At 65.3% G+C, this 115,343-nt stretch carries 101 protein-coding genes, 2 tRNA genes and 3 pseudogenes (2 of these 106 running past the window's edge); 41 read left to right on the forward strand and 65 right to left on the reverse strand.

Going from position 1 to position 115,343, the window contains the following annotated elements; translation table 11 throughout:
- A protein-coding gene (locus A6048_RS11060) for a hypothetical protein (RefSeq protein WP_107748994.1) crosses the window boundary here: on the reverse strand, positions 1 to 282 show its 5' portion. It extends 174 nt beyond the left edge of the window; only the first 282 of its 456 coding nucleotides appear in the window; its start codon is at positions 280 to 282; its stop codon lies beyond the left edge, outside the window.
- Positions 283 to 420: 138 nt separating this feature from the next.
- Between A6048_RS11060 and istA (A6048_RS11065) the strand changes: the two are divergent.
- Positions 421 to 1,982: pseudogene (istA, locus tag A6048_RS11065) on the forward strand (IS21 family transposase).
- A pseudogene (locus tag A6048_RS11070) lies at positions 1,979 to 2,317 on the forward strand (ATP-binding protein); the annotation flags it as partial. The pseudogenes istA (A6048_RS11065) and A6048_RS11070, both read left to right, overlap by 4 nt.
- 188 nt (positions 2,318 to 2,505) lie before the next feature.
- Here the strand turns inward: A6048_RS11070 and A6048_RS11075 are convergent.
- Both A6048_RS11075 and A6048_RS11080 read right to left on the reverse strand, forming a co-directional pair.
- The gene (locus A6048_RS11075) at positions 2,506 to 3,264 is read right to left on the reverse strand and encodes an ATP-binding protein (protein ID WP_107748993.1); all 759 of its coding nucleotides are present in this window, start codon (positions 3,262 to 3,264) and stop codon (positions 2,506 to 2,508) included.
- Positions 3,261 to 4,133, reverse strand: a complete 873-nt coding sequence (locus A6048_RS11080; protein ID WP_235027272.1) for a Mu transposase domain-containing protein — start codon at positions 4,131 to 4,133, stop codon at positions 3,261 to 3,263. Before A6048_RS11080 ends, A6048_RS11075 begins: the two co-directional genes overlap by 4 nt.
- Positions 4,134 to 4,327: 194 nt before the next feature.
- On the opposite strand from A6048_RS11080, the gene istA (A6048_RS11085) reads away from it, so the two are divergent.
- On the forward strand, positions 4,328 to 5,890 hold the full coding sequence (gene istA, locus A6048_RS11085) for an IS21 family transposase (protein WP_107749043.1): 1,563 nt from the start codon (positions 4,328 to 4,330) through the stop codon (positions 5,888 to 5,890).
- On the forward strand, positions 5,887 to 6,633 hold the full coding sequence (locus tag A6048_RS11090) for an ATP-binding protein (protein WP_107748992.1): 747 nt from the start codon (positions 5,887 to 5,889) through the stop codon (positions 6,631 to 6,633). The genes istA (A6048_RS11085) and A6048_RS11090 overlap by 4 nt, the downstream gene beginning before the upstream one ends.
- A 309-nt stretch (positions 6,634 to 6,942) precedes the next feature.
- Here the strand turns inward: A6048_RS11090 and istB are convergent, their stop codons facing one another.
- The 14 genes from istB to eno all read right to left on the reverse strand — a co-directional run bounded on the left by istB (position 6,943) and on the right by eno (position 26,139).
- Entirely contained in the window at positions 6,943 to 7,737 is a 795-nt protein-coding gene (gene istB, locus A6048_RS11100) for an IS21-like element helper ATPase IstB (RefSeq protein WP_107748991.1), read from the reverse strand.
- Positions 7,734 to 8,990, reverse strand: coding sequence for an IS21 family transposase (gene istA, locus A6048_RS11105; RefSeq protein WP_107748990.1), 1,257 nt, complete (start codon positions 8,988 to 8,990; stop codon positions 7,734 to 7,736). The genes istB and istA (A6048_RS11105) overlap by 4 nt, the downstream gene beginning before the upstream one ends.
- A 52-nt stretch (positions 8,991 to 9,042) precedes the next feature.
- Entirely contained in the window at positions 9,043 to 9,648 is a 606-nt protein-coding gene (locus A6048_RS11110) for a hypothetical protein (protein WP_235027271.1), read from the reverse strand.
- A gap of 286 nt (positions 9,649 to 9,934) precedes the next feature.
- Complete coding sequence (locus A6048_RS18270) at positions 9,935 to 10,636, reverse strand: hypothetical protein (RefSeq protein WP_146166377.1); 702 nt, start codon at positions 10,634 to 10,636, stop codon at positions 9,935 to 9,937.
- A gap of 490 nt (positions 10,637 to 11,126) precedes the next feature.
- Positions 11,127 to 14,207, reverse strand: coding sequence for a type III restriction-modification system endonuclease (locus A6048_RS11115; RefSeq protein WP_107748989.1), 3,081 nt, complete (start codon positions 14,205 to 14,207; stop codon positions 11,127 to 11,129).
- Positions 14,208 to 14,214: 7 nt separating this feature from the next.
- Positions 14,215 to 16,170 carry a site-specific DNA-methyltransferase gene (locus A6048_RS11120; RefSeq protein WP_107748988.1) on the reverse strand — a complete coding sequence of 652 codons (1,956 nt, stop codon included), beginning with the start codon at positions 16,168 to 16,170 and terminating at the stop codon, positions 14,215 to 14,217.
- A 1-nt stretch (position 16,171) separates the two neighbouring features.
- Positions 16,172 to 18,130, reverse strand: a complete 1,959-nt coding sequence (locus tag A6048_RS11125; RefSeq protein WP_200837280.1) for a site-specific DNA-methyltransferase — start codon at positions 18,128 to 18,130, stop codon at positions 16,172 to 16,174.
- A gap of 22 nt (positions 18,131 to 18,152) precedes the next feature.
- Positions 18,153 to 18,854 (reverse strand): DUF4391 domain-containing protein, encoded by a 702-nt coding sequence (locus A6048_RS11130; protein WP_107748986.1) that lies wholly within the window; start codon positions 18,852 to 18,854, stop codon positions 18,153 to 18,155.
- Positions 18,851 to 22,120, reverse strand: a complete 3,270-nt coding sequence (locus A6048_RS11135) for a helicase-related protein (protein ID WP_107748985.1) — start codon at positions 22,118 to 22,120, stop codon at positions 18,851 to 18,853. Before A6048_RS11135 ends, A6048_RS11130 begins: the two co-directional genes overlap by 4 nt.
- Before the next feature lie 134 nt (positions 22,121 to 22,254).
- Positions 22,255 to 22,328: transfer RNA gene (locus tag A6048_RS11140), tRNA-Leu, on the reverse strand.
- Between the two features lie 54 nt (positions 22,329 to 22,382).
- On the reverse strand, positions 22,383 to 23,393 hold the full coding sequence (locus A6048_RS11145; protein ID WP_280523807.1) for a Ppx/GppA phosphatase family protein: 1,011 nt from the start codon (positions 23,391 to 23,393) through the stop codon (positions 22,383 to 22,385).
- Entirely contained in the window at positions 23,390 to 23,941 is a 552-nt protein-coding gene (locus tag A6048_RS11150; protein ID WP_107748984.1) for a DUF501 domain-containing protein, read from the reverse strand. The genes A6048_RS11145 and A6048_RS11150 overlap by 4 nt, the downstream gene beginning before the upstream one ends.
- A complete protein-coding gene (locus tag A6048_RS11155) occupies positions 23,938 to 24,777 on the reverse strand; it encodes an FtsB family cell division protein (protein ID WP_107748983.1) in 840 nt (279 codons plus the stop codon). Before A6048_RS11155 ends, A6048_RS11150 begins: the two co-directional genes overlap by 4 nt.
- Positions 24,778 to 24,861: 84 nt before the next feature.
- Positions 24,862 to 26,139, reverse strand: coding sequence for a phosphopyruvate hydratase (eno, locus tag A6048_RS11160; RefSeq protein ID WP_107748982.1), 1,278 nt, complete (start codon positions 26,137 to 26,139; stop codon positions 24,862 to 24,864).
- 279 nt (positions 26,140 to 26,418) lie between these two features.
- On the opposite strand from eno, the gene A6048_RS11165 reads away from it, so the two are divergent.
- Positions 26,419 to 26,679 carry a ribbon-helix-helix protein, CopG family gene (locus A6048_RS11165; RefSeq protein ID WP_107748981.1) on the forward strand — a complete coding sequence of 87 codons (261 nt, stop codon included), beginning with the start codon at positions 26,419 to 26,421 and terminating at the stop codon, positions 26,677 to 26,679.
- Positions 26,661 to 26,915, forward strand: coding sequence for a hypothetical protein (locus A6048_RS11170; protein WP_107748980.1), 255 nt, complete (start codon positions 26,661 to 26,663; stop codon positions 26,913 to 26,915). The genes A6048_RS11165 and A6048_RS11170 overlap by 19 nt, the downstream gene beginning before the upstream one ends.
- On the opposite strand, the gene A6048_RS11175 is transcribed toward A6048_RS11170, so the two are convergent.
- Positions 26,870 to 27,478 carry a zinc-binding dehydrogenase gene (locus tag A6048_RS11175; protein WP_159110159.1) on the reverse strand — a complete coding sequence of 203 codons (609 nt, stop codon included), beginning with the start codon at positions 27,476 to 27,478 and terminating at the stop codon, positions 26,870 to 26,872. The two genes, A6048_RS11170 and A6048_RS11175, sit on opposite strands and share 46 nt — an antisense overlap.
- Before the next feature lie 340 nt (positions 27,479 to 27,818).
- On the opposite strand from A6048_RS11175, the gene A6048_RS11180 reads away from it, so the two are divergent.
- The 4 genes from A6048_RS11180 to A6048_RS11190 all read left to right on the forward strand — a co-directional run bounded on the left by A6048_RS11180 (position 27,819) and on the right by A6048_RS11190 (position 34,009).
- The gene (locus A6048_RS11180; RefSeq protein WP_235027269.1) at positions 27,819 to 28,760 is read left to right on the forward strand and encodes a DEAD/DEAH box helicase family protein; all 942 of its coding nucleotides are present in this window, start codon (positions 27,819 to 27,821) and stop codon (positions 28,758 to 28,760) included.
- A gap of 88 nt (positions 28,761 to 28,848) precedes the next feature.
- Positions 28,849 to 30,120 (forward strand): tyrosine-type recombinase/integrase, encoded by a 1,272-nt coding sequence (locus tag A6048_RS11185; RefSeq protein WP_107749041.1) that lies wholly within the window; start codon positions 28,849 to 28,851, stop codon positions 30,118 to 30,120.
- Positions 30,121 to 30,344: 224 nt separating this feature from the next.
- Positions 30,345 to 31,919 carry a hypothetical protein gene (locus A6048_RS18275; protein WP_146166376.1) on the forward strand — a complete coding sequence of 525 codons (1,575 nt, stop codon included), beginning with the start codon at positions 30,345 to 30,347 and terminating at the stop codon, positions 31,917 to 31,919.
- A 194-nt stretch (positions 31,920 to 32,113) separates the two neighbouring features.
- The gene (locus A6048_RS11190) at positions 32,114 to 34,009 is read left to right on the forward strand and encodes a hypothetical protein (protein ID WP_235027268.1); all 1,896 of its coding nucleotides are present in this window, start codon (positions 32,114 to 32,116) and stop codon (positions 34,007 to 34,009) included.
- Between the two features lie 785 nt (positions 34,010 to 34,794).
- On the opposite strand, the pseudogene A6048_RS11195 reads toward A6048_RS11190, so the two are convergent.
- Positions 34,795 to 35,890: pseudogene (locus A6048_RS11195) on the reverse strand (sensor histidine kinase).
- A 50-nt stretch (positions 35,891 to 35,940) separates the two neighbouring features.
- Entirely contained in the window at positions 35,941 to 36,639 is a 699-nt protein-coding gene (locus tag A6048_RS11200) for a response regulator transcription factor (protein WP_107749039.1), read from the reverse strand.
- Between the two features lie 190 nt (positions 36,640 to 36,829).
- Here A6048_RS11200 and A6048_RS18795 point away from each other — a divergent pair, with 190 nt between their 5' ends.
- Positions 36,830 to 36,964, forward strand: coding sequence for a hypothetical protein (locus tag A6048_RS18795; RefSeq protein WP_259847540.1), 135 nt, complete (start codon positions 36,830 to 36,832; stop codon positions 36,962 to 36,964).
- Here A6048_RS18795 and A6048_RS11205 read toward each other — a convergent pair.
- From A6048_RS11205 to resB, 6 genes are all read right to left on the reverse strand, one after another.
- Positions 36,904 to 37,218: a heavy-metal-associated domain-containing protein gene (locus A6048_RS11205; protein ID WP_311200806.1), complete on the reverse strand. Its 315-nt coding sequence runs from the start codon at positions 37,216 to 37,218 to the stop codon at positions 36,904 to 36,906. The genes A6048_RS18795 and A6048_RS11205 overlap by 61 nt on opposite strands.
- Before the next feature lie 215 nt (positions 37,219 to 37,433).
- Complete coding sequence (locus A6048_RS11210; protein ID WP_198426968.1) at positions 37,434 to 37,688, reverse strand: hypothetical protein; 255 nt, start codon at positions 37,686 to 37,688, stop codon at positions 37,434 to 37,436.
- A gap of 123 nt (positions 37,689 to 37,811) precedes the next feature.
- A complete protein-coding gene (locus tag A6048_RS11215; RefSeq protein WP_006898359.1) occupies positions 37,812 to 38,579 on the reverse strand; it encodes an ATP-binding protein in 768 nt (255 codons plus the stop codon).
- Entirely contained in the window at positions 38,579 to 40,180 is a 1,602-nt protein-coding gene (gene istA / locus A6048_RS11220; protein ID WP_108835171.1) for an IS21 family transposase, read from the reverse strand. Before istA (A6048_RS11220) ends, A6048_RS11215 begins: the two co-directional genes overlap by 1 nt.
- Before the next feature lie 370 nt (positions 40,181 to 40,550).
- Positions 40,551 to 41,555 carry a c-type cytochrome biogenesis protein CcsB gene (gene ccsB, locus A6048_RS11225; protein ID WP_107746586.1) on the reverse strand — a complete coding sequence of 335 codons (1,005 nt, stop codon included), beginning with the start codon at positions 41,553 to 41,555 and terminating at the stop codon, positions 40,551 to 40,553.
- Complete coding sequence (gene resB / locus A6048_RS11230; protein WP_412523667.1) at positions 41,552 to 43,177, reverse strand: cytochrome c biogenesis protein ResB; 1,626 nt, start codon at positions 43,175 to 43,177, stop codon at positions 41,552 to 41,554. Before resB ends, ccsB begins: the two co-directional genes overlap by 4 nt.
- Positions 43,178 to 43,514: 337 nt before the next feature.
- On the opposite strand from resB, the gene A6048_RS11235 reads away from it, so the two are divergent.
- The gene (locus A6048_RS11235; RefSeq protein ID WP_017836391.1) at positions 43,515 to 44,213 is read left to right on the forward strand and encodes a response regulator transcription factor; all 699 of its coding nucleotides are present in this window, start codon (positions 43,515 to 43,517) and stop codon (positions 44,211 to 44,213) included.
- Positions 44,210 to 45,367, forward strand: coding sequence for a sensor histidine kinase (locus A6048_RS11240; RefSeq protein ID WP_107746584.1), 1,158 nt, complete (start codon positions 44,210 to 44,212; stop codon positions 45,365 to 45,367). Before A6048_RS11235 ends, A6048_RS11240 begins: the two co-directional genes overlap by 4 nt.
- 1 nt (position 45,368) lies before the next feature.
- Here A6048_RS11240 and A6048_RS18500 read toward each other — a convergent pair whose 3' ends face one another.
- On the reverse strand, positions 45,369 to 45,995 hold the full coding sequence (locus A6048_RS18500; protein WP_182611321.1) for a M23 family metallopeptidase: 627 nt from the start codon (positions 45,993 to 45,995) through the stop codon (positions 45,369 to 45,371).
- Between the two features lie 585 nt (positions 45,996 to 46,580).
- Between A6048_RS18500 and A6048_RS11250 the strand changes: the two genes are divergently transcribed.
- The 3 genes from A6048_RS11250 (at position 46,581) to lnt (ending at position 49,229) form a co-directional block, all read left to right on the forward strand.
- Entirely contained in the window at positions 46,581 to 47,075 is a 495-nt protein-coding gene (locus A6048_RS11250; protein WP_223210127.1) for a COX15/CtaA family protein, read from the forward strand.
- Entirely contained in the window at positions 47,072 to 47,437 is a 366-nt protein-coding gene (locus A6048_RS11255; protein ID WP_017836387.1) for a cytochrome b5 domain-containing protein, read from the forward strand. Before A6048_RS11250 ends, A6048_RS11255 begins: the two co-directional genes overlap by 4 nt.
- A 313-nt stretch (positions 47,438 to 47,750) precedes the next feature.
- Positions 47,751 to 49,229, forward strand: a complete 1,479-nt coding sequence (gene lnt / locus A6048_RS11260; protein ID WP_235027363.1) for an apolipoprotein N-acyltransferase — start codon at positions 47,751 to 47,753, stop codon at positions 49,227 to 49,229.
- Positions 49,230 to 49,387: 158 nt separating this feature from the next.
- On the opposite strand, the gene A6048_RS11265 is transcribed toward lnt, so the two are convergent.
- The 3 genes from A6048_RS11265 to A6048_RS11275 all read right to left on the reverse strand — a co-directional run bounded on the left by A6048_RS11265 (position 49,388) and on the right by A6048_RS11275 (position 52,501).
- Positions 49,388 to 50,356 carry an SURF1 family cytochrome oxidase biogenesis protein gene (locus A6048_RS11265; protein WP_227022437.1) on the reverse strand — a complete coding sequence of 323 codons (969 nt, stop codon included), beginning with the start codon at positions 50,354 to 50,356 and terminating at the stop codon, positions 49,388 to 49,390.
- 195 nt (positions 50,357 to 50,551) lie between these two features.
- Complete coding sequence (locus A6048_RS11270) at positions 50,552 to 51,295, reverse strand: M23 family metallopeptidase (RefSeq protein ID WP_081615259.1); 744 nt, start codon at positions 51,293 to 51,295, stop codon at positions 50,552 to 50,554.
- Between the two features lie 270 nt (positions 51,296 to 51,565).
- On the reverse strand, positions 51,566 to 52,501 hold the full coding sequence (locus tag A6048_RS11275) for a cation diffusion facilitator family transporter (protein WP_107746581.1): 936 nt from the start codon (positions 52,499 to 52,501) through the stop codon (positions 51,566 to 51,568).
- Between the two features lie 190 nt (positions 52,502 to 52,691).
- On the opposite strand from A6048_RS11275, the gene A6048_RS11280 reads away from it, so the two are divergent.
- The 10 genes from A6048_RS11280 to A6048_RS11320 all read left to right on the forward strand — a co-directional run bounded on the left by A6048_RS11280 (position 52,692) and on the right by A6048_RS11320 (position 62,475).
- Positions 52,692 to 53,345, forward strand: coding sequence for a TlpA disulfide reductase family protein (locus tag A6048_RS11280; protein ID WP_235027362.1), 654 nt, complete (start codon positions 52,692 to 52,694; stop codon positions 53,343 to 53,345).
- Positions 53,342 to 54,196 carry a cytochrome c biogenesis CcdA family protein gene (locus tag A6048_RS11285; RefSeq protein ID WP_107746580.1) on the forward strand — a complete coding sequence of 285 codons (855 nt, stop codon included), beginning with the start codon at positions 53,342 to 53,344 and terminating at the stop codon, positions 54,194 to 54,196. Before A6048_RS11280 ends, A6048_RS11285 begins: the two co-directional genes overlap by 4 nt.
- 74 nt (positions 54,197 to 54,270) lie before the next feature.
- Complete coding sequence (locus A6048_RS18280) at positions 54,271 to 54,561, forward strand: hypothetical protein (RefSeq protein ID WP_146166336.1); 291 nt, start codon at positions 54,271 to 54,273, stop codon at positions 54,559 to 54,561.
- Positions 54,551 to 56,098, forward strand: a complete 1,548-nt coding sequence (locus A6048_RS11290; RefSeq protein WP_107746684.1) for a multicopper oxidase family protein — start codon at positions 54,551 to 54,553, stop codon at positions 56,096 to 56,098. The genes A6048_RS18280 and A6048_RS11290 overlap by 11 nt, the downstream gene beginning before the upstream one ends.
- Positions 56,099 to 56,174: 76 nt before the next feature.
- Complete coding sequence (locus A6048_RS11295) at positions 56,175 to 56,807, forward strand: DUF305 domain-containing protein (RefSeq protein ID WP_107746683.1); 633 nt, start codon at positions 56,175 to 56,177, stop codon at positions 56,805 to 56,807.
- A gap of 110 nt (positions 56,808 to 56,917) precedes the next feature.
- Entirely contained in the window at positions 56,918 to 57,760 is an 843-nt protein-coding gene (locus A6048_RS11300) for a F510_1955 family glycosylhydrolase (RefSeq protein WP_235027361.1), read from the forward strand.
- Positions 57,761 to 57,801: 41 nt separating this feature from the next.
- On the forward strand, positions 57,802 to 59,076 hold the full coding sequence (locus A6048_RS11305) for a L,D-transpeptidase (RefSeq protein WP_182646105.1): 1,275 nt from the start codon (positions 57,802 to 57,804) through the stop codon (positions 59,074 to 59,076).
- A 377-nt stretch (positions 59,077 to 59,453) separates the two neighbouring features.
- The gene (locus A6048_RS11310; protein ID WP_007625927.1) at positions 59,454 to 59,663 is read left to right on the forward strand and encodes a heavy-metal-associated domain-containing protein; all 210 of its coding nucleotides are present in this window, start codon (positions 59,454 to 59,456) and stop codon (positions 59,661 to 59,663) included.
- A gap of 86 nt (positions 59,664 to 59,749) precedes the next feature.
- Positions 59,750 to 62,122, forward strand: a complete 2,373-nt coding sequence (locus A6048_RS11315) for a heavy metal translocating P-type ATPase (protein ID WP_107746578.1) — start codon at positions 59,750 to 59,752, stop codon at positions 62,120 to 62,122.
- Positions 62,119 to 62,475: a metal-sensitive transcriptional regulator gene (locus A6048_RS11320; protein WP_017838595.1), complete on the forward strand. Its 357-nt coding sequence runs from the start codon at positions 62,119 to 62,121 to the stop codon at positions 62,473 to 62,475. Before A6048_RS11315 ends, A6048_RS11320 begins: the two co-directional genes overlap by 4 nt.
- 840 nt (positions 62,476 to 63,315) lie before the next feature.
- Here the strand turns inward: A6048_RS11320 and A6048_RS18855 are convergent.
- Complete coding sequence (locus tag A6048_RS18855) at positions 63,316 to 63,561, reverse strand: hypothetical protein (RefSeq protein WP_107746577.1); 246 nt, start codon at positions 63,559 to 63,561, stop codon at positions 63,316 to 63,318.
- A 30-nt stretch (positions 63,562 to 63,591) separates the two neighbouring features.
- On the opposite strand from A6048_RS18855, the gene A6048_RS11330 reads away from it, so the two are divergent.
- The 3 genes from A6048_RS11330 (at position 63,592) to A6048_RS11340 (ending at position 67,621) form a co-directional block, all read left to right on the forward strand.
- Entirely contained in the window at positions 63,592 to 65,532 is a 1,941-nt protein-coding gene (locus A6048_RS11330; protein ID WP_107746682.1) for a heavy metal translocating P-type ATPase, read from the forward strand.
- Between the two features lie 217 nt (positions 65,533 to 65,749).
- Positions 65,750 to 67,051 (forward strand): APC family permease, encoded by a 1,302-nt coding sequence (locus A6048_RS11335; RefSeq protein ID WP_107746576.1) that lies wholly within the window; start codon positions 65,750 to 65,752, stop codon positions 67,049 to 67,051.
- 180 nt (positions 67,052 to 67,231) lie between these two features.
- Positions 67,232 to 67,621 carry a four-helix bundle copper-binding protein gene (locus A6048_RS11340; protein WP_235027360.1) on the forward strand — a complete coding sequence of 130 codons (390 nt, stop codon included), beginning with the start codon at positions 67,232 to 67,234 and terminating at the stop codon, positions 67,619 to 67,621.
- A 170-nt stretch (positions 67,622 to 67,791) separates the two neighbouring features.
- Here A6048_RS11340 and A6048_RS11345 read toward each other — a convergent pair whose 3' ends face one another.
- From A6048_RS11345 to merA, 5 genes are all read right to left on the reverse strand, one after another.
- On the reverse strand, positions 67,792 to 68,856 hold the full coding sequence (locus A6048_RS11345) for a CHAT domain-containing protein (protein WP_095719482.1): 1,065 nt from the start codon (positions 68,854 to 68,856) through the stop codon (positions 67,792 to 67,794).
- A gap of 82 nt (positions 68,857 to 68,938) precedes the next feature.
- Positions 68,939 to 69,718 (reverse strand): recombinase family protein, encoded by a 780-nt coding sequence (locus A6048_RS18505; RefSeq protein ID WP_107746574.1) that lies wholly within the window; start codon positions 69,716 to 69,718, stop codon positions 68,939 to 68,941.
- Positions 69,719 to 69,958: 240 nt separating this feature from the next.
- On the reverse strand, positions 69,959 to 70,555 hold the full coding sequence (locus A6048_RS11355; protein WP_017838449.1) for a cadmium resistance transporter: 597 nt from the start codon (positions 70,553 to 70,555) through the stop codon (positions 69,959 to 69,961).
- Positions 70,552 to 70,911, reverse strand: a complete 360-nt coding sequence (cmtR, locus tag A6048_RS11360) for a Cd(II)/Pb(II)-sensing metalloregulatory transcriptional regulator CmtR (RefSeq protein WP_031265333.1) — start codon at positions 70,909 to 70,911, stop codon at positions 70,552 to 70,554. Before cmtR ends, A6048_RS11355 begins: the two co-directional genes overlap by 4 nt.
- Before the next feature lie 131 nt (positions 70,912 to 71,042).
- Entirely contained in the window at positions 71,043 to 72,443 is a 1,401-nt protein-coding gene (gene merA / locus A6048_RS11365) for a mercury(II) reductase (RefSeq protein ID WP_017838447.1), read from the reverse strand.
- Positions 72,444 to 72,548: 105 nt separating this feature from the next.
- Between merA and A6048_RS11370 the strand changes: the two genes are divergently transcribed.
- The 4 genes from A6048_RS11370 (at position 72,549) to A6048_RS11385 (ending at position 76,830) form a co-directional block, all read left to right on the forward strand.
- Positions 72,549 to 72,938, forward strand: coding sequence for a heavy metal-responsive transcriptional regulator (locus A6048_RS11370; RefSeq protein ID WP_007928756.1), 390 nt, complete (start codon positions 72,549 to 72,551; stop codon positions 72,936 to 72,938).
- A gap of 366 nt (positions 72,939 to 73,304) precedes the next feature.
- The gene (locus A6048_RS11375; RefSeq protein ID WP_235027359.1) at positions 73,305 to 74,552 is read left to right on the forward strand and encodes a hypothetical protein; all 1,248 of its coding nucleotides are present in this window, start codon (positions 73,305 to 73,307) and stop codon (positions 74,550 to 74,552) included.
- Positions 74,553 to 74,783: 231 nt separating this feature from the next.
- On the forward strand, positions 74,784 to 75,896 hold the full coding sequence (locus tag A6048_RS11380; protein ID WP_182640861.1) for an SNIPE associated domain-containing protein: 1,113 nt from the start codon (positions 74,784 to 74,786) through the stop codon (positions 75,894 to 75,896).
- Between the two features lie 193 nt (positions 75,897 to 76,089).
- Positions 76,090 to 76,830, forward strand: coding sequence for an SOS response-associated peptidase (locus A6048_RS11385; protein ID WP_107746572.1), 741 nt, complete (start codon positions 76,090 to 76,092; stop codon positions 76,828 to 76,830).
- On the opposite strand, the gene A6048_RS18285 is transcribed toward A6048_RS11385, so the two are convergent.
- Both A6048_RS18285 and A6048_RS11390 read right to left on the reverse strand, forming a co-directional pair.
- A complete protein-coding gene (locus A6048_RS18285) occupies positions 76,793 to 77,095 on the reverse strand; it encodes a hypothetical protein (RefSeq protein ID WP_146166335.1) in 303 nt (100 codons plus the stop codon). The two genes, A6048_RS11385 and A6048_RS18285, sit on opposite strands and share 38 nt — an antisense overlap.
- A 35-nt stretch (positions 77,096 to 77,130) precedes the next feature.
- Positions 77,131 to 77,532, reverse strand: coding sequence for a helix-turn-helix domain-containing protein (locus A6048_RS11390; RefSeq protein ID WP_107746571.1), 402 nt, complete (start codon positions 77,530 to 77,532; stop codon positions 77,131 to 77,133).
- A 316-nt stretch (positions 77,533 to 77,848) separates the two neighbouring features.
- Between A6048_RS11390 and A6048_RS18800 the strand changes: the two genes are divergently transcribed.
- Positions 77,849 to 77,977, forward strand: coding sequence for a hypothetical protein (locus tag A6048_RS18800; protein WP_268817317.1), 129 nt, complete (start codon positions 77,849 to 77,851; stop codon positions 77,975 to 77,977).
- 155 nt (positions 77,978 to 78,132) lie between these two features.
- Here A6048_RS18800 and A6048_RS11395 read toward each other — a convergent pair.
- Positions 78,133 to 78,206 (reverse strand) — tRNA-Met (locus tag A6048_RS11395).
- Between the two features lie 268 nt (positions 78,207 to 78,474).
- Here A6048_RS11395 and A6048_RS11400 point away from each other — a divergent pair.
- Both A6048_RS11400 and A6048_RS11405 read left to right on the forward strand, forming a co-directional pair.
- Positions 78,475 to 79,263, forward strand: coding sequence for a MerR family transcriptional regulator (locus tag A6048_RS11400; RefSeq protein ID WP_107746570.1), 789 nt, complete (start codon positions 78,475 to 78,477; stop codon positions 79,261 to 79,263).
- Entirely contained in the window at positions 79,260 to 80,123 is an 864-nt protein-coding gene (locus tag A6048_RS11405) for a hypothetical protein (protein ID WP_107746569.1), read from the forward strand. Before A6048_RS11400 ends, A6048_RS11405 begins: the two co-directional genes overlap by 4 nt.
- A gap of 245 nt (positions 80,124 to 80,368) precedes the next feature.
- On the opposite strand, the gene A6048_RS11410 is transcribed toward A6048_RS11405, so the two are convergent.
- A complete protein-coding gene (locus A6048_RS11410) occupies positions 80,369 to 81,451 on the reverse strand; it encodes an MDR family NADP-dependent oxidoreductase (protein ID WP_200837319.1) in 1,083 nt (360 codons plus the stop codon).
- 308 nt (positions 81,452 to 81,759) lie between these two features.
- On the opposite strand from A6048_RS11410, the gene A6048_RS11415 reads away from it, so the two are divergent.
- On the forward strand, positions 81,760 to 82,281 hold the full coding sequence (locus tag A6048_RS11415; RefSeq protein ID WP_107746680.1) for a flavodoxin domain-containing protein: 522 nt from the start codon (positions 81,760 to 81,762) through the stop codon (positions 82,279 to 82,281).
- 107 nt (positions 82,282 to 82,388) lie between these two features.
- Here A6048_RS11415 and rfbA read toward each other — a convergent pair whose 3' ends face one another.
- The 18 genes from rfbA to fabG form a co-directional block, all read right to left on the reverse strand.
- Positions 82,389 to 83,285, reverse strand: coding sequence for a glucose-1-phosphate thymidylyltransferase RfbA (gene rfbA, locus A6048_RS11420; RefSeq protein WP_107746568.1), 897 nt, complete (start codon positions 83,283 to 83,285; stop codon positions 82,389 to 82,391).
- Positions 83,286 to 83,292: 7 nt separating this feature from the next.
- On the reverse strand, positions 83,293 to 84,513 hold the full coding sequence (locus A6048_RS11425; RefSeq protein WP_107746567.1) for an ABC transporter permease: 1,221 nt from the start codon (positions 84,511 to 84,513) through the stop codon (positions 83,293 to 83,295).
- On the reverse strand, positions 84,510 to 85,688 hold the full coding sequence (locus A6048_RS11430) for an ABC transporter permease (RefSeq protein ID WP_107746566.1): 1,179 nt from the start codon (positions 85,686 to 85,688) through the stop codon (positions 84,510 to 84,512). The genes A6048_RS11425 and A6048_RS11430 overlap by 4 nt, the downstream gene beginning before the upstream one ends.
- A 9-nt stretch (positions 85,689 to 85,697) precedes the next feature.
- Complete coding sequence (locus A6048_RS11435) at positions 85,698 to 86,636, reverse strand: ABC transporter ATP-binding protein (protein ID WP_107746565.1); 939 nt, start codon at positions 86,634 to 86,636, stop codon at positions 85,698 to 85,700.
- Positions 86,637 to 86,704: 68 nt separating this feature from the next.
- Positions 86,705 to 87,763, reverse strand: a complete 1,059-nt coding sequence (locus A6048_RS11440) for a right-handed parallel beta-helix repeat-containing protein (RefSeq protein ID WP_107746564.1) — start codon at positions 87,761 to 87,763, stop codon at positions 86,705 to 86,707.
- A complete protein-coding gene (locus A6048_RS11445) occupies positions 87,760 to 88,251 on the reverse strand; it encodes a holo-ACP synthase (RefSeq protein ID WP_107746563.1) in 492 nt (163 codons plus the stop codon). The genes A6048_RS11440 and A6048_RS11445 overlap by 4 nt, the downstream gene beginning before the upstream one ends.
- Positions 88,248 to 89,030, reverse strand: a complete 783-nt coding sequence (locus A6048_RS11450; protein ID WP_107746562.1) for an alpha/beta fold hydrolase — start codon at positions 89,028 to 89,030, stop codon at positions 88,248 to 88,250. Before A6048_RS11450 ends, A6048_RS11445 begins: the two co-directional genes overlap by 4 nt.
- Positions 89,031 to 89,116: 86 nt before the next feature.
- Positions 89,117 to 89,977, reverse strand: coding sequence for a nuclear transport factor 2 family protein (locus A6048_RS11455; RefSeq protein WP_146166334.1), 861 nt, complete (start codon positions 89,975 to 89,977; stop codon positions 89,117 to 89,119).
- Positions 89,974 to 90,411, reverse strand: coding sequence for a holo-ACP synthase (locus A6048_RS11460; protein WP_107746560.1), 438 nt, complete (start codon positions 90,409 to 90,411; stop codon positions 89,974 to 89,976). Before A6048_RS11460 ends, A6048_RS11455 begins: the two co-directional genes overlap by 4 nt.
- A complete protein-coding gene (locus A6048_RS11465; RefSeq protein ID WP_107746559.1) occupies positions 90,411 to 91,352 on the reverse strand; it encodes an ACP S-malonyltransferase in 942 nt (313 codons plus the stop codon). Before A6048_RS11465 ends, A6048_RS11460 begins: the two co-directional genes overlap by 1 nt.
- A 2-nt stretch (positions 91,353 to 91,354) precedes the next feature.
- On the reverse strand, positions 91,355 to 92,284 hold the full coding sequence (locus A6048_RS11470) for an alpha/beta fold hydrolase (protein WP_107746558.1): 930 nt from the start codon (positions 92,282 to 92,284) through the stop codon (positions 91,355 to 91,357).
- Entirely contained in the window at positions 92,281 to 93,618 is a 1,338-nt protein-coding gene (locus tag A6048_RS11475) for an FAD-dependent oxidoreductase (RefSeq protein WP_107746557.1), read from the reverse strand. Before A6048_RS11475 ends, A6048_RS11470 begins: the two co-directional genes overlap by 4 nt.
- Positions 93,615 to 94,289 (reverse strand): nitroreductase family protein, encoded by a 675-nt coding sequence (locus tag A6048_RS11480; RefSeq protein WP_159110223.1) that lies wholly within the window; start codon positions 94,287 to 94,289, stop codon positions 93,615 to 93,617. Before A6048_RS11480 ends, A6048_RS11475 begins: the two co-directional genes overlap by 4 nt.
- A gap of 125 nt (positions 94,290 to 94,414) precedes the next feature.
- A complete protein-coding gene (locus tag A6048_RS11485) occupies positions 94,415 to 96,541 on the reverse strand; it encodes a beta-ketoacyl-[acyl-carrier-protein] synthase family protein (RefSeq protein WP_107746555.1) in 2,127 nt (708 codons plus the stop codon).
- Between the two features lie 49 nt (positions 96,542 to 96,590).
- Positions 96,591 to 97,664, reverse strand: coding sequence for a glycine cleavage T C-terminal barrel domain-containing protein (locus tag A6048_RS11490; RefSeq protein WP_107746554.1), 1,074 nt, complete (start codon positions 97,662 to 97,664; stop codon positions 96,591 to 96,593).
- A complete protein-coding gene (gene fabZ, locus A6048_RS11495) occupies positions 97,661 to 98,137 on the reverse strand; it encodes a 3-hydroxyacyl-ACP dehydratase FabZ (RefSeq protein ID WP_107746553.1) in 477 nt (158 codons plus the stop codon). Before fabZ ends, A6048_RS11490 begins: the two co-directional genes overlap by 4 nt.
- Complete coding sequence (locus A6048_RS11500; protein ID WP_107746552.1) at positions 98,137 to 98,436, reverse strand: acyl carrier protein; 300 nt, start codon at positions 98,434 to 98,436, stop codon at positions 98,137 to 98,139. Before A6048_RS11500 ends, fabZ begins: the two co-directional genes overlap by 1 nt.
- 125 nt (positions 98,437 to 98,561) lie before the next feature.
- Positions 98,562 to 99,308, reverse strand: a complete 747-nt coding sequence (gene fabG, locus A6048_RS11505; protein ID WP_107746551.1) for a 3-oxoacyl-ACP reductase FabG — start codon at positions 99,306 to 99,308, stop codon at positions 98,562 to 98,564.
- A 149-nt stretch (positions 99,309 to 99,457) separates the two neighbouring features.
- Here fabG and A6048_RS11510 point away from each other — a divergent pair, with 149 nt between their 5' ends.
- Positions 99,458 to 101,188, forward strand: coding sequence for an FAD-dependent monooxygenase (locus A6048_RS11510; protein ID WP_107746550.1), 1,731 nt, complete (start codon positions 99,458 to 99,460; stop codon positions 101,186 to 101,188).
- Positions 101,189 to 101,273: 85 nt separating this feature from the next.
- Here A6048_RS11510 and A6048_RS11515 read toward each other — a convergent pair whose 3' ends face one another.
- Both A6048_RS11515 and A6048_RS11520 read right to left on the reverse strand, forming a co-directional pair.
- Entirely contained in the window at positions 101,274 to 102,866 is a 1,593-nt protein-coding gene (locus tag A6048_RS11515; RefSeq protein WP_107746549.1) for an AfsR/SARP family transcriptional regulator, read from the reverse strand.
- Complete coding sequence (locus A6048_RS11520; protein ID WP_107746548.1) at positions 102,863 to 104,080, reverse strand: macrolide family glycosyltransferase; 1,218 nt, start codon at positions 104,078 to 104,080, stop codon at positions 102,863 to 102,865. Before A6048_RS11520 ends, A6048_RS11515 begins: the two co-directional genes overlap by 4 nt.
- A gap of 263 nt (positions 104,081 to 104,343) precedes the next feature.
- Here A6048_RS11520 and A6048_RS11525 point away from each other — a divergent pair, with 263 nt between their 5' ends.
- Genes A6048_RS11525 through A6048_RS11535 form a run of 3 tightly spaced genes read left to right on the forward strand, consistent with a single transcriptional unit; the run spans position 104,344 to position 107,451 of the window.
- A complete protein-coding gene (locus A6048_RS11525; protein ID WP_235027371.1) occupies positions 104,344 to 104,985 on the forward strand; it encodes a dTDP-4-dehydrorhamnose 3,5-epimerase family protein in 642 nt (213 codons plus the stop codon).
- Positions 104,986 to 105,005: 20 nt separating this feature from the next.
- A complete protein-coding gene (locus A6048_RS11530; protein ID WP_107746547.1) occupies positions 105,006 to 106,316 on the forward strand; it encodes an NDP-hexose 2,3-dehydratase family protein in 1,311 nt (436 codons plus the stop codon).
- 25 nt (positions 106,317 to 106,341) lie between these two features.
- Positions 106,342 to 107,451: a DegT/DnrJ/EryC1/StrS family aminotransferase gene (locus A6048_RS11535; protein ID WP_107746546.1), complete on the forward strand. Its 1,110-nt coding sequence runs from the start codon at positions 106,342 to 106,344 to the stop codon at positions 107,449 to 107,451.
- A gap of 25 nt (positions 107,452 to 107,476) precedes the next feature.
- On the opposite strand, the gene A6048_RS11540 is transcribed toward A6048_RS11535, so the two are convergent.
- From A6048_RS11540 to A6048_RS11560, 5 genes are all read right to left on the reverse strand, one after another.
- Positions 107,477 to 108,508, reverse strand: a complete 1,032-nt coding sequence (locus tag A6048_RS11540) for an NAD-dependent epimerase/dehydratase family protein (RefSeq protein ID WP_107746545.1) — start codon at positions 108,506 to 108,508, stop codon at positions 107,477 to 107,479.
- A gap of 24 nt (positions 108,509 to 108,532) precedes the next feature.
- Positions 108,533 to 109,786 (reverse strand): class I SAM-dependent methyltransferase, encoded by a 1,254-nt coding sequence (locus tag A6048_RS11545; RefSeq protein ID WP_107746544.1) that lies wholly within the window; start codon positions 109,784 to 109,786, stop codon positions 108,533 to 108,535.
- Positions 109,787 to 109,800: 14 nt separating this feature from the next.
- On the reverse strand, positions 109,801 to 112,020 hold the full coding sequence (locus A6048_RS11550) for a helix-turn-helix transcriptional regulator (RefSeq protein ID WP_107746543.1): 2,220 nt from the start codon (positions 112,018 to 112,020) through the stop codon (positions 109,801 to 109,803).
- A gap of 502 nt (positions 112,021 to 112,522) precedes the next feature.
- Positions 112,523 to 114,367: an ABC transporter ATP-binding protein gene (locus A6048_RS11555; protein WP_107746542.1), complete on the reverse strand. Its 1,845-nt coding sequence runs from the start codon at positions 114,365 to 114,367 to the stop codon at positions 112,523 to 112,525.
- Positions 114,364 to 115,343, reverse strand: the 3' portion of a protein-coding gene (locus A6048_RS11560; RefSeq protein WP_235027372.1) for an ABC transporter ATP-binding protein. The gene runs 808 nt beyond the window's last position; only the last 980 of its 1,788 coding nucleotides appear in the window; its start codon lies off the right edge, out of view; the stop codon is at positions 114,364 to 114,366. The genes A6048_RS11555 and A6048_RS11560 overlap by 4 nt, the downstream gene beginning before the upstream one ends.

Raw genomic sequence — 115,343 nt, forward strand, 5'->3', positions numbered from 1 at the left:
CTTGCTCCGAGTCGACGACCCCGCCTCGACACGGGCACTGTCCGGCCTCGGTCCAACGTCGAGCAGCGCATCACGGACGCGCTGCGTGCACCGTGCCATCTGGAGATTCTTGACCAGGCTCGCCAACCTCGCCCCATCGAGCTTTTCCTGAAGCCGCGGTTCCATCCAGAACGGCGAATCCATATCCCCCGCCGGGTCACACATCGCTGTCAGATCGACCAGGTTCTGCACCATCTCCGCGTACTTCGCGACCAGTTGAATATTCGTCTCACTGGGGTCCACCGGTATCGCCTCCGGGGGCCAGTGGCCGGGATCGCGAATATTGCGCTTGGGGGCCAGCAGTAGCGTCCGTGGCGGCCACCCGCTTCTAGGCTCCTTCCGCCGCGTGTATAGGGCACGCGGCGGAAGGAGCAATCCGTGATGGTACGGAAGATCAGGGCGAAGCTCGTGTTGCAGCTTCGCGCCGAAGGCCTGTCAGGCAGGGCGATCACCGCCTCGCAGGGCATGTCCCGCAAGAGCATCGAAGCGGTCCTGGAGGCTGCCGATGCGACCGAGACGAGCTGGGACAACGTCGCCGAGCTCACCGATGAGCAGGTGTACGCCCGCCTGTTCCCAGGCCGCGGGGAGCACGAGAGCCTGTTCGCCCAGCCGGACTGGGAACAGGTCCACCGAGAGATGGCCCGGGTCGGGGTCACGCTCAAGCTGCTGCACGGCGAGTACACCGACCGCTGCGCCACCACTAGAGCGTCGTCGATGGACTAGGACCGGTGGTGCAAGACCTACCAGCGACACGTGATGGTCACCGGCGCCGCCTCCCGCGTCGGCCACAAGGCCGGCCAGACGGTCGAGGTGACTGGCCCGGCCCCACGATGGAGCTGACCGACCCGGTCACCGGGGCGGTAGCGAAGGTGTACCTGTTCGTGGCGTGCCTGCCGTTCAGCAGGTACGCGTTCGTCTGGCCCAGCATCGACATGCAGCAGGACGCGTGGCTGCGGGGTCACTTGGCGATGTTTGACGCCTTCTGCGGGTCGGCGCCGCGGATCGTGTGCGACAATCTCGAGACCGGCGTGATCAAGCATCCCGCGACGGAGAGATCGTCCTGAGCGACGCCTACCGGGAGATGGCCGCCCACTACTCGGCAGCCGTTCTACCGGGGCGGATACGGCGCCCGAAGGACAAGGCGAGCACTGAGAACACCGTGTCGCACGTGGCGACCTGGGTGATCGCCGGCCTACGGGACCGGACGTTTCACACGGTGCCCGAACTGGCAGAGGCGATCGGTGAGCGGATGGACGCCTACAACCGCGAGCCGTTCCAGAAACGCCCCGGCTCGAGGCTCGAGGTCTTCACCGCCGAGGAGCGGCCGCTGCTCACGCCGTTGCCGGCGGTGGCGTTCGAGATCAGCCGGTGGCTCTACGGCCGCCGGGTCGGCCGCAATGGGCACGTGGTGTTCGAGCGGAACTTCTACTCCGCCCCGCTGGCGCACATCGCCCGCCAAGGTCGATGTGCGGATCACCGCCCGCACGCTGGAGATCTACCATGGCACTGAGCGGATCTCCAGCCAACTTCTGCTTCCCAAGCAGAAGGCAGGCCAACCGCACCAACGACACCGACCTGCCGGCCGGCCGCCAGTACCAGCAGTGAGATGCACCCCCGGGGTACGGGCGTGGGCCGAGAGGGTGGGGCCCGCGGCGGTGATCGTGGTCAACCGGATCTTCGAATCCGTGCCCGTCGACGAACAGGGCCTGGACGCCGCCCTGCCGGTTCTGCGCCTTTCGCGGCGGTTCTCAGCCGAGCGGGTCGAAGCCGCCTGCGCCCTGGCGCTGACCGGGCCGGTGCGCTCACCCCGCTACGCGCACATCCACCCGATCCTGGCCACCGGCCAGGACAAGACTGCCGTCCTCAGGCCACCACCAGCAGAGGCCGAGCAGGCCGCCGGGTACGTCCGCGGCGCCGACTACTACGCCGGGAGTGCCCGATGAGCAGCATCGATAGCGAGACCAAGCGCAAGCTCCGCGAGATGGGCGCCCAGTCACTGCTCGAGGCGCTCGAAGCGCTCGAAGCGCAACACGACGACCACGTGGTCGGCATGAGCTTCGGCGAGCGCCTTCAGCTGGTCGTCGACCACGCCCACGAGAGCCTCAACCACTCCAAGATCGACGAACTCATCCGCCGGGCCAACCTGCGCTACCCGGCAGCCGATCTGCGGCGCGTGGACCTGGCCGAGGAACGCGGCCTGGACCGGGCCGCACTCGCGCAGCTCGCCACCTGCTCGTTCATCCAGAGACAGCAGAACGTCGTCTTTCAAGGCTTCACCCAATAACCGGTGACCCCAAGCCTCCAGATACTCAAACGAGCCATGTGGCAGGGCAAATCCGGTGTCTCATTGTCCATTCACGAGGCATAACCTGTTTGGGACGCGTTTCCAGTAGCGCGGTTCTGATGATCGGGTAGCGGTCGGACGGGTATCGGATAGTGGTGCCTCCCCGTCCGACCGCTGGGCCGCTACGGCGTCGCCGTGGCGAGGTGTCGTCTCATGTTGGGTCCGTCGAGTCCGATGATCTCGGCGCCGGCGACGATCCGGTTGAGGATCGATTCAGCAATGACCGCGTCTTGGAGCGACTTGTACCAGTCGGGCGGATCGAACTGAGAGGTCACCAAAGTCGATCCGCGCCCTTCGCGGGCGGCCATGATGTTCAGCAGCTCGGCCGCGGTCTGCGGGGCCACCGGGGTGGTGAGGAAATCGTCCAGGACCAGCAGGTCGCAGTTGTGCAGGTCCGTGAGGAAGTCCAGTCGCCGCTGCGAGGTCGCTTCCAGCACGGCGAGCCGGTTGGCCAGATCGTCGAGTCGGAAGAACCTCGCCGTGTAGTACTTGCGGCACGCGGCGTTGAGCAACGCTTGGGCGAGGTAGGTCTTGCCCACGCTGGACTGGCCGAGGATGACCAGGTTGCGAGTCGAGTCGATCCATTGACAGCTGGACAGACGTGCGATTAGCTCGCGGTTGACGTTGCGGTCAGGCAGGTAGCGGATCTCTTCTACGCAGGCGTCAGGGTTTGGCGATCTGGAGGCCTTGAGTAGTTTCTGGATTCGGCGTTCCTGCCTGGCCGTGATCTCTTTATCCAGGGCGTGGAAGATCTTCTCGGAGAACGTCCACTCGTCGCAGGCGGGATCGTTGGCCAGGTCGATCACGGTTTCGCCGAACGCGGTCATCCGCAGCTGGGTGAATAGCGCCATGTCAGCGTCGGTGAGGTGCCGATCAGTCATGACCGGTCTCCTTCGTCCAAGGCGCTGGGCGTGCCGGTGAGGGCGGCGAGGCTGAACTGCTCGGGCCCGGCCAGATGCGCCCCACGGGTGTCTCTCCGCCCCAGCGGCGCCGCTACAGGCGTTGCGTTCGCTGAAGACGGTGCCGCCGTCGTGGTGGTGGGCCGCGCAGCGGCCTGGGCCCGCAGTACCGCCAGGTGCTGTTTGACGGCGGTGTAGCTGATCGCCCGGCGGGCGGTCTCGGAGATCAGCTGCCCGCAGGCGCGCTCGAGGAGCTGCTTGTTGTCGCCCTTTCCTAAGGCCAGGATGTTCTGGCACGAGCGGTAGCCCTGGGCTTCGATACGTTGGCGGTCGAGCACCTCGGTGATCGCGGCGACGGTGTTCGGGCCGATCTTGTGGGCTTGGCGCACGAAGTAGGGCCGCGACCATAGATCCGCCGACTGCAGGTGCTGGGCGGGCACATGCTCGGGATCGGTGATGTAGCCGTGCCGGCGCCCGGAGATGGTGTGCGAGGCGATCACCTCGCCCTCGCACATGATGGTGAGTTTCTCGCCGGTGATCTTCACATCGACGTGCTGGCCGGCGTAGGTGTGGGGCACCGAGTACTTCACGGTGGCGATCTCGACGTGGTAATCGCGGTTGACCTTGGACTTCTTCCACGTCACCGGCTGCCACCGCACTTCGGGCAGGGCAATCAGCTCCGACTTCTCGTGCTCGGTGAACAGCTCGCGCCGGCTGACCTTCTGGCCGCGGAACGGGATGCGGTCGTTGATCGCATCGACCTCGGAGGCAACGGCCTCGCCCAGATCGTCCAGGCTAGCGAACCGCCGGTCGGCCAGGCGGCCGATCACCCAGTTCGTCACGATCTTCACCCCAGCCTCTACGTGACCCTTGTCCGTCGGGTGAATATTCGTCTCACTGGGGGCCACAACTATTGCCTCTGGGGGCCACCGACTGTCTGCGCGAATATTGCGCTTGGGGGCCAGTAGCGGCGTCCGTTGGGGCCACCGCTTCTAGGCTCCTTCCGCCATGTGTATAGGGCACGTGGCGGAAGGAGCACTTGGTGATGGTACGGAAAATAAGAGCGAGGCTTGTGTTGCAGCTTCGCAGCGAGGGCCTGTCCGGTAGGGCGATCGCGGCCTCGCAGGGCATGTCCCGCAAGAGCGTCACCGCGGTCTTGGAGGCTGCCGATGCGCACGAGGTGACGTGGGACGATGTCGCCGATCTCGACGACAGCCAGGTGTACGAGCGCCTGTTCCCGGGCCGCGGGGAGCATGAGAGCGTGTTCGCACAGCCCGATTGGGAGCATGTTCACCGAGAAATGGCCCGCGTCGGGGTGACGCTGAAGTTGCTGCACGGCGAGTACACCGACCGCTGCGCCACCTCGGGGTCGCCGGCGATGGGCTACGACCGGTTCTGCAAGACCTACCAGCGACACGTGCTGGTCACCGGCGCCGCCTCGCGGGTCGGACACAAAGCCGGACAAACGATCGAGGTCGACTGGTCCGGTCCCACGATGGAACTGGTCGACCCGGTCACCGGCACCTCGACGAGGGTGTACCTGTTCGTGGCGTGCCTGCCGTTCAGCCGGTACGCCTTCGTGTGGCCCGCGATCGACATGAAGCAAGATGCCTGGCTGCGGGCGCACGTGGCGATGTTCGAGAACTTCGGTGGTTCGGTGCCGCGGATCGTGTGCGACAACCTCAAGACCGGCGTGATCAAACACCCGCGAGACGGGGAGATCGTGCTCAACGACGCCTACCGAGAGATGGCCGCCCACTACTCAGCAGCCGTCCTACCAGGCAGAATACGGCGCCCGAAAGACAAGGCCAGCACCGAGAACACCGTCGCGCATGTGGCGACCTGGGTCATCGCCGGACTGCGGGACCAGCAGTTCGGTTCGCTACCGGAGCTCGAGGCCGCTATCGGGCAGCGGATGGACGCCTACAACCGGCAACCGTTCCAAAAACGCCCCGGATCCCGCTACAGCGTGTTCACGGCCGAGGAGCAGCCGTTGTTGACCCCGCTGCCGGCGGTGGAGTTCGAGATCAGCCGGTGGCTCTACGGGCGACGGGTCGGCCGCAACGCTCACGTGGTGTTCGAGCGCAACTACTACTCGGCACCCCTGGTGCACATCGGGGCGAAGGTCGATCTGCGGATCACCGCCCGCACGCTGGAGATCTACCTCGGCACCGAGAGGATCTCCAGCCACCTGCTGCTGCCCGAAGGGGCGGCAGGTTCGTATCGCACCAACGACGCCGACCTTCCCGCCGGTGAGCGCTACCAGCAGTGGGACGCGGCCCGCACCCGTGCGTGGGCCGAGCGGATCGGCCCGGCCGCCCAGATCGTGGTGAGCCGGATCTTCGAATCGGTCCCCATCGACGAGCAGGGACTCGACGCCGCCCTGGCGGTGCTGCGGCTTTCGCGGCGCTACTCGGCCGAGCGGGTCGAAGTGGCCTGCGCTCTGGCTCTGACCGGGCCAGTGCGTTCGCCCCGCTACGCGCACGTGCAGCCGATCCTGGCCACCGGGCAGGACAAGACCGCCGCCCTGCGGCCACCACGCGAGGAACCCGGCGAGATCGGCGGGTACGTCCGCGGCGCCGACTACTACGCCCGAGGTGCCCGGTGACCGCGCTCGACATCGAGACCAAGCGCAAGCTCCGCGAAATGGGCGCCCACCCGATGCTGGAGGCGATCGAGGCCCAAGATGACAACCACGTGTTCGGCATGACGTTCGAGGACCGGATGCAGCTGGTGGTCGACCATGCCCACGAGGCGTTCAATCACTCCAAGGTCGACGGGCTCATCCGCCGGGCCGGGCTCCGGTATCCGGGCGCTGACCTGCGGCGAGTTCACCTGATCGAAGAGCGAGGCCTGAATCGGGCGATGATCGCTCAGCTGGCGACCTGCTCGTTCATCGAGCGCCAGCAGAACGTGGTGTTCCAGGGCTTCACCGGCTCGGGCAAGTCCTACCTCGGCTGCGCCCTGGCAAAGCAGGCCTGCCAGCACCGGATCCGGGCGCACTACATCCGGATGCCCGACCTCGAAGAGGCCTGGGCGCTGGCCAGGGACAAGCCCCAGGGGCAGATGAAGTTCCTCAAGAAGTACGCCGCGTTCTCTCTCCTGGTGATCGACGAATGGTTGCTCGACCACCCCGATGACGGGATGCGCAGCATGCTGCTGGAGCTGCTCGAGCGCCGCTACGACACCGGATCCACGGTCTTCTGCACCCAGTACGCCAAGAAAGACTGGCACCAACGCCTCGGCTCCGGGGTGCACGCCGACGCCATCATGGACCGCATCGTCCACAACACCCTCTGGATCGACACCGGCACGCACAACATGCGCGAACACGCCGCCGCGAACCAGTAGCCAGACGCCGACGGGAGGCCGGTGGCCCCGACCGACGCGGTCACTGGCCCCCAACGGCAATACTGCTGGCCCCCGAAGGCAATATCCGGTGGCCCCCAAGCCTCCAAATACTCATCGGGCGGACCGGTCTGGTCGGCACGGCGGCAGTGCGGTGATATTCGAGGAAGTCCCGGTACTCACGGTTGACCTCGCGGGCCCGGTCGCCGCGACTGATCTGATTCGACGCGGTCGAGGCGTTATCGGGGATGACCACCTGGGTGAGGCCGCCGAAGTACTCGAAAGCTGTCAACGGCGGGTGAAAATTGACCCCTACGTGACGGGCGAATTCTGACCCCTCTGGTTGTTGGTCTGTGCGGTCATGAGGTCTCGTCGTGCTTTGGTCCGGTAGGACTGGCCGCCGAGGGTCAGTACCTCGGCGTGGTGGACGAGACGGTCGATCATCGCGGCGGCGACGATGTCATCGGCGAAGATCTCACCCCAGCGGCCGAATGGCATGTTCGAGGTCACCAGGATCGAGCCCTGCTCGTAGCGGTGGGCCACAAGCTGGAAGAACAGGTTGGCGGCGTCGGAGTCGAACGGGATGTAGCCGACCTCATCGATGATGAGCAGCTTGTAGCGGCGCAGCTTCCGCAGCTCGGCCTCTAGGCGGTTCTCGGCATGCGCGGCCTGCAGCCTGGCAAGCCAACCGACCGCCGTATCGAACTGCACGGCGTAGCCGGCGGCGATCGCCTTGTATCCGAGGGCGATCGCCAGGTGGGTCTTACCCACTCCGGGCGGCCCGAGCAGGACTACGTTGTCGGCCTTGCCGATGTAGGTGCTCGTCGCCAAGTGCGCGAGCACGTCCTTGCGCAAGGTGGGCTGATGGTCGACATTGAAGTCCTCGAGCGTCTTGACCTGCGGAAAGTGCGCCGCACGAGTACGGACCTGGATGCCGGAGGCCTCTCGGTCGGCGACCTGCCGACCCAAGACGGCAGCCAGGTACTCCTCGTAGGTCCAGCCCTGCCTACGGGCGGTATCGGCGAGGTCGGAGAACACGCCCGAGATGGTCGGGGTCTTGAGCACCCGGGCGGCGTAGGCGACCTGGGAAGAGGCGTCTTCGCTCATGCCGACACCTCCGAATCCACTGCTGCGTTGCCAGCGAAGTCGACGTCGTAGAGGTCGTCGTAGTCGCGCAGCGAGCGCACCACCGGATCAGTGAACGAACTCATCGGCGGTTGCTCCCGGACCCGCTGCCAGTAGTCCACGCGCAGCTGCTTGGCCAGGTCCACATGCTCTGGGCTAGTCACCGTCCCGCGGCGGGACCAGCTGCGGCGATGCTCGGCCACCACGGCCCCCGCGCAGGTCACCGTCACCGTATGCAGGCTGGCGACGACCTCGACCAGGCGCCCGATCACGCGGGGGTCGACCGAGTAGTCCACCGAGTCGATACGGACGTAGTAGTCCCGCGCCAACCTCACCGTCGTGCGCAGGCCCGTGGTCGGTGCGACCGGCGGAAGGGCGAGCATCCGCGCCCGGTCCTCGACCAACGCGTCTACCGGCCTCGATCCCAACACGCGCACGGTGCGCGTGTTGGCCGTCGCCAGCCACTCGGTGAGCTGGTCATTGAAGTCCGCGGGGCCCGCGAAGGTCCGGCCGGCCATGAACGACTGGCCGAGGTAGCCGTTGTGGCGCTCCACCATGCCCTTGAACTCCGGGTCCCGCGGCGGGGCGATCACCAGCTTCGACGACAGCGTCCCCGCGAACGCGGCGGCATCGACCGTCGGCTTGCCCGCCGAGGTAGCGATCGCCGACTCCCGATCCCACCACAGGCGATGGGATACAGCCCCGAGCTGGCCCAGCAGCAACCACATCCCCGCCAGGATGTCCCCGGCCATCCGGGAGGGAATCATCGTCGCGGAGATGTACCGCGAGAACGCCAGCGTCATCACCAACACCGGCATCTGAGCGCTCTGACCTGCGCCCAGCGGAATCGGCGTCTTCGGGAACCACAGATCGCACTGCGTCGTATCGCCGGGCTTGTGCTCGATACGGTCCGCCGGATCGACCCCGCGATACTCGGGGCGGATCGCTCGCACGCGGTCCTTGAGCACGGTCATCGAGTGCGGCCACTCGATCCGCTCGGCGATCACCGTGGCCGGCATCGTCGGATACTCCGCCAGCAACTTCCGGATGTCCGGCTCGAACGCATCAGCCAGCGATCCCTTCGGAGCTCGCTTGTACTTCGGCGGCTCGGACGAGGCGAGCGCCGAGCGCACCGTGTTCCTCGCGATCCCCAGCCTTCTCGAAATCTCCTTGATCGGCACGCCCTCGCTGTTATGCAACCGGCGTATCTCGGCCCACTGCTCCACTGCAATCACCCTCCCAGGGTCGGGAGGGGTCAATATTCACCCGTCACCCGGGGGTCAGTATTCACCCGCCATCGACAAAAGCCTGCAGGTGGGCGTCGAGCCAGTTCGGCATCTTCTCATCGAGGCAGCCGCAGGCGAAAACCATCCCTGAGTACGGCAGCGAGGCCACGAACACCGACACTCGAGTTCGGTTTCCGGTGACGGGGTCGAAGATCGCCATCGCGGTGCCGGCCCAGTCGACCTGCATTGTGTGGCCGGGCACGTGGGCGATCCGCATCGTCAGCTCGTTGACCTCGACGTACTCGCCGATGATCTGGCAGAACCGCTGGTAGCTGTAGTGCCGCTGGCACGGCGAGCCGTCGGTATCGAGGTAGTTCGCCCATAGCACCCGCAGCGGCAGCTTCTTTCTGCCCGAACGCTTCTTGACCATCGCAGCGACATCGATCGGGACGAACTCGCCTGAGGGCTTCTTGCGGCCATCGGCGAACAGCCCGTCGATCTCCTCGGCGCTCAGTGCATCGACCTGGCTCGTGGCGGTCAACCCCTGATCGTGGCAGACCTTCTTCGCTTTCGCGATCGTGCGATGCGAGCATCCCGCGATCGCCTCGATGTCTCGGTAGGACCTGTCCTGCAGCAGTAGCGACATCACCAATCGGTAATCAGTCACTGGTGCCTCCTGTTCGGCTTCACGCGCAGCGGGACTGCCACGCGCAAATCCGAGACGAACACACCGCCACCGGCACCGCTACCCGATGCCCATACTCGTGCTATCCGATCGTCAGAACCCTGCTATCCGAAGGACGTTCCTAACAGCATAACCCTCAGACGCAAATCACGCTCCCCGAACCTCTCCCACCGTCAAACCTATCGGGCTGCTGAGCTGCGAAAACCCAGCACCGAAAACTCTATAAGCTTCCAAACCCTTTGTTCCATCGAACATCGCGTAAAGAAGCTCACTTGAACTCAGGGAGCTTAGACCAGTCGAGCGATTCGCCAAGCCAAGTGGCGGAGGAATCAGCAATATGCTGAGCGCCGAGAGTGTATATTCGGCAGCAGTTCAATGCGTTTTGCAACACCAGCGTATGACCATTCCCTGACTCACGCAGAACGCTAGATGCAGCGGGACGGCTCACGGTCTTCCTAAGCGGCGGCGGCCAACGAACATCGCTCCACGACGGAACGAGGCCGTGCGTCAAAGCATGACGAACCTGCATCCATGCTGAGGCATCGAGAACTACTTGATCCCAAGCGACATCCCGTTCGGCCCATGTACTGTGCCCGGTTTTTGTGTTGACATTTAACCTAATGTCGCGACCACCAACGATCTTGCCAGCTCCCCCGAACACCGTCTCGACACGGGAAGAGAATTCTCGAAGATCGGGATTGTTCCACTTACCAATCTCCGCCGCAATTTCCCCCATGGTCGCCCCTTGCTTCGACAGGCCAACGGCAACAAAGTCCTCGACGAAGCCCTCGAAGGCGGAAATGACGCCCAGAACCAGGGCCGGGTTCACGGCCGCCCATTTTCCCGAGTTTCCCTTTTTTCGAGGGTGAATATCTAACAGGTCCTTCGGCATGCGAAGCATGGACACAAATCGATCGACAGACACTTGCAAAGGCGGAGCCGCTAATGAAAAGGACGGGGAGGACGACATGCTCCAATTGTGCATGATCCGCCGGACATCGTTTGCTTTTACCGGCATATGACAGGCTTTGCCACCAAATTAGTACGGAGTTGATCGCGCAGGCTTCGAAAGGGTACTCGAGCAGCTGGAAGGAAGTTCGACCTTTCGGAGCAATTCGCAGTAACGGGATAGGATTCGTGAGCGGGCCACGGCGAGTTCGATGAATGTCCTGGACAATCCCAACTGCTCGCACGATACACCGTTCGGATGGCCGAGCGATTTCGCATCCGCCTCAAAGTCCGAGTTGCGGCAAGTCAACTAGGTCGGCAGATAGGGCCAGTCGGTACTTCCGATCCGGTGATCGGGTACCGCCACACCGGATGGCTGGACCGGGAGGACCGACCGTACTACCTGCCGCTCGGTCTTGCAGTAGGCATCGGCACTCTTCGCGCCGAGAACCTCAGTGATCGAATATGGTGCTCCGGCAGTGATGCGGTCTGCCTTGGCCACGGAACAGGTCTTACGCTGTGACGAGTTCCATGAGCTTCGAGTAGCTGTCGGCAACGTCGTACTTCACTTGGCCTTCAAACTTCTGGTTGACCTCGGCAAAGAACTTGCGTGCACACTCGATCTTCGCGTCCTCGACACCCCTTAACTGGAGAGTCGACAAGGAACCCTTGGTCTCCGCGACGAAGTACACGTGCTTGACCGACCCCTCGGTGAAGGCGATCGCCCAGTCGGGATTGTAGTCGCCCACAGGCGTGGGGATGAAGAACCCACGAGGCAACTTCGCGTAAACCGCAACCTCGATGCTCGTGTCGAGCTCGGTGACGAACGCACGTTCGACCTTTGAGTCTGTGACCACATAGTCGTAGACATGCTTCTTGAGCTTCTCCCCCGCCTTGGTGAAGTCCTGCGCGCTCTGATTTTCGGTGAAAATCGCCGATGCAAACCGGTCTTCCAGTGTGTCGTAGGTCAGGTGCTCGACGATGACAGTTGCCTTCTGCTCGTTGATCAAGTGAGCGGCTTCAGTGATGAACTGCTCAGGATTGAGACGGAACTTGGCGAATGTGTCGGGGGTGACCTTGCTGAGGATCTTGGCCGCGGTCCGCCGGATGAGTTGGGTCTTCTCGGTGATCTCCCCTAGCAGGTCGTACTTGACCTGGGAGCCAGCCGACACGGTTTCCGTCTGGGTCGAGGTAGTCGAGATTTCGAAGCCAACGCCAGATGTGAGGTCGTCGGCTTCGAGGGAGCCGCGTTGCTTGCCTGCCTGGACCACGTACTGCAGAGATGTGACGCTCAGGTGGGTGTCAAGCGCCTTGACACACTTCCGGACGAGTTCGTCGGAGTCGAACTCGACCTGGTAGACAGCCTTGTGGTTGATCCGGCTCCAGAGTTCTTGGAACTCCTTCTTCATAAAATTCGCCTCGTTGAGCGGGACTTTCTTGGGCTTGCGGCCATTGGTTGGTAGCGGCACCTCGATATACAGCGCATCGACCAACGTGCAGACGAAGTCGATGGCCGGTTTGAGCACTTCCGAGGTCGGCTCGGCCAACGTGCCGGCCTCACGGCTGGCCTTATATGCCTCGGAGATGGTGTCATCGTCATTGATGTAGTCGTTCTTGGCCAGGTACTGGTAGAGCGCCTGCGCGAGGGCCTCCTCGACGACCGTCTCGCCGTCGTGAGTCTGAATGGTCTTGCCGGTGAAGAATTTGACGCTAGCCTTGCGTGGGCGGTCAGCCAGCGACTCGGCGATCTCCTTTTGCAGGCCGGTCACGAAGTCGGTGTAGGACTCGTCGGTAACGACGGTGAGTTCGTTGATATCGTGGACCGTGGCGGGGTTGTCCATCCGCTCACCGTGCTGGTCGACCGCAAGTCGTAGGCCACGGCCGATCTCCTGCCTACGCGAAATGGCGTTGTCGCTCTTCTTCAGCATGCCCATGACGAAGACGTTCGGGTTGTCCCAACCCTCACGCAACGCAGAGTGGGAAAACAGGAAGCGCACCGGCTCGGCGAACGAGAGGAGGCGTTCCTTGTCCTTGAGGATCAGGTCGTACGCCCCGACGTCTTTAGACTGACCCTTCTCGTCACCGGTCTTGTGCACGGCGCCCTCAACGAAGTGCTTGCTCTTCTTGTCGATCGAGAAGTAGCCCTGGTGCACCTCTCGGGCTGTATCGCGCCGCAAGTACTGCTGGTAAGTGGTGGTGGCCTCGTCGAGTTCGAGTTCTCCGAGCACTTCGGTGACGGCGGCCTCGTACTCCTCCTCGAAGACACGGGCGTAGTCACCGAGGGTGTCCTCGCGGCCGTAGTCGCGGTACTTGGCGACCTCATCAATGAAGAACAGCGAGAGGATCTTGATACCTTGGTTGAAGAGTTCGCGTTCCTTGTCGATGTGGGCGCGGATTACCTCACGGATTTGGATGCGACGCTTGGTCTCCTCGGTGACGTCGCGGTCCGCGAGCTGACCGGCCACCACCACGTCGCCGTTGCTGAGCGTGATGGTGTCGTCGATCGCGCTGACGTCGGTGACCACGAGGTCCTTGTAGGATTCGATGCCGTTAGCCAAGTCATGCAAGCGGGTGCCCTTGGTGACTCGTTTGAGGTGCCGCTTGATGGGGCCGGCTTTGGTCTGGACCTCAAGCTCTATCCGGGCCGTCGGAGGCTGTCCCTTCTTGACCTCGATCGCGTCCAAATACAGGTAGGCCGTCGAGCCAGCGAGTCCCTTGACCGTGATGCCGCGGACCGAGATTCTCTTGACAAGCTTCTGGTTGTAGGCATCCAAAGCATCGAGCCGGTGCACTTTAGTGTGTTCGACCTTGTGTGTGGCCGAGTAGCGAAGCACCATCAGCGCGCTGAACCGCGACAGCGCCTCGAGCGACTGAGCCGCGCCGATCTTCTGTGGTTCGTCGATGATCACGATCGGCCGATTGGCGCTAATAACATCGATCGGGCGGCGTGACTGGAAATCGTCCAGCACATCGTAGATGCGTCGGTTGTCCTTGCCGGTGGCATTGAACGCCTGAATGTTGATGATCATGACCTGCACGCCTGCATCGGAACTAAACCTCTCAATTTCGTGCAATTGAGAGGAGTTGTAGACAAATGACCGCGGCTTGGTGCTATAAGTCTGCTGAAAGTGCTCAGCAGTTACATCGAACGACTTCTTCACACCCTCGCGGATGGCGACCGAGGGCACCACGATGATAAACTTCGACCAGCCGTAGCGCTTGTTTAATTCCATGATCGTCTTGATGTAAACGTACGTCTTGCCGGTACCGGTCTCCATCTCGATATCGAGGTTCGGAGCACCAGGCGCCGCCTTGCTGTCGACTAGCTTCGACGCCAGCGGCAGGTTTCGAGACGTTTGCACCTGGTGCACGTTGGCCAAGAGGTGAGCGGCCGAGAGCTCAATCTCAGAGTTGCGCAAGCCAGAGTCCGGCGTCGTGTTGGTCTCGAACAGCGCCGGTGCAGCATTTGGCTTCACCTTGCCGGGATCGATGCGGTAGGAGAACCCGGAGCGACGAGGCTGCCCGGCGAACATGTCGACGACCGCGTCGACGGCATCGGTCTGGTATTGCTGAACTTTGAATTGAAGCTTCATGTCTAGGTCACACCGTCGCGATCGTTGTGTTAGGGCTCAACTGCTTGAGCATCTGCTCAGCGTTGATGCGCGCGGCATCAGTGTTGAATGCTGCGTCTCGGAAGAGGACATGGAGCGGCTGCGTCCGCCCGATGTTCATCAACGCCTCCTGGCTCACTTGCTGAGAGAAGCAGGCCGAGACTGCCCCATCTGCGACGTCGAAAACCACGTGACCGTCAATAATTTGCCGAGTGATAGGAGAGGCAGGGTCGATCCCGAGGTCCAACATTGAACTGAACAGCAGGTCTTCGTCTGTGCGGTCCGACTTCACAGTCGACTGAAGGCCGAGAAGTGATTCTTGCTTGGTCTCGTCCGCAGTCATCCAAACTTCCGTACGCGTGCTGCTATCTAGGCGCAGAGCCCTGAAACCAGTATCGCCAGTGAATCCGTGCTCCCGCAGTGCCGCACCAGCTCGTCGTATACGCTCTCGACCGATCGCCGCGATGGTCTCGAATCCTTCGGAGGCAGCTTGACTTCCCGAACCGCACTCTTCATCGAGCTGAACCATGATGAAGCGTCGGTGACCGCCATCTTTAGAATTCTGGCGGAGGACGGCTTCGGCAGTGGCACACGAACCCGCAAAGAAGTCCACGACGAGGTCGTCAGGACCTGTGGCAACTGAGATCAGCGTCTCGAGCAACCCGACCGGTTTAGGCGTGTCGAAAAGGCGCCCCATCTCGAGGGCGTCCAAGTCAGCCTTTCCGGTCATAGTCGACGGGCCGATGACGATGTCTTTCATTGTCATTCCGTCTACATCGCGAATTTTGGTACGGATTCGAAGCTTGCCGTTGGAGATGTCGAACTCAAGGTCTTCGTGCTCGGCAAGAATTTTTGCACGGCTCCAGCGCCATGCGTGCCAGTTCAGTCCTGGACGGGAATTGGCGTGGGGCATCGCGGTAATGAAGCCCGGATACGAGGTGTCGTCGTCGAGATCGCTGACGCGGACCTCACCGCTGTCGGGGTTATAGTGGATGCGGAATACCATCGTCCGGGCAGTGCGCTCATTGAATTTCGAGTTCGTGTTGTAGAGCTCATTCTTCGTTACGTACGGACCCTTCGAATCTTCTTTGAGTGCGTAGGCGGCGCCCTTATATACGTCGGGCATTAACTTACGCAGCAACGCTCCGGAGCCCCGGAACTGGCTTATAGACTGGGAGTTTTTCGCGAAGCATAAAATGTACTCGTGAGTGCCGGCTGGACCACCGTCGGATATCTGACGGCCCTTGAGGTTGCTGACCCACGTGATGGTGGCTAAGAAGTTGTCGGGTCCGAACAACTCGCTCAGAAGCAACTTGAGTTGCGCGACCTCATTACCGTCGATGCTGACGAACCCGATCCCGTCCTCCATGAGCAACGAACGCGCCACCTTCAGGCGGGCGTACATCATGCTGAGCCAGGCAGAATGAAAGCGCCCCCCGGTCTCAGACGTCGCGACGAGACGCGCACCAGCTTCATTGACCTGTCCGGACTGCTTCAGGTAATCATCCCGCGAACTTGCGAAATCGTCGGAGTACAAGAAATCGTTGCCAGTGTTGTACGGAGGGTCGATATAGATCATCTTCACTTGCCCCAGCAGCGGCTCCTGCAGAAGCTTCAGAGCGTCCAGGTTGTCACCTTCGATGAAGAGATTCCGAGTGCGATCGAAGTCGACCGACTCGCCTCGTGCCGGGCGAAGTGTCCGCGCTGTGGACGAGTTCGAGAGGAGGAGAGCCTCCCTCTTCCCGGGCCAATCCAGATGGAAACGCTCTTGCGGTCCCTCGACGAGATGCCCACTGAATTCCTGTCGGAGCACGTCCCAGTCCACAGCACGAGCAACAATCCCGTCGGCAGAGCGCGTTTCGGTGATCGCGTGAGGGAATCGTTCCGCCAGAAAGTCAATATTGTCTGAAGTATTATCGAATGAGGTAAGGCTAAGCCTGGACAAGTCAAATCACCTTCATGTCAGTTGCAGGAGAGAGTTCCTTGAAGATCTGCTGGGAATTAATCCTGGCGCCGTCAGAAGGAAACCCCGAATCACGGAAGATAGCCCGAAGAGGCTGCAGCGCGGCGAGTTCGCGCACTAACTTCGGCGTCACGTTGTCTTCAAAGCAAGCAACTAAAGCACCTTCGTCCACTACGAAGGTCTCTTTTCCGTCGATCTGCTCAATGGAAATTGGAAGCGTCGCTTCCAGCCCCCAGTCGAGAATCACCTGGAATAGCAGATCTTCCCCAGAACGCCCGGGCTTCACGCTGTCTTGCAGCCCAGTGAGGTCCAGCTGATTGGTATCGTCGGGAGTACGAAGAAAGTCGAGCAGGTTAGTCGTATCAACGCGCAGGGCTCGGAAGCCCACATCCAAGCTTTCTCCGAGCAGGCCCGCCCTTCCCTTCAACTCGACTCCAGCCCGCCGGAGGCGTTCTCGGGAGATTTCAGCAATGGTCGTGAACCCGTGATGTGCGGCGAACGATTTCGGTCCCGACGGCTCATCTAACTGCACGAGGATAAATCGACGCGAACCACCATCGCTCGCGTTCAACGCCATGACCGCGTGGGCGGTTGAGGCCGAGCCTCCAAAGAAGTCCAAGACCACCGCCTCTTTGTCGTTACCAGTCAGCGCGTTAATCCACGTTTCGAGTACCCCAACGTCCTTCGGGTAGTCGAAATACTTCCCGCCAAGAAGCCGCGCCAACGCATCGCTTGCTGGCGCTCGCTCTTTCGATATGACTGGCCGCATAGCCTGCGTGCTCGTATCTGAGAGGAAACGTTTGAGTCGCGGCGTTGTCGTGTGGTCGACGCCGAATAAGATGCGCCCCTCGCCGATGAGCGCTTGCATACGTTCCCTTGCATACACCCAGCCGTTAGGGTGACGCTTAACGGGGAGTCCAGTGCGCGGGTGAGGAACGTCGTACATCAAGTTCTCACGCGGGTTTGGAGAGCGAAGATTGTCACGGGTGAAGATCCGACCATCCCCATCGATCTCGCTATATGCCGTCAAACCGGGTTCAACGTCCGGCTTGGACCTCCACCAAGCGCGAAAACGCTCTGTCGCCCGAACTGGGTCCCCGCCTGCTTCTTTCCAGCACCGCTGACCTGCGGCTACAACGTCGTCGTAGCCGCGCTTAGGCCCCTTAAATCTGACATCGTTTTCGACCAATGTTGCCTTGCTTCGAGCGTATACCAACATGTAGTCAACGCCGCCAGAAGTGAAGCGGGCGTCATTCTTTCCGGAGCCTTGCCAGACTACATTAGCAAGAAAGTTCTCGGCACCAAACACCGAATCTAGCATCGCCCGTAGGTTAGCGTGCTCATGATCATCGATTGCTGCAACAAAGACCCCATTATCGGCAAGAAGTTGGCGGGCGAGTTTTACTCGCGGATACATCATGCTAAGCCAATCTGAATGGAATCTTCCGTTCGATTCAGAATGGGCGACGAGATGCTCGCCAGTCGACGCCCTCTGCCCCGACCTCACAAGATACTCATCTGCGGTCTCCGCGAAATCATCCTCGTAGATAAAGTCGTTTCCAGTATTATAGGGCGGGTCGATATAAATGAGGTTGACCTTGCCGAGGTACGACTCCTGAAGAAGCTTCAACGCATCGAGGTTGTCGCCCTGTATGAATAAGTTCTTCGTCGTGTCGAAGTCAACCGACTCCCCACGGACCGGTCGAAGCGCCTTTGCAATAGGAGCGTTGGACACAAACGATGCCGCCCGCTTGCCCGGCCAATCGAGTTGGTAGCGCTCCTGAGGGCCCTCAACGATGTGGCCGGACAGCTCCTGACGTAGTAGATCGAAGTCGACGACACGATTCAGCTTGCCGTCGGCATCGATGGACTCGGTTACGACGCTCGGAAACAGTTCGGCGATCTTGGCGACGTTGTTTGCAGTTAAGTCAGGTGACGTCATTCGTAGTTTCTCCATGTGATCCTCAGTTCGTGTCGCCCGCGGCAGGGCTGATGCTCGTGCTGGTGAGTTCAGCCAGGTCGGCTTGTTTGGCTCGCAAGGTTCGGCGCAGCACGACTTTGCGGTTGAGCTGTGGTTCATTGCGGAGTTTGCGCTCGAGCGCAGTGATTTCGCGCTCGAGTTTCCGAACGGTAGTCAGTCTGGTGACAACGTCCGACACCTTCTCGCCCGCATGGTTCTTCACGGGGGTGAGCGGTTGAAGCAGAGCGTTATAGAGTCCCGTCAAGTCAATGGCCGTGGGCAGGGTCGCCCGCTTGATGTCCGCGGAATACCACTCCGTACGAAAGTAGGTGCCCATCTTCGGCGCACCGTTTCCGAGCTGTTTGTGCGCCGCTACCATCTGGACCTCTTGCTGCGAGCCTTCGCCTCGGCGGTTTTCGAAGATGATCGGCGTTCGCACTGCTTTGTCGATCGCGGCGAGTACGCCTTCAGCGACATCATCGCCTTTGGCATCGATCTCGAAGACCTGGATTTCCGGCACCTCGGTGGTGCCTGGCAAGTTGATGGTCGAATCGGCCAGTTTGTAGGCCCAGGTGATCCGGCGAACGTCGGCCACGAACGCGTCCTTGACCGCTGCCCCGATGGTGGCGTGCTCGTAAAATTTGGTCTTTGGAACCGTGCGGGCGAACTCGGCCGCCGCCGGCCAGCGGTAGAGGAGGGCCGTCACTCGGTTCCCACCCCCGCATCCACCACCGCGATGAACGCGATGAGCTCGAAGTCGTCGAGGCCACCGATCGTCTGGGTCAATGCGGTCGTGCCGCCATCGGTGAAAAGGCTGTCGAGGTCTCGTTCATCGGTGACTTCGACCATTGATCGGATGGCTGAGGTCAGGAGTTCGGAGTACGCAGCCATCTCCGAACCTTCGTTGGTGGCAGCGTTGAAGACGCGAGTGACAGCAGCAACCGGCTCATCGTGTGGGCGGCAGCTCGCCCGGAGAAGGTCGAGCAGGCTCTTCGCCTCGGTATGGTCGGCGAGGACGCTGCCGTCGTCGCAGAGGTAGACCAAGTAATGCGGGTGCAGCCGATTGCCCCGGTTGGCGCTCTGGTCAACGCCGAGGTCGCGCAGGGCGAAAATTACGCCTGGGCGGAGTCCCTTTGCCGGGTCAGCCGGCACTACGGCGTGCAGGCCTCTGGGGGCCGCGTCGAGCTCCCCGTACTCCTGTATGTAGCCGAGCAGGTCCATGCGAAAGTCGTTGAGACCCAAGTCGGTAATGGAAACACCCGCCCGGACGTCTTCGAGCTCGATCACCTCGTCCTGGAGTTTGCGCAGCTGCTCCTTGCGGTAGGCCGCGTCCGCACTCGCTGGGTCGAGGATATTGTCGTCGCCGACGGCCGCGAGGTCGGCAATGACCATGCGGTTCTCGACGCGCTCCTTGAGGTTGATGTACTCGTCGAGGGAGATGTCGGGCCAGAAATTGACCAATTGGATCTTGGCGTTGATCGAACCGATGCGATCCACTCGGCCGAAGCGTTGGATGATGCGCACCGGGTTCCAGTGAATGTCGTAATTGACCAGGTAGTCGCAGTCCTGCAGGTTTTGTCCTTCGCTGATGACATCGGTGCCGATCAGCACGTCGATTTCACCGGTCACCGCCGGCATCGTGAGATGACGTTGCTTGGACCTAGGCGAGAACAAGGTCATCACCTGTTGGAAGTCGTAACCCTTTCCCAGCGTGGTCTTAGCCGCGTTCCCGCCACCAGTAATGATTGCGCTCTCGAGGCCGATCTCGCTGAAGACGGGAGCGAGCTGCTTGTAGAGGTACTCCGCGGTGTCGGCGAACGCGGAAAAGATCAGCACCTTGCGATTGCCATCATTGATAGGGCGCTGCGCCTTGTGCGTAACGATCGCTTTCAAACGCTCCAACTTCAGGTCATGGGTCGGAGTGACCTTCTGCATCTCTTCGAGGAGTTCGCGCAGTGTCTCTCGGTCGTTCCACAGGTCGCGGTGCCAGGACACGATGTCGATGTCGTCCATATCGATCTTGATCTTCTCGCCGAACGTAAGCGCCTCGACGTTGGCGTCGTCCTCGTCGTCGACATCGAGATCATAATTGTTGAAGTCGACGTCGATCTCACTGATCGCTCCAGCGTGTGTCTCCAACAGCCCCAAAGTTCGATCGACCCCGGCCTCGATTTTGCCCAATGTGAGACGGAATGCCTCGACAGAGCTCTCCAGGCGCTTGAGAAGGTTGACTGTCATGAGTTGCTTGAGTCCCTGCTCACGGCCGCGCTGCCCCAAGTTTGAGCGCGCTGTTCCGACCTTGACGTCGTACAGCTCCTCGTACTTGCTCAGGCGGCTGGGGAACACGTAGGCCAGCGGGGTGTAGACCGCGAGGGTGAGGGCTTGGATCTGCTCGAAAATCTCGTTGAACGTCGCAACACCGGACAGATCCGTCAGCGGTTCACGGATCGACACCGGCGGCATTCGGGCCGGAAACGCCCCGATCTCGCTGGTGTCGTAGAACGCCTGGATGTGCTTGCGCGACCGCGCGATCGTCACCGAGTCCAGCAACTCGAAAAAGTCGAAGTCGAGCATCTTGAGGATCTCATCGGTCGTCCGGGCCTCAGGGGGAAGCTTCGACCAGTCGTTGAAGACGCGCTGAGCTTCGCTGAAGACCTTTTCAACCGTGGTCGACAAGTTCAGATGCTGCGCGAGGTTCTCCGACTCGCCTTCGTAAGCGAGCTGCAACTGGTTTTTCAAGTCGTTGAACCGGTTGTTGACAGGGGTCGCCGACAGCATGAGCACCTTAGTCTTTACGCCCTCGCGTATCACCAGCCTCATTAGCCGCTGGTACCGCGACTCCTTCTCCTGTGAATAGTCGGCGTTGCGGAAGTTGTGCGACTCATCGATCACCACGAGGTCGTAGTTGCCCCAGTTGATCCGATCGAGCCGAAGACCCAGCGACTCCCCGCGCGTGCGTGACAGATCAGTGTGCGCTAGGACATCGTAATTGAACCGATCGCTCGCGAAGATGTTCGTGGTGAGATTGGCGTTGTAGTTCGTCCAATTCTCCGCGAGCTTCTTCGGCGCCAGGACCAACACCGACTTGTTTCGCAACTCGTAGTACTTGATCACCGCCAACGCCGTAAAAGTTTTGCCCAAGCCAACGCTGTCGGCGAGGATGCAGCCGTTGTACGTCTCTAACTTGTTGATGATCCCTGTGGCAGCGTCTCGTTGGAAGTTGTAGAGGCTCTTCCAGACCTGCATCTCTTGATAGCCCGTGCGGTCGTTGGGCAGGACGTCTTCATTGATATCTTCGAGGAATTCGGCGAACAAGTTGTGGAGGATTAGAAAGTAGATCCGTGCCGGCGAGTTTTCGGCGTACACGGTGGCGATGTGCTCGTGCACCGCCTCCGTGACATCGTCGAGCTGCGTCGAGTTGCTCCAGATTTGATCGAACAACGCGATGTACTGGGACGTCATGGGAGCATCGTCGACACGGTGGACCATGTTGGAGACCGCGTTGCCCCGCTCATAACCCAAGTCTGCGGTAGTGAAACCCTGCAGCGGCATATAGGCGGCCCGCTCGTCGACCACAGCGAACTGCTGCATCGGATTGCCGGTCGAGTTGGACCGGAACCGCACCTTGCGTCGCACCCACTCGGCACACTCGCGAGCAATCGCCCGTTGGGTTAGTTTGTTGCGAAGACGGATCTCGAACTCTGACCCCGCCACACTGGACGCACCACGGGCGGTAGCGGGGATGAAGAATTCCCGACGCTCCTTGCGAAGTTTATCGGTAACCTTTGAGGTCACGAACGCTGGCGAGGTGAAGATAAACTCCAATTCGCTGACCTGGTTGAGCTCTGTTCGAAGCGCCTCGAACGCGAAGATCGAGAACGTCGAGGCCGCGATGCGGACCTTCGAGCCAGGCGTGATTTCCCGCTTCAGGTCATCACCCAGCAGCTCGCTAACGTTGTCGATTATTCGCACGGCACCCTTTCGCTTACTCGGAACTTGCCGAACTCCGCCAATTCGGAGGCGGAACTTTAGTCACCTTAATGGACATTTGTCTAGGGCCGGAGGGTTCTGCGGATAGTGGTCTTGCAATGAGTGTTGACGAATCGTGCCCCCAGTCGGACTCGAACCGACACTTTGACGGTTTTAAGCCGTCTGCCTCTGCCAATTGGGCTATGGGGGCTAGTCGGCCTCGCCGAGGCGGGGCCGAGTGGACACGGAACGCCCAGGGTCGGAGTTAGCCGACCATACGAGCTAGCACCGACATCGCGATCCCGTCCAGGATGTCCTTCTCGCTCACCGTGATCTCCGAGAGCCCGGCGCGCTCAGCCATCACATCACAGAGGGCGGCGGCCACGAGTGACCCTCCCCCGATCACATCTGCGCGGCCGGGATGCATCGGGCCGAGGCTGCGGCGTTCAGTGACGGTAGCGGCGACGAGACGCGCGCACACGTCCCGCAGCTGATGCAGCGAGATGACCGAATTGTGCAGCCGCTGAGAGTCGTACTCGGCCATGTTCTGCGCGATCGCCGACAGCGTGGTGAAGGTGCCGGCCACGCCGATCCAGCGCGTGGCCAGACCGAGCGGGAGCTCGCCGGCGTCGGCCAGCGCGGCGGCGATCACGGCCTGGGCGTCGGTGACCTCGTCGGCGGTCGGCGGGTCCGAGTGCAGCGACCGCTCCGTGATCCGCACGCAGCCCACGTCCACACTTCGGGCCCCGAGAATGCGCACCTCGCCGTCGACAAGCTCCCCCACCACGATCTCCGTGGACCCACCGCCGAGATCGGTCACCACGAACGGCCCGTCGGACGGGTCGAGGTCGATCACCCCGCCGGCAAAGGTCAGCTCGGCCTCGGTCTGCCCACTGATCACCTCGGCCACCGCGCCCGGGAAGTGCGCGCCCAGCACCTCGGCGGTCATACCGAAGAACTCGTCTTTGTTGCTGGCATCGCGAGTGGCGGAGGTGGCGACCATGCGCACCGACTTCACGCCGAGCTCGGCCATCGTGACCGCGTAGTCAGTGAGCGCGGTGCGGCACCGGGAGATCGCTTCGGTCGACAGCCGGCCGGTGGCGTCGACGCCCTCACCGAGGCGGATGATCCGCATCTCGCGGGTGACGTCCGTGAGCCCGGGCTGGCCGGGAACGCCCTCGGCGACGAGCAGTCGGATGGAGTTGGTGCCGCAGTCCACTGCTCCGACACGAACAGGCCCCACCCGGACGGCGTCATCGGGAGCAGCCGCGGTCACTCCTGGTCCTGCGCGTAGTAGTCGGGCACGCCCAGTTCCTCAGGGGTGGGCCAGTCCTCGGGAAGCGCGTTGCCGCGCAGGCCGGCCTCGCAGGCCAGCGCCACGGACTCGTCGCCCAGCCACACCACGCCCGGCCCTTCGGCCAGGGCATACGCCATCAACACATGCAGGCACTTGACCCGCTCGGGCATCCCGCCACCGGAGAAGTCGGTACCGAGGTCCTCGATCTCGTTGCGCTGCGCGAGATACCGCTCATGCGCCTGGGTGTAGTTGAGGGCCATCTCGGGGTCGGCGGTCAACCTCGTCGTCATCCCCCTCATGATCCCCGCGGATTCCTGCCGACTCGCCTCGGCGGTGAGCCGCGGATCGGTGAGGTAGTACAGCGTCGGGAACGGGGTGCCGTCCTCCAGCCGCGGCGCGGTCTTGACCACCCCGGGCCTGCCGTCGGGGCTGCGGTAGGACACCTCCAGCACCCCGCGCGGCCGCCGGCCCAGCTGGGCCTCGATCGCCTCGAGATCGTCACTGGACACGCTGTGTTCGGCGCTCACGCTGGGGGGTCCTCCTGTGGTTGCCGGGGCGCATCGGCGCCCGGAGTGTCGATGTCGAGGTTCCCGCGCTCGGGGTCTACCGGAACGGCCGGGGTATCGGGGCCGCCGGGGATGCTGGTGCCCTCGAGCACCGACGTGCCCCCCGGGAGACTCGAGCTCTCCGGGAAGACGGGATCGGCGGGCACGGAGATGGAGTCCCACACCCGCGTCTGCCACGGCAGCGCCGCCAACTCGGCCGCGCGCTGCTCGGCCGCCGCCTGCTCCACCGGATCCACCGGGCTGACCCGGTACGGGGTCTCCCCCGGCTTGACGGCACCGAAGCGGATCCGGGCCTGCTGCTCGATGTACGCCGGATCGGCGAGCAACTGCTCCTCGGCCTCGAGCTCGGCGATCGTGGCCTGCAGCGCGGCCCGCTCCTGCGCCACCGCCTTCTCGTCCGAGAGGAACTGGTAGTGATTGCGCAGGGGAAACGACACCGTCACCAGCAGAATGATGGCGACGACGGCGAGGAGTCCGATCCGCCGAGGCGTGTAGTTTCGCGGGCCCAGCACGGTGTCCGAGAGGTCGGTCCTCGTGGTGAGCCGGTGGGCCTCCGGATGCGCGGTCGAGCCCACCCGGCCGGAGCGGGCCGAGGCGGGGACCGGCCGGTCCCGCTCCCGGCTGGGCGTACGCCGCTGGGGCGTCTGCCGGCGGGTGGGGTCGACAGGAGACTCACCGCGGGTGCGACCCCGCTGGGGGGCCCGGCGGATGGGCCCCGACGCCTCGCCGGGACGCCGGGACGACGACCGATCTCGGCCGTCGCCCCGGCGATCAGAAGGGCGTGGTGGGCGAGCCATGAGCCCTCCTCTCGACTACCTACCTGCTCGGACTGGGCTTGCTCGAACTGTGCCTACTCCGACCGTGTGGTCCGGGGGCCTGGCTCAGGCGTTGAAGCGCGGGAAGGCGCCGGCGCCGGCGTACCGGGCGGCGTCCCCGAGCATCTCCTCGATTCGCAGCAGCTGGTTGTACTTGGCCACGCGCTCCGAGCGGGCCGGGGCGCCGGTCTTGATCTGGCCACAGTTGCAGGCCACCGCGAGGTCGGCGATGGTCGTGTCCTCGGTCTCGCCCGAGCGGTGCGACATCATCGAGGCGTAGCGGTTGCGGTGTGCCAGCTCGACGGCGTCCAGCGTCTCGGTGAGGGTGCCGATCTGGTTGACCTTGACCAGCAGTGCGTTGGCCGCGCCCTTGGCGATGCCGTCCGCAAGGCGCTGGGGGTTGGTGACAAAGAGGTCGTCGCCCACGATCTGGACCTTGTCGCCGATCATCTCGGTGAGGGTGGTCCAGCCCTCCCAGTCGTCCTCGTCGAGCGGGTCCTCGATGGAGACCAGGGAGTAGTTGGCCACCAGGTCTGCGTAGACGTCGGCCATCTCGGCGGCGGAGAGTTGCTTGCCCTCGAAGTGGTACTTGCCGTCCTTGTAGAACTCGGTGGCCGCGACGTCCAGCGCGAGCGCCACGTCGGTGCCGAGGGTGTACCCGGCCTTCTCGATGGCCTCCACGATCACGTCGAGCGCGGCCTTGGTGGAGTCGACGGACGGGGCGAAGCCGCCCTCGTCGCCCAGGCCGGTCGACAAGCCCTTGTCCTTGAGCACGGCCTTGAGGTGGTGGTACACCTCGGCGCCCATGCGCAGGGCCTCGCGGAACGTGGGCGCACCGATCGGGGCGATCATGAACTCCTGGACATCCACGCCCGAGTCGGCGTGAGCGCCGCCGTTGAGGATGTTCATCATGGGCACGGGCAGGACGTGCGCGTTGGCGCCACCGATGAAGCGGTACAGCTCCAGGCCGGCGGCCTCGGAGGCGGCACGGGCCACGGCGAGCGAGACGCCCAGGATGGCGTTGGCTCCGACCTGGGACTTGTTATCCGTGCCGTCCGCGTCGAGGAGGGCCTCGTCCACCAGGCGCTGCTCCTCTGCGGGGATGCCGATCACAGCCGGAGCGAGCACGTCCAGTACGGCCTCGACGGCCTTGGTCACGCCCTTGCCCAGGTAGCGGTCGTCGGAGTCGCGCAGCTCCACGGCCTCGTGGGCGCCGGTCGAGGCACCCGAGGGCACCGCGGCCCGCCCGAACGAGCCGTCGTCCAGAAGCACCTCTACCTCAACGGTGGGGTTGCCTCGCGAATCGAGGATCTCCCGGGCTCCGACCTGCTCGATAAGCGCCATCTGTGCTCCTTGGGGAAGTTCGTGGATCGTGTCTGGGCCGGCACCGCGTTGGGTGGTTGCAGTACCGGGGGCCATTGTTCCACGTCGGTCTACAGGGCGGGGTCAGGCGTGCTGGGCCACATCCCTTCGGGTGCGCTGCGTGTCTGATCACGTCACGGCGGGATGCGATGCACGTCCGGACCAGACCGGCAGCGCAACCCGGAGGTGAAGAGTGAAGCCTCGGCCCATCAACCCGGCACGTGCTGCCCATTCGGACAGATTCGTATTACGATAGTGCCCATGGAGCGGAAAATTCAGGGTCAGAACGTCTCCGAAGAACAGCTCGACAATTGGGTCGCCGAGGCTGAAGAGGGTTACGACATCACCTGGCTGCAGAAGCGCATGGGTCGTCCCACACGATCCGACCGCGCGGCCCGAGTCGTCCCGGTTCGCCTGACCGATGCTGAACTCGAGGCTGTCATGGCCCGCGCCGACCGGGAGCACCTCAACCGATCAGAGGCGATCCGCCAGGCGTTGGCGCAGTGGGCCGCCGCCTCGTGATTGTTCGATCGTCCGCGCGGAAACACGGCATCTCCGACGAAGACATCCGAGCGGCCCTCGACACCGCCGTCCTCTCCGGACCGCTGGACGACGACCATCCACAGCGAAACCTCGTTCTGGGGTTCGACACGAACGCTCGCATCTTGGAGCTGGTCGCGCTGCACTATGACGACGGCACCGTCGAGGTCATTCACGCGATGAAGGCCCGCCGCACATATCTCAACCTGCTCGAGTAGCTGCCGGTTCCGGACTTCGGCACCCAAATTCGCCGCCCGGCCTGAGCCCACCCCTCGAGCCTCGCTCGAGCAGCTCCCGGCAGACCCCGCCCAACGCGAGGTCGTCCGCCGAATGCTCGCTGCTGGTGACCACCGCCGTCAGCAGGTCCTTCATAGTCAGACGACCTCGTCGTCGTCAATATCGGGGTTCTCAGCCCCGCGCCGGGAGGTCGGTCCGCGAACGTGCCCGCGAGGAAGCCCCGCAGATTGATGCCCTTGCTGATGGCATTGAAGAGGTTGTCGGGAGCGGCCGGCGGCTGACCGTTATAGCCGGCGATCGCACCGCAGAGGGCGACCCGGCCGAGCCGGCACAGGTGCGTAAGCGCGGCCTTGAGGTGATCGCCTCCGACACTGTCGAAATACACGTCGATCCCCTCGGGCGCGAACTCGCTGAGCGGCTCGTCCAGTTCGTCGCGCCAGTTGATCGCCGCATCGAGCCCGAGCACCTCCGTGAGATAGGCGACCTTCTCGGCGCGGCGGGCGCTGCCGACAGCCGTGCGCCTTGGCGAGCTGCGCCGCGACACTGCCCACCGCACCGGCGGCAGCGAGGATCCACACCACGTCTCCGACGGCAATGCAGGCTAGCGCGACCCCGGCTTCAGGGCCCGACTACGAACCACCTCGCAGTCAGAATTCCGGCCGCGGCAGGCCCGTGTCGTCGTCATCGTCTTGCCTTCGACCCCCAACGCGCAGACTCACGCCGGCTCCCCTCGCTCACCCCGGCGGCCCGGCGGGGTGCGCGCCAGCTGACGCCGGCGGTGACGTACCCGGCCCCTACAGTGAGCCCGACCCCGCCACGACCACCCAGGAGGACTCCGTGGACTCACCCGCCCTCATCACCGCCCGCGCCGGGGCCGGCCATTGATGGCGGCTCGGCCCTCACGCAAGTCCACAACCAAGCGCAAGTCGAGCTCCAGGCGGGCGACGTCGGCCAAGAAGCGGCCCGCCGCGGCGCCGACGGTTCCGACGATCCCTCCCGGCCAGCGGGTGTGGCTGCTGGAGCTCCCGTGGGGAGGACTGGGCGGTGGGACGCCGGCCGGGGTGACCTACTTCAAGGCGCTCACCGCGCACGCCTATGTCGGCACCGCCCTGCCGAGTCCACTGGAGCCCTACGCCAGTAAGCCCTACTCCTACCTGCGGTGGCTGGAGGACGAGCTCAACGGCAGCGAGGGCCAGGGCGCGACCGCCGCGCCGATGTCGCTTCGGCCGGAGCAACACGCGGACGTGGACGCGATCGTCGCTGCCGCCCAGCGCCAGTTCCGGCAGGTCCACCTGGCGAACGATGTGGGCACCGGCAAGACCCTGGTGGCGGTGGCCGCGGCCAAGGCCATCGCGAAGTCGCGCGGCGCGCGCACCATCCTGGTGACGGTGGACCGGCCGGCGCGCATCACCATCCCGTCGTGGCGACGCACCATCGCCGCGCTGTGTAGCGACAACCAGTGTGACGACGACCTGCGCTGGATCATCATGTCCTCGGACAGCCTGGGCAAGCTCATGGCTCGAAACGGGCGCCCGCGGCTCAAGGTCGACGTGGCGGTGATCGACGAAGCCCATCAGTTCCGACACGCCAGTAAGCGCACAAGCTACATGCGTCGTCTGACCCGGATGGACGGGCCGCACGAGAAGGCCCCGTTCGTGCTGACGATCACCGCCACCCCGGGCCATCACCCGGGCGTTATGCGCTCTTCGTGGCAGTGTCTCATCAGACGGCTACAGTGCCAGCGGGACTGGGCTGCTAGCCCCAGAGCCGTAGGGGTGGAAGTTGAGCGTGGAGTTGTACTTTGCCAAATGGGCGGCAATCGGTGACGGACCGATGTCTCTCGATCCAGAACTGACTCCACGACGACGGATCAAGGATGGGACACCGATACTCGTAGATGACCAGATGCGACCGATGGAGCCCTGGTGCACTTTCCTACGCTTGTATTCTCAGAACTTAAGCCGCAATACAGTTCGATCTTATTCGCGAGATGCCGTGACATTTGCCAAATTTCTAGATGATCGTGGCGTAACAATTCTAGAGACTGTAGAGAGCGAAATAGCCGCCTTCTGCGACGACCGGCTCAGCAGAGGAATATCGACGCGGACTCTCGACCGTCAATTAGTATTCGTACGCGCCTTTTTTAACTATCTATACGAAACTGGTCAGCGAGATGAACTGCCATGGATCCGGATAGCCAGCAGATCAGTCGTTCATCGTAAAACTCCCTCGACGGACCTAAGGGTGAGGGCTGTTACCCGTGCTCAATGGGATGCCTTCCGAAATGTTGGACTAGGTGGCCAATTACCATCCGGGGAAATGGATCAATCTTTCCGCGGTAGATCGACTGTGCGAAATATGTGCGGTGCAGAACTAGCAATCACCACTGGAATGAGACTTCGTGAGTGGCAATCGTTGCTTGACATTGAAATTCCGGAAGGGGCGCCCGGCGCATCCGTTGAGCTACACGTTTCGGCGAAAAATTGTCGTCGGAGAAATATTTATATCCCAGCTTCCACGATACGTGAAATAGACCTGTATCGAGCGACAGAGCGCCGCCAGGCAGTGAGGCTTTCTCAGGCCTCGCTTCGAAAGAACTTGCATAATCTCGCGGTAGTCCGACAAGTGAAACCTGCTAGCAGAACTCTGACCTACACCATAGGAGGCGTCGAGGAGACTTACGAAGTTCCGTCAATCCCACTGGCGCACCGCCGAATACTGGTGCGTCAAGACCAATCAGGATTGATCGAGCCAATGTCCCTGTTTCTGGGGAGAGGGGGAATGGCACCGAGCCCGCGGAGGTGGCAGCAATATTTTAACACGGCGAATACTCGACTGGCTCAATTCAGGGATCAACTTAGCCACATGCCGGCCGCAATTACGCCGCACGACCTAAGGCATACATTCGCACTAGTAATGCTGCGTAGCCTCCAACAGCAAGCCGCAAAACTCGAGCAGTCACGTCCAGCACACAGGACCGGAACGATCAGTGAACATGTCAGTCACAACCCACTGTTAACGTTGCAGCGACTCCTCGGGCACGCGAGCCCCTCAACGACAATGGTGTACTTGCAATATATCGATGAATCCCATGAACTTGTACAACGAGCTTTCGAAGAGTGGAATGACGAAAATACGGACTATGCGACCTATGTTATAGATGCCATCACGAGGGACTCACGTTGAAACAACCAGGCTCGCACCAGCGCGTTGTCATACTCGAAAGCAGTCGAGCCGCAACCGCCAGGATTAACCCTGATGACTACCGGGCTTCTACTCTGATCAGCGAATTTGCGGATGCGTGGGTAGCTCGCTCCAAACTACTGGCGCCTACAACGACCGCCAATTACGCTGCATGTATTCGTCATCTAGGAACGTTTCTCAACGAAACACAGGATCAATTCCTAACAATGTCCGGTGACGGACACGCAGTAGCTGTGCGCTTGCATAACTGGGAGGAACAGCTAATCAAAGAGTACCTGCCACCGAGCACACGCGGGAAGAAAATGGCAATTCAAATTCGCGCGCTAGCCCAATACTGGCTACAGGACAACGCCATAGATGCGGCAGTTCTAGCCGATTGGGCAAGCGGCAACGTGCTCGATCAACGGAGAGATACGAGTGTACCGTTAGATGAATTCAGCAACGCCGAGCGTATTGCACTACGGGACACGTGCAGACAAATTGTCCGGGAAACCGAACGCCGGCTACGCCTAGGTGAAACCCTTTTGGCCAGTGGGAGAGATCCTCGAAAACATGGCTGGAAAGAAATTGAAAATCTAGTGTGGGCAATAGCTAACATACCTTTCGAAGAAGCGTATCGCGATGAGGTAATCGGCCCTCAATGTCGTGAGTATGCGCGACGTATTGCCGAATTGGCCAACACCGGGCCTTCTGGAGTTAACTTTTCGACATGCCTGCCAGCGCTGGCCGGATTATTCTTGGCACCGACGCCCGAGTATGTATTGGCAATACGAGTTTTACTACATCTAGAGACAGGGTGGTCGCCAGAAGAGTCACGATTCCTGCTTCGTGAGGACGTAGTGCATGAGGGCGATAAAGTCAGGGTGAAGACAACGAAGCGACGCGCAAACAGGGTTCGGTGGGAGCACTTGCCGACCAGTGGAGGGCTGAACCCTGGATGGAAATCGGGCGATCTGATCATTCGCGCCATGAACTCAATGAAATTCTCGCATATCAACACGACTGAAAAGTCACCGTTTTGGGTCGCAGGATTAGTTACTTATGTCAGGCAACCCCCAGAGGACTATCCAGGGTTCTCAATTCGGCCTGTGCCCTTTAAAGCCAAGGCCAGACTAAAGTCTTTGATCGAAAGGCAAAATCTTCAGATATCTGAGCCGCATGATATGCGTCGACTACGGAAGACCGTCAAGAGCATCAGAGCAGCCACGTTAGGGACATTACATGGTTCCGCGGGAGACGATCATTCAGTCGAAGTTTTCCAGGGGTATTATGCGCCAGTAACCACCGTCAATACGGTCGCTGCCCATACTGTCATTCGAGCACAAGAGAAGGCGCTGAGACGAGCTCTTCGAGGCCCTACGGTGGTGACCAAGCCGGCAACCGAGCTTGTTGACTGTGAAAATTTGGCTATGGCACAAATCGCCGGCGAGGTTGCAAATGAATCCGACGTGGAGAAGGAACTGACACTGGCAGGTTGCTCAGCGCCTTATAGTTCCCCATTTGCGAAAGATGGGAGTTTGTGCCACGCCGCTCCTTCTCTCTGCTTGCAGTGCCCCAATGCATTGGTGTTCAAGGACCATTTACCGCGGTTGGTAGCTTACGAAACTATCTTGAAAGAGATCCAAAAGTCCCTGAGCCCGGTTGTCTTTGATGCGACTTACGGAGAACAAAATAGAAACCTCCAAACAATCCTAAGTTTATTCGGCCAAGAGGACTTAAATAGAGCAAGAACGAATCCTGCGCCCTTACATAGGTCGCTTGGCGAGATGGGTACATTTTGAACGCCGGTAGTGACAGGACGGCGCACCGTTCGTGGCAGCCGGTTTTTGCAGATGACGATGTTGTGATCCCTGAAGGCCGACGGATCAACTCCGGGGCGGTCCCGCTGTTCGGGGATATGCCGATATGGGACCTAACCGCGATGGGGGTTTTGCCGAGCCGGAGCGCCTCTAGTGCGCGCTTACGGTTTGACCGGATGCCGCAGGACTGGGTGCTGATAGCAAAAACCCTGGCGATGGCATTGTTAAACCCCGGGCATCGAGAATTATTAGGCGCCGGCCTATTCAGCATGAACCATGCCTTCAAGGTTGGAACAATCAAAGAGCAGCATTATGAGATGGCGCGCCTTGCACGGTGGTCAGAAAAAGTTGGCCTGACGTCAGTTCTGTCGTCGTGGACCGCGGATGATTGTCAATCGTATTTATTGGAGGTCGAAACCACTCGTTCGATTGCCGCGCGGAAAAATGCCCAGTCCCTTCTAAGGCGACTTTATACTTGCCGGGGAATCCTGGGAGAGCGTGGCCTCTTAATTGAGGTTCCGCCAGCGGGTGGGAAGGCAGGTAGTGGCGAAATCTTGACTCGGCCAATACCTCCTGAGGTATTCTGGCCGCTAATAAGAGCATGTTGGACATACATAGACGTATATGCGCCGGACATCATCCGAGCCCGCGATGATATTCAAGACATGATTTTCGCATCCTCACAACTCAAGTCTGATGGGCATGGAAAGACGCTCGGTCGCCGGGAGTCCAGGCTCCGCATTGATCGCGCTTTGGATGATTGGCTGGCCTCTCCGAGTGGCTTCGTTCCATTGCATATTTTAACGTACGGTAATGCTCGTAGAGGTGAAGTGAACTGGGGAAGATTCAGTCTTCTTTTCAGCCCCTTTGGTGGGGGTAAACACGTATTTGAGGGCCCGTACGGTAAAGGGCGGAGGACGCTGGTCGAGGACGCCGTAAGAAATGGATTTCCTACCCGAGACGGTTTTAGCTCGGTAGAACTTACAGTTGTTGATCGGGCTGATGGCACACGTGGTCCATGGTGTTCCGGATTCGATGACCTGCGCCTACATAGGGAGCTGGTTCAGCTTAGGAATGCCTGCTACATCTTCGTGTCGATCATGTCCATGATGCGTGACAGCGAGGTCCGGGGTATCACCTCGGGAGCAATTGTCACGCACTACGGTGCTCCTGCAATTGAGAGCAGAGTCCACAAACACCAACCTGATGGTGGGACCTCGCGCAGGTGGTGGGTTAGTGATCCTGTCGTGAAGGCGATTAAAGTGGCGGAGGCGATCGCGCTCGACGAAAACAAGATCTTTGGTAGTGCTATGAGGGGCGAGTCAACCGGGTTTAAGCCATTTACCCAAATCCCCTCTTTTGTTTCGTGGGTTAATAGTTACGCTGACGATAGGGGCCTCCAGAGGATTCCCGTGCAGCACATATCTCCACACATGTTTCGTAGGACGATGAGCATAATTGCGGCGAACGAACCTGATGGAGAGATTGGGCTTGGGATCACGCTGAAGCATAATGCCGTTCGCGCTCTATCCAACGCAACGACTTCTGGCTACGGGGCGGTGACCCCAGCTTGGGCTCGCGAATTCGATCACGAAAACAAGAATGTCAACGCGGGTGAATTGGTATCTTATTGGTCGCGCAATAGCGATGGTCAGCGAGTGGCTTTTGGCAACGGCGAAAAGGGCTTCGTGGACGGCCTGAACCGTGTTTCTGCGACACTGGAATCAGCTGGGAAGATTGGCGACGAACGTATGCTCAGGAACCTTTTGCGCGACGAGTTTGCGTCAATTCGACTTGGTACAATCAATCACTGCTTAGGCGATCCGCTGAAGGCTCGGTGTCTGGAAGGGCAGTCTGAAATAGTCCGAGCGGGGGGACCAATCCCGAGCATGTGCCAGCCCGCGGCCTGCCATAATTCGATTATTACCGTTGAGCAGCTATCAATATGGAGGGGCGAGGAAGCAGATTTGATTGAGAAGCTGAGTGACCGGAAGATGGCTGGAGTGCATAGGGCTAGGTTGAAGAAGCAGTTACAAGACGTGCGAAAGGTTCTAGGGAGTTTAAGAACATGACGGATGCGGAGCCGATAGCGGAGACACCCAGGGCAGGTGGAAGTGAGCAGAAGCTGCGCGCGGCTATGGAGCGACTGCTGAGTGGTACTCCAATTCGAACCGACGGCCGATTGATTAAAAAGAACCTGCATTTAGAGGCGGGGGTCAGCAGAGCGACCATGAACCGGGCATCGGCTGTGATTGAGGAGTGGAACTCAGCAGTCCGGGATACTCACCCGCGTGATTCAAAATATGACGCTCTAGAGCGAGAAACTGCGGCTCTGCGTGAGACAGTCGGCAGGCTGAGGAAAGAAAAATCTGAGCTTGGACGGAAGATTCAGGCGGCAGTGACGGTCAACGCAGAATTGAATGCCGAACTTCGGGCGTTGCGCGGAATGGATCCCACCGGCACTATTGTTCCGTTGTTTCAGCCTCGAACATCGAGGCCGCGGTAGAGGATCGTGGTCCTTCATCCGGCCCGTAGTCTGGCCTGGGTCGAACGCCTTAGTCTCCTATGCCTCCGCCGCAGTGGTTGTCATCGCTGATAGTCAGGGGTATGACGTACGAATGCGCGAATCCGGAACTTTTGATCCGGAAGGGCCCCTTTGTCTCCGCTCGCAGACTCCAGTACTGCTCCCCAGCGACGGAATCGCGCCGACACGTTGATGATGTCAAGCCAACTCGCGCACATTCCGGCCGGCCGTCGAACGAGACCGATAACCAGATGTTCTGTAAAGCTGACGGTGCCGAGTTGTAGATTGCGCGGCCGCAGGAGCTTCCTACAATCACCTAGACCGGAGTCGTCGTTAGTCCGGTTTCGGAATTTCGATGGTGAAGCTCGCACCTTGGTCGGGCCCGTTGCTGTGTGCTCGAATGTGCCCGCCGTGGGCTTCGACGAGTGCGCGAGTGATTGTCAGGCCGATACCGCTGCCGCCGCGGTGGTGGCCGCGTGAGGTGTCGGCTCGGTAGAAGCGGTCGAAGAGGTGGTCGAGGTGGTGTGGGGCGATTCCTTCACCGGAGTCTGACACGGTGAGCTTGACGTGGCGGTGTCCCACCTCCGTGCTGACGGTGACGGTGCCGCCGGCGGGGGTGTGGCGAAGTGCGTTGTCCAGGAGGTTGCCCAGTACTTGTCCCATGCGGTCGGTGTCCACCGTCACCGGCGCGTCGTCGACGTGGGCGTGTAGGTGGACTCCCTTGCTCTCGTATCGTTCTCGGACGGCGTCGACTGCACTGGTGACCAGGACCCGCGTGGTGGTTGGACTGGGGCGAAGGCGGGTGAGGTGTTCTTCCGCGCGGGAGACGTCGACGATGTCCGAGGCGAGTCTCTCCAGCCGCCGAGTAGCCGACCACAGAATGGTTCGGACGTCGTCGTCGAAGGTGTGGATGCCGTCGTCGATGGCTTCGAGGTAGGAGTCGAGTGTGGCAAGGGGTGTGCGCATTTCGTGTCCGAGGTCGGCCAGCATTCTGCGTCTGGTGGTCTCGGTGGCGTCGAGTCGTCGGGCGAGTTCGTTGACACTGTCGGCGAGATCGTCGAACTCGCGGCCCAGGCCTGGGCTAACGACCCGCGTGTCGTAGCGTCCACTGGCGATCTCGGCAGTCGAGGAGGTCACGGCGGTGACGGAGTGTTGAACTCTCCGGGTGAGATACCAACTCACCAGCAGCGCCAGTAACACTGCGATGGTCACCGCCAACCCCCACGCCACGATGATGGACGCCGGGGAGTGCTTCCTCGACGTGGGCTGCCTCCGCCGAATTATGATCGATGCCGGCCTGGCCCAGGTGATCGTGGAAGATTCCCGGAGCTAGAGCTGAGGCGACAAACCACGCGCTGACCGCGCAGCCAACAACGACCACGCTCAATGCGGTGAGCAGCCTGGTGCCAAAGCTCGACCGGGCGAACAATCGGCGCGGCCATGATCTCGGCACGAAGGTGCGACTGGAGGCGCGAGAGTTCACTGTCCGATACCCATCCGGTAGCCGACACCCCGGACGGTACGAACGTAGCGCCCTCGAGAAGCCTCGTCGCCGAGCTTTCGGCGCAGATGCCCGATGTGCACATCGACAAGGTGATCATCGCCGACCCAGTTCGGCCCCCAGACCGCGGTAATCAGCTGGGGTCGACTGAAGACGACACCCGGGTCTCTTGCCAGCGTCGCGAGGATGTCGAACTCGGTGCGCGTGAGGGCAACCGGCGTTCCGGCGACGGTGACCTCACGGCCCTGGACATCGATCGCCAGGTCGCCGAACTCACGAAGCGACTCCCCCGCGGGCACCTCGGCGGGAGCGCCAGCCGCCGGGCCCGTACGCGGGCGACGCATCATCGCCTGAATTCGGGCCGTCAACTCCCGCGGGCTAAACGGTTTGGTCATGTAGTCGTCTGAACCGACAGACAGACCGATCAGCGTATCGACCTCCTCGGTGCGCGCCGTGAGCATGACGATGTAGGCGTCGGAATGCGTGCGAACCTGCCGACAGACCTCCACCCCGTCCAGCCCGGGCAGGCCAAGGTCAAGGACGATGACGTCTGGGTCGATTTGCCGGGCCAGTGTCACCGCCTGAAGACCATCGCCGCAGATCGTCACCTCGAAGCCCTCGCGTTCGAGGTAGGTGGCCACGACATCGGCCAAAGACTGCTCGTCCTCGACAACCATCGCCCGCAAGCCCGTGGCCGGACGTGGCGTCGGTGCGGCGACTTCTGTCGTTCCGAGCGCGCGGGCAGAAGAGTTCATGTCCCCCATCATCCTCGGCGCCACCATATGGGCCACACGCGCGCGGGCCACATGCCGACCCGGACATCTCTCAATGACTTGCGGCTGGAAGTCGAGCGCCGGGTGAGCGAGGGTGCCCACCCGGCCAATGCTGTGTTCGCTCGAGAACGTGGTTCATCGCGTCATCGGGCCGAAATGGGCCAACCGTCAGCTGCAGCAGCAGCCACCCGTTCCACTCGCCATGGGCAAGGAGACGCCGACCGTCTGATCTGCGGAGACTATCGCGTATCCGGCGTCGGCCACGGCTTGGGATACGGCCTGGGTAGTCGCGGTTCCGGTCGTTGTCATACTTCCTGCCTGCAAGTTGACTTCGACGCCGATCACGCCGGGCAATGCACCAACAGCGGCTTTCACGGACGAAACGCAATGCCCGCAGGTCATCCCCTGAACTTGGTATGTGGTGGCCGTCATCGTCTTAATCCTTTCGCCGAACGCCGTGGGGCGATCCCACACCAGAATCATATACCCCCGGGGGGTACATGATTCGAGTCGTCAGGTTTCTTCACGAGATCTTGACCTTGGCACCGAGGGAGCGAGGTGGGCCCCCCAGGACACGTTGCCCGAGGCTGGTCGATCGGGCTCGGAGAACCGCGGTTTTCGGACTGGCCCCTGAAAGCACCCTTTACAGGTGTCGTACCCGTTCAGTTGCCACCGATCGTGAGTCGCCCAGTGTGTGCTCACGCGCACCACGAACTCTCGGGCACCGGGTTGGTGAAGGAGTTGTCGTCCAGGTCGGTCGCGGTAAAGAGCAGGGCCTTGAAGGTGCTGCGGTCGGTGGCCACGGTGATCTCCGACAGCACACCGAACCGGGCTTCTGACCCCTTCCACGCCCCCAGGATGGCGGTGATCATGATGATCATCCACGCCAGGATCGCCCAGGTGGCCGGGCGGAGACGGCGGCCGGTCAGTTCGGATTCATTGCGGGAGCTCACAGTTTCGTTCTGCCGGTCTCTGGCAGATAGGGCTTGTCGGTACTGCGGGTCCGTCGAGTTGGTACTGCTGTTCCGGCGACCCGGAACCGGCCCGTGTGTGAGGCGGGCCGGCACCGTTGGGTCCTATTCCCAGTAGCCGGTGGTCGCCCGGGCTTGGTCGTCGCGTTGGCGGCGCATGTCGACTTCGCCGAGGTTGATCTCGCGGGCGTTGTTGGCCAGGCGGTTGACGATGGAGTCGGCGGCGACCCGGTCGGGTAGCGCTTCGAGCCAGTACGCCGGTCGGGATTGGGAGGCGATCATCGTCGGCAGGCGATGCTCCCGGTTGGCCAGCACGGCGAACAAGTCGTTGGCGGCTTCAGGATCGATGCCCACGGTGAGGAAGTCGTCGATGATCAGCAGCTCCACGTCCGACAGGTCATTGAGCATCTTCTGGTGGCGGATGCCGTCGCCGCGGGCGATGACCAGTCGCCGGGCGAGTTCGTCCATGCGGGCGTAGGTGACGGTGTGGCCGTTCTGGCAGGCGGCGATCCCGATCGCGCAGGCCAGGTAGGTTTTCCCGCCGCCGGTCGGTGAGAGGACCAGCAGGTTGGTGGGATCTTGGCGCCAGTGGTGCCCTGCGTAGCGTTTCATCCGCACCGGGGTGATCCCGCGTCCTTCCTGGTAGTTGATCTCGGCGATCGAGGCCTGCGGGATGGGGAACTTGGCGGCGCGGATCAGCTTGTCGATCCGGTGGGCCTGGCGCTGGTCCAGGGCGTCGTCGACGGCGGTGAGGAAGATCTGCTCCGGGGTGAGCTCGTCATTGGCCTCATCGCTGATGAGCTCCTCGAACCGGGTCGCCACATGGGTGATGCGCAGGTTGCGGAACTTCTGGTGATCGATCTCGGTGAACATCACACGCCCTCCCCGCTGCGCCCGCGCGCATAGTGATCGGCCGAGCGCACCTGCACCGCGCCGTCGTCTCGGGCTCCGGCCGGTGGCGGCGGTTTTCGTGTGGCCGCCGCTGGCACCACGGGCCGGGGCGCCTTGCCATCGGAGTCGATGGTGGCCATGACGCGTTTGAGCACGCTGTAGCTACCGGCACTGTTCTGGTTGAGCAGCACCTGGCAGGCCGCCTCGAGGCGCTGGCGACTCCTCTTCCCCAAAGTCTCGAGGATGTTCTGGCAGTCCAGATAGCCCTGCGCCTCGATCACATGACGATCCAGGATCTGGGCGATCACCTGCTCGGTCGCTGGGCCGAACCCGCGGGCGCGGTCGGTGAACCACTGCCGCGACCACAGCCCGTCGATACCCTGATGGGCCTTCGGGGCGTGGGCGAGCACGGTCGAGTACTGGCCTTTGCGGCCGTGGCGCCGTGGGTGCTCGCAGACGACCTGGTCACCGTCGAAGAGCGTCACCGACTGCGCGGTCAACCGGACTCGCAGCAGCTGACCGGCGAAGGTGTACGGCACCGAGTAGTACTGCGAATCGCAGGAGACGTGATAGTTCCGGCCGACCTTGAGTTGCTTCCATTCCACCGTGGCGAACCCGTCGTCGGGCAGGGCCGCCAGCAGTGGCGCTTCGTCGAATTCGAACCTCTCCCACCGGGTCGTGCCGTCAGCCCGGCGGATGGCGGTGTTGATCTCGGCGACGCGGTCGGCGATCGCGGTGTTCAGGGCCTCGACGGTGGTCCACACCTCCTCGGCGAGGTAGCCGATGACGCGTTTGTTGACCACCTCCACCGCCGATTCCACTGCTGCCTTGTCGCGGGGTTTGCGGACCCGGGCCGGCACGATCGCGGTGCCGTAATGGTCGGCCAACTGCTGATAGCGGACGTTGACCGCCCTGGCCGCCTCGCCCTGCTTCTGCCGATGAGTCGCGGTGGTCGGATTGTCGGGCACCACCATCTGCGGCGTCCCACCGAAGAACGCGAACGCCGCCACGTGGGCATCGATCCACGACGGCGACTTCATGTCCGTGAAGCCGCGGCAGAACACCGCACCCGAGTACGGCAGCACCGCCACGAACAAGTACAGCTTGGTGACTTCCCCGGTGACGGCGTCGAGGACCTCGAGGGTGTCGCCGGCCCAGTCGACCAGCATCGTCCGACCGGGTTCGTGATGCAGCGTGGCCACCACGTCCTTGATGCGGGCGTGCTCGGCGAACAGGGCGCAGTACTGCGAGTACCCGTACTTCTTCCCGGCCCCGGCGGGGTCCGCGAGATATTTGCCCCAGGCCTGCTGGATGGTGAAGTGCCGGTTGAACTTCATCGACGCCAGCACCCGATCAAAATCGGGCTTGGCGTAGTCCTCCGAGACGCGTTTGCGCCCATCGGGGAACATCCCGGCGATCTCGGCCGGGTTCATCGACGACGCTTGGCCGGCGGTGATGCCGTACGCGGTGATCGTCTTCTTCACCGCCGCGATCTCCCGTCGCGAGCACCCGACGGCGGCGACGATCTCGCTGTAGCTATGCCCGGCCAGCGCCAACGTCATGATGGCCTTGTACTCGGCCACATCAGCCTCCTCAAATAGGAAGAAGCGGCGCAGTCGCGCCGCCTCACCCCGAGCAGACCACCCCGCCCGCCCCAAGGAGTACCGAGTCACCGGAATCGCAGTACCGGATCACCGGACTAGGCGTACCCACTGGCCCTATCTGCCAGTCTCTTCGTAGTCGGACTCAGGGAGCCACCGGCTTCCCCGAGGTGCCGCGAACGGTTCCCATCAAGCCCAGTGTGGTTACCCGGCTCGCCTCGCACGGTGCCAAAAAGCGTCTCCTGCCCGAGTCGGACCGGGGCGATAGCCGGCCCCGTTTCTTTCATTTCGCGGAGTTGGATGCTGCGCTTTCCAAAGCAGATATCGAAACTGCGAAGTGCCCCTCAGCCATTCAGTTCAGGCCAGCATAGGAGTGCAGACCGGAGACCACGATGTTGATAAAGAACAGATTGAAGATGAGCACCGCGAACCCGGCGAGGTTGATCCAAGCGGCCTTCTTGGGGCCCCAGCCACTGGTGGCACGGGCGTGCAGATAGCCGGCGTAAAGGACCCAAGAGACGAAGGAGGCAGTCTCTTTGGGGTCCCAGCCCCAGAAGCGACCCCACGCGCCCTCGGCCCAGACAGCGCCCAGCAGGATGCCCACGCTGTAGATCGGGAATGCGATCACAGCGGTGCGATAGGCCAGTCGGTCGAGAGTGTCGGCATGCGGTAGTGGGCGGGAAAGCCCAGAGCTCCAGCCCGTTTCCTGACCCTGCGGTTGCCACACCCGGATCAGGTACATGATCGAGGCGACGCCGGATATCAACAGGATGGCCGATCCCAGCGAGATGATCGAGACGTGGATGGGCAGCCAGTACGACTGCAGTGCCGGCACGACGGGAGCGGCTTCGGAATACAGGTTGGTGCCGCCGAAAAACAGCAGGATAAGAACCGGTACCAGTACGAATGGCCAGGCCACCTGTAGGGCCGGCTTGCGCAGGAAAATCAGCCCGGCGCCCACGCCCAGCAGCGTGGTGGCCAGAATGAACTCGTACATGTTGCCCCACGGGAAGCGACCTGTGGCCACCCCGCGCAGGATCAGCGCAGCCGCTTGGAAGAGGAAGGCGATGATGATGAATAGCTGTGCGATCCGTGCCCAGCGGACACTGCCTGCGGACTCACGGTCCTCGTCTCCGGTGTCGGTGAGAGAGGTTGATTCTGTAAGCCCGGGCCCACCGGCACCCACTAGGTTCCGGCTTGATTTAGTCACCTTGGCTACCCGGAATCCGGCGTAGTAGATCAACGATGCGACAAGCGCCAGCACGTATAGACCGAACGCGGACCTATACGCCAGGTCGCTGTAGCTGGAGAGCGTCTCGTTGACAGGCAGTCCCTGCGCGAGAATCACAGTGTTCACCGGATGTTGTCCTTCCACGAAGCGTCGGGGTCGGCGCCTCGACTAGATGCAGTGTCGCTAGGTTCGGGCAAGACGGGTGTAGCAGTAGCAATGGTGGCCAGCCGGTCCCGGAGGTCGTCGAATTCCCGGCCCCAGCCCGATCTGTCCGTCTTAGCGAGGCCACCCAGGTCGACGCGGGTCGCCTGGGCCCCGTCGACAATGACCCGTGCCCAGATCCTTCGGCGACGGACCATCAACGACAGGACGAGTCCACCCACCATGACGGCAGCGAACACGCCAACCCAGATCTGAGTAGGGTCCTCCGAGACCTGGATGTTGATGAACTCGTCGGCTCCATCGAAGCGAACCTCGGTGCCATCGGGCAGAGTCGTGGATTCGCCGGGCATGAGGTTGACGCGGGCCCTACGCTCCAACGCGCCCGACTCCATAAGGTCGGGGTCCAGCGAGAAGATCGACTGTGCGCCGCCATTGTCCAGGCCGGCGTTGCCCTGGTAGACGTCGATCGCCACCGCCGGGTCGTCCATCCGCGGGAAACGGGAGCTGAGTATGTTGCCGTCGAACGAGGCGGTCGGGGCGAACAGCCCCTGGATGGCGATCTGCTGCTCAAGGCGGTCGCCGATGTCCGGGTACATGCCGGCTGGCGGATCAAAGCGCATGATGCCGGAGGAGAGAAAAGTCAACAGGTCCGTCGGTTGCCACTGCACTGTGTCTGTACGGGTCTCGCCGTTGGGGAACGTGACCGTGAACGTGGGCGCGAAGCCGTGACCTTGGAGGTAAACACGAGTACCGCCGATGCGCAGCGGGTGGTTGACCTGCAACGTGTAGGGCTCCCATGTGTCTGGATCGGTGGTAGTGACCTCCTCACTGAAGCGAATGTTGGAGGTGAACATCTCCGCCTGGCCATTGGGTAGATAGTCGGTACGGAAGTCTTCGACCTTGATACAGAACGGCGCCAAGTCAGTGCCGTCTACCAGCAGACCTGCCCGGAACGAGTCGTACGCACTAGGCGTGGTGTTGCAGAAGGCCGGCGCTTCCTCGTTGGCGATGATCACCCGCATGCCCTCCGCGTACACGAACTTGCCGGCCGCGAACGCGATCAGCAGGAACAGCAAGCCGAAGTGGAATACGATGTTGCCCACCTCGCGCGCATATCCGCGCTCCGCGGACAGCTCGATGCTGCCCGACACGCGACCGTCCCCGTTGTTGCGACGGACCCGCCAGCCCTTGAGGCTCTTTTGGACCTGGTCCGCAGCCTGCTCCGGCGTGGCCGTGGTCCGGTACGCCGCATGATGCGGCAGGCGTGCAAGGTTACGCGGGGCGAGCGGCGGCGGGGCCTTGAGTTGTTTGACCAGATCAATCGACCGCGGTGTCAGGCAGCCCACCAGGGATATAAACAGCAACACGTACACGGCTGTGAACCACCAGCTGGAGAACACGTCGAACAGCTGGAGCTTGTCAAAGAACTCCCCCAGCCAGCCGTTGTCCGCGATGTACTGATTGACGTTTCCCTGGTTGAGGCTGCGCTGCGGCAGGAGTGCCCCCGGTATCGCCGCCACCGCCAGCAGAAATAGCAGAATCAATGCCGTGCGCATCGCGGTGAGAGTGCGCCATGAGTTGCGCATGAACGCGGTGACCGGAGCTATCCTAGGCACTGATTTGAGTCCCCTCTGCCGTTCCCGGTGCGACGAGCCGGATCGAGGGGCAGCTCCGGTGGGGCGTCGCCGGCTTCATAGCATCATCAGCACCGCTCTAGCACGCATAGTCACATCTGGAGATTGTCCTTCGCCGACCCCATTGATCCGGTCGGGGTTTGATGAAGGTCTGATCAAGATCGAGCACGCGGTAGGCGCCAGTGGCAGACCTACGACGATGATTGGCCTTATGTCCACATCCGATTCTCGAGACGCCGGACCTGAAGGTGAGTCACCGACCACTCGCGCGACCGCAGGGTTGCGGGCGATGGTCGTCGAAGACGAGCGTGAGCTCGCCGACCTCATCGGTACCTATCTGACTCGTGACGGCTTCGACCTCACGGTCGTTCATGACGGGCAGGACGCAGTCGACCTGATCCGGCAAGTCGATCCCGACGTCGTCGTGCTAGACCTCGGTCTTCCGCGGCTGGACGGCGTCGAAGTGTGCCGCCAGTTGCGCACCTTCTCCGATGCGTATGTCGTCATGCTCACCGCCCGCACCGAGGAGGTCGACACCCTCATCGGACTGTCCGTGGGAGCCGACGACTACATGACCAAACCGTTCAGCCCACGAGAGCTCATGGCCCGCATCCAGGTCATGCTGCGCCGTCCTCGATCGTCTACGGCCTTACGCTCCCCGTCTGCGGCCTCCGATCACAGAGAGCTGCGAAGGATTGGGGCACTGGCAATCGACGTCGAAGGCCGCGAGGTCACCGTCGACACCACCCCGATCCAGTTGACCAGGACCGAGTTCGACCTCTTGGCGGCACTGACGCGAGACCCCGGCTTGGTGCTGTCCCGGACGCAGTTGATCAATGCGATCTGGGGGCCCGACTGGGTCGGCGACACGCACCTTGTTGATGTCCACATCGCGCACCTCAGACGCAAGCTCGGAGACACTGCGTCCCGGGGCGCATACATCCGCACCGTCCGCGGTGTCGGCTACCGCACCGGAGATGGTCAGTGAGCCGGATCGATCTGGGTGACAACGTGACGCGCCTCAAGCGGTGGTTCACCACTGCCACCTTCGGTACCCGGCTACTGGCGGCGCTCGCTTTTGTGATGATCGGTTTCGCAGTCAGTGCCTGGGTCGTCGCCGCAATACTTGCCCCCGGAATCTTCCACGAGCATCTGGAGATGGCCGGACTGTCACAGAACTCCTCCGAAGCAGCCCATATGGAGGAGGCATTCAACTCGTCAATGATGCTGTCTTGGTCGATCGCACTGGCGGTATCGGTGATCTTGTCGCTGGCTGTCAGCGGCTACATCGCCCGCCGCGTTCAACGATCGATCACCCCGGTCACCCGATCAGTCCAGCAGATCTCCGGTGGAGAATACAACTCACGAGTACACGAGCCGAGAATAGGTCGTGAATTCGACGATCTTGTCGCCAGCTTCAACGAACTGGCACGACGACTAGATGCCACCGAAACCACACGCCGACGGATGCTCTCAGATCTCGCACACGAGTTGCGGACTCCCCTGGCCACGCTCGAATCCCACCTTGAGGCAATCGAAGACGGCGTCCGTGCACTCGACGACGACACGCTGCGCATTCTGCGAACCGCGACTGGTCGGCTAGGCCGGCTCGCTCACGACGTCAGCGCGGTGTCCCGAGCCGAAGAACACCTCACGCGTCTCATCCCCATCGGTACCGACACTCGCAGCATCATCGCGGCCGCGATCGACGCCCTGCGCCCCGAGTACTCGCACAAAAATGTGCTGCTCCAAGCACGTATTGATCAGGCAATACCGATCACTGTCGACAGTGATCGAATCAACCAGGTCCTGACCAACCTTTTGCACAACGCGCTCCGCCACACCGACTCAGGTGGGATGGTCACCGTCACCAGTCGCCTACACAACGGGAACGTGGAGATCACTATCGCCGACACTGGAGAAGGCATCGCAGCGCAGCACCTCGACCACATTTTTGACCGCTTCTACCGCGTCGACACCGCACGCGACCGGGCACACGGAGGAAGCGGCATCGGACTCACCATTACTCGCGCACTGGTCGAAGCCCACGAAGGCCATATCCGCGTTCACAGCGACGGGCTCGGCCGCGGCGCCCGATTCACGATCTCCTTACCGCAGACCCCGGCTCACTCCAAGGGCTGACTCAGTTGGTCGCGATACCGTTTTCCCGGAGCCACTCGATGGGGTCGGCGCGCTCCCGTCCCTCGTTCAACCACACCTCGAAGTGCAAGTGCGACCCGGTGGAAAAGCCACGACTTCCCATGAGGGCAATCGTCTGTCCAGCCTGTACACGCTGGCCGGTGGACACGAGAACCTCTTCCATGTGTCCATAAACGGTCATCGTGCCCTCATCCGACAGCAGTCGGACCCAATTGCCGAACCCTTGCGCCGGGCCGGCATCGATGACGGTCCCGTCAGTCGCCGCCACGATCGGGGTTCCGATCACGTTTGCGATATCGATGCCGCCGTGGAGCGAGCCCCAGCGTTGGCCGAACTCAGACGTGAGGGTCCCGACTGTCGGCATCGCTGCTGTTGGACGGCGCGCGGTCTCCTCGGCAACTTGCCGGCGAGCGTCGATTTCGGTGCCTGCCGCCAATGACGACACCATGGCGGCAGCGCTCTCCAGCGGGATGTCGCCTTGCACCGCAACGGGCCCAGGCAGTTCAGCCGGGGGAAGGGCTATGTCTCCAGACTGGCCAGCAGGACTGATCGACTCCTCGTGCGCGATGAGGTGAATGTGCTCACCACCAGCCTCTGTGTGCTGGTCCACTAGAAAACTTATCGAGGACACGATGGCCCCGGCGGCGACCGTGACGACGACGACCTGATCGCGTAACTCGGGCCGGGCGGAGGGTTGGCGATGCGTACCGCCACCTCGAGGGCGACCAGAACTCGCCCAGATGTCGACAGTTAAAGGGTGTGCCTTGCGGCGTGCACGTCTTCGCTCCACTGCCGCCGTGTCTCCCCTGCCGCTATACCGTGATGGTTTCGTGATGTGACTTCTGCTCGAACTTAGACGAGCAGAGTCCCCGTCGCAAGAAGTGGGGGCCTGCACGCCCGTGTCGAAGAACGACCGGGAGCGGCTCCCTCAAGCGTGCATCGTGCCTAGAGTCTCCCTCTGACCACAGCCTCTGGCAGCGTTCATCAAGCTGCCTGTTGCGAGTGTCAGGGACTACGTGGGCGACATGGGAAGGCCTTCGGAAGCTGGACGTCCTGACAGGCTTCACCCAGGTTCACCCCAACTGGCCGCGCACCAATTCAGCACCGCGTCAGCGACCGTCACGTCCGGGATCTTGATCAGACCTTCATCAAACCCCGACCGAATCAAGAGGTCAGCACAGCACAATCTCCAGATGTGACAGTGCGTGCGGCATTGGGGGACAAGTGGGGCGGGTCGCCGGCCGCCTCCCACCACGAAGAAGTGGACGAGCAGCTCGAGAAAGGGAAAGTGTCGCGATCACAAGATTTACAGATTTCCGGACGATTGTTGTTGCTCGCACGAGCGGTGGCGTTAGTGACAGTCAGCGCCCTCGGACTCCTCTTCACTTCGGCAGGGGTGCTGGTCCAGGACGGCACCAGTCTGGACGTCCACAGCTCGGCCGCCATCGCCCTTCATGTCCTCACCGGCGTGCTGGCTCTGGTTCTAGGGTGGCGCGCGTGGGCTACACGGCGAGGTCGCTGGGCTGCAGTCGTCGCCCTCGTCCTGTTCGGGGCCACGTTCGCCCAAGCGAGCTTAGGGGGCAGTTCGACCTTGGCATTTCACATCGGCGTAGCACTGGTGCTCACGGTCCTGTGTACGTGGCTGGCCGCCTGGACTTTCGGTAGATCACTATACGAGGAGATCGAATGAGACTGCGCAGGACACTCACCGCCTCCGGCTCCACCGCCGCCCTGCTCCTAGCTGTGGGCTGCGCCGGGAACGACACGGGCGCGCCAGAGCAGGCAGAGCAGCTCCAGACGGGCGAGAGAGCCGAGAAACAGGTCACGATGGCCGAGGTCCAGCAGAACGATTCGACCGACTCGTGTTGGACCGTGATCGAGAACATCGTCTACGACCTCACCGCGTGGGTCGACCAACACCCGGGCGGGCCGGACCGGATCGAGCAGCTGTGCGGCACAGACGGGACAGAGAGTTTCACCGACCAGCACAGTGGAGCGTCCCAGCCACAATCGCGGCTCGCCGAGTTCCAGATCGGCCAGCTCGCCGGGTGACCCGGCAGATATGCTTCCGATCCGCTCTGTGCGTCCCGGTCGGAGGCATGTGCCGGGCCCCGCTCCGGGGCCGCGCGCGTGGACTCAGCGAGGCCGTGAACGGGTTCGATTCGCTCCCCCCGCGACCTCTGCGGAAGACGAGAGCGCACCTCGCGAGCGTGACATGACAACACGACAGAAGAACCGTGGGCCGCAATCGGTGGTACTGCCAGCAGTCGGCCTCAGGATGGGCGGGGTTACCCGAAATCAACCGCGGTCAACGCCTTCTCGGCGGTGGCTAAATAGTCACCCCGTCGGCCGTGCGCTTGGTCGAATGGTGTCGTCATTGGGCGCAGGAATACTGCTGTACACCAGTTTCCCGCCTCTATCCTTGTGGTTTCTCGCCCCGGCCGGTCTTGCCATTTTGGTTCTGGCGGTCCGAGGGATCGGCGTGCGCGGCGCGTTCGGATTGGGATACCTGGCTGGTCTCGGGTTCTTCGTACCTTTACTGCCCTGGGTGGGGGTTTATGTCGGCGCTGTCCCCTGGCTAGCATTAGCGGCGCTACAGGCCGTGGCAGTCGCTGTCTTCGCTGGGGCCACCGCACTGGTGGCGCGGCTGCCCGGGGCTGCACTGTGGATCGCGTGCTGCTGGGTGGCCACCGAAGCGGTTCGAGCGCGCCTGCCCTTCGGTGGGTTTCCCTGGGGCCGGCTGGCGTTCGGTCAGACTGATGGACCATTGCTGGCGATCGCTCAGATCGCTGGGGCGCCAGGGGTGAGCCTGTCCGTTGCACTGGTGGGCAGCGCGACGGCTGCAGTGGTCGTCGGACTTGCTCGGCGCTCCGCCTGGCGCTCGGTGTTGCTACTCGGGGCGGTGCTTGTGACCGCCTCTGCACTCGGCTCGATACCCGTCTCTACCGCACCAATCACCACCCCCTCTAAAACGGTTGCCCTAGTCCAGGGCAACGTGCCCCGACTCGGTCTGGATTTCAACGCGCAACGGCGCGCTGTACTGGACAATCATGTGGCTCGTACCGACGCTCTCGCCGCCGAGGTCGCAGCGGGGGTGAAGCCCGCACCGGATCTGGTGATCTGGCCGGAGAACGCATCAGACATCGACCCGTTTCGCAATGCCGACGCTGCAGAACAGATCGATGCGGCCACAGAGGCAATCGGCGCTCCGATCCTTGTGGGGGCGGTGGTGTCCACTGGCTCCGGTACCACCCGAAATACAGCGCTGGTGTGGGAGCAAGGAACAGGACCTGGCGATGCGCACGACAAAAGACGACTGGTTCCATTTGGTGAATATCTGCCAATGCGATCGATCGTGAGCAAGCTTTCGCCTTATGCCGCGCAGGCGGGCAACTTCGTGCCCGGTAACGGCGATGGTGTGGTGACCATCGATGAGACACCGCTCGCTGTGGCCACCTGTTATGAGGTCGCGTTCGATGATCTGGTGGCCGAGTCGGTTCGGTCGGGGGCGCAGTTGATCGCGGTACCAACGAACAATGCAACCTTCGGCGATACCGACATGACCTATCAGCAGCTGGCGATGTCGCGGCTGCGCGCTGTCGAACACAACCGCACGGTGGTGGTAGCGGCCACCAGCGGTGTCAGCGCGATTATCGCGGCGAATGGCGATGTGCTCGAGCAGACCGAAATGTTCACTGCCGATGCCCTCGTCGCACAGGTCCCGCTCAATACCGAGTTCACACTTGCCACCCGATTACGTTCAATTCCTGAACTCATCATCACGGTCACCGCAGTATTCGCGATGCTGGTGGGGTGGATTGCTAGCCGCCGTCGGCGGGGCTGAGATCCCCGGCCATGAGTGCGCGCCGATATCGGGAGCGGACCCGTCGTCGGCCGGGCCGGCTGCAGGCGCTCAACGTGAGCATGTCGGGCAGGGCGCCGAGGGCGAGAAATTGATGAGCTCCCGCGAGGTAAGGGCGAGAGCCAGCTCGAGGATTGGACTCAGTAATCGAGCCTATTTCTCGGACGTAGACGCCGTCGGCGTTCAGCCTCAAATCTGGTGCCGTAGCGATCACGAACGGTCATCGTTACGAGGCGGTCATGGGCCACTGCCTCCGTGGCCGCATCCACCTCAGCAATATGACCGGATACGACATCAGGATCGATATCCCTGTCACCAGGTCCCACAGCACCGTCGCCTAGGCTGCCTTGCTCGTCGTTGCCCTGGCTACGTTGGCGGCGCCGCTCCCGGATTTCACTCCACAGAAAGTAGCCAAGCCCAATTGGCGCTAGAACTCCGAATGCAAGCCATTGAAGCCCATAGGACAGGTACGAACCCGCCTCGACTTCCGGTATCGGAGTTGGCTCGAGTGATCCTGGTTGGCCTCCGGGGAGCTGGAGATGATAGCCAGCAAGATCGAGATCCAGAACCCGACCGATCGTCGAGGTTTCAATGGAGCGCACCATGTGACGATCGTGCAGAACTATCGGTTCGGCCGGGGTGTCGGTGGGCATTCTGAGCCTGGCGGTGATGGTCACTGGATCGGCTACCGCGGCCGGGTAGGTCGGCACCGTGTTGTTCTCGCCAACGCGAACCCATCCACGATTAATAAGCAGATCATCGCCGCCCTCGGTCCGAAATGCGGTGAGAACTTGGTAAACCTGTTCCCCGTCGACAGCTTGCTGCCGCAAGAGCACTTCGTCTTCGGGCAGATAGCGACCGGTTACTGTGACCCGATGCCACTCGGATTCGTCCAACGGCGCGTCCCGCGCCGTCAATTCCGTCAACGGCACTGGATCGGCTTCGACGCTGTGAAGAAGTTGGGAATTGCGCGTCTTCAAATCCTCGTTCTTGCCTAACTGCCATGGCGCCAACAGTGTGAAGCACGTATAGACGAACAGTGCGACGGCGATGAAGGAAATCAACCACCCCGGCGTCATCACGCGAAAGACCCTCTGCACGCCGTTCACGGTAGGCGTGGTGGTAGGACGGTCGGCATCGGGGCCCTCCTGTCGGCACCAGCTCCGGCGATCATTAATCGTGCCCGCCTCCCGCCACTGTCGGCAGGGATGGTTCCGATCCGGCGAGATCAGCGTGTTGCGTGCCGAATTGTGGCATCCGGGCCTGGATCGGAAGTGTCGAGCAGCAGGTCGTTGTCTACGTCCTCAGATGACGACGCCGTTCGCGGCCAACCATGACACCGAGTCGATCCACTGGCCGGCGGGATTCTGTACGCCGAAGTGCACATGCGGACCAGTCGAGTAGCCACGGTTACCGACTTCACCGATCACCTGGCCGGCGGTGACCTGCTGGCCTTCGGTGACGTAGTTGGCATTGTTGTGGCCATACTCCAAGAGATAGCCGTCATCGGTCTTGATGCGAATCCATAACCCATAACCGGAAGCGGGGCCGGAGGCCACGACCGTGCCGGACTTGGCTGCATACAAGGGTGTGCCGATCGGCGCAGCGATGTCGGTGCCATTGTGGTTAGCGCCCCACCGCGAGCCGAAGCCAGAGGTGATCGTTCCATCAGTCGGCCTGTGAGCTTGGCTGGCGACCGAAAACGCCGAAGACGACGACTGAGCAGTATCGAATCCGAGCGCCTGGCTCAGCCCGGGGGCCTGACTTGCATACTGGCGGACCGCGTCAGCTCCGATGCCATAGCGGGCGGCAGCCTCTTCGACCATCTGTCCGACGTGCTCGGGATCAGACGATTGGGCAGCGGCCACAGGGGCGACACTAAGCGCCGCGCCACCGGCGATTGCGGCGCCAGCCAGCGTGGTGGCGGCGATCCGGCCCACTCCCCTGGATCGGTTGGCGCGATGACGCCCACCAGCAGAGATGCGGTGGCCCACACCAAGCGAGTCCATGAGATCGGCGAACGGAACGCTCTTGGAGGAGCTCGACATGATTGATTCCTTCAACTTAAGCGATGGTCGCAGCTTCATACCGACGACCACTGGAGACTCCCGAAACGGTAACAGTTGCATATCGTCCGGTCACGGAGAGTTTCCTGAGAATCCAGAAATCAGCAGTTCATACGCCATTTGTTAGTCATCTACGGCATCGCCCGACCGTTACCCCGACGTGATTTTTGGTTCGGATGCGGTCCGGTCGGGGCCACCCCGCAATCGTCCCGGGTGACTAGACCGCGATCAACGCAAGCAGGATCAAGGTCCTTACTCCTGCCCCCTCCTCGTACCCGCCGCACGTGTGATGTCGATCGCTGATGCCGCAGTCTCGTCGGGACAGTCGGTCTCCACCTGCACAGTAGAAAAGAAGAAGCGGTACCGAGCTTGAAGCAGGTTGGAGGCGGATTGGAGAACGATCTGCGGATCGGCGCTTGCGGAGGTGCGCAGGTGGCCGGAGAACACGAAACGTCCACTGGTTAGTGCCCAAGCATGGGCATGATGGACGTCTTCCACCCCATCTATCGCTGCCAGGTCTTCAGTCACGTCAGACAGGTAGACCTCGTCGGGTGTGCCCTCCATGAGCAGATGGGTGGCGTCGCGCAGGATGCTCCAGCTTGCCCATACAAGCACGAAGCCGAACGCCAAACCGAGCAGCGGATCGATCAGCAAGAACCCGGTGAACTTGATCACTAGTGCGGTGACGATGATGAGCAGGCTGCCGACGAAGGTCTGGATGATGTGCCACAACGCGCCACGAACGTTCATGTCGCTGCGGCTTTGTTTCCAGATCAGGCTCAGGGCGACGATTTCGGTAAGCAAGCCTCCCGCGGCTGCCCACAGCATGGGCGTCGTGGGCAGGTCAACCGGATCATTCATGCGCATGGCAGCCATCACGATCACCACCATCGCCATGATTAGCAGGAAACCGCCATTGACCAGCGCGCCTACGATCTCGGCGCGGTACCAGCCAAAGCTGCGATTTTCGTCTGCGGGGCGGCGGGCGAGTCGAGCAGCGAAGATGGCGACTAGGACACCACCGACCGCCGAGAAGGTGTGAAAAGCGTCCGAGATCACCGCAACCGAGCCGGTCCACAGCCCGATCGCCAACTCGATGACGAAGTAGATTCCCGTCAGCCAGGCCGAGATAGCCATGCCCCACCCACGAGCCTGCACCTGCCCGTGTCCACCATGCCCATGTGCCATGGGGGTCTCCTTTTTGCACTCGGAATCCGGTTCTCGTGTCAGCTGCACACTGTGCATCGGTCTCGCGGCGCCCACAGCTTCTCTCGGGAATCTTGATCAGACCTTCATCGAACCCCGACCGAACCAATGGGGTAGGGGCGGCACAATCGTCCGGTGTGACTGTGCAGGCAAGAGTGGTGCTGATGCTGTGATGACGACGGATGTGTTCGGCAAGGGTGCGCAGCCCGGTAGCTGGGGCAGACGGGCAAGATGCCAACTGGCCGCAGTGGTGGTGAGTTCGCTTGTACTTACTGGCTGCGCTAGCGGCACTGATGCCGTCGCTTCAGGTGAGACGTTCGATTTTGTCAGCCCGGGCGGCCAGATTGAGATCTTCTATGATCCGCCGGCGGACCGCCAGAAGATCGCTCCGATGTCTGGCCCGGAAGTAGTAGATCCGGAGGCCACTGTGGCGGTCGCAGACTTTCCTGGCGAGGTGGTGCTGATCAACCTGTGGGGTCAGTGGTGTGCGCCCTGCCGGACGGAAACCGACGACCTGCAGCGACTGCAGGACAAGTACCAGGCGCAAGGCTTCACCAATCTCGGCGTCAACTTGCGGGACCCGAATCGGCAAAAGCCTGTCGACTTCATCGAGGACAACGGGGTCACCTATCCCTCAATTTGGGACCCGTCGCAGGCCGCGGTGGCGGCGCTACATGGTTTCCCCACCTCGGTGGTGCCAGCGACACTGATTCTCGACAAACAGCACCGAGTCGCTGCGGTGTATCTAGCAGAGGTCACCGACACCCAGTTGGAGCCGGTCATCGAGAGACTGCTGGCCGAGCCTGCTGAAAGCGACGCTGCATGAACACGGTGCTGATTGCGCAATCTATTGGCCAGACGTTCCAACAAACTGCTGCCTCCGGACCTCTGCTGCTCGCGTTGGGAGCATGTGTCCTCGCTGGACTCGTCTCGTTCGCCTCGCCGTGCGTAGTCCCGCTCGTGCCCGGGTATCTGGCATATATGGCCAGCATCGTGGGTGCAGAGCGCCCGGCGGTGACTGTGCAGGCCGCCGAGCAACGCCGCGCCGAAGCCAGCTCGCTCACTCTTGAACAGCAGCGTCAGCGGGTGTCATCGCGACGACGAGTCGTCCTCGCCGCGGTGCTATTCGTTGCTGGATTCACGGTGGTCTTCGTACTGCTGTCGGCGATGGTGCTGGGCACCGTGCAATACCTCGCCCCCCGGCAAGAATTGCTGCAACGGCTCGGCGGTGTGGTGACCATCTTGATGGGACTGGTGTTCATCGGGGCCATACCCGCCCTCCAGAGGGACACTCGAATGCAGCCGAAAGCACTTTCCACCTGGGCGGGCGCGCCGCTACTTGGCGCCGTCTTCGCCCTGGGATGGACGCCGTGTCTCGGACCGACTCTGGCAGCGGCGTTGTCAGTTGCCGCCGGAACCGGACTCGACGCCGCACGCGGAGTACTGCTCATCGTGGCGTACTGCCTGGGGCTCGGACTGCCTTTCATTGTGGTGGCCTTCGGTTCGACGAGAGCCATCCGCACAGTGGGCTGGCTGCAACGACACACGCGAACGATTCAGATCGTCGGCGGCATCATGCTCATCGTCGTCGGAATCTTGCTGCTCAGCGGCATTTGGACGCAGTTCGTGTACTGGCTCCGCGACTTCGCCGTCTCCGACACCACTCTGCCGATCTGACAGTGCTCCGATGGCCTCTCCCAACTCGAGTCGAGCTTGTCAGAGAAGAACCTTGATCAGATCTTGACGAAACGATGACCCAGATCTCGCAGTTCACACCGCAGAATCGAGTTTCTAAGACAGGCGAGGAGTTGAGTATGATGGGGTGGCTTTACGGTGTGAACTGGATCGACATCGTTCTGTTGATCGCGTTCGTACTCGGTTTCTGGGCGATGGTTCTGGCCTTGGCGACCAGTCTTTTTGGAGGGCATCGGCACCTGCGCGGGCCGCACTCTCCTGCTAATGGGGTCGTCTCTTCCGGTATCTCATTCGCATCTCCCGCAGGGACCGCGACTTCGCGAAGCGTCGATCATGATGAACGCTGACGCCACGGGGCGGGCAGGTGCGCTAAGCCGTGCGCCGCGCGTGCTGGTCTCCCGCCGGTCCTTCTTGGCCGGATCGCTTCTCGCCGGCGCCGGCGCTCTGACTGCATGTTCTGGTTCCGGATCAGCCACGGGCAGTCCCGTGGGAGCCTCGTCAGATCTCGTGAGGCGGCTTGAACAGGAGCGACGCTCCCCCGGCCAAACGGTGGTATCCGCGCAGTTGTCCCCCCGTCCGGTCGATGTTGATCTGGGTGGCCGCGTTGTCTCAACGTGGGGATATGACCAACAATTGCCAGGCCCACTGGTGCGGGCCCAAGCTGGAGATCGGCTGCAGATCACCGTGGACAACCAGCTGCCACAGGAGACCAGCGTGCACTGGCACGGGATCGCCATGAGCAACGACATGGACGGGGTTCCCGGGTTGACACAGGACCCGATCGCACCAGGCACCACGTTCACCTACGACTTCACCGCCCCAGACCCAGGCACGTACTTTTACCACTCACATTCGGGTCTGCAACTCGATCGGGGCCTGTACGGAGTGGTGATCATCGATGATCCGGACGAGCCCGGCGACTACGACCATGAATGGCTCGTGGTCCTTGACGACTGGCTCGATGGGACCGGTCGGACTCCCGACGATGTCGCCCGTGATCTGGGCATCGGTGCCGACACCGCAGATGCCGGGATGCAGGGGATGGACCACGACATGATGGACATGCATGGGGGTGAGGGGTCGATGATCTCCCCCATCCTCGGCAGCGCCGGGGATGTCACCTACCCGCACTTTCTGATCAATGGGCGACTCCCTGTCGACCCCTACGTCTGGAGAGCGTCGCGGGGCCAACGCGTGCGCATCCGGTTCGTTAATGCCGGCGCCGACACCGCGTTCCGGGTAGCGCTTGGCGGGCACCGGATGACCGTCACTCACACCGACGGCTTTCCCGTGCTTCCCGAGGACACCGATTCCCTTCTGATCGGCATGGGTGAACGGTTCGATGTTGTGGTCACGCTCGGCGACGGCGTGTTCCCGTTGTTCGCTCAGCCCGAAGGCAAGGATGGTCACGCGCAGGCCCTCGTACGTACAGCAGCGGGCGATCTCCCGACAAATTCCCGACCAGTCGAAGTGGACCGGCGTCCGCTATTGGGTACCGACTTATCCCCCAGCGAGGCAGTACGTCTGTCTAGCCAAAGTCATGATCGGTACCACAGCGTCGACCTGGGCGGGACGATGTCGCCGTACCGGTGGACCCTCAACAGCCAAGTCCACCCGGATTCGGCGCCGCTGGAGGTCAACAGTGGGGAGCGGGTGCGAATGCGGATGCGGAACATGTCCGACATGTTCCACCCGATGCACCTGCACGGACATACGTTCGCGCTCGCGGACAGCGGGCTTCGCAAAGATACCGTCACGATTCGGCCGATGCGCACTATTGAGATCGAGTTCGACACCGATAATCCTGGCCAGTGGGCGTTGCACTGCCACAACGCCTATCACCAAGAGGCCGGGATGATGACCACTCTGTCCTACCTCGCCTGACCGGCAAGGTGATCCACCCGCGGGCCCGAAAGTCCGCAGAAGAAAGGGAACCCAGATGAATCGAAAGAAGCTTGTGATGACCGCCGCTGCCGCCGCGGTCCTGCTGGGGCTGTCCGCCTGCACCAGCGACGAGACCGACACGGCCAGCGAGACCACGACCGCCGTCGAGACCACTGCGACCAGCGGGAGTTCGACCACCGAGCAGGCAGAGGAGTCAGCTCAGCATTCCGAGGCTGACGTGATGTTCGCCCAGATGATGATCCCCCACCATGAGCAAGCCATCGAGATGAGCGACATCATCTTGTCCAAGGATGATGTCCCCGCCGACGTCACCTCGCTGGCCGAGGAGATCAAGGCCGCCCAGGGGCCCGAGATCGCGCAGCTGACCGACTGGCTCGAGCAGTGGGGAGAGCCGACGCAGCCCGAAGGCATGGACATGGACATGGACATGGGCGGTGACCATGACATGGCGCAGATGGAGGGCATGCTCTCCGATGAGGAATTGCAGCTGTTGTCCGACGCTCCCGGCCCTGAGGCTGCCGAGTTGTTCCTCAACCAGATGATCGCCCACCACGAAGGCGCCGTGGCCATGGCCGAAGACCAGGTCGAGAACGGCACGTACCCGCCGGCTGTCGACCTGGCGCAAACCATCATCGACACCCAGCAGCAGGAAATCGACACCATGCAGCAGATGCTCGACTCCATGTAAAAAAACGAAGGCTCGCATTCCCGGCGGGGTCGATGGCAGTCCGACCCCGCCGGAGACCGTCTGGACATGAGCACATTTTCTTGTCCCTGCCAGAAACGAGATACGCACTCATGCTTTCGCACCGAAAGCGGGCCTGGACCCCAATAGCCATCCTTGCATCGGCTCTCATCGCGACCGCGTGTTCGAGCCCGCAGCAGACGCCAGCACCCGAATCCGGGGACGCCTCATCGACGGTCGGCACCGCATTAACACCCGCGCTTGACCATGTGCACGGACTCCACCTCGATGCTGAGGGAAGGGTGCTGGCCGGCACGCATACGGGGCTTTTCGTCCTCAACCCCGATGGCGCGACCACCCGCGTCGGCGACGCCGACGACGACTTCATGGGGCTCACAGGCGCGCCCGGGACGGATAACCTCTACGCTTCGGGCCATCCTGGCCCGTCAAGCTCCGCCCCCAATCCTCTCGGACTCATCGAGAGTGTCGACGGCGGCCAGTCGTGGGCGACGAAATCCCTCTCCGGCGAAGTCGACTTTCACGCCCTGACCACTGACGGAAACACCCTTGTCGGATTCGACACCGCCAACGGAATTCGAACGTCCACCGACTCGGGCGTCAGTTGGACCGACGGCATCGAGATGGCCGCGAGAGCATTGGCGATTACCGACGAGGGCATCTGGGCCACAACCGCAGGAGGCCTACAACTCAGCACCGACATCGGGCGCACATTCGCATCAGTACCAGCTGCTCCCGAACTCCTGCTGATATCTGCAGCCGAAGACGGCACCCTCTGGGGGATCGATACCGACGGCACCGCCTGGCGCAAGAACGTCAACGACGATGAGTGGCAGCAGGGACCAGTTGTCGGTGATGTCGAAGCCATCATCGCCGCGGACCAGGACACTGCCTACGCTGCTGATGGACGGTCATTTCATACATTAACGATTCCCTGAAACGTCGTCGGCGGCGCAAACCAAGGCCGACCGAAGACGGAATGGAAACTACCGGTCAGAACGCATACGAACTCGAGGGAGAAGTGGTGAGGAAAGAAGCGATGCTCGCAGGCGGAGCCGCACCAGAGCGCACACCGGCGAAACGGCTTGCCTCGGTCGCGGTGGCCTTGGTGGCCGCAGTAGGGCTGAGCGCGTGCACGATCGGAGATACCGAGGACACCTCGACGGCCGCTGCACCGAAAGAAGCCCCCGCCGCTGCGGCCGTCATTCACACCTCGTTCGAAGATGGGACAGTGGCCGCGACGCCGCGGGAACCGATCGTCTTGGATGTGACAGACGGTGCGTTCGACGATGTCACGGTCACAAACGAAGAAGGCCGCGAGGTCGAAGGCGAGTTCAACGCGGAACGCTCCCAGTGGCGCACCACCGAGACTCTGGGCTACAACCGGGATTACTCGATCGAGGCGAGCGCTACTAACGACGACGGTGAGACGATTACAGACTCGTCCTCGTTCAGCACCGTGGTCCCGAACTCGACCACCAGCGCGAGCCTGGTGACCGGTCAGGGCCACACGGTAGGTATCGCGCAGCCGGTCGCGGTGCGTTTCGAGTCCGCCGTCGGCGACCGTAAGGCCGTCCAGGACGCCATCGAGGTCACCACGACCCCCGCCGTCGAAGGAGCCTTCTACTGGGTGTCGCCCTCGGAGGTTCGCTGGCGCCCCGCCGAATTCTGGGCACCGGGCACCGAGGTCGACGTCGACGTCAACATCTACGGCACCGATATGGGCGAAGGCCTTTACGGAGCCCAGGACGCAAACAGCAACTTCACGATCGGCGACGAGGTCATCACCACGATCGACGACAACACCAAGACAATGACGACCCGAATCAATGGCGAGGTCGTCAGCAGTAGCCCGGTCTCACTAGGAAAGGCATCGACACCCACCCCGAACGGCACCTACTACATCGGCGACCGATACGAATCGCTCATCATGGATTCATCGACGTTTGGTGTGCCGGTCGACTCGGCCGACGGCTACCGGCTTTCAGTCAACTGGGCCACCCAGATGTCCTACAGCGGGATCTACGTCCATGCCGCCCCATGGTCCGTTGAACAACAGGGCTTCACCAACGTCAGTAACGGCTGTATCAATGTCACCGACGCCTACGCCAAGTCGTTCCAGAACAGCAGCAACCGGGGCGACGTGGTCAAGGTCATCAATACCGTCGGACCGACGCTTCCCGGGACCGACGGGCTGGGCGACTGGAACATCCCGTGGGAAACCTGGCGTGCTGGAAATGCCGACCTAGCCTAAGAGGCCCTCGGCCAGGGTTCCGAACAATTGGTTGCGGATACAGACATGGCCGGGTGTTGGCCTGCGTTAATACGCGTCGCCCGTCTCTATGACGAACTGCTCGACTGCGGCAGCAAGGGCCTGGTTCGCGCTGCACCGCCAGCACGGTGAGCTCGTCTCCGCGCTTCCAAAGACCTTGCCGCCACGGCTCTTGCGCCCGCCTACTGGTCAATCCATACGGCGTCCGGGCGATCAGAGTGCAGGCGGAGTGAGCCGCGGACACAAGCGAACATCACCCTTGACCACTACCCCTACGGGGTATAGGTTCATTGGTGTTCGGATTGATCCGAGCCATCGGATGTCTCAACGAACTACACCCGTCAACGGAAGGAGCCGTCATGGCTACCAGCACCAAGGAGTACACCGTCCAGGGCATGACCTGCGGACACTGTGAGTCGTCGGTCAAGGAGGAAGTCGGCGAAATCGCGGGCGTCTCCATGGTGGAGGCCTCGAGCAAGACCGGAACGGTGTCGGTCTCCGGCGAGGGCTTCACCGACGAGCAGGTCGTCGCCGCCGTCAAGGAAGCCGGCTACACCGTCACCTCTTGACGCGAAGCGATCTCGCCAGCCCCAGCAGCTGGCGAGATCCCTGGCCCCGAGCACACCACCCGTTCACCGTGAAGGATTGATCCTCGATGACCCAGACTCAACCCTCCCAGATGCACCCCGCGGTGGATCTGATCGACATAGATCTGGGCGTCACGGGCATGACCTGCACTTCGTGCTCGGGGCGGGTCGAGCGCAAGCTCAACAAGCTCGACGGGGTGGACGCCACGGTCAACTTCGCCACCGAGTCCGCGTCCATCTCCTTCGACCCGAGCAAGGTCGACACGGACGCGCTCATCGAGACCGTGCGCGGTGCGGGATACGACGCGTTCACGATGAAGAATGACGACGACCAGGCTGTGGACGCAACTTCCGCAGGTGGCGGCGCCGGTCCCCGAGACCAGATCGAGGAGGCCAGGGAACGCGAGACCGCAGACCTCAAACACCGTCTGATTGTCTCGGCTGCACTCACGGTCCCGGTGGTCTTGCTGAGCATGATCCCGGCACTGCAGTTCACCAATTGGCAGTGGGCCGTGCTGACCATGGCCACCCCCATCTTCTTCTGGGGAGGCGCACCCTTCCACAAGGCCACCCTGGCCAACCTGCGGCACGGCTCGTTCACCATGGACACCCTGGTCTCCATGGGCACGGCGGCCGCCTACCTCTGGTCACTGTGGGCACTGTTCCTCGGCAACGCCGGCATGCCCGGCATGACCATGGAAGTGCATCTGCTGCCCACAAACTCCACGATGGACGAGATCTATCTGGAGACCGCCGCCGTGGTGATCTCCTTCCTGCTGCTGGGCCGCTGGTTTGAAACCAAGGCCAAGGGGCAGTCCTCCGCCGCACTCAAGGCGCTCCTCGACATGGGAGCCAAGGACGCCGCCGTCCTCCGCGACGGCGTCGAGGTCCGCATCCCCGTGGGTCAGTTGAAGGTCGGCGACATCGTCGTGGTGCGCCCGGGCGAAAAGATCGCCACCGACGGTCGCGTCACCGAGGGTTCGTCCGCGATCGACGAGTCCATGCTCACCGGCGAATCCGTCCCGGTTGAGGTCACGTCCGGCTCCACGGTGACCGGCGCAACCATGAACACCTCGGGAAGACTGCTGATCGAGGTCACCCGCACCGGCGAGAACACCACACTGTCCCAGATGGCCAAGCTGGTCACCGAGGCGCAGTCCAAGAAGGCCCCGGTCCAACGACTGGTCGACCGCATCTCGCAGGTCTTCGTGCCCATCGTGATCGTCATCGCGATCATCACCCTGCTCGTGCACTTGTTTGTGGTGGGAGCGGGACTGGCCACCGCGTTCACCGCCGCCGTGGCCGTGCTCATCATCGCCTGCCCGTGCGCACTGGGCCTGGCCACTCCCACCGCACTCCTGGTCGGTACCGGCCGCGGCGCCCAGATGGGACTGCTCATCAAGGGGCCCGAGGTCCTAGAGTCCACCCGGCGCGTCGACACCATCGTCATGGACAAGACCGGCACCGTCACCTCCGGAGTGATGTCCGTCAGCCAGGTCACCACTGCCGCCGGATTCGACCGGACGGATCTGCTGGTCAAGGCCGCTGCGGTGGAGGCCGCGTCCGAGCACCCGATCGCCCAGGCCATCGCCCGCGAGGGTGCAAAGAGTCTGGCGGGCGAGGGCCCCGTGGCCGACAGGGAGGCCGGATCCGCCATTCTGCCGGAGGTCACCGGGTTCACCAATACTGCAGGCCGTGGCGTCACGGGCACCGTCGACGGTGCCGTGGTGACCATTGGTCGCCCTGAGGGCTCCCTGCCGGCGGACCTGCGGACCGCGTTCGACGATGCCCAGAAGCAGGGCGGCACCCCTGTGGTCGCCCAGATCGACGGCACCGTCGCGGGCGTGATCACCGTCCGCGACACCGTCAAGCCCACCTCCGCCGAGGCGGTAGCCGGACTCAAAGCTCTCGGATTGACCCCGTGGCTACTCACCGGCGACAACGCCGGAGCCGCACGTGTCGTGGCCAGCGAGGTCGGCATTGATCCGGCCAACGTGATCGCCGAGGTCATGCCCCACGACAAGGTCGCCCAGATCGAGAAACTGCAGGCCAAGGGCAAGAACGTCGCCATGGTCGGCGACGGCGTCAACGACGCGGCAGCTCTCGCCCGGGCCGAGCTCGGACTGGCGATGGGCGCCGGCACGGACGTGGCGATCGAAGCCTCCGACATCACTCTGATGAACGACGACCTGCGATCCGCCGTGGACGCGATCAGGCTGTCACGCCGGACCCTGGGCACCATCAAGGGCAACCTATTCTGGGCGTTCGCCTACAACGTCGCACTGATCCCCGTCGCTGCGATCGGACTGCTCAATCCCATGCTCGCAGGCGTCGCAATGGCGTTCTCGAGTGTGTTCGTGGTGACCAACTCCCTACGCCTGCGCGGGTTCACCTCAAGCCACGCGACCCCCAACCACGACCAGACCAGGAGCCAGTCATGACGGATACCCCGGACCTCGCCATCGACCCTGCAGCCGAGCACGATGCCGAAGCCGCTGGCTGCGAGACCCACAGTCACCACGGCTACATGAAGGAAAAGGACCGCTACAAGGCCCGGCTCAAGCGGATCGAGGGCCAGGTGCGGGGCATCCACCGCATGATCGATGAGGAGCAGTACTGCATCGACATCCTCACCCAGGTCAGCGCCATCAATTCCGCACTGCGCAACGTCGCCCTCGGCCTGCTCGACGACCACATGCGCCACTGCGTCGCCGACGCAGTGAACGAGTCCGACGAGGCCGCAGAGATCAAATTCAAGGAAGTGGCCGACGCCATCGCCCGCTTCTCCCGCTAAGCGGGGGCGGGTAGGTGCATGGGAGGCCCCGGCAAGGTCGCGAGCAGGATGCTTCGCGGATGTAGCCGAGCCCCGAAATTCGGTGAACACGCCTCACCAATATACCCCGTTGGGGTATAGTTTGCGGGTGGGAAAGCCAATGAACTCGCACGGCAGAAACCAGGAGAGAACATGACATCTGATCGAATTCAGGATCCGGTCGACGCCGCCGGTTAGCTCGACGAACTCGCGGGCCCTATCCCGGGCTGGCAACCCGGTTGTTCCAATCGTCCCAGGCCATCACCGCAGGTCGTCACCGAAAAAGCCTTCGGGTTCGAGCAATGTGGCTACGGAGTCGGGCCAAAGGCAGCTCACCCTGGCCCACGCCCTTGGGCGCCCGAAAGACCAGCAGCGGCGGAGGGTGCTTCCATCGTTCCGAGCGCCCTAGAAGGGAGCCGCCATCATCGTGGCGCCAGCCCGAACCACTCCCCTGACGAACATCTTGAGCAAACCTTCACACAATCTTCACCACAATCCGCTGGCTCACCCACGATCCTGACTGTCGGCCGGACCCCAGAACGCCAGGACGTGCGTCATCACCGACGGGAACGGCGATCCTGGGATGGGCGGTGTCACGAACGTGGTCGGCCGAGCACAGATGTCAGCACGATTCGATACCCTGCGGCGGTATCGGCTCGTGGCCCGGAGCAACTGCTACTTGGCCCCACGGGAAGAGATGTCCATGACCCCTAGAACACATCATGCGCTAGGGCTCACCGCTGTCAGGGAATCATGTTCTTGCTGTTTCACTCCCTCGAAACTCCTGCATATCGAAGCTGCCGGACGCATGCCGCTCGAAGATCACGCCAACCAGGTGGCAATGGACAAGACGGAAGGGACCAAATGAATCAGTCGCACGATCATCATGACCACGCCCACAGTCATGGATCCGGCGGAGCCGCGGCCGGGCACCTCAACGAGCGAGACACGGCGGTAGCTGAGCACCATCACCCGGACGGGCCCCAGGAGACGACGGGCCACGCCCATGCGGGGCAGCATCACGCTGGCCATGAAGACCATGGCGGTCATGCCGGGCACGGAGACCATGTCGGGCAGTTCCGACGTTTGTTCTGGATCATGCTCGTCTTGGCGGTGCCGGTGGTCGGCTTCAACGAGATGTTCGCCGACCTCATCGGTTACCAGCTGCCCGACGCCGGATGGGTGTGGTGGGTCTCCCCCGCCCTGGGCACAGTGATTTATCTCTGGGGTGGTCGGCCGTTCCTTACTGGCGCGGTGTCTGAGGTTCGCGCTCGGCAGCCCGGCATGATGCTGCTCATCGGCTTGGCGATCACCGTGGCGTTCATCGCCTCCTGGGGCGCAAGCCTGAGCTTGTTGGATCATGAGCTGAACTTCTGGTGGGAACTGGCGCTGCTGGTGGTCATCATGCTGCTGGGCCACTGGATTGAGATGCGTTCTCTGGCGCACACCACCTCTGCACTCGATTCTCTGGCGGCGCTGCTGCCTGATGAGGCCGAGAAGGTCGACGGCGACGACGTGGTCACCGTCGCACCGGCCGATCTGCTGGTCGGCGACGTCGTAATTGTCCGCCCCGGTGCTTCTGTGCCCGCCGACGGCAGGATCATCGACGGCTCGGCCAGCATGGACGAGTCCATGGTGACCGGCGAATCCAAGGCGGTCCGGCGTGAGATCGGCGAGCAGGTGGTCGCCGGCACGGTGGCCACCGACTCCGGCTTACGCGTCGAGGTCTCCGCAATCGGTGACGACACTGCCCTGGCCGGAATTCAGAAGCTGGTGGCCGACGCGCAGGCATCCTCCTCGCGGGCCCAGCGCATCGCTGACACCGCGGCCGGCTGGTTGTTCTGGTTCGCCCTCGCATCGGCCGTGATCACCGCTGTCATCTGGAGTGTTCTGGGGATGCCGGATGCGGGGGTGGTGCGCACGATCACCGTGCTGGTGATCGCCTGCCCGCACGCGCTGGGTTTGGCGATTCCGTTGGTGGTCTCGATCGCTACCGAACGCGCCGCCCGCGGCGGGGTGCTGATCAAGGACCGCCTCGCGTTGGAATCGATGCGCACCGTCGACGCCGTCCTGTTCGACAAGACCGGCACCCTGACCAAGGGCGAACCCACCGTCACCGGAATCGAACCGATCGAGGGACACACCCAAGACGAGGTACTCGCCCTCGCCGCGGCGGCCGAGAGCGACAGCGAGCACCCGCTGGCCAGAGCAGTGGTCGGGGCCGCACAGACCCGCGACCTGACCGTGTCGAAGGCGACCGACTTCTCCTCCTCGCCAGCTGTGGGCGTGAAGGCCACGGTGGAGGGCACCGTGGTCGAGGTCGGCGGCCCCTATCTCCTCGACCAGCACGATCGCGACGAACTCCCCGTCGCCGATCAGTGGCGTACCGAGGGCGCGATCATCCTGCACGTCCTCGCCGAGGGCCGGGTGATCGGCGCGCTGCGGTTGGCCGATGAGATCCGGCCCGAGTCCCGTGACGCCGTCGACGCGCTCCATGCTGCCGGTGCGCAGGTCGTCATGATCACCGGCGATGCTCAGGCCGTCGCTGACACCGTCGCCGCCGAGCTCGGCATCGACCGGGTCTTCGCCGGGGTCCGGCCAGAAGACAAGGCCGCCAAAGTCGCCCAACTCCAGCACGAGGGCCGCAAGGTCGCCATGGTCGGCGACGGGGTCAACGACGCGCCCGCACTGGCCCAAGCCGATGTGGGCATCGCCATCGGCGCCGGGACCGACGTGGCGATCGGCTCCGCCGGCGTCATCCTGGCCTCATCGGATCCCCGCTCGGTGCTCTCGGTCATCGAACTCTCCCGGGCGAGCTACCGCAAGATGAAGCAGAACCTGTGGTGGGCCGCCGGCTACAACCTCGCCGCCGTGCCCCTGGCCGCAGGTGTCCTGGCCCCGATCGGATTCGTACTGCCCATGGGCGTCGGCGCCATCCTCATGTCCGCCTCCACCGTCGTCGTTGCTCTCAACGCTCAGCTGCTGCGCCGTCTCGACCTCCGCCCGGACACCGTCACCACAGCGATGCAACGAGGATGAATCCGATGAACACCACCCACTCCACTCGGAGACGAGCCGCGATCGCGCTCGTTGCCGCCGCTGCCCTGACCCACGAGGGCGAAGATGCCGGCTCCGATCTCCACGGGCGACGATGACCTCACCTGCCTGACCACTATGCAACTCGCCTGACATCCCCACTCGCGCCGATATCGCCACCGACGCGGCCACCCACCGGCAGGAAGGTAGTGCGGTCAGCATGGACCACAGCACACAGTCCCAAGACAAGCTCACTCTCACCGGATCCGTCGCGCTGGGAACCGGGGTAATGATCGGAGCCGGCATCTTCGCCCTGGTGGGCCAGGTCGCGGAATTGGCCGGCGGCTGGGTGCCGTGGGCGTTCCTCGCCGGCGCGGTGGTGGTGGCGTTCAGTTCCTACTCCTACATCCGGTACTCGGCCATCAACCCGTCCTCGGGCGGGATCGCGATGCTGCTCAAAGCCGCCTACGGGCCCGGGGTGGCGGCCGGCACGTTCTCCCTGTTCATGTACGTGTCGATGATCCTCGCCGAGTCCCTGCTGGGGCGGACCTTCGGCACCTACGTGCTGCGGCCGTTCGGCATGCAGGACTCCTCCCTGTGGGTGCCGGTGCTGGCAGTGTTCGCCATCGCCGCCGCCGCGCTGGTCAACCTGGTGGGCAACCAGTGGGTCGAGCGGTCAGCCACCGCTACCGCGGCGCTCAAGATCGTGGGCATCGCTGTGCTGGCGATCGCCGGCATCCTGGCCGCGGGCGTGTCCTCGCTGGGCCGACTGTTCACCGTCGCCGAACGCACCCCACCGGAGCACGGCTGGATGGGCTTTCTGGCCGGGGTGACCCTGTGCATCCTGGCCTACAAGGGCTTCACCACGATCACCAACCAGGGCGCGGACCTACGGGACCCGGAGCGCAACATCGGCCGCTCCATCATGATCTCCATCGCCCTGTGCACCGTCCTCTACCTGTTGATCACCGTCGCAGTAACCGCCAGCCTGACCGTTCCGCAGATCATCGGGGCCCGCGACTACGCCCTCGCCGAGGCTGCCAAGCCGATGTTCGGATCCTGGGGCGTCACGCTGACCGTGATCATCGCGGTGGTGGCGACGCTGTCAGGACTCATCGCGAGCTTGTTCTCTGTCTCCAAGCTCTACGACATGCTCCGCGACATGGGCCAGGTGCCGGGACTACCCGGGGCCGGCGGACACCAGTCGCTCTACATCACAGCCGGCCTGGCGATCCTCATGGCAGCCTTCTTCGACCTGTCACAGATCGCCTCCCTGGGGGCGATCTTGTACCTGGCAATGGACATCGCCATCCACTACGGGATCATCCGACGCCTCAAGGACGACGTCAATGCCAAGGCGTGGAGCCCGTGGGTCGCGATCGTCCTCGACGTCGCAGTGCTCGTGCCCTTCCTCCTGCTCAAGGCGCAATCAGACCCGCTCACGCTGGGCATCACCGCCATCGTGGCCCTAGTCATCATCGCAGCGCAGTGGCTCACCGTGCGTCACCGCTCGGAACAATGATCCGCCCCCTGCCAAAAGCAGCTAAAACGGGTACTGGACGCTTGCTATTACAAAGATTCTGCGAAGGTCGGCCCGAGGGACTGTAGCCAGCACTGCGCATCAGTAGCGTCGGCGTCAGCTGGGCGCCTCCAGCGACGACTCGGAGAAGAAGGGAGCACATCGATGTCTCACATCACTTCAATGATCGAAACCCACCCCAACGACGCTTCCGGCATAGACGTGCAGAAGCTTGCCGACTGCATCGCCGCGTGTCTCGAATGCGCACAGACTTGCACCTCGTGCGCTGACGCCTGCCTGGCCGAAGAGATGGTCGCAGACCTACGGAACTGCAGTCGCCTCAACCTTGACTGCGCCGATCTCTGCGCAACCACTGGCAAAATCCTCAGCCGTCGCACCGGGCAGAACCTCGCCACGGTCAAAACCACGCTCGAGGCATGCCGGACAGCATGCGCAGAATGTGCCACCGAGTGTAAGAAGCACGAGGACATGCACGAGCATTGTCGCGTCTGCGCCGAAGCCTGCCGCAAATGCGAACAGGCCTGCACCGAACTCCTGTCCGCGATCAGCTAACGATCAATGCCCGGCCTGGTCGGTCGTACGACAATCGACCAGGCTGGGTCACCCGCCGATATCCAAACGTTACGTAAAGTCGAAGCAGGGGCCGTATGCACAGTTCAACGATATGAACCGCCCAGCCCTAAGCCACAGCTAGCAGACTCCCCGCAAGGAAAACCGCATCGCTATTCAGTCGGTTTGACGAGAACGACCTGGGATGGATCTATGCCATCCGCGGAAGCCAAGGTAGGGAGTTCGTACCCCTCGAGACCGTCAAGCTCAAGACTCGCCCGAGCTGCTCGATGCGAAGAATGAACTGACTGGCCATTGGCGATGGCAGCATAGAACTGTGCGGCGTAGTTGATGGCATCGGTGTCGGCAATGCTGTCCGCCATCCCAATGGCGAGGGGGACGATCTTCTCCTCAACCAGGTTGTTAGCCTGCGGAGCCGAGTTGCACGAGTTCAAGAGAACGAGCAGGGGTGGACTGTCAGTGGCTTGCACGGCTCGGGCGAATGCCTGTGCAGTCACTATCACGCCGTCGTGCTGCTCATCTCGGTCTCTCTCGAAGACGATGAGAGCACTGCTGCTGTGACCTGAGAAGTGAACGACGTGGGGACGGAACTTAGTGATCCCGTCCATCAAGTCCGCCGTAGTAGCGGCGGGCCGCGCGTCGAACTGAATCTGATCACGGTGAAGCGCAGCTTCAACCGCAGTTCGAATCCGTTTCTGCTCTCGGCCGATCCTCAGGTCCCCCTCGGAAGCGGCGCCCAGCAGCAATATTCTGAGCACTTCCGCTTTGGGCGATGGTACCGAGCGCATTACCTCGTTCACCGCATCTTCTGCTTGCCTGAGCCGCGAGTTGAACGCCTGCCTTTCGCCAGCAGCCCTACGCGCAGCCTCTTCCTCTGCCTTCTTGCGCTTACGCTCCGCCGCCTCAAGCTCTGACTTTTGTGCTCGCTCCAATTTCGCCTGGAGATCCAGCTCCTGTTTTGAGTAGCTGTCCACTCTCTTCTGCCACTGTGCGGCGTCTTTACCTGCCGTTTCCGCCTCTTTATCCTTACGCTCCGCCTCCCTGAGCTTACTCTTCATGGTGGTCGAGCTCTTGGTGGCCGCCGCTGCACCGCGGGCCTTGGCAGCCGCTGCCCTGGCGGTCGATTCCTTAGTCCTGCAGTTCCCCACCTTGGATTCTGCGTCTCGTCGCTGCTTGCGCTTTTGTTCCAGCTGCCTGCGGTACATGCTCGAACTCATCTGGTCCCTCCTGGTCGGAGATTGGGTTCTCGCAAGCTACAGCAGGGGTCCGACACTCGAGCACCACAGCGCGAACCGCCCTTCAGTTTGTGTGCACGCGCTGCAAAGCGCGGTACAGCGTGGACCGCCCCACACCGAGGTCACGGGCGATCGCCGACGGCCCCTCCCCCGCCTCGACGCGGGCCCGGGCCTTGTCGACCTGCTCGTCAGTCAGGACGCGTTTGCGTCCCTTGTACTTGCCTTTCGCCTTAGCGATGGCGATACCCTCGGCTTGGCGTTCACGGATTATTGCCCTCTCGAACTCGGCGAACGCCCCGAGCAGCGACAGCATCAGATCCGCTCGAGGATCCTGGGCGCCGGCGGCGTAGGTGGCCCGCTCGTGGACAAACTCCACGCTCGCGCCCTTATCCGTGATCTCACCGACGATCTGCTTGAGATCAACCAGAGAACGAGCGAGTCGGTCCATCGACGCAACAACCAGCTCGTCACCGTCTCGCAGGTACCTGATGCACTCTTCTAGCTTCACCCGATCGGCACGCGAGCGAGCCGACTGCTTCTCGATATAGACCCGGTCGCACTCCCCCACCGCCTCGAGCTGACGCGCCTCGTTCTGATCTGCGGCCGACACCCGCACGTACGCCACCCGCTGCCCGCGCGGACGCGAGACCCGGCGAGCTGGCTTCGGCTTCGGCTCCGGTTTCCCTTCGATGATGTTTTCCGAGTCCGTCGACTCCACCCGAAGGTTCCAGCCCAACTCGTCCCGGCGGCGGAACCGGGTTCGCACGCTCCCGCGGCTGACGATGAGCACCTCCTCGCCACCATCACCAGAACGGTTGAGCAACGTCCCGATTCGATCAGCCATGAGGAGACCCTTTCGTCCGGAATCTGTATCAATAGATCCTAGACCCCACGGGAAGGTGTTTCATAAGTGCCGAACTAGACCCTGTGACACAGCGGCGACTGTGGACTTGATCGCTTTGTGGCGGTCTTCTGTGGTTACTTCTTGGCGGCGACGTACGACGTACCAATCGGGCGTTCTGGCCGAAAGGGTTAGAGCGAGTCGGCGACTCACGGGTGGGCGGCCGGGTTTGCGTCTGTTTTGTCAGAGTCCGAATGCTCCGCCGCTGATCAGAATGAAGGCGCCTAGGCCGATCAGGACAATCGGGAACAGGATGTGTTCCCAGCGCTCCAGGACTTCGGCGATCGGTCGGCGGGTGGCGACGAACCTTGCCAGGCCCACCAGTCCCGCCACCAGCACCAGGAACACGATGCAGTAGGCGACCACGGCTCCCGGGCCCACGTTGAGAAAGACGGGGACGTAAACGCCGATGTTGTCTCCACCGTTGGCGAAGGTTACGCCGGCCACGGTCCACACGGCGACGTTCTTGCCCTCGACCTTTGCATCGTCGTCATCATCGTCCCCGCGCCAGGCCTGCCACGCGGCCCACAGTCCCAAGCCCAGTGGGATCAGCCCGAAGTAAGGGATGGCCTGCGGGGGCAGGAAGACTCCCGCGCCCAGGGAGACGAGCACAGCCACGCCGAGGATGCCGGCGAACCCGAGATACTGGCCGGCCAGAATGCGTGCGGTGGTTCCGCGTTGGCCTGCTCCGCGGGCGAAAAACAGCGACAGGACGATGATGTCGTCGATATTGGTGGCAATGAACAGGCCGATCGCCTGCAGGGCCGAGGACAGGATCACGCCTGCACCTCCGTGGCGTGACAACCCGGCACTGAGCAGTCGGGCTCCAAGCAGGAGGCGTTTTCGTTGACCGCGAGGGTGATCTCGACCAAGGAAGATAGCGACCGGGCCAAGTGCGGGTCTGCGATCTCATACCGGGTCTGGCGACCTTCGGGCACTGCGACAACGATCCCGCAGTCGCGCAGGCATGCCAGATGGTTCGACACGTTCGACCGTGTCAGCTCCAGATCCCGGGCCAGCTCCGCCGGGTAGGCCGGCTGCTCCAGCAAGGTCAGCAGTATTCGGGACCGTGTCGGGTCGGCCATCGCCCGCCCTAACCGGTTCATCACATCGACACGAGAAGCAATAGTCAGCACTTGCTGAACTATACAGCGTCTGCTGAACTGTTGTGACAACGCCCTAAAAACCTAAAGGTTTTTAAGGCACATTCACGGCGCCAGGCGGGCCGCCGCGGGAGCCCTCGTCCACCCCGCTGGGGCCGCGGGTTTCAGGCGCAGCATGACGTCGGCATCTGGTTTCGGAAGAGGCCGGCCACGATGCGCAGGCTTTCGCTCATGGTCAGGTACGGCGCCCAGGTGTCGGCCAGATCGTCGACGGTCATGCCGCTTTTGATGGCGTAGGTGGCCGCCAGCATGATCTCCCCGGCCCCGTCCGCCAGAGCGTGCACGCCCAGAACCTTGCCGCTCACGGCGTCGGCGACGAGCTTCACCGCCCCGCGGGTGTCGTGCTGGACGAGCGCCCGGGGGACATCGGACAGGTCCAGGACGCGGCAGTCGCACGCGTGCCCTCGGGTGAGGGCCTCGTCCTCGGTCAACCCCGCCGAGGCCAGCTGGGGCCGGGTGAACACGACCGCAGGAAAGCCGGCGTAGTCGACCCGAGCTGCCGGCGGGTACCTGTCCTCGGTCAGGGCGTTGAGCGCGGCGGCCCGACCGCCGGCGGCGGCGGCGTAGACGTACTGGGGAGCCCCCGAGACGTCACCGGCGGCCCAGACGCGCGGGTTGGAGGTGCGCTGGGTCTGGTCGACCACGACGAAGCCGCGCTCGTCCACGTCCACACCGGCAGCGGCCAGGTTCAGGCCGTCGGTGCGGGGCAGGCGTCCGGTGGCCACCAGGACCTGCGCGCCGCGCACCTGTTCGCCCGAGTCCGTGGTCACCACCACCTCTCCTGCGGGGCCTGGTTCGCGGGCCACAGTGGTCGCGCGCTCTTCGACCACGGTGATGCCGTCGTCGGTGAAGACTTCCCGAAGTCTCTGGGCCAGCTCCGGCTCGGCGTGCGGCGCCAGACGCCCGACCACAGAGACCCGGGTGCCGAGGTGAGCGAACAGCTGGGCCTGCTCCATCCCGACGTACCCGCCACCGATAACGACCAGGGACTCAGGCAGCTCGGTCAGCTGCATCGCGGTGGTGGACGTCAGCCGGTCCACAGAGTCGAGACCGACCACCTCCGGGATGGCGGGGGTGGCACCGGTGGCGACCAGATAGGCCCGGGCCCGCAGCGCCTGGCCGTCGACGGCCAGGGTGTCCCCGTCCAGGAAGCTGGCCTGGCCTGGGCGGACCTGGAAGCCGTAGGCAGCGGCCACATCGGCGTACTTCGCATCACGCAGGCGCTCGATGAGTGCGTCCTTCTGGGCCACCAGATCGCCGAGGTTCACCGGTGCGGCTGACGTTGGGGCACCTTTGAAGGGATTGGTGAGCGCGGCGTGCCGGGCCCCGGCGGCCGCCAGGAGCGTCTTGGACGGCACGCAGCCGATGTTCACGCACGTCCCGCCCAGAACACCGCGCTCAACCAGCACGACGCTCTTACCGGCCTGGCTGGCCGCGATGGCGGCGGACATCGCCGCGCCTCCTGAGCCGATCACGGCCAGATCGACGTCGTAGTCCACACCCATTTGCCCACCTTCCTTCGCGTGACCCCTCTTCAGCGTCCATAGTGGACGTTCCAGCGCAGGGGAAGGTCAAGGCGAACATGGACGAGAGCCGAGAAAGGGGCCACTGTGCGCATCGGTGAGTTGGCCGTGGCCAGCGGCACCACAACCAAGACGCTGCGCTTCTACGAAGAAGCCGGCCTACTACCTGCGCCTGAGCGCACCGCCAACGGATACCGCGACTACACCCCTGCGGCCCTGGCGCGCCTGGACTTCGTTCGCCGCGGCCGCACCGCTGGGCTCACCCTGGCCCAGATTCGCGAGATCCTCGACATCCGCGACGCCGGAGTCGCACCCTGCCAGCACGTGCACGCCCTGCTCGAAGCCCACCTGGGCGACCTGGACCGCCAAATCGCCGACCTGCAAGCACTGCGACACACCGTCGCGCACCTTCACCACAGTGCCACCACCAGCGACCCCACCAAATGCGACACCACGACCGTCTGCCGCTATCTGTGACCAGACCGGTGCTCGCGTGTATCGCCATGAGCAGATGCCGCCACAGAGCGTCGACAGAACCCCGCCATATAACGGCGAAAGCCACAGCGGCGACGGTTGGCGGCATGCCGTCCCGCACGGGTGTACCCCAACGGGATCCTGCCGCGAGCAGGAGTCATCGACAGCAGCATGACGCTCGGACGCTCGGCACCCCAAGGAACGGCGGGGCTCCAGGTGTGACCGCGACGAACTGCCCGGCCCTTGTCTGGATAGTCGTTAAGATAAGGACTCGTTGTCCACTTTTCGTGTTCGCAGTGATGACATCGGACAGATCATCAACGACGGCTCCTGTCCGGTCTGCGTGCTATCCCACTATGGAGGTTGTTAGTGACTCGTCGACGTGGGTTCCTCGCAGAGATGCAGCGGCAGGCTCGCCTGGCCGAGCAGCGTCAGCGTGCAGCAGCCCGTCAGCAGGTGGCAGCCGTACGGCGTGCCGAGCAGGCGCAGCGGGCTGCGGAGCGTGCGCAGGTGGCTGCGGCGCGCTCCGCGCAAGCTGACCGTAAGCGATTGGAGCGCGAGGCCCGAGCAGCGCATGTCGAAGCCATGCAAGCTCGGGTGGAGTCACTAAATGCAGAGCTGGCTGAGCACTATGCAGAACTGGACGGGCTTCTGGAGGCAACCCTTGACGTAGACGACTATGTCGATCTCGAGGCTTTACGTGTGACCGCCCAACATCCACCGTTTCCCAGGTCAGATCTCCGCACCCCCGTCCCCGCGCCAGCGCCGATCCCGGAGCCTCCACTTCCCGTACGCCGTGAAGTTGCGCCACCGAAAGGCCCGTTCGGACGGAAGAAGAAGTTGGCCGCAGCCGAAGCCGAGGTTGATCGCCGCTACGCCGCCGATTACCAGGCATGGCAGGCCGCGATGGATTCGCTTCCTGCGCGCCAGGCAGCACAAGCTGCGGAGCATGCCGAGCTTGAGCGCGTCCGGCTCCAAGCGCTGGCAAAAGCGACCGCACAGTATGAGGCGGAGTCCGCGGAGAGGGAGCGTGCGGCGCGAGAACAGAACGACGAGTTAGACCAACTGATCGCCGGGCTCGGGTACGGCACGGTCGAGGCAGTACAGGAGTATGTCGGAATCGTGCTGGCCAACTCTGTCTACCCTGAGCATTTCCCTGTGGGTCATGAGTCCGAGTTCGAGCCGGCCACAGCAGAGCTCACGCTTCGGGTCACAATGCCTGGTCCAGAGACTGTGCCAACCATTAAGGCGTACAAGTACACGAAGTCCACCGACGAAATCGGTGAGACGCAGCTTTCGCAGAAGGCCGCCAAGGACCGCTACGCAGGCATCGTGCACGCTGTCGCACTGCGTAGCTTGCATGAAGTTTTCGAGGCTGACCGCCGCGGGCTGATTCGCAGCATCTCACTCGAGCTAGGCACCGAGACGATCAGTCCCGCCACAGGGCGTGAGACCTACGTTCCCTTTGCCGCTGTAGCCGTTGACCGCGACTCGTTCAACGAGCTGGACCTCTCGGAGATTGTCCCGGCCGTAACACTCCAGCATCTCGGCGCGGTGGTCTCGAAAAACCCGCACGGTCTGGCCCCGATCAACCCATCTGGCATCAGGCGCCTCTAGCCAGCCATGAACCTAATTTTCAACCCACCACCGGGATGGCCTAAGCCCCCACCCGGCTGGCAGCCACCGGCCGGATGGACCCCTGATCCCACCTGGCCCGAACCGCCGGCCGGTTGGAAGCTATGGCTATCAGACTCAGACGAGGCCACTACGCCGACCGAAGTCGAAGACCTACCCGAACCGTAACCTCCTGCCGATCCCCAACAAAACCCGAACGCGCGAATCGCTTTCTTGGAAGCCGAGAATGCCGAATTGCGCCGCGCATTGGCTGCTCGTGAAGGGGAGCGACCGATCGATCTCGACGATGCCCGCGTTCTGCAAGCAGCAGGTATCTATCGCTACCATCATCCGCTGGAGTCTGCCGCCGCGTACAAGGAGCGCCTTAAGGAGCTCGAAGCCCGGATCGCCGACTCAATCCGCGAGAGCCGAGCCATTGTGAAGTCCGATCTCTTCACACTGAACAACTCACTCGCCCAGGGACGTCGCATGACGTCGGACTTGGGCAAGCTAATGCTGCGCGCATACAACGCCGAAGCTGACAACGTCATCCGTTCCTTGCGGGCAGGAAACGTCGACACCGCAAAACGTCGGCTCGAGGCATCGCGGACCGCCATCGCGCGTCTCGGAGCACTGATGGAAATGCGCATCGACGACGCATTCCATGCGTTGCGCGTTGAAGAGATTGAACTCACCGCCGACTGGTTGATGAAGAAGCAGGCAGAACGCGAAGCAGCCCGCGAAGAACGGGCTCGGCTTCGTGAGGAGGCACGCGTCCAACGAGAGCTAGAAGAAGAACGCTCCCGGCTGGACAAAGAACGTGCACACCTTGCCAACGCATTGGAATCTCTCCGCACCCAGGGGCGCGACGACGCGGACCTCATCGCCCGGCTCGCTGCTGTTGACCAGGCAATCGAGCAGAACGACTACCGCGCCGCCAACATCCGAGCTGGCTACATCTACGTGATCTCTAACGAAGGCGCATTCGGGGCAGGAGTAGTGAAGATCGGGTTGACTCGCCGCCTCGCTCCCGCCGAGCGCATCGCAGAACTTAGCGGAGCCTCCGTACCGTTTCGTTTCGACGTCCATGCGCTGTTCTTTTCCGAAGACGCGGTCACACTCGAGAACGACCTACACAAGCACTTTGCGGACCGAGCTCTCAACCAGGCAAACCCACGCAAGGAATTCTTCTTCGCCACTCCCAGTGAGGTCCGTGACGTGCTCCTGCAACGCGTCGGGAACATCCTCGAGTTCGTCGAGACAGCCGAAGCCCCCGAGTACCGGCAGTCACTGGGAGCATGGCCGCAATCCCGACGAAGCGAAAATGAAGCTCTAGAGCACAACTAGAGAGGCCCGGCGAACTCCACAAGACAACGTCATAAACGGCTGCCCGCCATGGAACCAGTCTGGGCCAAGCTCACTCCAGCGCACCTCAAGTGCGTACAAGAGCCACTGGCCAGGGTAGGGCCGCCGATAAGTTGCGTTCCGTCATGTCTGCTGGTCAGCGGTCGATTAGAGCTCCCACTGTTACTGTCTCGGCATGTGTGGTCGGTACTCGGTAGCTATCTCCGGCTCGGCCCTGGTTGGGGACCTCGATTTGGATGGGGTCGATCCTGGTTTCGAGTGGCCGCCGGCGTATTCGGTGGCTCCCCGTACGCGGGCTCCAGTCATCCGGGATCGCTCGATCGGCGATCAGCGGGTGCGTGAGGCGTCCCTACCGACATGGGGCTTTCGCCCGTCCTGGGCCAAGGAGAAGGGCCCACGGCCGATCAATGCTCGCCTCGAGGGCGTGGCAACCAACGGAATGTTCCGCTCGGCGTTCGCTTCCGCCCGAATCGCAGTTTTGATGACGGGCTACTACGAGTGGCAAGAGGCCCTCGAGGACGGCAAAGAGGTCAAGAACCCCAGCTACGTCCACGCCCCAGGCGACGAGCTCCTGCTCGCTGCCGGCCTACTCGCCTTTCACCGAGAGGGTGATGACGCCGAGTGGCAGACGACGTTCACGATCATCACCCGCACCGGGGAAGACGCGGCTGGCGAGGTCCACGACAGGATGCCGGCATTCCTGACCCCTGGAGCATGGGACACCTGGCTGTCCCCGGAGAAGATCGCCAAGGACCAGGCCTCCGACTTGCTCGACCTGCTTGATGCCGAGTCCCGAGCGGTCGCGGCGACACTGCGGACCCGTCCGGTGTCGCGGGCGGTTAATAATGTTCGCACCCTGGACCGGCATGATGCCGGCCTCATCGAATCGATTGCTGGCGGCGGTGCTGGTCGCTAACGGTGCGGCCCACTCTGTAGCGGGGTTTACCGTCGGCGCCGTTGCGGTAGCGGCGGGGGTTACGGGCCAGTCGTCGCAGGTCGTGCAGTAGCTCGGCGGCCCTGTCTTCGCCTAGCTCGGTGACGGCGAGTCGGTAGACGCCGCGGGCTCCCCAGTCGGGTTCGGGGAGGCCGGCGACTACGCGGTGCCAGCGCATCAGCTCGAGGAAATGCATCTCGCCTGCCTGGTCGGCCGCTTGTCGGATTCGGTCCACCAGCTCGTCCACGCCGGGACCGTAACCGGACCCTCCGACACCGGCGGTCAGTTCAGGTCGCGGGCGGCGATGAGGCCGGCGATGAAGTCGGCGGCCCGGTCCGCTTCGGCGTCGGTGAGGTCGTATGCGATCCCCGCGACGAGAGTGCGGGAGGGGCCGAGCGGTTGCAGGCCGAGACTTACTCGGGTGGTGGCCGACAGGGATGCGCGGTCGGCGATGTACGCAGCGGTGCATCCCAGAGCATCGGCGATGGCTTCGAGCTGCTCGCGGCTCATGGTCGGGGTGTGAGCCGGACGGCCTCGGGCGGCGGGGACCTGGCCCCGTTCCCAAATGCTCATGTGGCCGCCGCTGACGCCGATGGCGAGCGCGAGTTTGAGCTGCGTGAGCCCGGTTTCCAGACGAACGGTGCGGATGGCTCGCCCCAGTGACCTCGCATCAAATGGCGTCATCGCCTCTCCCCCGCCGTTTCGGGTCGGATCTCGGCTACGACCGACCAGTGCCCGTTCTCGTGGGCGGTCGAGACCACGGATGCCTCGGCGCCGTCGAAGAGGTCGAGCTGTTACAGGCGGCGGTCGAGGTCGATGTGAGCGTGCAGCTCACTCGGCCCGGTCCCGATGAGGTACATAGTCGCCATCGTGCCCGGTGCTAGGGCTGTGCGAGCACCGCTCCCGCCGGGTACGTAGATTTGCAGGAACCCAACACTTCTATGATAGTTACATAACGCTCCTGGCGGCGGCCGGCACGATCGAGGAGCGAGCGGGGACGGTGATGCTGTCCCGCCTGATCGCCTCGGCGACCAGCACCGATGCGGACTCCTCCACCTTCTCAGAGGTGGCCCGGGTGTTCGGTATCGACTGGATTCCCGCCGTTCGGCTGGCGGACGAACTCAGCTAGGGGCACGTCTCTCACGCGCTCATTCAGCGACGAGCAGGCCGGCACCAGCGGCCGTCATCGTCACCTACGCAGGATCGGCGCGCTGGCATCGGAGCGCCACCCCGAAATGACGTAAGGCTCGGTTCCCCTGAGGGAACCGAGCCTGTGTGCAGTAGTAGCGGGGACAGGATTCGAACCTGCGACCTCTGGATTATGAGCCCAGCGAGCTACCGAGCTGCTCCACCCCGCGTCGTTTGCGTCTGTGAAACTACGTGCCGCGCACCGGAGGAGGCAAATCGAGCGCCACCGCCTGCGGAGCATGTCCACCAACGCCTGCGCTGCCCACGCCAGGTCCACGGATCGCACGCTATCCAGCCTCATGTGCCCCTCGCCCACAACTCTGAGAGATGCATCCCGGCCACGGGGAGCCGAACCGCGAAGGTTCTTGCGGGCGGCAATCGGCGACTCACATCTAGCGCGCTTGACCTTGCCACAGTGTCAAGGTTGATGATCAGCTCATGAGAATCGGTGAGATCGCCCGGCTGACCGGAGTCAGCGCACGCAGCATCCGGCACTACCACCGCTCGGGCGTGCTCGCCGAGCCCCCGCGAACCACCGGCGGATATCGCGAGTACGACGTGACCGCCCTCGTGCGGATCTCCCGGATCGCGTTCCTCTCCGACTCGGGAGTGCCCCTGCGCGAGATCAGCGCGCTGCTGGAGACCGCGCCCGGCAGCATGGCCGACGATCTGGCCGCCGTCCGCTCAGGAATCGACACCCGCATCGCCGCTCTCACCCGCCAGCGCGAACGCCTCGACCTGATAGCCCAGCGCGCCGCCGACGGCCTACCCCTGGGACTGCTGCCCGAGCCGGTATCGCGTGCGCTCGACCTCTGTCGGTACGCGGTCCCCGACGACCCCGACCTCACCGCGCTCCTGGACCGCGAACAGGACCTGCTCGACCTGCTTGCGCTTAACGGCGACTTCCCCGTACAGCTCACTGCCTCATACACCGCCATCGCTTTCGACGCCGGTCGCCGCACCCGGTACCTCGACCTACTCGCTGGCTTCCACCGGATCGAGGGCCGGCGGCCCAGCGAGGTGGAGCCGCAGATCGCAGACCTCGTCGACGCACTGCTGGCCGACCAAGACCTTCGAGCGCTGGTGGCGGGAGTGCCGGCCGAGCCGGGTGATGAGCACGATGCCGCCGATGCCACCCACGGACCGACGCTCGAGCAGCTCCTTCCCGACCCGGCCCAGCGCGAAGTAGTGCGCCGCCTGCTCGCTGCATCAGGAGTACGGCCGTGAACAGCAGACTGGTTCCATTGATTGCGCTTGTCGTCGTCGTGACCGACGCGGTTCTCCTGGCCACAGGGGTGATCGGCCCCGCGACGGCGCTCGCACTCTTCCTGGCGGTCGAGGTGCCACTCGGGGCGATCGCCGTCTCCGGTTACGTCCGCCGCTACCGAGCCCACCGCGCTGACGCTCGCACCCGCGCCGACGCACTACGCGCCCTGGCCGCAGAGGACCCCTATCTACGACTGATCGGCACCGAAGCGCGAACACTCGCCTCGCTGGCCCGGTGGGTGACGCGGCGGCCAGACGTCCCTGACGGCGCGGCAGCACTCGGCTACTCCCGCGGCACGCTCGGTATCCCGGTGGCGATGGCGGTCGCGGCGTCAATCGAATTGATCGCCGTGCACCTGTTGGTGCCGTGGCCCGAGGTACGGCTGGCGCTTGACCTGCTCGGGATCTACGGGCTGCTGTTCGTACTCGGATGGCTGGCCGGCCGGATCGTGCGGCCGCATCTGATCGAGGGCGGCGAACTCGTGCTGCGCAGCGGCACGCACGTCTGCGCACGGGTACCGCTCGACGCGATCGCGACAGTGCGGCGCGACCGGCGGCTCTCCCCCACGTCTGCGGAGATCACGCCCAATGCACGCGGCGGGAACGCACTCACGCTCGCCGGTCCGGACGGCACCACTGTGGGCATCGAGCTTGACCGCCCAGTGCCTGCGTCCGTCCCCGGGTTTGCCTGGAGTGCGCCCTCCCCGCGTGAGGTCACCGTGCTGCGGCTGCACGTCGATGACCCGGATGCCGCACTGCGTGCGATCACGGAGGCGGTCGCCGGGACCGGGGTTAAACCGCGGGCCGGTTACGCGCCCTGACGGGCCTACGTGTCCTCTCTGCCCGCGTCCCGCCGAGGTGTGCTGCGTGTGTTCCGGATTCAACAATCCGGTCGTGGGGTGGCGAACCGGGTCTTCCCTTGGGTAACCACGTCCAGCTCACGACGTGCTCCTCGGATCACGATTCGCCCCCATAGCTCCGAGGGCGGATCGCAATCCGAGGGGCAGATCGCGCGGATGGCACCACCCACTTGCGGCCGACCTCGTCGTCGTCGTCCAAGGGACCCTCAGCCCAGCACCACCACGCACTTGCCCGTCGTCCGCCCGGAGAGCATGTCCACGATCGCCTGCGGCGCGGACTCCAGGCCCTCATACTTCGCGAGGTCCAGGTTCAGGTCGCCCGATCGCCACAGCTCCGCGAGGTGCTTCCTGGCCTCGGGGAGCCGGTCCGCGAACGTGCCCGCGAGGAAGCCACGCAGATTGATGTCCTTGGTGGTGGCGTTGAAGAGGTTGTCGGGAGCGGCCGGCGGCTGACCGTCATAGCCGGCGATCGCGCCACACAGGGCGACCCGGCCGAGCGGGCGCAGGTGAGTGAGCGCGGCTTTGAGGTGGTCACCACCGACGCTGTCGAAGTACACGTCGATGCCGTCGGGCTCGAACTCACTCAGCGGCTCGTCCAACCCGTCGCGCCAGTTGAACGCCGCGTCGAGCCCGAGCACATCCTTGAGGTAGGTGACCTTCTCGGCACTGCCGGCGCTGCCGATCACTCGGCAGCCGTGCGCCTTGGCGAGCTGCGCCGCGACGCTGCCCACCGCGCCGGCGGCCGCGGAGATCCACACGACGTCGTCCGGCTTGAGGGACGCCACCACGAACATCCCCGCCCACGCCGTGAGCCCGGTCATGCCGAGCAGCCCCACCTGTAGCTCGGGCGGGCCCAGCTCGCGGTCCAGCTTGGACAGCGCGCCGGCCACGCCGAGGGCCTGGTTATCCGGATCGACCAGGGCGTATTCGCGGTACCCGAGGTCGTGGTGCACCAGGTCCCCGGGTGCGTACCCCTCCGCGTCCGACTCGACCACCTCGCCGACCACCATCCCGGCGAGCGCCTCCCCCGGCTTGAGGGCCGGCAGGTATCCGGGAGGCGAGACGGGATCGAGCCGCAGCCGGGTGGCCGCGTCCACGGAGAGCAGCGTGTTGCGGATGAGCACGTGCCCCGGAGCCATGGTCGGCATCTCGGTGGGCACCACCTCGAGGTCGTCCACCGCCAGCGCGCCGTCGGGGTGCCTGACCAGTCGGACCTCGCGGTTGCCCTGCGCTACGTTGCCGGTCGTCGTGTTGTTGGATGCTGTGTCGTTCATCGCCGTGTCGGTCATGCGATCCCTACCGATCGTTGTGTGGGCCAGTTCACACCCACGGTAAATGAACTGACTTCACTTGGGTAGTGGATGGGCGAAGTTGGGCCACGCAGAGGCGACCACAGGGCGGGCACGCGCGTGACGCGGGTGGCCGCACCCCAAACCTTGACGGAACCGCAGCCTCTGGACGGTGCGCCCCTGACACCCCCACCCCATTGCGCTCGCCACCGACGCGGTGAAGGATGAAGATCGAGTGATAAACCGAGGTGAAGGCCCGTCAACGGCTACGCGCCCTCACCGCCGACTCGAGCGGGGTGGCACACGAAATGCGCGCACTGATCGTTTTTGAATCGATGTACGGCTGCACCCACGACATTGCCAACGCGATCGCACGCGGCGTCGCGCAGGTGGGAGACGCCACGACAGTCCCCGTCTCGCACGCGATAGACGAGGACACCTCCGTCTACGACCTCGTGATCGTGGGTGGCCCCACCCATGTCCACGGGATGAGTCGCGACTCGACCCGGCGTGGCGCGGTCGAGGCCGCCGCCGAGCCGGACAGTGCCCTCACTGTGGAGCCCGATGCGGCCGGCGCGGGGATCAGGGACTGGCTCGGCGAGCTCTCCCGGCGCGAGGGGGCTGCTGCCGCGTTCGATACCCGGGTCGACAAGCCCGCGATCCTCACCGGTCGAGCATCCAAGGGGATCTCAAAGAAGCTGAAAAGCCTGGGGTTCACCCTCGTCGCCGAACCGGAGAGCTTCCTGGTCGACACCCAGACCCAGCTGCTCGAGGGCGAAGAGGCCCGCGCGGAGCAGTGGGGACAGATGGTGGCCGGGCAGATCACGTGATCGACTGACGGAGCCCGCGCCCCCGGCGACGGTGGTGACGAGGAAGCGCGCCGTCGGCGGCCTGACCAGGTGAACCTCCCTTTCGCCTCAACGAGCGATGTGACCGCTCAGATTTGGACCCCCGGGCCCACCGGCTCCCCGCAGCGTTCCACCAGCCCGAGCAGGTAGCCGCCGTAGCCGGACTTGCTCAGGGCCGATCCCCTGCGGCACAGCTGCTCGTCACTGATCAGCCCGAGTCGCCAGCCCACCTCCTCCGGGCACCCGATCTTGAGGCCCTGCCGGTCCTCGATGGTGCGGACGAAGTTCGAGGCGTCGAGCATCGAATCGTGGGTCCCGGTGTCCAGCCACGCCGTCCCCCGGGGCAGGGTCTCCACCCTCAGCCGACCCGCCTCCAGGTAGTGGCGGTTGACGTCGGTGATCTCGTACTCGCCGCGCGCGGAGCGCTCCACCCCCCGGGCCACGTCCACGACGTCGGGGCTGTAGAAATACAAGCCCGGCACCGCGTATTGGGACCGCGGCCGGGCGGGCTTCTCCTCGAGTGAGACCGCCCGGCCGTCGGAGTCGAAATCCACCACGGCGTACGCGCTCGGGTCCGCGACCCAGTAGGCGAACACGGCGCCGCCGTCCACGTCGGCGAACCGTCGCAGCTGGCTTCCCATGCCCGGTCCGTAGAAGATGTTGTCCCCCAGGACCAGTGCCACCGGGTCCCGGCCGATGTGGTCGGCGCCGATCACGAACGCCTGGGCCAGACCGTCGGGCGAGGGCTGCACCGCGTAGTCGATGCGGATACCGAACTCCGAACCGTCACCCAGCAGGCGCCGGAACGCCTCCTGCTCCTGTGGGGTCGTGATCACCAGGACCTCCCGGATCCCGGCGAGCATGAGCGTGGTGAGCGGGTAGTAGATCATCGGCTTGTCGTAGACGGGGACGAGTTGCTTGCTCACCGCCGTGGAGACCGGCGCGAGCCGCGACCCGGTACCGCCCGCGAGGATGATTCCCTTCACGCCCTGCTCATCCGTCCCTGAGGGCGCGCTTGTCGAACAGCCACAGTGCGAGCCCGAGCAACGCGGCCGCCATCGCGCTGAGGACGGCCACCTCCGGCAGGACCGCGGTCAGGCCGGCCCGGCCGTCGGACAGGCTGATCAGCGCGTCCATCGCCCAGGCGTGGGGGAAGAGGTACCCGATCGTGTTGAGGAAGTCCGGGGCGACCTCCTTGGGCCACAGACACCCGCCGAGCATGCCCAGGATGATCCCCAGGGTGGGACCGATGACGGCCGGCTGGGTAGGCGAGGACACCAGGGAGCCGACGAGCATGGCCGCGCCCGTGGCCACCAGGCAGAACACGCCCACCACCACCGCCACCGCGAGCGGTTCGCCCCAGGCCACGCCGAACACCAGTGAACTCACGGCGATGATCAGGACGGCCTGCAGCGCCGCGATGAGGAACCGGCTCAGCGCCTCACCGAACAGCACCGCCCGCTTGGTGACGGGTCCGGCCAGGATCCTGCGCACCATCCCCAGTTTGCGGCTCTCGACCAGGGCGGCGGCCACCGCCATCGAGTTGATGAAGGTGAACAGGACGAGATTCGCCGGAGCGGTGTAGGCGAACCCCTGCGGCCTGTCGTCCCCACCCGAACCCGCGATCTCGACAGGGGTGGTGGTGGCCTGTGCCTCGGCGACCAGGCGGGCCGCCTCCTCGGGGTCGGCCCCGGCGGTCTCGGCGGCGCGCGTGGCCTCCATCTCCGCGGAGACCCGGGAGACGGCGCCGTCGATCGTCCCGCGTGCGGCCGCGCCGGTCCCCGAGGTGCCGGAATAGGTGACCGGGAACTCGGTGCTCCCGGAGGGGATGGACAGCCCCGCTGCCAGCGAGCCCTCGCGGACCCCCTTGTCGAGCGCCGCCACGTCGTCGAACCGTTGGACCTCCAGGCCCTCGGACTGTTCCAGCTCGACCAGGACCCGGGCCGCCACCGGGTCGTCCTCCGCCGCCACCACACCGATCGGCATCGACGAGGAGCCGGCGGCGCCGATGGTGAAGCCGACAAAGACGATCGCGACGAACGGCATGATCACGATGAAGAACATGCCGACCCGGTCACGGGACTGGCGGAGCAGGTTGGCCCACACGATGGCCGCGACCGCGGCCGGGCGGAGGCCGTCCCCTCCCCGCCGGTCGTGGGCCCCACCGCGGTCGGTGCGGTCGGTCGGGATATCGGTCAGGGTGTCGGTCGTCATCGCAGGAGTCCCTTCCGGAATCGCAGGCCGGCCGCGACTGCGGCGACCGCGCTGATGGCCAGGAGCACGGCCACGGGCAGGAGGATCGAGTCGATCCCTCCCCCGGAGACGACCAGTGAGCCCAACCCGTTGGCTGTCCAGCCGTTGGGGGTGAACCGGGACAGGACCTGTAGAGCGTCGGGCAGCTGGAAGATCGGGATGAGGCTGCCGCCGAGGAAGCCGAAGGTGAAGCTCAGGACCAGGACGTAGCCGTCGGCCTGCGCGTCGGTCCGGGCGCCGGTGGCCACCAGCATCGTCAGTGCCGTCGCCGCCAGGCAGTGCGCGGCGAACAGCAGGAACACCGCGGGCGGGTATCCCCAGCTCTGGCCGAAGATCAGGACCGAGGCGACCCAGGTCGAGCACATGGACAGCAGCGCCGCGGCAAAGCCCACTATCGCTTTGGAGAACACCAACGCCCATCCCGGCACCGGCGAGGCCTGGACCCGGGCGAGCACCCCGATCCGGCGCTCGAGCAGGAGACTGCGCGCGGCGGTGCCCACCACGAGGAAGGCGAACAGTGCGGCGATGCCCGAGGCGTAGAAGACCGACATGTCCACGGCGCCGTCGGCCATCGCCGCGTCGACCAGCGAGAGCGAGGGGCCGTCCGCGCCGTTGGCCTCGACGAACTCCTGCACCTCGCTCGTCGGCACCCCGGCGGCGGTGGCGGTCCGCACCGACAGGGTGCGGGCCTGGACGAGTGCGGACATCTGGTCCACCACCGACGTGGCCACCACGCCGGCGACGGGATTCGACGCGGACTCCAGCACCTCGACGACCCCGCCCTCACCGGCGCGGACGGTCTCGGTGAAGCCCTCGGTGAAGACGATGGCGGAGCCGAGCTCACCGGTGTCCACGGCGCCCTGCGCCTCGGATACCGTCCCCACCTCCTCGAGGGTGATGATGTCGGACAGCTCCTCGCTGGCCAGCACCTCGTCCTGCATGCTCGAGGCGAACTCGCCACCGTCGAGGTCCACGACCCCGACCCGGGACGGTTCCGTGGTGTCGCTGCCGCCGAGCGCGAAGCCGAACAGCACGGCCAGCAGTACCGGGGCCACCACTCCGACGAGGATCAACGTCCCGCTGCGTAGCTGGGACGCGAACTCCCTGCCCGCGAGCACCGTGATCGAACGCATCATCACCGGCGATCAGTCCCTGAGTGAGTTGCCGGTGAGGTGCAGGAACGTGGCCTCGAGGTCCGGCTCGTCCACGTCGAAGGACGTGATCGCGGCCTCGCCGGCGAGGGCCCCGAGCAGGACCGGGAGGAGTGACCGCCCGTCCTGCGCGGTGAGGAGCAGCGAGTCGTCGCCCACCCGGGAGACCCCGTTGACCTGAGGGAGGGACTCGATCCGCCGCCTAGCGGAGTCGATGTCCCCGTCCAGGGTGACGGCGACCTTGTCGTCACCACCCACCCGCGCGACGAGCTCGGCCTTGGTCCCCTCCGCGATGACCCGACCCCGGTCGATGATCGCCATCCGGTCGCACAGTCGCTCGACCTCCTCCATGTAGTGGGAGGTGTAGATCAGGCTGATCTCCCCGCTGGCGAGCAGGTCCTCGACACCGCTGAGGATCGAGTCGCGGCTCTGGGGGTCCACGCCGACGGTGGGTTCGTCGAGGATCAACAGGTCCGGGGAGTGCAGCAGCGCCGCACCGATGTTGACGCGGCGCTTCATCCCGCCCGAGTACGTGCTCACCTTGTCCTTGGCTCGGTCCGTCAGACCCACCAGGTCCAGGACCTCGTCGATCCGGCCGCGCAGCGCCGCGCCGCTCAGTCCATAGAGCCGGCCGAAGAACCGGAGGTTCTCCCGCGCGGAGAGCTCCGGGTACAGGGCGATCTCCTGGGGGACGTAGCCGATGCGCTTCTTGGCCTCGAGGGGCTCGGCCCCCATGTCGATCCGGCCGATGTGGACGGAGCCGGAGTCCGGGGGCAGCAGGCCCACGATCATGCTGATGGCGGTGGACTTGCCGGCACCGTTGGGCCCGAGCAGGCCGTAGGCCTCCCCCGGGGCCACGGTCAGGCTCACCCCGTCCACGGCGACGGTGTCGCCGAAGCGCTTGGTCAGGTTCTCGCAGCTCAGAGCATGCATTCTGCCGTCAGTTCCTTCCGGCCCGGTGCCCGGGCCTGTGGTCGTCTGTCCAGCGGTCGACCGAATGGTCATAGCTGCCCGGGCACGCCGTCGGCCCAGCTGACCCCAAATCGATTGTGGGTGAACCTCTGTCGGGATCGGGTGTCGTCGCCGTGAACGTCACGTGGCTCGTTGGCGTCGAATGAGTTCCACATGACCGTGACGTCCCGGGGGTCGTCACCGCCGAACGCGGCGGACGAGCTGATCGACACCGCACCCTCCATGACGGACGGGCCGCTCGGCACGTTCCCGCGGATCTCGTTGCCCACCACCGCGACCCGCTCCACGCCGACGAGTCCGATCCCCACCCCCGAGATCGGCGGGCCGGCGGCGCCCAGGCCCTCGTCCTCCACCCCGGCGCTGAGTCCGTTGGCCACGAGGGTGCATCCGGTGACCAGGCAGTCACGCACGCCACCCTCGGGCTCGCCCTCGTAGACCTGGTTGAGCATCAACACCCCGATGGCGTTTCCGGTCGCGGTGCACCGGTCCACCACGGCCCCCGAGGAGTTGTCCACGAACACCCCGAACGCGTTGCCGTGGGACATGCAGTCGGCGATCCGGGCCCGGGAGTCCGGACAGAAGCTCAGCCCGATCCCGGCGTACTGGGCGCCGGTGGTCGTGCAGCCGACCACCTCGACGGCCTCGGACTCGCGGACGTAGACGCCCCAGACGTCGTCGTTGATTGCGTGCACCCCGACGACCCTGATCCCGGACACCGAGTGGGCGTAGACCCCCGCGCCGGTGAACCCCTCGACGGTCAGCGCCTCCACGCTGACCCCGGAGAGATCGTCGCCGTGGACCACGACCCCGCTCAGCACACTGGGCGGTGCGTCGTGGAGCCGAGGGACGTCCACCTCGGTGTGGGCGCCGGGCACGATCCGCGTCAGATGCGCGCCCTCCCCGCGCAGGCGAACGTCCGAGCGCCGCACCCACAGGGGTCCGCGGTGTTCACCGGCCAACAGTCGCACCTCGCCTCCGGCAGGTGCCTGGTCCAGCGCGGCCTGGGCGTCCTGGCCCGGGCGGACCTCGGAGACGGGGCGGACCTCCGTGACGGGGTGGTTCGTGGGTGAGTGTGCGGTCAGGGTCATGAGTCGGCGTCCTTAGTTGGGGATTCGTTGATCACGATCACGATCGAGACGAGTTGGTCGGCCCTCTCGCCCCAGCCCACGTATCCGACCGGTCGAGCCCCGTCCTGATCGCCCATGCGGGCGGCCGCGTGCACGGCGGTGGGCCCCTCCAGGAGGTACCTGCCCCGGTGGGAGAGGCAGAAGTCCGTGGTCTGCCTCATCTGCTCCGCGACGGACAGCAGGAGGTACTCGCCGTACCCGGTCCCGGTCCCCGGGTCGTCGGGCCGGAGGTCGTTCAGGCTCATCCCCGGGAACCGTCCGCCCACGGCCTTGATCAGGCTCTCGCGTACGGAGAAGTCGGCGGCCAGTTCGACTGTCGACCCCGCCTCCCGGGCGGCGTGGAGGCCGGAACCCAGTGTCTTGCGGAAGTGCGGCCCCAGATCGCGCCGGGGCCGTTCCATCCGGGAGATGTCGACCAGGTCCACTCCCAGGAGCACGTCCCGACTCATGTGCGGACCCCGACCTCGTGATCGAGGAAGTCTGTCAGCGAACTGGTGTACTGCTCCGCCTTCTCGAGCATCGGGATGTGCCCGCAGTCCTCGATGATCTCCATCTGGAAGTGATCGAGCCCCGCGGTGGCCTCGGACCACGAGTCGACGGGGGTCATCCGGTCGTGCCGGCCCCAGATCATCCGGCTGGGACACGTGACCGCGGCCAGCGCGTCCCTGATGGGGTACTTGCGGGTGGCCCGCAGGCTGCGCGCCATGCTCACCATGGAGCTGGGTCGCGCCAGCAGCTCGCCACATTCGCGCAGCTGCTCGTCGGTGAAGTGCCGGCCCCGGTGGAACAGCGCGGCCAGCATCCGCTCCTCGAACTCCGGCCCGCGCGGGGTGTTGCCCGTCCGGCGGTCCATCCCCAGCCCCACGTCCGGATCCGGCGTCAACCCCGGGGCCCCGCTGATCGCCAGGGCGACGACCCGGTCCGGGTGCCGCATGGCCAGATCGAGCGCGACGAGCCCGCCGAGCGAGTTGGCGCACACGACGATCCGGCCCGCCCCGGCCTCGTCGCAGCAGGCGATCACCTCGTCGCCCAGCTTCTCGATCGACCCCGCGATCGTGGAGTCCACCTCGCACACGGGCTGATCCAGCGCCAGCACGCCGAGACCCCGAGCGGCGAGGTGCTCGAGGGGGTGGTCCCAGATCCAGCCGCCCGCGAACAGGGCGGAGACGAAGACCACGGTCGGCGACTCTGAGGTGACACCGCGGGCGGTGTAGGTGAATGCGGGCATGTCGTTCTCCTCGGTCGGTGTGGGCTGGGCGGGCTGGGTTCGAGCGGGCGGGGTTCTAGTGGGCTGGGCTTGCGGGGACCGAGTGGTCACAGCAGGGTGGATCTGATGGCGGGCCTTCCGCACTCACAGGCGTCGGCGTCGGCGGGGATCAGGTCGTCGCACCCCGCGCACCGCCGGAACCACGCGGAGGTCGCCGGGGCCCACGTGGTGACCACTGCCTCTGAACACAGGCGGCCCGAGAAGAACTTCCGGACCGCCCTGCGGTGCGCGCGGTTCTGGACACTGCGCACCGAGTCGAGGGAGTCGAACGCGCTGAGGGTGTACTTGCGGTCCCCGATGTCGACCGTCACCGCTCCGAGAAAGCCCTTGGACGCCCGGAGGGCACGGAAGACCTCGACGCTGAGTCGGTCGACGTCGTCGGATTCCGACTCCGCCCGGACCCCCAACCAGGTCAGCGCGAGCGCCCCCACCTCCGCGCCCGACTCGACGGGGATCCGGCTGGCCGATCCGAACCGTTGCGCGTCGGTGTCCTCGGGACGCAGGACGACGTCGTGGCCCAGGGCGTGGGCGAGCGCACCAAGGTCGACATGGCGCACCACCCGGGTTCCGGTGCCGGAGGTCGTCAACACGTCCGTGCCCGTCAGGGTGACCGACCGACCGGTGGGCGGGGCGTCCAGCACCCGTCCGCGGTGCGTGACCTCGACCGACCAGGTCAGCGCCACCGATGCCGACCCCTCCGCCACGTCGAGGACCTCCCAGTCGCCCGGGTCCAACACCTCACGCCACACCTGCGCGTGGGCCGCCAGTTCAGGGCCGGCGATTCCATCGGTCAGTGGATCGCGGTACCACCCGATTCGGCCGGCCACCGGCTCGAAGTCCCCGGTCCCCCAGGCCTCGACGAGGTCCCGGGCGAGCGTCGCGCCCACGGTGGGCAGCCCCGCGGTCATGACCGGCCCCGCGCGCACGGTTCGGTGCGCCGGCGGGACGGCACCGCGACGGCCAACGAGGTGGTGTCCGAATGGGTGATGCTCACGACCACGGCGTCGCACCCGTCCGCCATCACCGCCAGCTCCAGGTCCGGGCCCAGCACCACGCGGGGCGGGTGGCCGTGCAGACAGCGGTGGTCCGACCGGCACAGCGACGACGGCGAGGGGACCACCTCCGCCTGGAAGAGCCACTCCTCGGTCACCGGCAACCCGAGCAGCCGCAGGACCGCCTGCTTGGCCGCCAACCTGCCGGCCCAGTGCTGCAGGGTGACGCCCTGGCGGGACCGGAGCGTCTCCACGCGGGTGAATACCCGGTCAGAATCCATCCGGCCCAACATCTGCTCGGGAGTGTGGAACCCACCGAAGTCGATCATCGCGACGCCGCAGCTGTGCATCAGCTCGCCACCTCCCTGCCCGGGCCCGCCGCCTGCTCCGCGACCCGGGCCAATCGTGCGGGTGTCGCGGGGTCGGACATCGTGAACCAGGTGTGGCCCTGGGCCCGGGCGATCTTGGTGAGCGCCTTGCTGTCCCCCACCTCCACCTTGGTCCGCTCCCCTCGGGCGCCGAGGGTGTCGAGGGTCTCGGTCCAGCGCACCCGGCCGGTGAGCTGGTCGATCACGCACTCGTGCAGGTCCACGGGGTCGGTGACCTCGGTCCCCCGCACGTTCGGGATCACGGGGACGTCGGGTGCGGCGAAGGTGTACCGGTCCACCTCCTCGCGCCACTGCTGCTGCGCCTCGTCCATGAGCGGCGAGTGGAAGGCGTTGCTGACCGCCAGACGGGTGACCGGTGCCCGGCCGTCGACGGCGTCGACGAACCGGTCGAGGGCCCTCGCCGACCCGGACACGACGGTGTGGCCGCGCCCGTTCTCGATCCCCACCACGAGCGGCTCACCCTCGTCGGTGACCGACCCGACCAGACGCTCGACCTCCGCCAGGTCGAGCTTCATCACCGACGCCATGCCGCCCACCCGGGACACCGCGGCCATGAGGTCGGATCGGCGACGGACGAGGGTCAGCGTGTCCTCGAGCGAGAGCACCCCGGCGGCGAAGAGCGCGGAGAACTCACCCACGCTGTGACCTGCGACGACCGTCGGTCGGATCCCCTCGTCCCGCAGGAGTTCGAGTGCGGCGAGGTTGCAGGCGGTCACCGCGAGTTGGGCGTTCCGGGTGTCGACGAGCCTGTCGGCCGGGCCGGTCGCCACGAGGTCGGACAGCGGTCGCTGCAGGATCTCGTCGACGCGGTCCAGGACGGCGCGGGCCACGTCCCGTCGCCGCATCCACGCGCCCATTCCCACCCTGAGGGTGCCCTGTCCGGGGAAGGCGAGAGCGAACACGGCTACAGCCGCCGGCGCCGGGTGGTCGGTTGGGCGGACACGCAAGTCTCGTCCGCGACGAACCCGAGGATCGCGTCGGTCACGATGTCCGGGGCGTCCAGCGGTATCCAGTGGCTCGCGCCCTCGACCCGCTGGTATCGCCACGTGCCCTTGACGTATTTCTCGGAGGCCGTCATCGCGTCCTCGACCATCGCCTTATCGCCGTCGGACCAGATCCCCAGGGTCGGGGCGAGCACCGGGGGGAAGTTGCCCCCGGTGCGCAACTCGGACTCGGGCGAGCGGTTGGCGCGGTACAGGTTGAGTCCGGCGGTCAGCGCGCCGGGCTTCGCGAGGTCACGCAGGTACCGGGTCTGGTCGCCCTCTCCGCCGATGATCTGCTTGAACAGTCGCCACCCGCCCTGGCGGAGCAGCTTCTCGCTGACCCCGGGGAACTGGTAGTAGAGCATGTACCAGGTCTTCTCTCGCGCTTCGATGGTCGGGTTCTCGAAGGTCCCCGGGTGCCCGACGGACAACACGATCAGCCGGTCGACGCGTCGCGGCATGAGGAACGCGTACATCCACGCGATGGCGGCCCCCCAGTCGTGGCCCACCACGTGCGCCTTGGTGATCCCCAGGCTGGTGGTCAGTGCGACGACGTCGTTGACGAGCTTCGGCATCAGGTAGTCGTCGATCTCCTGGGGTTTGGCGGAGTCGCCGAAGCCGCGCAGGTCCGGGGCGACCACGCGGTAGCCGGCCTCGACCAGCGGCGGGATCTGATGGCGCCACAGGTCCGCCGAGTCCGGGAACCCGTGGAGCAGCAGGATCACCGGGGCGGCCCGGTCCCCCGCGTCGTGATAGGCGATCTCCACCCCGTTGAGGACGGCCGTCTCACGCTCCAGCCGGTCGCCCGCCCGGCTCCGGGCGCGGGGTGATGTGGCGGTCTGCAGGGTCATCGTGTCTCCAGTAGCAGTCGTTCGGTGAAGAACTCGCTGAACCCGAAGTCCGGTACGAGTTCGGGGGCGATCATGTTGAGCAACCCTGTGACCTGGTACGCGTCGTTCTCGCTCATCAGCCGCCGGGCCCGGCGGCGGCGGGCCACCGCGTACTCGCCGAACTCGACGAACAACTCGTGGTAGATGTGCGCACCGTGGTGCAGGCGATCCATCCGGGCCCCGCGCTCTCGGACGTACTCCGAGAACGCGTCGACGGACCAGTCCGGGCCGAGCAGGACGTCGCGCACGTGCCGGGCGTCCCTCAGGGCGGAGGACAACCCGGTGCCCAGGACCGTGTCGCAGGACCCGGCCTCGTCCCCGATAAGGGCGACCCCGTCCCAGACGAAGTCGCCCAGTGGCACGCCGGACATCGAGGGCCACACCGTCAGTTCGCCGACGGGGGACGCGTGGTCGGCGATGTAGTCGCCGCGGTCGGCCAGGCACCTGAGCCGGAACGACTCGAGGAACTCGGTCACCGCGTCGGGCCCGCAGTAGCGCCGGGTGTGCGCGGGGTCGTAGTTGAGATACAGGCGGGCAGTGCCGTAGCCCTGCGGGAACACCATGAACATGACGTCACCCTCGGTCCCCATCGCCTGGGTGTCGGAGGGCCACTCGTCCAGCCCGTCGACCAGGAGTCCGGCACCCCGGTGATGCACCGTGAGGTCCATCTTCAGCCCGAGCTGACGGCCCACGATGTTGGACCGGCCGGTGGCGCCCACGACGAACCCGGCGTCGATGGTGTGACGTGCCCCGTCCGCTCCGGTGTAGTGGACCTGACGGCGATCGCCGCGCCCGATCTCCACACGCGAGGCGCCGAGGATCACCTCGATCCCGGAGTCGGCCGCCTGGAAGGCCATCTGCTCGCACACCTGGTGGTGCGGGAACGTCTGAGGGCCACCGATCTCCGGCAGGAGGCCCGTGAGGTCCACGGATCCGGCCTCGTCCGGGTCGGTCGTCTCGTCCCACTGGACCCATTCCCGGATCTCCCAGGCACCGCCGGCCGCGAGGGCATCCTCTACTCCGAGCCTGCGTGCCTCCTGCATCCCCCACGGGGACAACCATTCGCCCCGGACGATGTCGTGGTACTGAGCGACCTTCTCGAGCAGCACCACCTCGAGGCCCGATCCCGCCAGACCGCACGCGAGGGCGGTCCCGCCGATGCCACCACCGACGATCACCACGTCGGCCTTCGTCGTGGGTGCGGGTTCCGTGGATCTCGGGCCGGACCTCGTCGTCGTCGGAGTCGTGGTCGTCGGCGTCGGTGTCGTGGGTGTGGTCGTGGTCGTCGTCGTCACTGTCCTCTCCCCCAGCTCTCCCAGAAGGTCCGCTCGGCGGCAGGGTGCCGGCGCGCCGGACGGAAGTCGGTACCGATGGTGTAGGCGACGGGGAGCATGCAGATCTGGGTGATCCCCCGGGGGATCCCCAGGATCTCGGCAGCCCGGTCCCGGAACGGCAGGTGCAGGCACGTCACCGTGCTGCCCAGCCCCCGCGCGCGCAGCGCCAACTGCAGCGACCACACCGCTGGGTAGACGGACCCGTAGAACATGCTCGAGCGCAGGTGACCGGGCCGCACCGAGAACGCGGGATCGCCGTCGGCCTTGTGCGCGTTGGCCACCATCCACCTGGCGTCGATGTCCGCCGGATCGGGCGGCGCACCGAGGACGCACGGGATCACCAACGCGGGGACACGGGCCACGTTCATCGCCAGCGTCTCGGCCGAGGCCATGTTCCGCCGGCTGGACGCGGAATCGCGCCGCCTCCCCGCCCGCTGCGTCATCTCCGAACGGTGGAACTCCCACGCCGTCCGGAAGAGCTCACCGAGCTCCTCCTTGGTCTCCGGCTCCGTGACCACCAGCCAGCGCCAGTTCTGCGCGTTGTCGGCCGTCGGCGCCTGCTGCGCCACGTCGATCGCCTCCAGCAGCACCTCCCGCGGAACCGGGCGCTCGAGGTCGAGCCGCCGTCGCACGGAGCGGGTGGTGGTGAGGAGCCTGTCGGCCTCGGCGAGATCGAACGGCGTCTGCGTGTCGGTGTCGGCGTCGCGGCCGGTGTCGGTGTCGGCGTCGCGGCCGGTGTCGGTGTCGGCGGGGGTTCTCACGGCCGCCCCAGCACCACGGTGCCGCGGACCGAGCCGGGCGCATGCGCGTGGACGACGGTCGTTCCCGCGCCCTCCCGGGAGATCCGCTCCGCGGCAATGACCACGTCGAGTGCCGCGGTCACCGAGCCGCACCTGCCGGTCACCCCGGCGGTGGTGACGGACTCCATCCCCGGGACCAGCTCCGCGCCGTCCCCGTAGACCGCGTCCAGCCCGGTCAGATCCGCCCCGGCGACCGTGCGCCCGAACTCCTCGGCGGCGGTGGACCCCACGCCCTCACCGACGTGGCGGCTGGCGATGATCCTGGCGTAGGGGGTCGCCCCCCGGTCACGGGCGTGATCCGCGGACTCGAGGACGATGGCCGAGGCTCCCGTGATCCCGGTGCCGTCGTCCACCTCGTCCGCGGCGACCACAAAGACCACCTCGGCCTTCCCGGCCCGGATGGTCTCGATCCCGCACTCCATCGCCAGGGTCGCCGAGGCCTCGCCACCGCACACGGTGGTGGTGGGGCCGCGGAACCCCAGCGCCTGGCACACCGCGCCGCCGGTGGCGTTGAGGACGACGTTGGAGAAGCTGTGGATCGCGGGGCTGTTCGGGTTGGCCAGGACACTGTCGTCGTAGTCGCCGACGCTCTCGCGGGACCCTGATTCGGTCGCGTACATCACGCCGACGTTCTCGAGCTCGTTGCGGCGCAGTGCCAGTGCCGCGTCCTCCCAGGCCAGCCTGGAGGCGGCGATCGCGAGTCTGGACAGCGAGTTGGCCTGCCGCCACATGGTGCGCGGTGCGAAGGCCCGGCCGGCGAGATCGGGCTGCGGCGTCACCCCGGAGTCGGGGCCGGTCGTATCGCCGGCGACGACAGCCGAGAAGTCACCGATCCCCACTCCGGCTCCGGTCACCGGACCGAGTCCGGTGATCACCACCTCCCGCTCCGGCAGCTCCGCTCCCGGCCGGTTCTCGTCCGGGGCGCGCAGGACCACGGCGACGTTGTTGCCGCCGAACGCGTAGTTCGTCGACACGACGGTGTCGATCGGCATGGACCGCGCGGTGTTGGGGACGAAGTCGAGGGAGCTGTCGGCGGTGGGACTGTCGGTGGCGTCGTCGTCGAACCCGATGGTGGGCGGCGCGGTCTGGTGCATGATCGCCAGGACCGACGCGACGCCCTCGATTGCGCCCGCCGCCCCGAGCGTGTGCCCGAGGAAGGACTTGATCCCGCTGGTGGGGACGCTGGACGCGCGATCACCGAAGACGTTGCGCATCACCTTGCGCTCCATCGCGTCGTTGGCGGGCGTCCCGGTCCCGTGGCCGCACACGTAGTCGACGTCGTCCGGGCCCAGCCCGGCGTCGGCCAGGGCCCGCCGCACCGCCGAGGTGCCACCGCGGCCGGTCGGATCGGGGGCGGTCGCGTGGTAGGCATCGGCGGAGAGTCCGTACCCGGCGACCTCAGCCAGGATGGTGGCGCCGCGCTCACGCGCGTGGTCGAGGCGTTCGACGACGAGGAACGCCGCCCCCTCACCCAGGTTCAGCCCCGTGGACGCGCTGTAGGGCCGGCACGGTTCGGTGCTCAACGCACGCAGACCCGCGAACCCGGCGTAGGTGCCGAACTGCAGAGGGTCCACCCCGCCCGCGAGCACCACGTCCGCCTCCCCGGTGAGGAGCTTGTCCCGGGCGAGCCCGATGCAGTTCCCTCCGGCCGCACACGCGGTCGACAGCAGGACCCGCGGCCCGCGGGACCCGAGCTGCTCGGCCACGACGTCCGCAGTCTTGTGGATCTGCTGGTACCCGCCGTCCGCGGTGGGGGTCCCCTGGCACTTCCCGAGGACCAGGCCGACGCGGTCGGGTTCCGGCCGTGCCCGGTCCAGCCCGGCGCCCTCGTACGCCTCCCGGGCCGCCGCCACCGCGAGCGCGGCAGTCCGGTCGATCCCGGGTAGCCCGGCACGAGCAGCGGCCATGAACCACTCGTCCGGGACCCGACCGGCGAACCGGGCGTCGAACTCCGCGAACGGCCCGGTGGTGGCCTCGTCGATACCGGATCTTCCGCCCATCAGGGACGTCCAGAACTCGGTCGTGTCACGGCCGGCGGCGCAGATCACGCCGACACCGGTGACGACCACGGGTTGCGGTGCCATCGAGATTTCCCTCCACAGGATTGGTGACGACCCCCGGGGCCGTCCGGGTTCAGACGATCGGGATGGACCAGCTCTTGGGGGTCACGTACGGGCTGGTGACCGTCTCCGCGGGCGCATCGGCCACATCGAGCACCAGGCCGGCCGCAGCGAGGTCCCGGTCGAGGCGCGCGAGGCCCAGGACCCGTCCCGTGCCGTAGCTCTCCACGGCGTGGACGACCTCCCCGACGGTCTCGGTGCCCGCGGTGACCGGGGTGCCCGCGGCGGGGACGTCCCCGTCGGTGATGAAGCCCACGGTGCGACGGCCGCCCTGCGCCCCGAACTCCGCGTCGACCGCACCCCGACCGACGAACGACTCCTTGGTGATGTCGACCAGCCAGCTGGTGCCGCTCTCGATGACGCCCACCCCACCACCGGTCTCGTGCCGGGCGACGGGCTGGCGGACCTCGAGCATCGCCAGCTCGTAGGCGTCGTTGCCGACCGGCGTGGCCTCGGCTGCGGCCAGTGCCCACAGCTCCGCCGCCCGGTCCACGGGCACGATCATCTTGTAGCCGTATTCCCCGGTGAAGCCCGAACGGGCGAACAGGACGTCCACGTCGGACCAGATGGCCTCGACGACCGAGTCGAGCGGCAGCGCGGCCAGCTCGTTGTCGATCAGTCGGCCGATCACTCCCCAGGAGTACGGGCCCTCGATGGCGATGACGGTCCGCTCGCCACGCAGGTCGGTGATCTCGACCTCGCCGGTCGCCCGGGCGCGCAGGTGATCGAGAAGGCGCGTCCCCCCGCCGACGGATGATTCGACGATCGCGCCGTCGTCGTGGCCCCAGACCACAACGACGTCAACGATGTGCCCGTCGTCGTCGAGGACCAGGCTGGTGAGCGTCCGCTCGGGGGTGAGGAACTCGACGTCGCGGGCCAGGACGTCCTGGAGGAACCCGGGCGCGTCCCGGCCAGCCACCAGGATCAGGGCGGCGCCGCCCAGGTCGACCAGTCCGGCGCGGTCGCGGAGGCTCGAGTACTCGGCGTGGCTGTCCTCGTACTCGCTCACCACCACGGAGTCGCCGACCAGTTCCGTCACGGCGTCGTCCGGGTGGACGGTGGACAGGGGGGTGATGAAGGTGCTCATGAGTGTCCGTTCGTGGGTCGTGGGGAGGGATCGGAGATCGAGAGGACGCCTTCGGCCGCGACCGAGTCACCGATCCGGGCGGAGACGCGGTACTCGGCGAACCCCCGGCCACCAGCCGAGCGTTCGCTCCTCAACAGGAGGGTGTCGCCGGGGACGACGGGGCGGCGGAAACGCATGGAGCGGACCCCGGCGAGATAGCTGACCGGCCCGGCCCCGGCAAGGGAGAACACGACTCCCGACAGCTGCGCGAGGCTCTCGATGATGACGACACCCGGCAGGACCGCCTGGTCGGGGAAGTGCCCCTGGAACCACATCTCCGTGCTCGTGACGTTCTTGATACCGGTTCCGTAGGTACCCGGTTCGATCTCGGTGATCCGGTCCAACAGGAGCATCGGCCACCGGTGCGGGATCCGCTCACGGATCTCGTCGCAGTCCATGGCCACCTGGCCGGTCCGGATCCTGGTCGACGTCATCACACCGGCTCCGGGACCCGGATCAGTTCCGGCCGGACGGTCTCCGCCAGGCGCGAGACTGACCCGAAGACCGTCATCTCGCTGTCGTACAACGCCACGTCGAACTCGGCCTCGATCGCCACGTAGAGCTCGAGGACATCGAGACTGTCCAGTTCCAGACCACGACCGAACAGCGGCTGGTCATCGGTGATCCACGCGGGGGCGATCGGGAGGTCGAGACGCTCGACGATCATCTCCTTGATCTGGTCACACACTTCCCGGCGGAGGCGGGCGGTCTCACGGATCTCGTCGATGTTCACAAGTGCTCCTTGCAGTGTCGGGTTCGGGGCTGTCGGGGTCGGGGCTGTGGAGTTCGAGGCTGTGGAGTTCGAGGCTGTGGAGTTCGAGGCCGTGGGCTGTGGGGTCGGATCAGTCCGAGAGCGGGTCATTCGAGCCCGCCGCCGTTCGCCACGAGGACCTCGCCGGTGACGAACGAGGCCTTGTCCGAGGCGAGGAACGCGATGATGTTCGCGATCTCCTCCGGGTACCCCATCCGGCCGAGCCTGATCCGGTTGGCGTACCCGTTCCTCAGGTGGGCGGGCACGGCGCGGGTCATGTCGGTCTCCACGAAGCCCGGGGCCACCGCATTCGCCCGGATGCCGTGCCTGGCCCCCTCGAGGGCGAGTGCGCGGGTGAACGCGATGATGGCGCCCTTGGAGGCCGCATAGTTGGTCTGTCCGGGGAATCCACCGTCGAGGCCGCTGGCCGACGAGACCGTGACAATGGCGCCGGCACGCCTGGCCTGCATCATCCGCATGGCCTCGCGACAGACGTAGAAGGTGCCGTCCATGTTGACGGACATCGTCTCGCGGTACTGACGGGTGGACATCCCCACCAGATGGCGGTCGTTGGTCACGCCGGCGCTCGTGACGGCGATGTCGAGCCGACGGTGGTCGGCGCGGATCTTCTTGAACAGATCCCGGACCGAGTCCTCCTCGGTGACATCGCACTGGACGGCCTCCGCGGTCCCGCCCGCCTCGGCGATCTCGGAGACCGTCTCCTGGGCCGAGCCCGCCGACGCGGAGTAGTTGACCAGGACGTGGACGCCGCTGCGGGCGAACTCCTTGGCCGCCGCGCGACCGATCCCACGCGATCCCCCGGTCACCAGGGCTACGGCACCGTCGCAGAACATCCGCAGACCACCTTTCTGTCCGGTCTCTCGGGCCGCGATGGTCCACCGCGGCTGTCGGGTCCCGACGCTATCGACGCGGTCTATCACCTCGATATCACCGGGCTTTCATCCCGTTGACCTGCGCGGTTACACCCTGAAAGGTCGCCTGTATGAACTTCGACCCGGGCGCCGGCCCCGATTCACCGCAGATCGTCGACGTACTCGTGGTGGGGGGTGGACCGGTCGGACTCGCGACTGTGGTCGAGCTCGGCCGGCGGGGGATCTCCACTGCGCTCGTGGAGCGTCACGACTCGACCTCGGTGTTCCCCAAGGCGCGCCTGCTCACGACCCGGACCATGGAACTGTGCCGCGAGTGGGGAGTTGAGCAGGAGGTGGAGGCAGCGGGCATGCCCCGTGAACTCAGCCTCGCGCTCGGCATCGGTAGGACCCTCACCTCACCGGACTTCAGGCACGAGGTCGCCAGGATCTCCGAGGACAGATCCCAGAGCCCCACCTATTCGTACATCTGCACGCAGGACCGGTTCGAGCAGATACTCCACCGCCTGGCCGTGGCGACACCCCACTCCGAACTGCACTTCTCCACGACCTGCGACCGGGTCACGGATCACGGCGACCACGTGACAGCCGAGGTGACCGGACCGGAGGGTGCGCGAACCATCCGCGCCGAGTACGTGGTGGCCGCCGACGGGCACCGCAGCCCGACCCGGCGCGGTCTGGGTATCCGCACCGACGGCCCACCGCCGCTGGGCCACATGCTCGCGATCATGTTCGACGCGGACCTCGGTCCGCTCCTCGAACACCGCCGCGGCGCGCTCTACTTCCTCCACGGCGACTTCTACTGTGTGATCGAGTCGGTGGACAACAGCCGCACCTGGACGCTTCAGACGGCCTACGATCCGGAGCTCGGTGAGGGACCGCAGGACTACACCGACGAGCACTGCACCCGGTTGGTCCGGGCAGCCGTCGGCGTCGACGACCTGTCGGTGGGCATTCTCGGCCGGATGCCCTGGACGCAGCAGGTCTTCGTGGCCGAGTCGTTCCGCTCGGGGCGGGTCTTCCTGGCCGGGGACGCCGCTCACGTCGCGACCCCCCAGGGTGGGTTCGGGATGAACTGCGGGCTCCAGGACGCCCACAACCTGGCGTGGAAACTCGCCGCGGTACTGCGGGGTACGGCGGGACCGGGACTGCTGGACAGTTACGAGGTGGAGCGTCGACCGATCGCCCAGTGGACCGTGGAGGAGAGCCTGCGCAACGCCGTGATCACCCTGGACATGATGGAGGACCGGCTCACGGTGGCCGAGGCGGGCGACCTGCAGGCTCTCCGGCGTCGTTCGGAGGGCCTGGTCCTCGGGTACCACTACACCTCGGACGCGATCGTGCCCGACGGGTCCCCGGCACCCGATCCGGAGGACCCGTACCTCACCTACGTCGCTACCACCCGCCCCGGGCACCTGCTCCCCCATCTGCCGCTGCCGTCTCAGGTCGACGCGGACAGCCCGGTCGGCCCGGTCAGCCACGACGACCGCGACGGCCCGCTCGACCCGGGCGGCCCCCGGTCGACGAAGGACGTGATCGCCCCGGGGTCTCTCACGTTGATCACGTCCGCCGGCAGCGACTGGGGGTCGGTCGCCGGACTCGCGGCGGAGTCCACCGGCGTGGGGATCGAGGTGGTGGAGATGACTACAGACCCGGACCCCGGCACCCCGGACGGGCCCGCGTGCCCGTCGTGGCCGGAGGTGTCCGGAGTGGGAGAACACGGAGCGGTACTGGTGCGCCCCGACGGGCACGTGGCCTGGCGGGCTCCGCACCGCGCCGACGGGAGGGTCCTCGAGGCGGCGGTCCGGTCCGTGATGGCGCTGCCGGAGCCCGCCGGGGTGTGACGTCACCGGGTCCGCCCGGGTGTGTGACACCGGGTTCTCCGGGGTGTGACGTCACCGGATCAACCCGAGCGGGCCCGGGACCGGATCAGCGCGACGCGGCCGACGCGTACTCCCGGGCCACGCCGCACACGGTCCCCTCCGGGCGGTCCCCCACGGCGACGGCGACCACGTCCGCCGCGGAGGTGGCCCCGCGGTCGACGGCGCGGACCACCAGGTCGCGGAGCTCGCGGGGGCTGCCTCCCGTCGCGTCGTGCAGGGCGGACAGATCGGCGGGATCGGTCGCCCTGGACCCTCCGGTCAGGCAGTTGACCAGGTCGAGGCAATCCATCTCGTCCATGGGTTCGATCGGTCTGCGGCGGAAGTCGGTGTGCGCGACGAGCCCGGGCAGCGGCCCCCTGGCGGTGACGATGACCTGGCACCCCGGTGAGGCCGGGAGCAGCGGGAGCACCGCGTCGACCGAGGGGGCATCGTCGAGCACCAGGAGGAGGCGACGGCCGGCCAGACGAGAACGGAACACGGCCGCCATCTCACCGACGGTCGACGGGAGGTCGGACTGCGGCACGTGGAGATCGCGCAGGAACCGCGACAGGTGTCCGTGGGTCGTGCTGCCCGGTTCGCCGAGGTCCACGTAGAGCTGGCCGTCGGGATGGGCGTGGGGGCGACTCGAACCCCAGTAGGCGGCGAGCGCGGTCTTGCCCACGCCGGGGTCGCCGGTGAGGAGCACCCCGCGCGGCCCCCGGTCCCGGTCGCGACCGGTCAGGTCGGAACCGATCAGTTCGGAGTCGAGCAGTTCGGAGTCGAGGAAGGCCAGGTCGTCCGCGCGTCCCACGAAGTGCCGGGGCGTCATGGGCAATTGCCTGGGGTGCTCGGGCCGTGGTGGCGGCCGCATGGCCGGCACGCGCGGGGAGGGCACCCGGTCCTCGAGAATGTGCTGGTGGAGCCGGGTGATCTCCGGGCCGGGTTCGATCCCGATCTCCTCCTGCAGGAGTCGCCGCCCGTCTCGGAACGCGTCGAGCGCGGCGGCGCGGTCCCCGCACCGGTACAACGCGAGCATCAGAAGTGCCCTCAGCTGCTCCCTGGTCGGCTCGTCGGAGACGAGCTCCTGCAACTCGCTGACCACTCGTCGATGACGTCCCTGACGGAGCTCGAGATCCAGGCAGGACTGGAGGGCCTCGAGTCTCTCCTCGCCGAGGCGGAGCGCGTCACCGTGCAGTGCGTGGAACTCGGTGAGCGGCTCCCCTCGCCACAGTCCGAGTGCCTCCCGGTAGGAGTCGACCGCCTCGGGGTCCGTCGCGGCGTTGCGAGCGCAGGCGAGGGTCTTGCGGAAGACCTCGGCGTCCACCCGGATCCCCGCGCCGGGTGAGAGTCGCTCGTCGGCGCCACGGAGCCTGTACCCACCCGGGGAGGTGGCCACCACGGTGCGTCCGTCCACCCCGGCGTTGGTCAGTGTGCGCCTCAGCCGGGAGACGCAGGTGCTGACCTGCGCCCGGGCGGTCTCCGGTGGGTCGGCCGGCCAGATCACGTCGATGAGCCGCTCCGCCGTGACCCCGCTTCCCGGAGCGAGGGCCAACGTCGACAGCAGGGCGCGCTCCCTGGCTCCACCGATGTTCACGAGGTGATCGTCCACCCGGACCTCCAGCGGCCCCAGGACCCCGATGGTCAGCGAGGTGGCGGTCATGTCCGGCTCGCGACCGTCGGAATGGCCGTCGCCGCGTCGATCACCTCGGCCGCGCGCTCGGTCCCTCCCGCGCGGGAGATCCGCTCCGCGATCTCGGCGGCGGCGCGCCGGAAATCCGTTCCGGCGACCCGCTCGACCGCGTGCCGGAGGCGGTCGGCGTCGAGTTCTGCGAGGTCCAGATCGAGTCCCACGCCGATCTCCTCGACCCGCCTGCCCGTGACGCGGTCCATCGCCGAGGTCGCGGTGACGACCATCGGGGTCGCCGTGGCCAGTGCCTCGAGCACCGTACCCATGCCACCGTGGGTCACGGCCACCTCCGCGTGGGCGAGCACATCGATGTGCGGGACCCAGCGGCGCAGCTCCACGTTGCCGGGAACGTCGTCGAGTTCCACCGGATCCAGGGCGTCGGCCGTCGTCATCACCACCCTCCACCGCGTGTCACGGAACGCCTCCATGCAGATCCGGAACACCTCCGGGTGGTCGTTGAACACCGCCCCGAGTGAGACCAGCGCCAGCGGACGGGAGTCGTCCCCCGCCTGCCAGGAGCCGAGGAACGACCGGTCCCCGAGACACGGGCCGACAAAGGTGAACTCGCGGCCGAAGGTCTCCCCCGCCGGTTGCAGCTCCCGCGGCATCGTCACGATCGTGGGTTCCTCGGCGGCCCACCACAGCGCGGCGGGGTCCTCCTCGACCCCGTGTGCGGCCAACACCTCCGCCACCTCCTCGAGGAACGGGTCGATCCAGCTCGGGGCGGCTTCCGACTCCGGCAGCGCTCCGCCGTGCTCCTCGGCCCCGATCGCCCGGAGGTAGGAGTAGTGGGCGTTGGAGGCGAACATCGGTACGAGTTGGACCGCCGGGATGTCCCACACCCGGGACAGGACACGACCGCAGAACAACACCGAGGTGTCGTAGACCACCACATCGGGGACCTCGGTGACGAAGGCGGCCCGCGCGGCGTCGAGCATGAGCGAGGACTCCCGGAGGAGCACCGACATGAGGTAGTCCAACTCCCCCGCGCTCCGACCGAAGTCGTGGTCGCGGTACTCCGAGGCGTACTCGAGCACCTCCGCGCCGGCCTCGCGAGCGATCGCGGCCGTTCTCGGCCCGGTCAGATACGAGACGCGGTGGCCGCGCCGCAGTAGAGCACCCACGACCGCGACGGTGGGGATCACGTGACCGTGGTCGGGGTGGACCACGTAGAGGACGTGTGCCATTCGTCGTTCTCCGTCCGGGGATCGGCTCCACGGCACACGCGGGGCGCACGGCCGTCCGAACTCGTTCCCGACCGACGCTATCCACGAGCGGAGAGCGCGCCGACCCCTAGCGACCCCTAGCAACCGGGGTTCGAGAGGCCGCCACCCCGGTCGCGGCGCGGCCCCACCCCACTCCGACCCCACTCATCGGCCCGCACCGTTGCGACCCGGGTGTCCGGCCGCGCACGCTGGTCCCGACACGGAAGAGATCGAGGTGCAGTGCCGTGAGTACACGACCGTTGGGCATCGAGGGAGCCCACGTGGTGATGCCGCCACGATTCGACGACGAGCGCGGGCACTTCTCCCCGTTCCTCCTCGACTCGCAGCTGCACGAGATCGGTGCCGACGGGATGTTCGCACTACGTCAGGGCGCGACGAGCGTGTCCCGCGCCGGAGTGGCCCGGGGCATCCACTTCACCCGGACACCCCCCGGGACCACCAAGTACGTGATGTGTACCGCGGGGCGCGTCAGGGATTACCTGGTCGACCTCCGGGTGGGGTCCCCGACCCGGGGCGTCGTCGAGAGCGTCCTCCTGGACGGCCACGATCTCACGTGCCTGCTCATCCCCTCGGGCGTGGGGCACGCGTTCCACAGCCTGCTCGACGGCTCCCGGATGGTCTATCTGATGTCGGGGGAATACGTACCGGAGGACGAGCTCGCCGTGGACCTCTACGACCCGGAGATCGGCCTGGACCTGCCCGATCCCCGGGAGGTGGTGCTCTCGGAACGGGACAGGAACGCCCCGTCGGCGGCGGAACTCGAGGCATCGGGAATGCTCCCCGACTACGAGGAGAGTCTGCGCGCCGACGCCATGGCCCGAGGCTCGACGGCCGATCGGACGCCGGCGATCGGGTCGGCCCTGTGAGCCCCACGGGGTCCCGGCGGATGCCCGGGTTCGAGACCGTGGACGAGGTCCTGGGATGGCTCGACGTGCAGCGCGAGCGGATGACCATGACGGCGCGGCCGGTTCCGCTGGAGGACCTGCGGAACTGGCACCTCGACCCGGTGAGCGGCAACCTCGGCCACGAGTCCGGGAAGTTCTTCTCCGTCGAGGGCGTCCGCGTCACCGACCCGGCGGGCCCGGTCCCCGCCTGGGACCAGCCGATCATCCATCAACCGGAGGTCGGGATCCTCGGCATCCTCGCCGACCGGAGTCGCATCGGCCCCACCCGGTTCCTCATGCAGGCGAAGTTCGAACCGGGCAACCCCGGTGGGGTCCAGCTCTCGCCGACCGTCCAGGCCACCCGGAGCAACTACCTCCGCGTCCACGGTGGTCGCCCCGTCCCCTATCTCGAGCACTTCCGCGACGTCGATCCCGAGTCGGTGCTCGCGGACGTCCGCCAGTCAGAACAGGGCGCCTGGTTCTTCCGCAAACGGAACCGGAACATGATCGTCGAGTCCCGGGACGCCATCGAACCGCGCGAGGGCTTCTGCTGGGTGGGCCTCCCGTTGCTCCTGCAGCTGCTCCACGTGCCCGATCTGCTCAACATGGACGCCCGCACGGTGCTCGCCTGCGCGCCGCCCGAGGCGCTCGCCGGGGTGGAGACGGTCGGCGGAGGAGCGCGGTCGGGCTCACTCTCGTGGATCACCGACCAGCGGACGGGCACCGAACTGACCGCCGAGTTGATCCCGCTCAACGAGACAGCTCGGTGGCGCCTCGACGACGGGATGATCCGCCATGACAGCGGGGGCCACTTCACGATCCTCGGCGTGGAGGTGACCGCCACGGGGCGAGAGGTCTCGTCCTGGCACCAGCCCATGCTCGCCCCGACGGGGCCCGGGATAGTCGGGGCCCTGGTGACCCGCGAGGGCGGAACCGTGAGCGTGCTGATGCGCTCGCGCACCGAGCCGGGCTGCACCGACGGAGTGGAACTCGGCCCGACGGTGCAGTGCCAGCCCGACACCCTCGAGCGCCATCCCGAGCGCCTCGCACCGCCGTTTCTCGACCGCTTCCTGTCCCCCGAGCCCGGGTCCGTCCGGTTCGACGTGGTCCAGTCGGAGGAGGGCGGCCGCTTCTACTTCGCGCGCAACAGGTACATGGTCGTGGAGATCGACGGCCGGCTGTCCGCCCCCGCCGGATTCCGGTGGTTCGGCCTCGACGAGATCTCGGACTTCATGCGGCATTCCTTCTACCTCAACGTCCAGGCCCGCAGCATCGCGCTCTGCCTGACGAGCCTCGTCGCCGCCCACGCGTGACGTCCATCGACGAAAGGACCGGATCATGACCATCGGGGTGTGGGGATACCTGGGGGAGTACCACAGCGAGAAGGACGACATCCTCGACGCCGTGGAGACGGTGTTCGCCTCCGGACGACTGGTCATGGGCCCGAGCGTCGAGGCCTTCGAGCAGGAGTTCGCCGGATTCCACGGGGTGGGGCACTGCGTGGGCGTCGACAACGGGACCAACGCCCTGGTGCTGGGCCTGCGCGCGCTCGGTGTCGAGCGGGGCGACGAGGTGATCACCGTGTCCAACACCGCGGCACCGACCGTTGTCGCGATCGACGCGGTCGGTGCCCGTCCGGTCTTCGTGGACGTCCGGGAGGAGGACCACCTCATGGACGTCACCGCCGTCGAGGCCGCGATCACCGATCGCACAGCCTGCATCGTCCCCGTGCACCTCTACGGGCAGTGCGTCGACATGACCGCGCTGATGAGCCTGGCCGACTCCAGGGGGGTCCCGGTCCTCGAGGACTGCGCCCAGGCTCACGGCGCGCGGCAGCACGGCCGTCTGGCGGGAACCTTCGGACGGGCGGCCGCGTACTCCTTCTATCCGACCAAGGTCCTGGGCGCCTACGGCGACGGCGGTGCGGTGATCACCGACGATCCCCAGGTGGACGCCGAGCTGCGGCGACTGCGCTACTACGGGATGGAACGGACCTACTACGTCGTCCAGACTCCGGGACACAACAGCCGCCTCGACGAGGTCCAGGCGGAGATCCTCCGCCGCAAGCTGGGCCGCCTCGACGCCTACATCGACGGACGGTGCGACATCGCGCGCCGGTACCGTGAGGGCCTCGGCGACACCTCCCTGGTGCTGCCCGGGCAGGCCGTGGGCAACACCCACGTCTACTACGTACACGTGGTGCGGCATCCCGACAGGGACCAGATCATCGACGAACTGGGCCGGTGTGGGGTCTCGCTGAACATCAGTTACCCGTGGCCGGTGCACACCATGAGCGGATTCCGGCACCTCGGGGTCGAGCGGGGCTCGCTCCCGGTCACTGAGCACCTCGCGGAGCAGATCTTCTCCCTGCCCATGTACCCGTCGCTCCCGCCGCGGGACCAGGACCGGGTCATCACCGAACTGCGCAGGGTGCTCGGCGCCGGGTAGCGGCCCAGCCTCCACCCGGCGAGCCTCATTCTCGAGCGAGCACGTCGCACGTCTGCCGGAGCCCCTCCTCCAGGCGAGTGCTCGCGATCCACCCGGTCTGCTCGGAGAACGGCCCCGGGTCGACCACCGAGGATCTCGCGTCGGTCGCGGTCGCGCCGTCCGGCGGTTCCACGTACTCCACCGGCACCGGCGTGCGGCCCAGGCGTTCGGCCGCGGCCTGGGCGGCGAGGGTGAACAACCGGGTCAGCGTGACCGCCTCGCCGGTGCCGATCGACCACGGCCGGCCTGCCAACCCGTCCGGAGAGGCGACCGCCCTCCCGACGGCGTCGGCGACGTCCCTGATGTGCACGAGGTCGCGCTCGGCGCTCCCGTCTCCCCAGATCGTCAGCGGCCGATCGTCCAGCGCGGTGCGCAGGATCCCCGCGACGACCCCCCGGCCCACGGTTCCACCCGGCCCGGCCGCCCCGTAGACCGTCGGCAGGCGCAGCGAGATCCCCCGCACTCCCCCGCGCCGGGTCGCCTCCATCAGGAGATCCTCGGCCTCCGCCTTGTGCCGCTCGTACCGCGAGAACTCTCCGTGGGCCGAGTGATCGAGGGAGGCCGTGGAGTCGAGGGAGGTCGCGTGGTTGAGGGAGGCCGCGTGGTTGAGGGAGGCCGCGTGGTCCAGGGAGGCCGTTCCCGGCACCACGACGACCGGCGGTGGCAGAGCCGGATCACGGGCGCTGCCGACTGCGGCGAGAACCGACTCCACGACACCCACGTTGACCCTGCGCGCGGCCACGGGGTCGGCGTCCGCGTCCCGCCAGCTGCCGTGAGGCGCGTAAAGGACCGACACCACCACCACGTCTGCATCGGCGACCAGATCGCGGACCGCCCGGGGGTCGGTGACGTCCGCGGCGTGGCGGTGGACCTCACCCGCCGTGAGATCGGGACCCACTGTGGGTGGACGGCGCCCCACCAGCCGAAGTCGGACCCCGGGGCCGTGGAGACGTCGGGCGAGAGCACCGCCCACGTACCCACCGGCCCCGAGGACCGCGACGGTGCTCGGTTCACACATGGCCCGGTTCAGACACTGTTCGGTTCACACACGGACCGGCTCGGGAGCGGGTTCCGACATCTCGTGAACCCTGGGCACGTACAGGAGCCACCGTCCTCCCGCGTCGAGGAACCCGGTCTCCCGCGCGGTGATCTCCCGAGCGTGGTTCCACGCGAACAGGACCGCCACGTCCGGGTACGGGTCGGGGAAGTCCGCCGAGTCGACCACCGGGATCCGGGACCCCGGCGTGAGCAGACCCTGCTTGGCCGGGGTGTTGTCGAAGATCCTCGGGATCAGGTCGGGTCCGATCCCGCACATGTTGAGTACTGTCGCGCTCTTGGCCGTCGCGCCGTAGCCCACCACGCTGAGCCCCTGCGCCCGGAGGTCGGTGAGCGCCGCGACGAGATCCCGGCGGATATCCGATACCCGGAGCGAGAACGCCTCCAGGGTCGCCGGTTCCGTCAGCCCCGACCGCTCCTCGGCCGCGATCATCACGGTCACAGCGTCGGAGACCTCCCGCGCCCCCGCCCGGGCGAGGGTGTACCGCACCTCGCCACCGTGCACGGGGAGCCGCTCCACGTCCACGAGCTCGAGGCCGTGACGACGCGCGAGCTCCTGTACCGACCGAGCGGAGAAGAGGTAGAAGTGCTCGTCGTAGATCTGGTCGAAGGAGGTCTTCTCGACGATGTCGCCGAAGTACGGGTCCTCGAAGACCATGATCCCGTCGGGCGCCAGCAACTCGTCCACACCGGCGAACACCGAGTCCAGGTACGGGATGTGGCACAGCGTGTTGGCGGCGTAGATCACCGTGGCCGGCCCGTGCTCCCCGCGGATCCGGACGGCGGACTCCTCCTCGAAGAAGTCCCCGAGAACTCGCACCCCCTTCTCGACGGCGAGTCGGGCGACCCCTGCCGAGGGCTCCACGCCCAGGTGGTGCATGCCGGCATCGGCCAGGTGGGACAGCATCGTCCCGTCATTGCTTCCCAACTCCACCACGAAGTCGTCTCCCCGGCCGGTCGTGTTCTCGAGGAACCTCGTGGCGACCCCTTCGAAGTGGGCGCGCATCCCGGCCGAGCCGCCGGAGATGAAGGGGTAGGACTCGTGGAACATCTTGTCGCGGTCCACCTCCTCCATGAGCTGGACCATCGTGCAGTCCAGGCACATGCCCACGGCCAGTCGGAACAGGTACTCCTGCGACTCGTCACCGGGGCGGCGGAACGCGTCGGAGAGCGGCTGCATGCCGAAGTCGTGGAACTCCTGCACTCGTCCGCGGCAGATCGTGCAGGGCTTCGTCGTCATCACAGATCCTTGGGTCATATTTCCTTGGCCTCGAGTCGGTACGGGTCGGTGCGTGGTCGGAACACGATGGGGTGAAGGTGATGGCCAGGTCCGGCGTACTCCGCCCGGCTCCTGGCGATCCCGGTGGAGAGATCCACCCGGCCGCTCACTCCGAGCTTCCGGTAGACCTTGGTCAGGTGCTGTTCAACGGTGCTGACGGTCACGTGCAGGCGTCGCCCGATCGCGCGGTTGGTCAGTCCCTCGGCGGCGAGTTCTGCCACCCGGAGCTCCGCCCCGCTCAGTCTGTGGTCGTCCCCCTCGTCGTCGGGTCCACTGCCGCGTGACGCGCGCCCTCCCGTCGGACCCGGGATTCCGGAGAGCATCCACGGAACGGTGTCACCGAGCACCGACCCGGGGAATCCGGCGCGGAGCGCGACGAGTTCGGCCCGAGCCCGTTCCACCACGGGTCCGTCGAGCCCGCACTGCACGGCCAGACGGTCGACGGCCTGGAGATCTCCCATCGCCGCCAACACCGCGCCGTTCTCCGCCAGGCGCCGTGCCCGGGCGAGGAGGACGCGCAGGTCGTGGAAGGTGGTGGCCATGAGATCGGGGGGACCGGACGGGCCGCTGGTACCGGCGGTATGAACCTCGGCCGCGGCGAGACCCGTCGCCAGTGGGAAGCCGAGAGCCGCGCCCCAACGCCCGCTCGGCAGGATCCGGAACGCCCGGTCGACCAGCAGACGAGCCGCCGGCCGGTCCCCGGTGTGGACGAGCGTGGCGGCGCGCACCGTATGGAGTAGCGCGGACTCGGCCGGGTCCGTGGAGGCCTCTGCGACCACCTCGATGCGGGCCGTCCATCCCGAGAGGTCGGCGTCAGGACGGCGACTCACGAGGGCCTCCACGACGTGTGCGATCGCCTCGGGGACTGCCGGCCCGGAGAGGAGGTCGGCGAGGAGGTGATCGACAGCGGTCTGCAGGTCCACGTCGCCGTCATCAGGACGGGTCACCGCATCGATCAGCGACGTCCACGGGTCCAGGAGCGCGGGGGTGAGATCGCGGACCAGTTCCCGCTCCGGGCCGGTCCACCGTCCGTAGTACCAGGCGTAGGCCAGATGGATCTGGGTGATCACTCTCGGCGTCGGCAGGATGGGTCGGGATCCGAGCCCGGCGATGGCCCGCGTCGCGGCGTCCCGGTCTCCCCGGCGCAATGCGGCCAGCACGACCGGAACGGCAGCGCTCTCGGGCGCACGGTTGTCGGCCAGAAACCGGACGGTCGGTGAGTCCGCGTCACGCGCGGCGGCGGCGCGGAGGTGCTCGGCGGTGCCGTCGATCCTGAACCGCGACCCGTCGATCACCCCCACGGCGCCCAGCGCGTCGAGCAGAGTGCGGGCCTCGGCGTTCGACTTCCCGAGCATCGAGGCGAGGGCCGAGGCGGAAGAGGTGGAGCAGGCCGGAACCATGGCCATTAGACCGCAGAGTTGCTCCGCCTCCGGCCCCAGATGGCGCAGGGCCGAATCGACGCAGCGGAGGTAGGCCCGCCCGGCCCGCAGGGGCGGTCCCGAGCCGTCCGATGTGGCGAGGTCCGCGATCAACGCGCTGGCGAGGGCCGGATTGCCGTTCGCGCCCTCGATGACGGCATCGGTCAGGGGGGCGTCGTCGACGCCGGCGTCCCCGAGCGCCGCACGGACACCCGACGAGGTGATCGGCGGGACGTAATAGACATAGTCGGTGACGTCGGACAGGACGGAATCCGACCGGGCCGCGGGATTCCAGGGCCCGCCCGAGGTGTAGACGACCATCGCTCCCTGCCTGCGGAGCCATGGCCCGCGGTCCCTGAATGCTGCGAGCGAATGCTGGTCCGCGTACTCCACATCATCGACGGCGAGCACGATCGGGCCGTCGGCGAGGAGGGGCGCGAGTGCCGCCAGGACCTGGTCGGGTGAGTCCATCGGCCGCCCCTGCTCCGGAAGGGTCACGGGGGTCGAGGTGTGGCGAAGACCGCCGTCGTCGAATTCCAGCGCGGAGCGGACCAGGTCGAGCACGGCTCCGTCAGTATCCCGGTGTTCGGGAGAGCAGGTGACGTAGACGACGCGGGCACCGGAGGCTCTCGCCCGGTCGACGAAGGCACGGAGGATGGCGGTCTTGCCGGACCCCCACGGGCCCAGGATGGAGCAGACGCCTGCGAAGCGATCACCGGCGGAGGCGAGTGAACCGAGGAGGAGGTCCACGAGCGCAGTACGTGCGTCGTCGTCCATCGGTCCTTCCCTGGCCGGTCGAGATCTGCCGGTCGAGATCTGTTGTGCACGAGCAGACTCGACCACCGTAGGGACCCAGTGCGGTCCCCCGGCGACGTCTGGGAGAACACACGGTGAAGGTGCTGCCAGAAAAAACTCATGTACGCGGAATGCTCCCCGAGTCACCGCGCACCGTCGGTGGGTATCGCGTCCTCGTCGTCGTCGTCGGGGTTCTTCTGGCCACCGGGGCGCGCACCGCGCCGATGCGGGGAGTCGCCAGGGAGGCTGGCGCGCACTGGCCGCCGACGACTCCTCCCCGCGCCTGGTCGCCGCCAGGGTGGAGTACGCGCCCTGATCGGCTTACGTGTCTCTTTTGCCAGGGCTCAGCCAGGGTGTGCTGCGCGTCTGGACCATTCCGGGCGCGCAACCCGGCGCCCTGACGCCTTGCCGGGCACCACGACGTGTACCCCGGTGCCACCACGCGCAGTCCGGCGCCGCGGCGTGCCAGCCGACCCGCGGGCCGTCAGACTCCCCCGAACCACGCCCGACTGAGCTCGGCGTACCGCCCCTCCGAGCGCAGCAGTTCCTCGTGGGTGCCCGATTCCACGATCCGGCCGTGGTCCACCACCAGGATCCGGTCCGCGGTCGCGGCCTGGCTCAGCCGGTGGGCCACCACCAATCCAGCCCTGTCTTTCAGCACCGCAGCCGCTGCCGCGTCGAGGCGTCGGGCACCGGCGGACCCGGCCTCGGCGGTGGCCTCGTCGAGGATCACCACGTCCGGGTCGGCCAGCTCCACGCGGGCCAGGGCGATCATCTGGGCCTGCATCGGATCGAGCGGGTGCCCGCCCTCCCCGATCACGGTGTCGACGCCGTCGGGCAGGTCATCGACCCAGTCCGCCCCGACGGTCTGCAGGGCCGCGCGTACCTCGGCGAGGCCGGCCTCGGGGCGGGGCGCACGGACGTTCTCGGCGATGGTGGTGGCGAAGGAGTGCACCTCCTGGGAGACCATGGTGATGTGCTGCCGCAGGGCCAGCGGGTCGATGTCGGCCAGCGGCACCCCGCCCATGCGGGCGCTCCCGTGGGTGGGCACCACAGACCCGGCGGCGACCAGCGCCAGGGTGCTCTTGCCTGCACCGGTGGACCCGACCACGGCCACCACCTCACCCGGCGCGACGGTCAGGTCGACGTCGATCAGGGCCGGTGCTCCCCCGCCGTAGGAGTGGCTGACGCCGGACAGGTCCAGCGCACCGTGCTGGTCGGTGGCCGACTCGAGCGTGGCGGTGCGCTCGGGCACTGGCATGGTGATCACCCCGACCATCCGGACCAGCGAGGCCCCGGCGGACTGGACCTGGTCGACCATGCCCACCAACGCGCCGATCGGGTTGAACAGCCGGTGGAACAGCAGCGCGGCGGTGGTCACGGCGCCGGCGGTGAGCGTGCCGGCGTCCACCAGGACAAACCCGACGACCAGCAGCAGCCCGAGGACCGTGACCTCGGCGCGGTTGTTCCGGCTGAAGGCGCGGGTGACGAAGTAGAACACCCGGATGGACAGGTCCCGCGCCCGCCCGGAGGCGCCGGTGATCCGGTCCAGCTCGGAGTCCTGGGCATCAAAGGCGTGCAGGGTCCGGGATCCGGTGATGCCGCCGAGGAGCCGGCTGGCACGGGTGCCGAAGGCGGCCCGCTCCGCGGCGTAGATGGGGCCGGACCGGGGCAGGTACCAGCGCAGCGTGGTCCAGTACATGGGCAGCGCGACCAAGCCCACCAGCCCGAGCCTCCAGTCCACCGTGGCCAGCCCGACCCCGGACACGATCACCGTGAACAGCGATTGCACCACCAGCGGGACCACGGCGGTAGCGGCCTGGCTGATCTCGCGGGCGTCCTCGGCCACGCGGGAGACCAGGTCGCCGGTCTCCGTGGTCTCCATCTGCGCCGCGCCCAGGCGCAGGGAGCGGTCCATTACCATCTCACGCAGCCGAGCCACGGTGGGCTCGGTCAGCTGGGCGAGCCAGGCCTGTCCGGCCCAGGTGCAGGCGGCGCCCACGATGCCGGCAGCGGCGATCGCCCCCGCACCGACCCACACCGCGGCGTAGTCCTGACTCCCGGGCAGGACGTCCACGAGCCAGCCGATCACCCACGGCGCCACCAATCCTGCGACGGAGGCGACCAGACCGGTCAGGCAGACCAGCAGGAGGTATCCGCGGCGTTCCTTGAGCAGCGGCCACAGCACGGCGAGGGACTCGCGGCCACTCGCCAGGGGAAGGGTCCCGGTGGTCACCAGGGCCCCGGCGTTGCCCGGCGCTTCTGCAGCACCGGTCTCGGTGTGTGTGGCGGTGCTGATTCCGGTACCGCTGGTGTCTGTGCTGCTCATCGGTCGACCGCTGTCCGGTAACTGGCTGACGACTCGCGCAGCTCGAGATGGGTGCCTGAGTGCGTCTCGCCGCTCCGCGGAAGGTGGACCACCCGGTCGGCGGTCGCGAGGAACGGCGGCGAGGAGGTGACGATCAGCGTCGACCGCCCCGGCCGGCTCGTACGCAGCCGGCGCACGGCCTGGGCGATCTCCCACTCGGTCACGGCGTCCACTGCGCTGGTCGGGTCGTGCAGCACCAGCACGTCCGGGTCGGCGTGCAGAGCGCGGGCGAGCGCGATCCGCTGGCGTTGGCCGCCGGAGAGGTTGCGGCCCCCCTCCTGGACTACGTGGTCAAGGCCGTCGGGGAGGTGCTCGATGATCTCGGCGACGGCCGATGCGCGCAGGACGTCGTCGGAGACCGGGACGCGGACGTGGGCCTCGCCGTCGTGTTGTGCGCCGTCACCCCCGCCGTCGTCGCTCGTGCTGCCGTGTCCCCCGCCGTCGTGGCTCATCGCGATGTTGGAGCGGATGGTGCCGACGAACAGGTCCACGCGGTGGGGGGCGACGACGACGTGGTCGGCGATCGCCGCGGCCAGGCTGCTGCGTCGATGCCCACCGACCAGCACGGCGTCGGCCCCGTCGCTGTGGCCTGCCATCGCCAGGGTCACCGCGTCGGCGGCGGCCGGCTGCTCGACCACCAGCGCGACGATCTCCCCCGCCGCCACCTCGAGGTCCAGTTCCCGGCCGTCGGGCAGCTCCAAGCCGCTCACCTGCAGGTGCGATCCCTCGGGGACCTCCGATCCGGACTCGTCGACCGGCGCCGACGCCTGCAGGTCGACCAGCCGCTGCGCGGCACCGTGGGACCGGGCGAAGATGCTCACCATGGCCGTGATGAGGCGGACCGGTTCCTCGAAGAACACGGCCACGCCGACCACCGAGACCAGCGTGCCGATCGCCATCTCCCCGGACAGCACTCGGTAGCCGGCGGCCAGCAGGA

Origin of the sequence: Dietzia psychralcaliphila, from assembly GCF_003096095.1 — a bacterium.
GTDB lineage: Bacteria > Actinomycetota > Actinomycetes > Mycobacteriales > Mycobacteriaceae > Dietzia > Dietzia psychralcaliphila.

What these genes read in the sequence shown, in the direction of transcription:
- A6048_RS11075 (WP_107748993.1), bottom strand. Translation starts at nt 3,264, where the DNA reads ATGACTGATCGGCACCTCACCGACGCTGACATGGCGCTATTCACCCAG.
- istA (WP_107749043.1), top strand. Translation starts at nt 4,328, where the DNA reads ATGGTACGGAAAATAAGAGCGAGGCTTGTGTTGCAGCTTCGCAGCGAG.
- istB (WP_107748991.1), bottom strand. Translation starts at nt 7,737, where the DNA reads ATGAGCGAAGACGCCTCTTCCCAGGTCGCCTACGCCGCCCGGGTGCTC.
- A6048_RS18270 (WP_146166377.1), bottom strand. Translation starts at nt 10,636, where the DNA reads ATGTCGTCCTCCCCGTCCTTTTCATTAGCGGCTCCGCCTTTGCAAGTG.
- A6048_RS11115 (WP_107748989.1), bottom strand. Translation starts at nt 14,207, where the DNA reads ATGAAGCTTCAATTCAAAGTTCAGCAATACCAGACCGATGCCGTCGAC.
- A6048_RS11125 (WP_200837280.1), bottom strand. Translation starts at nt 18,130, where the DNA reads ATGACGTCACCTGACTTAACTGCAAACAACGTCGCCAAGATCGCCGAA.
- A6048_RS11155 (WP_107748983.1), bottom strand. Translation starts at nt 24,777, where the DNA reads ATGGCTCGCCCACCACGCCCTTCTGATCGCCGGGGCGACGGCCGAGAT.
- eno (WP_107748982.1), bottom strand. Translation starts at nt 26,139, where the DNA reads ATGGCGCTTATCGAGCAGGTCGGAGCCCGGGAGATCCTCGATTCGCGA.
- A6048_RS11165 (WP_107748981.1), top strand. Translation starts at nt 26,419, where the DNA reads ATGGAGCGGAAAATTCAGGGTCAGAACGTCTCCGAAGAACAGCTCGAC.
- A6048_RS11180 (WP_235027269.1), top strand. Translation starts at nt 27,819, where the DNA reads ATGGCGGCTCGGCCCTCACGCAAGTCCACAACCAAGCGCAAGTCGAGC.
- A6048_RS11185 (WP_107749041.1), top strand. Translation starts at nt 28,849, where the DNA reads ATGGAGCCCTGGTGCACTTTCCTACGCTTGTATTCTCAGAACTTAAGC.
- A6048_RS18275 (WP_146166376.1), top strand. Translation starts at nt 30,345, where the DNA reads ATGTCCGGTGACGGACACGCAGTAGCTGTGCGCTTGCATAACTGGGAG.
- A6048_RS11190 (WP_235027268.1), top strand. Translation starts at nt 32,114, where the DNA reads ATGCCGCAGGACTGGGTGCTGATAGCAAAAACCCTGGCGATGGCATTG.
- A6048_RS11200 (WP_107749039.1), bottom strand. Translation starts at nt 36,639, where the DNA reads ATGGTTGTCGAGGACGAGCAGTCTTTGGCCGATGTCGTGGCCACCTAC.
- A6048_RS11205 (WP_311200806.1), bottom strand. Translation starts at nt 37,218, where the DNA reads ATGATTCTGGTGTGGGATCGCCCCACGGCGTTCGGCGAAAGGATTAAG.
- A6048_RS11215 (WP_006898359.1), bottom strand. Translation starts at nt 38,579, where the DNA reads ATGTTCACCGAGATCGATCACCAGAAGTTCCGCAACCTGCGCATCACC.
- resB (WP_412523667.1), bottom strand. Translation starts at nt 43,177, where the DNA reads ATGCGCAACTCATGGCGCACTCTCACCGCGATGCGCACGGCATTGATT.
- A6048_RS11235 (WP_017836391.1), top strand. Translation starts at nt 43,515, where the DNA reads ATGGTCGTCGAAGACGAGCGTGAGCTCGCCGACCTCATCGGTACCTAT.
- A6048_RS11255 (WP_017836387.1), top strand. Translation starts at nt 47,072, where the DNA reads ATGAGACTGCGCAGGACACTCACCGCCTCCGGCTCCACCGCCGCCCTG.
- lnt (WP_235027363.1), top strand. Translation starts at nt 47,751, where the DNA reads ATGGTGTCGTCATTGGGCGCAGGAATACTGCTGTACACCAGTTTCCCG.
- A6048_RS11270 (WP_081615259.1), bottom strand. Translation starts at nt 51,295, where the DNA reads ATGTCGAGCTCCTCCAAGAGCGTTCCGTTCGCCGATCTCATGGACTCG.
- A6048_RS11275 (WP_107746581.1), bottom strand. Translation starts at nt 52,501, where the DNA reads ATGGCACATGGGCATGGTGGACACGGGCAGGTGCAGGCTCGTGGGTGG.
- A6048_RS11280 (WP_235027362.1), top strand. Translation starts at nt 52,692, where the DNA reads ATGACGACGGATGTGTTCGGCAAGGGTGCGCAGCCCGGTAGCTGGGGC.
- A6048_RS11285 (WP_107746580.1), top strand. Translation starts at nt 53,342, where the DNA reads ATGAACACGGTGCTGATTGCGCAATCTATTGGCCAGACGTTCCAACAA.
- A6048_RS18280 (WP_146166336.1), top strand. Translation starts at nt 54,271, where the DNA reads ATGACCCAGATCTCGCAGTTCACACCGCAGAATCGAGTTTCTAAGACA.
- A6048_RS11290 (WP_107746684.1), top strand. Translation starts at nt 54,551, where the DNA reads ATGAACGCTGACGCCACGGGGCGGGCAGGTGCGCTAAGCCGTGCGCCG.
- A6048_RS11295 (WP_107746683.1), top strand. Translation starts at nt 56,175, where the DNA reads ATGACCGCCGCTGCCGCCGCGGTCCTGCTGGGGCTGTCCGCCTGCACC.
- A6048_RS11300 (WP_235027361.1), top strand. Translation starts at nt 56,918, where the DNA reads ATGCTTTCGCACCGAAAGCGGGCCTGGACCCCAATAGCCATCCTTGCA.
- A6048_RS11305 (WP_182646105.1), top strand. Translation starts at nt 57,802, where the DNA reads ATGGAAACTACCGGTCAGAACGCATACGAACTCGAGGGAGAAGTGGTG.
- A6048_RS11310 (WP_007625927.1), top strand. Translation starts at nt 59,454, where the DNA reads ATGGCTACCAGCACCAAGGAGTACACCGTCCAGGGCATGACCTGCGGA.
- A6048_RS11315 (WP_107746578.1), top strand. Translation starts at nt 59,750, where the DNA reads ATGACCCAGACTCAACCCTCCCAGATGCACCCCGCGGTGGATCTGATC.
- A6048_RS11320 (WP_017838595.1), top strand. Translation starts at nt 62,119, where the DNA reads ATGACGGATACCCCGGACCTCGCCATCGACCCTGCAGCCGAGCACGAT.
- A6048_RS18855 (WP_107746577.1), bottom strand. Translation starts at nt 63,561, where the DNA reads ATGGTCTCCGTGCCCGGCATGACCGCCATGGTCTTCATGGCCAGCGTG.
- A6048_RS11330 (WP_107746682.1), top strand. Translation starts at nt 63,592, where the DNA reads ATGCTCGTCTTGGCGGTGCCGGTGGTCGGCTTCAACGAGATGTTCGCC.
- A6048_RS11335 (WP_107746576.1), top strand. Translation starts at nt 65,750, where the DNA reads ATGGACCACAGCACACAGTCCCAAGACAAGCTCACTCTCACCGGATCC.
- A6048_RS11340 (WP_235027360.1), top strand. Translation starts at nt 67,232, where the DNA reads ATGATCGAAACCCACCCCAACGACGCTTCCGGCATAGACGTGCAGAAG.
- A6048_RS11345 (WP_095719482.1), bottom strand. Translation starts at nt 68,856, where the DNA reads ATGAGTTCGAGCATGTACCGCAGGCAGCTGGAACAAAAGCGCAAGCAG.
- A6048_RS18505 (WP_107746574.1), bottom strand. Translation starts at nt 69,718, where the DNA reads ATGGCTGATCGAATCGGGACGTTGCTCAACCGTTCTGGTGATGGTGGC.
- merA (WP_017838447.1), bottom strand. Translation starts at nt 72,443, where the DNA reads ATGGGTGTGGACTACGACGTCGATCTGGCCGTGATCGGCTCAGGAGGC.
- A6048_RS11385 (WP_107746572.1), top strand. Translation starts at nt 76,090, where the DNA reads ATGTGTGGTCGGTACTCGGTAGCTATCTCCGGCTCGGCCCTGGTTGGG.
- A6048_RS11390 (WP_107746571.1), bottom strand. Translation starts at nt 77,532, where the DNA reads ATGACGCCATTTGATGCGAGGTCACTGGGGCGAGCCATCCGCACCGTT.
- A6048_RS11400 (WP_107746570.1), top strand. Translation starts at nt 78,475, where the DNA reads ATGAGAATCGGTGAGATCGCCCGGCTGACCGGAGTCAGCGCACGCAGC.
- A6048_RS11410 (WP_200837319.1), bottom strand. Translation starts at nt 81,451, where the DNA reads ATGACCGACACGGCGATGAACGACACAGCATCCAACAACACGACGACC.
- A6048_RS11415 (WP_107746680.1), top strand. Translation starts at nt 81,760, where the DNA reads ATGCGCGCACTGATCGTTTTTGAATCGATGTACGGCTGCACCCACGAC.
- A6048_RS11425 (WP_107746567.1), bottom strand. Translation starts at nt 84,513, where the DNA reads ATGACGACCGACACCCTGACCGATATCCCGACCGACCGCACCGACCGC.
- A6048_RS11430 (WP_107746566.1), bottom strand. Translation starts at nt 85,688, where the DNA reads ATGATGCGTTCGATCACGGTGCTCGCGGGCAGGGAGTTCGCGTCCCAG.
- A6048_RS11435 (WP_107746565.1), bottom strand. Translation starts at nt 86,636, where the DNA reads ATGCATGCTCTGAGCTGCGAGAACCTGACCAAGCGCTTCGGCGACACC.
- A6048_RS11440 (WP_107746564.1), bottom strand. Translation starts at nt 87,763, where the DNA reads ATGACCCTGACCGCACACTCACCCACGAACCACCCCGTCACGGAGGTC.
- A6048_RS11445 (WP_107746563.1), bottom strand. Translation starts at nt 88,251, where the DNA reads ATGAGTCGGGACGTGCTCCTGGGAGTGGACCTGGTCGACATCTCCCGG.
- A6048_RS11450 (WP_107746562.1), bottom strand. Translation starts at nt 89,030, where the DNA reads ATGCCCGCATTCACCTACACCGCCCGCGGTGTCACCTCAGAGTCGCCG.
- A6048_RS11455 (WP_146166334.1), bottom strand. Translation starts at nt 89,977, where the DNA reads ATGACCGCGGGGCTGCCCACCGTGGGCGCGACGCTCGCCCGGGACCTC.
- A6048_RS11460 (WP_107746560.1), bottom strand. Translation starts at nt 90,411, where the DNA reads ATGCACAGCTGCGGCGTCGCGATGATCGACTTCGGTGGGTTCCACACT.
- A6048_RS11470 (WP_107746558.1), bottom strand. Translation starts at nt 92,284, where the DNA reads ATGACCCTGCAGACCGCCACATCACCCCGCGCCCGGAGCCGGGCGGGC.
- A6048_RS11485 (WP_107746555.1), bottom strand. Translation starts at nt 96,541, where the DNA reads ATGGCACCGCAACCCGTGGTCGTCACCGGTGTCGGCGTGATCTGCGCC.
- A6048_RS11490 (WP_107746554.1), bottom strand. Translation starts at nt 97,664, where the DNA reads ATGAGCACCTTCATCACCCCCCTGTCCACCGTCCACCCGGACGACGCC.
- fabZ (WP_107746553.1), bottom strand. Translation starts at nt 98,137, where the DNA reads ATGACGTCGACCAGGATCCGGACCGGCCAGGTGGCCATGGACTGCGAC.
- fabG (WP_107746551.1), bottom strand. Translation starts at nt 99,308, where the DNA reads ATGTTCTGCGACGGTGCCGTAGCCCTGGTGACCGGGGGATCGCGTGGG.
- A6048_RS11510 (WP_107746550.1), top strand. Translation starts at nt 99,458, where the DNA reads ATGAACTTCGACCCGGGCGCCGGCCCCGATTCACCGCAGATCGTCGAC.
- A6048_RS11515 (WP_107746549.1), bottom strand. Translation starts at nt 102,866, where the DNA reads ATGACCGCCACCTCGCTGACCATCGGGGTCCTGGGGCCGCTGGAGGTC.
- A6048_RS11520 (WP_107746548.1), bottom strand. Translation starts at nt 104,080, where the DNA reads ATGGCACACGTCCTCTACGTGGTCCACCCCGACCACGGTCACGTGATC.
- A6048_RS11530 (WP_107746547.1), top strand. Translation starts at nt 105,006, where the DNA reads ATGCCCGGGTTCGAGACCGTGGACGAGGTCCTGGGATGGCTCGACGTG.
- A6048_RS11535 (WP_107746546.1), top strand. Translation starts at nt 106,342, where the DNA reads ATGACCATCGGGGTGTGGGGATACCTGGGGGAGTACCACAGCGAGAAG.
- A6048_RS11540 (WP_107746545.1), bottom strand. Translation starts at nt 108,508, where the DNA reads ATGTGTGAACCGAGCACCGTCGCGGTCCTCGGGGCCGGTGGGTACGTG.
- A6048_RS11545 (WP_107746544.1), bottom strand. Translation starts at nt 109,786, where the DNA reads ATGACGACGAAGCCCTGCACGATCTGCCGCGGACGAGTGCAGGAGTTC.
- A6048_RS11550 (WP_107746543.1), bottom strand. Translation starts at nt 112,020, where the DNA reads ATGGACGACGACGCACGTACTGCGCTCGTGGACCTCCTCCTCGGTTCA.
- A6048_RS11555 (WP_107746542.1), bottom strand. Translation starts at nt 114,367, where the DNA reads ATGAGCAGCACAGACACCAGCGGTACCGGAATCAGCACCGCCACACAC.